At 41.4% G+C, this 115,343-nt stretch carries 107 protein-coding genes, 1 tRNA gene, 3 pseudogenes and 1 other annotated feature (1 of these 112 running past the window's edge); of the genes and pseudogenes, 10 read left to right on the top strand and 101 right to left on the bottom strand.

Translation table 11 applies throughout. From position 1 onward, the window contains the following. Both ileS and LJE09_RS18680 read right to left on the bottom strand, forming a co-directional pair. Window positions 1–441 carry the beginning of an isoleucine--tRNA ligase gene (ileS, locus tag LJE09_RS04450; protein WP_227310996.1) on the bottom strand. It extends 2,715 nt beyond the left edge of the window, so 441 of the gene's 3,156 nt are visible here — the first part of the coding sequence; the start codon lies at window positions 439–441; its stop codon lies off the left edge, out of view. A 130-nt stretch (window positions 442–571) separates the two neighbouring features. Next, window positions 572–807 (bottom strand) — a binding site (T-box leader). A gap of 222 nt (window positions 808–1,029) precedes the next feature. After that, window positions 1,030–1,155, bottom strand: a pseudogene (locus LJE09_RS18680) (DUF6783 domain-containing protein). On the opposite strand from LJE09_RS18680, the pseudogene LJE09_RS18675 reads away from it, so the two are divergent. Together LJE09_RS18675 and LJE09_RS04445 are read left to right on the top strand one after the other, a co-directional pair. Further along, window positions 1,114–1,239 (top strand): annotated as a pseudogene (locus tag LJE09_RS18675) (DUF6783 domain-containing protein); the annotation flags it as partial. The pseudogenes LJE09_RS18680 and LJE09_RS18675 sit on opposite strands and share 42 nt — an antisense overlap. A 16-nt stretch (window positions 1,240–1,255) precedes the next feature. After that, entirely contained in the window at window positions 1,256–2,491 is a 1,236-nt protein-coding gene (locus tag LJE09_RS04445) for a D-alanyl-D-alanine carboxypeptidase family protein (protein WP_144136815.1), read from the top strand. Here the strand turns inward: LJE09_RS04445 and LJE09_RS04440 are convergent. The 22 genes and pseudogenes from LJE09_RS04440 to LJE09_RS04335 all read right to left on the bottom strand — a co-directional run bounded on the left by LJE09_RS04440 (window position 2,462) and on the right by LJE09_RS04335 (window position 21,430). Continuing rightward, a complete protein-coding gene (locus LJE09_RS04440) occupies window positions 2,462–3,421 on the bottom strand; it encodes a 3'-5' exonuclease (protein WP_008707772.1) in 960 nt (319 codons plus the stop codon). The genes LJE09_RS04445 and LJE09_RS04440 overlap by 30 nt on opposite strands. Window positions 3,422–3,481: 60 nt before the next feature. Next, window positions 3,482–4,606, bottom strand: coding sequence for a DUF362 domain-containing protein (locus LJE09_RS04435; protein ID WP_055060107.1), 1,125 nt, complete (start codon window positions 4,604–4,606; stop codon window positions 3,482–3,484). Between the two features lie 90 nt (window positions 4,607–4,696). Further along, a complete protein-coding gene (locus LJE09_RS04430; RefSeq protein ID WP_227310994.1) occupies window positions 4,697–4,942 on the bottom strand; it encodes a DUF1292 domain-containing protein in 246 nt (81 codons plus the stop codon). A 224-nt stretch (window positions 4,943–5,166) separates the two neighbouring features. Then, window positions 5,167–6,849, bottom strand: coding sequence for a phospho-sugar mutase (locus LJE09_RS04425; RefSeq protein ID WP_008707777.1), 1,683 nt, complete (start codon window positions 6,847–6,849; stop codon window positions 5,167–5,169). A 100-nt stretch (window positions 6,850–6,949) separates the two neighbouring features. Further along, window positions 6,950–7,837: an ABC transporter permease gene (locus LJE09_RS04420; protein WP_008707779.1), complete on the bottom strand. Its 888-nt coding sequence runs from the start codon at window positions 7,835–7,837 to the stop codon at window positions 6,950–6,952. Beyond that, the gene (locus LJE09_RS04415) at window positions 7,834–8,838 is read right to left on the bottom strand and encodes an ABC transporter permease (protein ID WP_008707781.1); all 1,005 of its coding nucleotides are present in this window, start codon (window positions 8,836–8,838) and stop codon (window positions 7,834–7,836) included. The genes LJE09_RS04420 and LJE09_RS04415 overlap by 4 nt, the downstream gene beginning before the upstream one ends. Beyond that, complete coding sequence (locus LJE09_RS04410; RefSeq protein WP_020993320.1) at window positions 8,838–9,749, bottom strand: ATP-binding cassette domain-containing protein; 912 nt, start codon at window positions 9,747–9,749, stop codon at window positions 8,838–8,840. Before LJE09_RS04410 ends, LJE09_RS04415 begins: the two co-directional genes overlap by 1 nt. Beyond that, complete coding sequence (locus tag LJE09_RS04405) at window positions 9,742–10,755, bottom strand: ABC transporter ATP-binding protein (RefSeq protein WP_173705402.1); 1,014 nt, start codon at window positions 10,753–10,755, stop codon at window positions 9,742–9,744. Before LJE09_RS04405 ends, LJE09_RS04410 begins: the two co-directional genes overlap by 8 nt. A gap of 146 nt (window positions 10,756–10,901) precedes the next feature. Further along, complete coding sequence (locus LJE09_RS04400) at window positions 10,902–12,443, bottom strand: ABC transporter substrate-binding protein (protein ID WP_008707786.1); 1,542 nt, start codon at window positions 12,441–12,443, stop codon at window positions 10,902–10,904. Between the two features lie 274 nt (window positions 12,444–12,717). Next, a pseudogene (locus LJE09_RS04395) lies at window positions 12,718–13,182 on the bottom strand (lysine--tRNA ligase); the annotation flags it as partial. A 323-nt stretch (window positions 13,183–13,505) separates the two neighbouring features. Beyond that, complete coding sequence (locus tag LJE09_RS04390; RefSeq protein ID WP_208037290.1) at window positions 13,506–14,735, bottom strand: tyrosine-type recombinase/integrase; 1,230 nt, start codon at window positions 14,733–14,735, stop codon at window positions 13,506–13,508. Window positions 14,736–14,744: 9 nt separating this feature from the next. Next, window positions 14,745–15,026 (bottom strand): excisionase, encoded by a 282-nt coding sequence (locus LJE09_RS04385; RefSeq protein WP_023920548.1) that lies wholly within the window; start codon window positions 15,024–15,026, stop codon window positions 14,745–14,747. Beyond that, a complete protein-coding gene (locus LJE09_RS04380; protein ID WP_002594705.1) occupies window positions 14,992–15,219 on the bottom strand; it encodes an excisionase in 228 nt (75 codons plus the stop codon). Before LJE09_RS04380 ends, LJE09_RS04385 begins: the two co-directional genes overlap by 35 nt. A 99-nt stretch (window positions 15,220–15,318) precedes the next feature. Further along, the gene (locus LJE09_RS04375; RefSeq protein WP_002594704.1) at window positions 15,319–15,525 is read right to left on the bottom strand and encodes an excisionase; all 207 of its coding nucleotides are present in this window, start codon (window positions 15,523–15,525) and stop codon (window positions 15,319–15,321) included. Then, a complete protein-coding gene (locus tag LJE09_RS04370) occupies window positions 15,512–16,078 on the bottom strand; it encodes a type II toxin-antitoxin system PemK/MazF family toxin (RefSeq protein WP_015530049.1) in 567 nt (188 codons plus the stop codon). Before LJE09_RS04370 ends, LJE09_RS04375 begins: the two co-directional genes overlap by 14 nt. Window positions 16,079–16,183: 105 nt before the next feature. Continuing rightward, window positions 16,184–16,771, bottom strand: coding sequence for a hypothetical protein (locus LJE09_RS04365; RefSeq protein WP_055291085.1), 588 nt, complete (start codon window positions 16,769–16,771; stop codon window positions 16,184–16,186). Window positions 16,772–17,082: 311 nt separating this feature from the next. Continuing rightward, window positions 17,083–17,331: a hypothetical protein gene (locus LJE09_RS04360; RefSeq protein WP_002594701.1), complete on the bottom strand. Its 249-nt coding sequence runs from the start codon at window positions 17,329–17,331 to the stop codon at window positions 17,083–17,085. Continuing rightward, entirely contained in the window at window positions 17,328–18,053 is a 726-nt protein-coding gene (locus LJE09_RS04355; RefSeq protein ID WP_002594700.1) for an ImmA/IrrE family metallo-endopeptidase, read from the bottom strand. The genes LJE09_RS04360 and LJE09_RS04355 overlap by 4 nt, the downstream gene beginning before the upstream one ends. A 130-nt stretch (window positions 18,054–18,183) precedes the next feature. Next, complete coding sequence (gene lexA / locus LJE09_RS04350; RefSeq protein ID WP_015530046.1) at window positions 18,184–18,759, bottom strand: transcriptional repressor LexA; 576 nt, start codon at window positions 18,757–18,759, stop codon at window positions 18,184–18,186. Between the two features lie 212 nt (window positions 18,760–18,971). Continuing rightward, window positions 18,972–19,739: a zinc ribbon domain-containing protein gene (locus tag LJE09_RS04345; RefSeq protein ID WP_002594697.1), complete on the bottom strand. Its 768-nt coding sequence runs from the start codon at window positions 19,737–19,739 to the stop codon at window positions 18,972–18,974. A 240-nt stretch (window positions 19,740–19,979) separates the two neighbouring features. Next, window positions 19,980–20,981 carry a helix-turn-helix transcriptional regulator gene (locus LJE09_RS04340; RefSeq protein WP_044681693.1) on the bottom strand — a complete coding sequence of 334 codons (1,002 nt, stop codon included), beginning with the start codon at window positions 20,979–20,981 and terminating at the stop codon, window positions 19,980–19,982. A gap of 20 nt (window positions 20,982–21,001) precedes the next feature. Then, window positions 21,002–21,430: a hypothetical protein gene (locus tag LJE09_RS04335; protein ID WP_008118560.1), complete on the bottom strand. Its 429-nt coding sequence runs from the start codon at window positions 21,428–21,430 to the stop codon at window positions 21,002–21,004. A gap of 321 nt (window positions 21,431–21,751) precedes the next feature. Between LJE09_RS04335 and LJE09_RS04330 the strand changes: the two genes are divergently transcribed. Further along, window positions 21,752–21,988 (top strand): DUF6061 family protein, encoded by a 237-nt coding sequence (locus LJE09_RS04330; protein WP_008373065.1) that lies wholly within the window; start codon window positions 21,752–21,754, stop codon window positions 21,986–21,988. Window positions 21,989–22,170: 182 nt separating this feature from the next. On the opposite strand, the gene LJE09_RS04325 is transcribed toward LJE09_RS04330, so the two are convergent. The 8 genes from LJE09_RS04325 to LJE09_RS04290 all read right to left on the bottom strand — a co-directional run bounded on the left by LJE09_RS04325 (window position 22,171) and on the right by LJE09_RS04290 (window position 28,345). Continuing rightward, window positions 22,171–23,319 carry an FtsX-like permease family protein gene (locus LJE09_RS04325; protein ID WP_015541486.1) on the bottom strand — a complete coding sequence of 383 codons (1,149 nt, stop codon included), beginning with the start codon at window positions 23,317–23,319 and terminating at the stop codon, window positions 22,171–22,173. A gap of 4 nt (window positions 23,320–23,323) precedes the next feature. Further along, window positions 23,324–24,016 carry an ABC transporter ATP-binding protein gene (locus tag LJE09_RS04320; protein ID WP_015517697.1) on the bottom strand — a complete coding sequence of 231 codons (693 nt, stop codon included), beginning with the start codon at window positions 24,014–24,016 and terminating at the stop codon, window positions 23,324–23,326. After that, window positions 24,009–24,590, bottom strand: coding sequence for a TetR/AcrR family transcriptional regulator (locus LJE09_RS04315; protein ID WP_008373078.1), 582 nt, complete (start codon window positions 24,588–24,590; stop codon window positions 24,009–24,011). The genes LJE09_RS04320 and LJE09_RS04315 overlap by 8 nt, the downstream gene beginning before the upstream one ends. Window positions 24,591–24,965: 375 nt before the next feature. Then, window positions 24,966–25,676 carry a DUF6040 family protein gene (locus LJE09_RS04310; protein ID WP_044905124.1) on the bottom strand — a complete coding sequence of 237 codons (711 nt, stop codon included), beginning with the start codon at window positions 25,674–25,676 and terminating at the stop codon, window positions 24,966–24,968. Further along, the gene (locus tag LJE09_RS04305) at window positions 25,654–27,375 is read right to left on the bottom strand and encodes a MobA/MobL family protein (RefSeq protein WP_055182639.1); all 1,722 of its coding nucleotides are present in this window, start codon (window positions 27,373–27,375) and stop codon (window positions 25,654–25,656) included. The genes LJE09_RS04310 and LJE09_RS04305 overlap by 23 nt, the downstream gene beginning before the upstream one ends. Further along, complete coding sequence (locus LJE09_RS04300; protein ID WP_117483110.1) at window positions 27,351–27,656, bottom strand: hypothetical protein; 306 nt, start codon at window positions 27,654–27,656, stop codon at window positions 27,351–27,353. Before LJE09_RS04300 ends, LJE09_RS04305 begins: the two co-directional genes overlap by 25 nt. Next, window positions 27,656–27,970, bottom strand: coding sequence for a hypothetical protein (locus tag LJE09_RS04295; protein WP_014080633.1), 315 nt, complete (start codon window positions 27,968–27,970; stop codon window positions 27,656–27,658). Before LJE09_RS04295 ends, LJE09_RS04300 begins: the two co-directional genes overlap by 1 nt. A 144-nt stretch (window positions 27,971–28,114) precedes the next feature. After that, window positions 28,115–28,345 carry a helix-turn-helix domain-containing protein gene (locus LJE09_RS04290; RefSeq protein WP_003505382.1) on the bottom strand — a complete coding sequence of 77 codons (231 nt, stop codon included), beginning with the start codon at window positions 28,343–28,345 and terminating at the stop codon, window positions 28,115–28,117. A gap of 174 nt (window positions 28,346–28,519) precedes the next feature. Between LJE09_RS04290 and LJE09_RS04285 the strand changes: the two genes are divergently transcribed. Further along, window positions 28,520–29,149, top strand: a complete 630-nt coding sequence (locus tag LJE09_RS04285; protein ID WP_003505395.1) for a helix-turn-helix domain-containing protein — start codon at window positions 28,520–28,522, stop codon at window positions 29,147–29,149. An 86-nt stretch (window positions 29,150–29,235) separates the two neighbouring features. Next, window positions 29,236–30,531, top strand: a complete 1,296-nt coding sequence (locus LJE09_RS04280; RefSeq protein ID WP_055182527.1) for a tyrosine-type recombinase/integrase — start codon at window positions 29,236–29,238, stop codon at window positions 30,529–30,531. 149 nt (window positions 30,532–30,680) lie between these two features. On the opposite strand, the gene LJE09_RS04275 is transcribed toward LJE09_RS04280, so the two are convergent. The 8 genes from LJE09_RS04275 to xerA all read right to left on the bottom strand — a co-directional run bounded on the left by LJE09_RS04275 (window position 30,681) and on the right by xerA (window position 40,367). Then, window positions 30,681–31,100 (bottom strand): nuclear transport factor 2 family protein, encoded by a 420-nt coding sequence (locus tag LJE09_RS04275; protein ID WP_003864537.1) that lies wholly within the window; start codon window positions 31,098–31,100, stop codon window positions 30,681–30,683. A gap of 69 nt (window positions 31,101–31,169) precedes the next feature. After that, entirely contained in the window at window positions 31,170–31,640 is a 471-nt protein-coding gene (locus tag LJE09_RS04270) for a hypothetical protein (RefSeq protein WP_015530037.1), read from the bottom strand. A 26-nt stretch (window positions 31,641–31,666) separates the two neighbouring features. Further along, window positions 31,667–33,193, bottom strand: coding sequence for a Y-family DNA polymerase (locus LJE09_RS04265; protein ID WP_173746323.1), 1,527 nt, complete (start codon window positions 33,191–33,193; stop codon window positions 31,667–31,669). A gap of 53 nt (window positions 33,194–33,246) precedes the next feature. Beyond that, complete coding sequence (locus tag LJE09_RS04260) at window positions 33,247–34,182, bottom strand: Mrr restriction system protein (protein ID WP_015530035.1); 936 nt, start codon at window positions 34,180–34,182, stop codon at window positions 33,247–33,249. After that, entirely contained in the window at window positions 34,183–37,323 is a 3,141-nt protein-coding gene (locus LJE09_RS04255) for a type I restriction endonuclease subunit R (RefSeq protein WP_227084549.1), read from the bottom strand. It abuts the gene before it with no gap. A 31-nt stretch (window positions 37,324–37,354) separates the two neighbouring features. Further along, the gene (locus LJE09_RS04250; RefSeq protein ID WP_008118517.1) at window positions 37,355–38,227 is read right to left on the bottom strand and encodes a hypothetical protein; all 873 of its coding nucleotides are present in this window, start codon (window positions 38,225–38,227) and stop codon (window positions 37,355–37,357) included. A 24-nt stretch (window positions 38,228–38,251) separates the two neighbouring features. After that, complete coding sequence (locus LJE09_RS04245; RefSeq protein ID WP_227310993.1) at window positions 38,252–39,373, bottom strand: restriction endonuclease subunit S; 1,122 nt, start codon at window positions 39,371–39,373, stop codon at window positions 38,252–38,254. A gap of 10 nt (window positions 39,374–39,383) precedes the next feature. Then, the gene (xerA, locus tag LJE09_RS04240) at window positions 39,384–40,367 is read right to left on the bottom strand and encodes a site-specific tyrosine recombinase/integron integrase (protein WP_023920531.1); all 984 of its coding nucleotides are present in this window, start codon (window positions 40,365–40,367) and stop codon (window positions 39,384–39,386) included. Window positions 40,368–40,485: 118 nt separating this feature from the next. Here xerA and LJE09_RS04235 point away from each other — a divergent pair, with 118 nt between their 5' ends. Then, the gene (locus LJE09_RS04235; protein ID WP_211237381.1) at window positions 40,486–41,025 is read left to right on the top strand and encodes a restriction endonuclease subunit S; all 540 of its coding nucleotides are present in this window, start codon (window positions 40,486–40,488) and stop codon (window positions 41,023–41,025) included. On the opposite strand, the gene LJE09_RS04230 is transcribed toward LJE09_RS04235, so the two are convergent. From LJE09_RS04230 to LJE09_RS04210, 5 genes are all read right to left on the bottom strand, one after another. Next, window positions 41,014–41,538, bottom strand: coding sequence for a restriction endonuclease subunit S (locus LJE09_RS04230; RefSeq protein WP_227084550.1), 525 nt, complete (start codon window positions 41,536–41,538; stop codon window positions 41,014–41,016). The two genes, LJE09_RS04235 and LJE09_RS04230, sit on opposite strands and share 12 nt — an antisense overlap. Then, window positions 41,522–43,093 (bottom strand): type I restriction-modification system subunit M, encoded by a 1,572-nt coding sequence (locus tag LJE09_RS04225; RefSeq protein ID WP_023920526.1) that lies wholly within the window; start codon window positions 43,091–43,093, stop codon window positions 41,522–41,524. Before LJE09_RS04225 ends, LJE09_RS04230 begins: the two co-directional genes overlap by 17 nt. Before the next feature lie 19 nt (window positions 43,094–43,112). Next, window positions 43,113–43,322: a helix-turn-helix domain-containing protein gene (locus LJE09_RS04220; RefSeq protein WP_002587820.1), complete on the bottom strand. Its 210-nt coding sequence runs from the start codon at window positions 43,320–43,322 to the stop codon at window positions 43,113–43,115. A gap of 186 nt (window positions 43,323–43,508) precedes the next feature. Next, on the bottom strand, window positions 43,509–43,724 hold the full coding sequence (locus tag LJE09_RS04215; protein WP_023920524.1) for a hypothetical protein: 216 nt from the start codon (window positions 43,722–43,724) through the stop codon (window positions 43,509–43,511). Window positions 43,725–43,878: 154 nt separating this feature from the next. After that, window positions 43,879–44,214: a helix-turn-helix domain-containing protein gene (locus tag LJE09_RS04210; RefSeq protein WP_002594686.1), complete on the bottom strand. Its 336-nt coding sequence runs from the start codon at window positions 44,212–44,214 to the stop codon at window positions 43,879–43,881. 226 nt (window positions 44,215–44,440) lie between these two features. Here LJE09_RS04210 and LJE09_RS04205 point away from each other — a divergent pair, with 226 nt between their 5' ends. Then, the gene (locus LJE09_RS04205; protein WP_008118497.1) at window positions 44,441–44,893 is read left to right on the top strand and encodes a hypothetical protein; all 453 of its coding nucleotides are present in this window, start codon (window positions 44,441–44,443) and stop codon (window positions 44,891–44,893) included. A 64-nt stretch (window positions 44,894–44,957) separates the two neighbouring features. On the opposite strand, the gene LJE09_RS04200 is transcribed toward LJE09_RS04205, so the two are convergent. The 49 genes from LJE09_RS04200 to LJE09_RS03960 form a co-directional block, all read right to left on the bottom strand. Then, entirely contained in the window at window positions 44,958–46,661 is a 1,704-nt protein-coding gene (locus LJE09_RS04200; RefSeq protein WP_023920522.1) for a lysozyme family protein, read from the bottom strand. A gap of 39 nt (window positions 46,662–46,700) precedes the next feature. After that, entirely contained in the window at window positions 46,701–47,468 is a 768-nt protein-coding gene (gene srtB / locus LJE09_RS04195; protein WP_023920520.1) for a class B sortase, read from the bottom strand. A 6-nt stretch (window positions 47,469–47,474) separates the two neighbouring features. Further along, window positions 47,475–47,876, bottom strand: a complete 402-nt coding sequence (locus tag LJE09_RS04190; protein ID WP_002594682.1) for a DUF6075 family protein — start codon at window positions 47,874–47,876, stop codon at window positions 47,475–47,477. 13 nt (window positions 47,877–47,889) lie between these two features. Further along, entirely contained in the window at window positions 47,890–50,220 is a 2,331-nt protein-coding gene (locus LJE09_RS04185) for a VirB4-like conjugal transfer ATPase, CD1110 family (RefSeq protein WP_055062744.1), read from the bottom strand. Beyond that, a complete protein-coding gene (locus tag LJE09_RS04180) occupies window positions 50,213–50,578 on the bottom strand; it encodes a PrgI family protein (protein WP_023920514.1) in 366 nt (121 codons plus the stop codon). The genes LJE09_RS04185 and LJE09_RS04180 overlap by 8 nt, the downstream gene beginning before the upstream one ends. Continuing rightward, window positions 50,562–50,699: a hypothetical protein gene (locus LJE09_RS04175; RefSeq protein ID WP_017144064.1), complete on the bottom strand. Its 138-nt coding sequence runs from the start codon at window positions 50,697–50,699 to the stop codon at window positions 50,562–50,564. Before LJE09_RS04175 ends, LJE09_RS04180 begins: the two co-directional genes overlap by 17 nt. A gap of 14 nt (window positions 50,700–50,713) precedes the next feature. Beyond that, entirely contained in the window at window positions 50,714–51,550 is an 837-nt protein-coding gene (locus tag LJE09_RS04170; protein ID WP_002594677.1) for a hypothetical protein, read from the bottom strand. 73 nt (window positions 51,551–51,623) lie between these two features. Next, window positions 51,624–51,986: a hypothetical protein gene (locus LJE09_RS04165; RefSeq protein ID WP_015512775.1), complete on the bottom strand. Its 363-nt coding sequence runs from the start codon at window positions 51,984–51,986 to the stop codon at window positions 51,624–51,626. A 19-nt stretch (window positions 51,987–52,005) separates the two neighbouring features. Then, window positions 52,006–53,814 carry a VirD4-like conjugal transfer protein, CD1115 family gene (locus tag LJE09_RS04160; RefSeq protein ID WP_227145190.1) on the bottom strand — a complete coding sequence of 603 codons (1,809 nt, stop codon included), beginning with the start codon at window positions 53,812–53,814 and terminating at the stop codon, window positions 52,006–52,008. Further along, on the bottom strand, window positions 53,801–54,004 hold the full coding sequence (locus LJE09_RS04155) for a hypothetical protein (protein ID WP_008789327.1): 204 nt from the start codon (window positions 54,002–54,004) through the stop codon (window positions 53,801–53,803). Before LJE09_RS04155 ends, LJE09_RS04160 begins: the two co-directional genes overlap by 14 nt. A 12-nt stretch (window positions 54,005–54,016) precedes the next feature. Next, complete coding sequence (locus LJE09_RS04150) at window positions 54,017–54,901, bottom strand: LtrC-like protein (protein WP_227145188.1); 885 nt, start codon at window positions 54,899–54,901, stop codon at window positions 54,017–54,019. 6 nt (window positions 54,902–54,907) lie between these two features. Next, a complete protein-coding gene (locus LJE09_RS04145) occupies window positions 54,908–55,702 on the bottom strand; it encodes a PcfB family protein (RefSeq protein WP_015530022.1) in 795 nt (264 codons plus the stop codon). Further along, entirely contained in the window at window positions 55,686–57,071 is a 1,386-nt protein-coding gene (locus tag LJE09_RS04140; RefSeq protein WP_227145186.1) for a relaxase/mobilization nuclease domain-containing protein, read from the bottom strand. The genes LJE09_RS04145 and LJE09_RS04140 overlap by 17 nt, the downstream gene beginning before the upstream one ends. Further along, complete coding sequence (locus LJE09_RS04135) at window positions 57,062–57,403, bottom strand: plasmid mobilization protein (protein ID WP_002594670.1); 342 nt, start codon at window positions 57,401–57,403, stop codon at window positions 57,062–57,064. Before LJE09_RS04135 ends, LJE09_RS04140 begins: the two co-directional genes overlap by 10 nt. After that, complete coding sequence (locus tag LJE09_RS04130; protein WP_087203228.1) at window positions 57,366–57,524, bottom strand: DUF3789 domain-containing protein; 159 nt, start codon at window positions 57,522–57,524, stop codon at window positions 57,366–57,368. The genes LJE09_RS04135 and LJE09_RS04130 overlap by 38 nt, the downstream gene beginning before the upstream one ends. Window positions 57,525–57,659: 135 nt before the next feature. Further along, complete coding sequence (locus LJE09_RS04125) at window positions 57,660–58,079, bottom strand: DUF3846 domain-containing protein (RefSeq protein ID WP_002594669.1); 420 nt, start codon at window positions 58,077–58,079, stop codon at window positions 57,660–57,662. After that, the gene (locus tag LJE09_RS04120) at window positions 58,076–59,038 is read right to left on the bottom strand and encodes a DUF3991 and toprim domain-containing protein (RefSeq protein ID WP_008789321.1); all 963 of its coding nucleotides are present in this window, start codon (window positions 59,036–59,038) and stop codon (window positions 58,076–58,078) included. The genes LJE09_RS04125 and LJE09_RS04120 overlap by 4 nt, the downstream gene beginning before the upstream one ends. A 20-nt stretch (window positions 59,039–59,058) precedes the next feature. Then, a complete protein-coding gene (locus tag LJE09_RS04115) occupies window positions 59,059–66,246 on the bottom strand; it encodes an N-6 DNA methylase (RefSeq protein WP_331464373.1) in 7,188 nt (2,395 codons plus the stop codon). 15 nt (window positions 66,247–66,261) lie between these two features. Beyond that, a complete protein-coding gene (locus LJE09_RS04105; protein WP_015512771.1) occupies window positions 66,262–66,561 on the bottom strand; it encodes a hypothetical protein in 300 nt (99 codons plus the stop codon). Beyond that, window positions 66,542–66,802 carry a hypothetical protein gene (locus tag LJE09_RS04100; protein WP_023920501.1) on the bottom strand — a complete coding sequence of 87 codons (261 nt, stop codon included), beginning with the start codon at window positions 66,800–66,802 and terminating at the stop codon, window positions 66,542–66,544. The genes LJE09_RS04105 and LJE09_RS04100 overlap by 20 nt, the downstream gene beginning before the upstream one ends. Window positions 66,803–66,814: 12 nt before the next feature. Beyond that, the gene (locus LJE09_RS04095; protein WP_055062735.1) at window positions 66,815–67,111 is read right to left on the bottom strand and encodes a hypothetical protein; all 297 of its coding nucleotides are present in this window, start codon (window positions 67,109–67,111) and stop codon (window positions 66,815–66,817) included. 161 nt (window positions 67,112–67,272) lie between these two features. Continuing rightward, window positions 67,273–71,523 (bottom strand): SpaA isopeptide-forming pilin-related protein, encoded by a 4,251-nt coding sequence (locus LJE09_RS04090; protein WP_227081524.1) that lies wholly within the window; start codon window positions 71,521–71,523, stop codon window positions 67,273–67,275. 284 nt (window positions 71,524–71,807) lie between these two features. Then, entirely contained in the window at window positions 71,808–72,743 is a 936-nt protein-coding gene (locus tag LJE09_RS04085; RefSeq protein ID WP_055290558.1) for a ParB/RepB/Spo0J family partition protein, read from the bottom strand. Next, the gene (locus LJE09_RS04080) at window positions 72,700–73,524 is read right to left on the bottom strand and encodes a ParA family protein (RefSeq protein ID WP_054754259.1); all 825 of its coding nucleotides are present in this window, start codon (window positions 73,522–73,524) and stop codon (window positions 72,700–72,702) included. Before LJE09_RS04080 ends, LJE09_RS04085 begins: the two co-directional genes overlap by 44 nt. 170 nt (window positions 73,525–73,694) lie before the next feature. Beyond that, window positions 73,695–73,823 carry a hypothetical protein gene (locus LJE09_RS17905; protein ID WP_255601781.1) on the bottom strand — a complete coding sequence of 43 codons (129 nt, stop codon included), beginning with the start codon at window positions 73,821–73,823 and terminating at the stop codon, window positions 73,695–73,697. Window positions 73,824–74,058: 235 nt separating this feature from the next. Then, on the bottom strand, window positions 74,059–74,238 hold the full coding sequence (locus tag LJE09_RS04075; RefSeq protein ID WP_035402001.1) for a hypothetical protein: 180 nt from the start codon (window positions 74,236–74,238) through the stop codon (window positions 74,059–74,061). Further along, window positions 74,235–75,620, bottom strand: coding sequence for a zinc-ribbon domain-containing protein (locus tag LJE09_RS04070; protein ID WP_147567903.1), 1,386 nt, complete (start codon window positions 75,618–75,620; stop codon window positions 74,235–74,237). Before LJE09_RS04070 ends, LJE09_RS04075 begins: the two co-directional genes overlap by 4 nt. Window positions 75,621–75,775: 155 nt before the next feature. Continuing rightward, window positions 75,776–76,252: an MGMT family protein gene (locus LJE09_RS04065; protein ID WP_035401488.1), complete on the bottom strand. Its 477-nt coding sequence runs from the start codon at window positions 76,250–76,252 to the stop codon at window positions 75,776–75,778. A gap of 283 nt (window positions 76,253–76,535) precedes the next feature. After that, on the bottom strand, window positions 76,536–78,584 hold the full coding sequence (lysS, locus tag LJE09_RS04060; RefSeq protein ID WP_227310992.1) for a lysine--tRNA ligase: 2,049 nt from the start codon (window positions 78,582–78,584) through the stop codon (window positions 76,536–76,538). A gap of 388 nt (window positions 78,585–78,972) precedes the next feature. Further along, window positions 78,973–79,455 carry a transcription elongation factor GreA gene (gene greA / locus LJE09_RS04055; protein WP_008707789.1) on the bottom strand — a complete coding sequence of 161 codons (483 nt, stop codon included), beginning with the start codon at window positions 79,453–79,455 and terminating at the stop codon, window positions 78,973–78,975. A 225-nt stretch (window positions 79,456–79,680) separates the two neighbouring features. After that, the gene (gene dusB / locus LJE09_RS04050; protein ID WP_334303159.1) at window positions 79,681–80,640 is read right to left on the bottom strand and encodes a tRNA dihydrouridine synthase DusB; all 960 of its coding nucleotides are present in this window, start codon (window positions 80,638–80,640) and stop codon (window positions 79,681–79,683) included. Window positions 80,641–80,692: 52 nt separating this feature from the next. Next, complete coding sequence (locus LJE09_RS04045) at window positions 80,693–81,058, bottom strand: DUF6145 family protein (RefSeq protein WP_008707791.1); 366 nt, start codon at window positions 81,056–81,058, stop codon at window positions 80,693–80,695. A gap of 38 nt (window positions 81,059–81,096) precedes the next feature. Next, a complete protein-coding gene (locus tag LJE09_RS04040) occupies window positions 81,097–81,900 on the bottom strand; it encodes a biotin--[acetyl-CoA-carboxylase] ligase (RefSeq protein WP_118338849.1) in 804 nt (267 codons plus the stop codon). Next, a complete protein-coding gene (argF, locus tag LJE09_RS04035) occupies window positions 81,900–82,901 on the bottom strand; it encodes an ornithine carbamoyltransferase (protein WP_008707793.1) in 1,002 nt (333 codons plus the stop codon). The genes LJE09_RS04040 and argF overlap by 1 nt, the downstream gene beginning before the upstream one ends. A 36-nt stretch (window positions 82,902–82,937) precedes the next feature. Beyond that, window positions 82,938–83,879 carry an SPFH domain-containing protein gene (locus LJE09_RS04030; protein ID WP_173681193.1) on the bottom strand — a complete coding sequence of 314 codons (942 nt, stop codon included), beginning with the start codon at window positions 83,877–83,879 and terminating at the stop codon, window positions 82,938–82,940. Window positions 83,880–83,881: 2 nt separating this feature from the next. Then, a complete protein-coding gene (locus LJE09_RS04025) occupies window positions 83,882–84,316 on the bottom strand; it encodes an NfeD family protein (protein ID WP_008707795.1) in 435 nt (144 codons plus the stop codon). 20 nt (window positions 84,317–84,336) lie between these two features. Further along, the gene (locus LJE09_RS04020) at window positions 84,337–85,110 is read right to left on the bottom strand and encodes a TrmH family RNA methyltransferase (protein ID WP_025579019.1); all 774 of its coding nucleotides are present in this window, start codon (window positions 85,108–85,110) and stop codon (window positions 84,337–84,339) included. Between the two features lie 9 nt (window positions 85,111–85,119). Further along, the gene (locus LJE09_RS04015) at window positions 85,120–85,773 is read right to left on the bottom strand and encodes a potassium channel family protein (protein WP_055060112.1); all 654 of its coding nucleotides are present in this window, start codon (window positions 85,771–85,773) and stop codon (window positions 85,120–85,122) included. Window positions 85,774–85,847: 74 nt separating this feature from the next. Next, window positions 85,848–87,242 (bottom strand): TrkH family potassium uptake protein, encoded by a 1,395-nt coding sequence (locus LJE09_RS04010; protein WP_025579017.1) that lies wholly within the window; start codon window positions 87,240–87,242, stop codon window positions 85,848–85,850. A gap of 3 nt (window positions 87,243–87,245) precedes the next feature. Further along, window positions 87,246–88,244: a 6-phosphofructokinase gene (gene pfkA / locus LJE09_RS04005; protein WP_020993323.1), complete on the bottom strand. Its 999-nt coding sequence runs from the start codon at window positions 88,242–88,244 to the stop codon at window positions 87,246–87,248. A gap of 72 nt (window positions 88,245–88,316) precedes the next feature. Continuing rightward, window positions 88,317–91,784, bottom strand: coding sequence for a DNA polymerase III subunit alpha (locus tag LJE09_RS04000; protein WP_227310990.1), 3,468 nt, complete (start codon window positions 91,782–91,784; stop codon window positions 88,317–88,319). A 133-nt stretch (window positions 91,785–91,917) separates the two neighbouring features. Then, window positions 91,918–92,757, bottom strand: coding sequence for a CvfB family protein (locus tag LJE09_RS03995; RefSeq protein WP_008707806.1), 840 nt, complete (start codon window positions 92,755–92,757; stop codon window positions 91,918–91,920). A 235-nt stretch (window positions 92,758–92,992) separates the two neighbouring features. Continuing rightward, complete coding sequence (locus LJE09_RS03990) at window positions 92,993–93,811, bottom strand: alpha/beta hydrolase (RefSeq protein ID WP_022380130.1); 819 nt, start codon at window positions 93,809–93,811, stop codon at window positions 92,993–92,995. Further along, on the bottom strand, window positions 93,801–95,027 hold the full coding sequence (locus LJE09_RS03985; RefSeq protein ID WP_055053590.1) for a hypothetical protein: 1,227 nt from the start codon (window positions 95,025–95,027) through the stop codon (window positions 93,801–93,803). The genes LJE09_RS03990 and LJE09_RS03985 overlap by 11 nt, the downstream gene beginning before the upstream one ends. Window positions 95,028–95,447: 420 nt before the next feature. Continuing rightward, window positions 95,448–96,140 (bottom strand): L-ribulose-5-phosphate 4-epimerase, encoded by a 693-nt coding sequence (locus LJE09_RS03980; protein ID WP_055053591.1) that lies wholly within the window; start codon window positions 96,138–96,140, stop codon window positions 95,448–95,450. Between the two features lie 151 nt (window positions 96,141–96,291). Next, the gene (gene rhaD, locus LJE09_RS03975; protein WP_055060114.1) at window positions 96,292–97,122 is read right to left on the bottom strand and encodes a rhamnulose-1-phosphate aldolase; all 831 of its coding nucleotides are present in this window, start codon (window positions 97,120–97,122) and stop codon (window positions 96,292–96,294) included. A 207-nt stretch (window positions 97,123–97,329) separates the two neighbouring features. Continuing rightward, window positions 97,330–98,040, bottom strand: a complete 711-nt coding sequence (locus LJE09_RS03970) for an acyl-[acyl-carrier-protein] thioesterase (protein WP_055058291.1) — start codon at window positions 98,038–98,040, stop codon at window positions 97,330–97,332. A gap of 136 nt (window positions 98,041–98,176) precedes the next feature. Further along, complete coding sequence (locus LJE09_RS03965; protein WP_227310989.1) at window positions 98,177–100,834, bottom strand: sensor histidine kinase; 2,658 nt, start codon at window positions 100,832–100,834, stop codon at window positions 98,177–98,179. A gap of 198 nt (window positions 100,835–101,032) precedes the next feature. Further along, window positions 101,033–101,728, bottom strand: coding sequence for a response regulator transcription factor (locus LJE09_RS03960; protein WP_118338867.1), 696 nt, complete (start codon window positions 101,726–101,728; stop codon window positions 101,033–101,035). A gap of 654 nt (window positions 101,729–102,382) precedes the next feature. Here LJE09_RS03960 and LJE09_RS03955 point away from each other — a divergent pair. Then, window positions 102,383–103,027 (top strand): phosphoribosyltransferase, encoded by a 645-nt coding sequence (locus tag LJE09_RS03955; protein ID WP_008707815.1) that lies wholly within the window; start codon window positions 102,383–102,385, stop codon window positions 103,025–103,027. A 63-nt stretch (window positions 103,028–103,090) separates the two neighbouring features. Beyond that, window positions 103,091–103,441 carry an alanine:cation symporter family protein gene (locus LJE09_RS03950; RefSeq protein ID WP_161233599.1) on the top strand — a complete coding sequence of 117 codons (351 nt, stop codon included), beginning with the start codon at window positions 103,091–103,093 and terminating at the stop codon, window positions 103,439–103,441. Window positions 103,442–103,558: 117 nt separating this feature from the next. Here LJE09_RS03950 and LJE09_RS03945 read toward each other — a convergent pair whose 3' ends face one another. Together LJE09_RS03945 and LJE09_RS03940 are read right to left on the bottom strand one after the other, a co-directional pair. Beyond that, window positions 103,559–104,833 carry an AGE family epimerase/isomerase gene (locus tag LJE09_RS03945; RefSeq protein ID WP_118617073.1) on the bottom strand — a complete coding sequence of 425 codons (1,275 nt, stop codon included), beginning with the start codon at window positions 104,831–104,833 and terminating at the stop codon, window positions 103,559–103,561. Between the two features lie 65 nt (window positions 104,834–104,898). Next, window positions 104,899–104,970 (bottom strand) — tRNA-Gln (locus LJE09_RS03940). 462 nt (window positions 104,971–105,432) lie between these two features. On the opposite strand from LJE09_RS03940, the gene LJE09_RS03935 reads away from it, so the two are divergent. Next, complete coding sequence (locus tag LJE09_RS03935; protein ID WP_025578992.1) at window positions 105,433–106,896, top strand: nicotinate phosphoribosyltransferase; 1,464 nt, start codon at window positions 105,433–105,435, stop codon at window positions 106,894–106,896. 92 nt (window positions 106,897–106,988) lie between these two features. On the opposite strand, the gene LJE09_RS03930 is transcribed toward LJE09_RS03935, so the two are convergent. The 5 genes from LJE09_RS03930 to LJE09_RS03910 form a co-directional block, all read right to left on the bottom strand. Beyond that, entirely contained in the window at window positions 106,989–108,191 is a 1,203-nt protein-coding gene (locus LJE09_RS03930; RefSeq protein ID WP_227310988.1) for a metallophosphoesterase, read from the bottom strand. A 137-nt stretch (window positions 108,192–108,328) separates the two neighbouring features. Next, window positions 108,329–108,877, bottom strand: a complete 549-nt coding sequence (gene spoVT, locus LJE09_RS03925; RefSeq protein ID WP_025578988.1) for a stage V sporulation protein T — start codon at window positions 108,875–108,877, stop codon at window positions 108,329–108,331. Between the two features lie 156 nt (window positions 108,878–109,033). Continuing rightward, complete coding sequence (locus LJE09_RS03920; protein ID WP_025578986.1) at window positions 109,034–112,468, bottom strand: DEAD/DEAH box helicase; 3,435 nt, start codon at window positions 112,466–112,468, stop codon at window positions 109,034–109,036. Between the two features lie 140 nt (window positions 112,469–112,608). Next, a complete protein-coding gene (locus LJE09_RS03915; protein ID WP_025578984.1) occupies window positions 112,609–114,633 on the bottom strand; it encodes a beta-galactosidase in 2,025 nt (674 codons plus the stop codon). A 195-nt stretch (window positions 114,634–114,828) separates the two neighbouring features. Beyond that, the coding region (locus tag LJE09_RS03910; protein WP_227310986.1) for an RNA-guided endonuclease InsQ/TnpB family protein at window positions 114,829–115,343 on the bottom strand (515 nt) is incomplete at its 5' end.

Raw genomic sequence — 115,343 nt, 5'->3', positions numbered from 1 at the left:
TGGATGTTCCATATCAGCCCAGAAACCAACAGTAGAGGAGAAATCCTCCCACATTCCTTTGTATTTCCAGACGCTTTCCTTACACTGTTTGATGAATGGCTCCATACCGTATTCTTCGATCTGCTCTTTGCCATCCAGACCAAGTTTCTTCTCTACTTCCAGCTCTACCGGAAGTCCGTGGGTATCCCATCCTGCTTTACGCGGAACCATGTAGCCCTTCATTGTACGGTATCTCGGGATCATATCCTTGATAACGCGGGTAAGTACATGGCCGATGTGCGGTTTACCGTTTGCAGTAGGCGGTCCGTCGTAGAATGTATAGGTTTCTCCCTCTTTTCTATTCTCCATACTTTTCTCAAAGATATGGTTTTCTTTCCAGAATTCTTCTACTTTTTTCTCACGGTCTACAAAGTTTAAGTTCGTATCAACTTTCTGGTACACAGTAATTTACCTCCTGTTTAAATTATTTGTATCAGACACCTGAAAATATGCAGGACGTTTATATACGCTGAAAAATATTTCCAGTGTCCTTTAAGAACGAAAATAAGCCCATAAAAAAATCGCCCTTTTGTAAAAGGACGAAGGTTTATTGACGTTCGCTATACCACCTGTTACATTGTACGGGCATCCTCTGCCGATACATGAATCTTTTAACGGGGATTTCCGTCAGCTCTTACCTGTCTGTACACCCTTCAGAGCTGCAACTCCGGAGTGATCTTCACTGCATTTACTCACCACCGGGCTCACACCCTCCCCGGTTCGCTGTCTGCTTTCCCCTGCAATTACTCTCTCCATCAACGTTTTTGTGGACATATCATTTATTTAACTATGCGGATTCATTATAAGGTCACAAAATTCACTGTGTCAAGTATTTTTTTGAATATTAGGGTAATCCTGTTACTGTTTAATAACACTGGTTACTGTCAAACTCCCGAACAGTAACACACTGTTAACATACTATCATATAAATTTTACACAGGCATTGTAATTAATGATATAATAAGGTAGAATATTTTGTCCGAACGTCATTTAAAACGATGTACTAGAGTGTGTCTGAAAAATCATTCCCGCAATCTGCACGCCCCACTTTGCGGTATATTTCACCCGAATTCAGTTGCCGTAGCCCGCTACGGCGCCCTCATCCGGGCAAAATATACCACAAATTGTGACGCACATCTTGCAGAAAGCCTTTTTCAGACACGCTCTAGGATATGGAAAGCAACTACTATGTATATTTAATGAAGGGTAATTTCAAATGTTTAAAACAAAATTTCATAAATTAATGAAACGTTTCCTCACCGGAATGCTTTGTGCAGGGATTCTGACCTCCCAGCCTGCAGTCACTTACGCTGCCGAGACCTCTGCCACTCCTGAAGCCGGTCATTCGGAAACCTATTCACAGGCCTCAGATATTGATTCTGTCAAAGGATGGCCCGCAGGTCCTAATATCGAGGGACAGTCCGCAGTACTGATGGATGCAGTCACTGATACTATTCTTTATTCCAAGAATGCCAAAGATAAGCTATATCCCGCCAGTATCACTAAGATCATGACCGCTCTTCTGGCCTGTGAATATCTGGATATGAACGATACGATCACCATGTCGCAGGAAGCGGCTTATGGGATTGAGGCCGGAAGCTCCAGCATTTACGCAGAAACAGGAGAGGTTTTCACAGTAGAGCAGGCCCTGATGGCTCTGATGCTGGAATCCGCCAATGAGATGGCTCTTGCTCTGGCAGAAAAAACAAGCGGTTCTGTAAAGAAGTTTGTTGAACTGATGAACCAGAGGGCAGCTCAGCTTGGCTGTAAGAACACCCATTTTAATAATCCAAATGGTCTTCCGGATGAGACGCATTATACCACCGCAGGTGATATGATGAAGATTGCAAAGGCAGCCTGGTATAATCCCAGATTCCGTAAATTTGTGACCACACAGGTTTATGAGATTCCTCCGACTAATAAGCAGTCTGAAACCCGTTATCTTCTCAATCACCATAAGATGATGCCCGGACAGTCTTATGCATACGATGGGGTTCTGGGAGGAAAGACCGGATACACCGATGCAGCGGGAAGTACGCTTGTCACCTATGCCAAGAGAGGAAATTCCATTCTCATTGCAGTTGTGCTGAATTCTACAAACGGTGCTTTTCCTGACACAACTTCTCTGCTGGATTACGGCTTCGACAATTTTGAAAAAGTAGACTTGAATATAGATACCGATCCGGTACCGGCAGTATTTCTCCCATGCGAAAAGCACCTGTTAAAGGACTGGAATAATCTGTGTTCCTTCTATTATATGAGGCATGTGTACGTAACTGTCCCCACAGGAACCGATGTGAGCCAGCTTGTAAAGAAGCAGAAACTTCTGAACAATTCTGTCGGTCCAAAGCGAATTAAAAGTAAATATTATTTAGACGGCCATATGGTCGGATATGGAATGCAATATGAAAAGGAAATCCTTTCAGATTTCCTTCTCAACGCTTCTTTTTAGTTTTCGCCTGAGGCGGAGGACTTCTTTTCTTTCACGAAGTTCCTCTGCTTCTTCTGTATCTGTGAAACGCAATGTCTTCACAGCGAAATATTTCTCATCTTCTGTTTTTCGGATGCGGATCTTGCCTCTTATCAGCCCATGTTCTTCACAATTGGATATGCTGTAATAAACCTTTGGATTATTCATAAACCATCGGAGTTTGCGCTTTGCAGGCAGATGACAGACCGGACATCTGGTGCTGGTCACCTCGCGGTCTTTCATGATTCGCTCTCTTGTGGCAAATTCTCTGGATACATATTTGTCATGATCCGGATAGGAAATATGTATCTCGTCTTTTTTCTTCTTTGGATTCTGGTAAACATCCAGTGACGGATGATTGATGATGATTATGTTATTTATTTTCTCCAGGACTTTCGCTGTATACCAGGCATCTGCAAGCGCCCGGTGAAATCCCCTGGATTTCTCTATTTTCAGCTCATCGATCGCATGCTCCAATGCACACCTGTGTGTACCGTCATCATAACTGATACTGTATAGTTTCTGCACATCATAATAGGTCACAGGTCCGGGAAGCAGATCCAGCAGCCCATAGAACTTCATATTTCTCTGAAGTTCCATCACGTCCTGATTTCCCCAGGTAAAAAAGTACCAGTCTTCTCCGCACCAGTCAATAAATTCCCTGACTGCCTGCTCAAAGGGCACGCCTTTCATAAGATCTTTATAATCTACATGAATTACCTCATGGATGCTGTCATGAATCCATTTATAGACCTGTGGTTTGATCAGTCGGTGAAAATGATCCGTTATTTCTTTTTTGCTGTTTACTTTTACAGCCCCAATCTCGATAATCTCAAATGGAAGCCTGTCGTTACGTGTTTTCTTTCCCGAAGGATTCTGATTCCATTCCAGGTCAAAGACAATATAGTTCATTCATCCGGTCCTTTTTGTTTATTACTTTTTCGCATTTATTTTCCACTGCTGATAAACATATTATTTCACAATCTTCAGTTCATACTGTCTGGTTCCCAGACCAATCTTCTCTGCCTGATCCAGTGTTGCCTGCCATTCAATGTTCGGGTTGGAATCTTTGAAATGGTCGTGGTGGCAATGCCAGTCAGGTTTTGCCAGATGTTCTCCAAGCTGGCTGTTCTCGATCGGAGTTGCTTTCAGACAGGCATCTGCGCAGGCCTGATCCAGAGCAACCGGGTCAAAGCTTGCAAACATTCCGATATCAGGAAGGATTGGTGCATCATTTTCGCCATGGCAGTCACAGTTCGGGCTGATATCCTGAACAAGTGCTACATGGAAATGCGGACGGCCATGACAGACTGCCTGTGCATATTCTGCCATCTTACGGTCAAGAAGTTCATTCGCACTGCTGTTTGGATTGTATACTGCATCAAAACCGCAGGCTCCGATACAACGGCCGCAGCCTTTACATTTATCATAATCAATGACTGCTTTTTTATTCGGATATGTAATCGCATCACTTCCGCACTCTTTCGCGCAGCGACGGCATCCGCGGCAGAGTTCTTCATTTACTGCAGGTTTTCCGCTGGCATGCTGTTTCATCTTACCAGCGCGGCTTCCGCATCCCATTCCGATGTTCTTGAGAGCACCGCCGAAGCCGGTTGCTTCATGACCTTTGAAGTGGCTTAAGCTGATAAAAATATCTGCATCCATGATCGCATGTCCGATCAGTGCAGTCTGACAATATTCACCGTTAACTACCGGTACTTCTACTTCGTCTGTACCGCGTAAGCCATCACCGATGATGATCTGGCATCCTGTTGAAATGCTGTTAAATCCGTTGAGATTTGCGCACTCCAGATGCTCCAGTGCATTCTTACGGCTTCCCGGATAAAGAGTGTTGCAGTCTGTGAGGAACGGAAGTCCTCCCTGCTCTTTACAGAGATCAGCTACTGCTTTTGCGTAGTTCGGACGCAGGAAAGCCAGATTGCCAAGTTCTCCGAAATGCATTTTAATAGCCACGAATTTTCCATCCATATCAATGTCTTTGATTCCGGCTGTAACGCAGAGTTTCTTCAGTTTATCAAGCTGGCTGGTGCCAACCGGACATCTGAAATCAGTAAAATAAACGGTTGATTTCTCCATCGTTTTTTCCTCCTGTTTTTATTGACCAAAATTTGATTTTCTTTTTTATTTTATCACAAGATGCAGGTTCTTTTCGAGATATTTTTTTGCTTACATCTGTTCGTAAAATTTTGTCACCTTTTTGTATTCTGCAGGCAAAGTAATCTGCTCTACCACAACATCTCCATCTTCTGCATTGTGGTAACGGTAAATGTAAACGCCCTCCTGGATCTCATCTGCTTCGATCAGAGAAACTGCCAGATATCCCTGTCCTTCAAATTCAAAGGTATCCATGATCGCAAAATCCCGTTCTGTTCCGTCAGATACCGGGATGCTGATTACTTCATATTCTTCCATAGTATGTTTTCCTTTCATTTATAAGCAGTCTTATTCTTATTTTCGCTGTTTTTTATTGTAGCAAAGAGTGTTAATTATATCAATCCTATTTAACCGAATCAAGTAAGTCGTTACTGTTCACAGTAACAGTAAGGCCCCTGCGGGTTACAAAAAGAAAGACTGCACCTCCAATGAGCACAGCCTTTCCGGTTTAGTATATTTTATTCAGTTCTGCTTACAATTGCTTATGCCATGATCGGTTTTAATGCTTCTGCAAGCTTCTCTTTCTCAGCTTCTGCCTCTTCCAGGTTCTTGCCGAGAGTTGTGTAATAGATCTTGATCTTTGGTTCTGTTCCGGATGGGCGGACAACTACTGTCTCGCCGTTATCCAGCTTGTAGATCAGTACGTTTGCTGCAGGAAGTCCTGTTTCTTCCGGTTTCTGGTAATCTGTTACTTTTACTATAGTATGACCTGCGATCTCTGTGAGAGGTTTGTCACGAAGTCCCTGCATCAGAGCTGACATCTTATCCATTCCGCTTAATCCCGGGAATTCGAAGCTGTCTACTTTATTCAGGTAACGTCCGTACTGTGCATAGATCTCTTCCATTCTCTGTTTCAGGGAACTTCCTATACTTCTGTAATATGCAGCCATTTCACAGATCAGCATAGATCCGATAACAGCATCCTTGTCACGTACATATGGTCCTGCAAGGTATCCGTAGCTCTCTTCAAATCCGAAGATAAATCTGTCTACTTCATCTGCTGCTTCAAGCTGTGCGATCTGATCGCCGATCCACTTGAATCCTGTAAGTACGCTTCTGAGTTCTACTCCATAGTGCTCTGCCACTGCATCTGCAAGTGGTGTGGAAACAATGGATTTCACTGCTACCGGGTTCTTTGGCATTGTGCCTTTTTCAATGCGGCCTGCACAGATATAGTCAAGAAGGAGTACACCTACCTCATTACCTGTTACCAGTTCATAGGAACCATCCGGGCATTTCATTGCGATACCAACACGGTCTGCATCCGGATCAGTTGCAAGCATTAAGTCTGCACCTGTTTCTTTTGCGAGATTTAATCCAAGCTCCAGAGCTGCAAAGATTTCCGGGTTCGGATAGCTGCAGGTTGTGAAGTATCCGTTCGGATATTCCTGTTCCGGAACGATTGTGATATCTGTGATTCCGATATCTTTTAATACCTGAGTTACAGGTACAAGTCCTGATCCGTTTAACGGGCTGTAAACCAGTTTCAGTCCTGCTGTCTTGCAGAGACCCGGACGAACCTGACGGGATTCGATAGCTTCATAGAGAGCCTGCTTGCAGTCATCTCCTACAAAACGAATCTTTCCCTGTTCTACGCCTTCTGCGAAGGACATATATTTCGCACCTGTAAGTACGTCTGTTTTCTGGATCTCTTCATATACAATGGCAGCTGCATCGTCTGTCATCTGGCATCCGTCAGGACCGTATGCTTTGTATCCGTTGTACTTAGCCGGGTTGTGGGATGCTGTTACCATAATACCTGCATTGCATTCATAGTAACGTGTTGCAAAGGAAAGTGCAGGTACAGGCATCAGTGCGTCATAAATTCTGACATTGATATCATTTGCCGCCAGTACGCCTGCTGCTGTTTTTGCAAATACATCACTCTTAAGACGGCTGTCATAGCTGATGGCTACTGTCTGATTACCGCCCTGTGTTTTTACCCAGTTCGCAAGTCCCTGTGTTGCCTGGCGAACTACATAAATATTCATACGGTTGGTTCCGGCTCCAAGTACTCCGCGAAGTCCGGCAGTTCCGAATTTCAGCGCTACTGCGAAACGATCTTTGATCTCTTCGTCATTTCCTTCGATTTTGGATAATTCCGGATTAAGATCCGCATCCTGCAGATCTGCTGCCAACCAACGTTTGTATTCTTCCTGATACATTTTGACCACTCCTGCCTTATTTTTTAGATTTTTTAAGATATTTCCATAATATCATAAATCAGACAAATCAGCAACAAGACAGCGAGATTTCAATCAAATTTTAAAAATTACTTTCTTTTCTGTTTGTCCGCTCTCTGCAGGCGTTTCCTATATTGGTCAGGCAGAGCACTGTGGTGATCAGGAAAAGTCCGGGGATCAGAATGATCCACCAGGAACCTGTCATTAATGCCTTATCTGACAGAGACAGCATACTTCCCCATGTGATAACCTCTATGGGAAGTCCAATGCCCATAAAGCTTAAAGTAGCTTCAGAGATCATTGCAGTTCTTACATTCATGACTACCATAAACATAATGGATGAGAAAAAGTTCGGCACCAGATGCTTCCACAAAATACGGAAGAATCCCGCTCCCATACATCTTGCAGCGATGATATACTCACTGTTTCGTATCTGCCGTACCTCTGTGCGTACTACTTTCGCAATACTGGTCCAGCTGGTCACACCGATCACAAAGGACAGACTCAGGATATTTGCATCTCCCATAATAGCCTGCAGCAAAATGATCAGGAGCAGAGTTGGTATACTTAAGAATATTTCTGTAAATCTCATGATCAGTTCATCAAGCCAGGCAGGTGCCACTCCACTGAAGGCACCGACTACCACTGCAATAAAAGTAGAAATAACTGTGGCTAATCCACCGATCAAGATCGAGATTCTTCCTCCATACCAAATCATGGAAAAAATATCCCTTCCCATAGTATCTGTTCCAAAAAGGAACTCCCTGTCAGGAGCTTTATTATAGTTTAACAGATCCATATAAGCAGGATCCTTTGTCATGATCAGTTCCGCACACAGGCAGCCCAGTACGATAAGAATCAGGATTGCTGCTGAAACAACGGGTTTTCCCTGATACCACTTTTTCTTTGATTTGGGAATTACGGTTTCTGTCTTTCTGTTTCCTGCCAGTTCAAATAAATGATTGGTCATCCTTCTACTACCTCCGATTTCTCGGTTATTACTTCATCCTTCATACGGGGATCTATCTGTTCATTAATAGTCTGACTGACGATATTACAGAAAATAACCAGGATTCCTGACATCATACAAAGCAGCATCAGCAGATTGTAATCATGATATCTGGCACTCTCATAGGACAGAGCTCCGATTCCGGGATAAGAGAATACACTTTCTACCACATAGGTTCCTCCAAGTACATGGGGGACTGCAATGGCCATAATACTCAGATAAGCAGGCATTACATTTCGGACACAATGTCTGAACATAAGCTTTTTCTTATCCAGGCCTTTTGCCTTTGCCAAAAGTACATAATCTGCGCGAACCTCTTCAAGGATCTTATTTCGGATCATGTAAGCATAATACCATAAATGCTCCATGACCACGATGGTCAGAGGCATGATCAGATGCAGCACTCTGTCACCGATATCTCCTGCATTTCCTGTACTGTAAGCTCCACTGCTTGGCAGGATCTTAAGATTTACGGAAAAAACAAGGATCAGGACCAGAGCCATCCAAAACTCAGGAATACAACTGGATATGGTTCCCAGCTTACACAGGATCCGGTCTGCCAGCCGGTTTTCGTACCAGGCACACAGGATTCCCAGGAGCAAGGCTCCGGCAAACATAATGATAAATCCGATTCCTCCAAGTACAAGTGTATTGCCAATACGGCCGCCGATCACTTCTACCACATCCTGTTTATATTTAAATGAAATTCCAAATTCTCCATGAAAGGCATTTTTTACCCACTTCACATACTGCACAGAAATCGGTTCGTTCAATCCCAGTTTTCCCATAGCCCATTCACGTTCTTCCGGACTCATCTTCTCTGTACGGTCACCATAATAGGAGATCAGCGGATCTCCCGGTGCAAGACGGGCTACATAAAATACAGCTACAGACAATATAAATACTGAGATCAGGAATATCAGGCATTTTTTACCATAGTAGACTAACTTTTTTTGTCTCATTATATACTGCACCCCTTTCCTTCAGCCGGAAGCATTGCAAAATGTCCGGGTGACACTTCTGTCCACACGCTGTTTTCCATTCCTTCGCCATCATAGTACTGCAGAACTCTTTTTCTCTCCCTGATCGGGTCAGGAACAGGAATTGCAGACAGCAATGTTTTTGTATAAGGATGCACCGGATTGGAATACAATTCTTCTGATGGCGCCAGTTCTACCAGTTTTCCATGATACATAACTCCCACACGGTCACAGAGATACTCAACCATAGCCAGGTCATGAGCTATAAACAGAAATGTAAATCCATGCTCCTCCTGCAGATGACGGAACAGATTGACGATCTGTGCCTGTATGGACACATCCAGGGAAGCTATCGGTTCATCAGCCACCAGAAATTCCGGTTCCATACACAGAGATCTGGCTATGGCCACTCGCTGTCTCTGTCCCCCTGATAATTCAGATGGATAACGGTCCAGGAAACTGTTCTCAAGTCCTACATATTCCATCTGAAAAGCAGCTTCCTTCACAAAGCTTCCTCTCGGAGGTGTGATATGCTGGATTCTCATTGGTTCCGTAATAATATCTGACACCTTCATTTTCTGGTTCAGACTGGATGCGGAATCCTGAAATATCATCTGGCGGCGGGTCTGCAGCATTTTTTTATGCTTTTTGAATTCCTTTTTGTCGCAGATATTTACATCTTTATACCAGATTTCTCCCTGAGCCGGCTGATATATATTCATCAGACATCTGGCAACTGTGGACTTTCCTGAACCAGATTCCCCTACCAGACCAAAGATCTCACCTTTATGGATCTGAAATGAGACATCATCTACAGCCTTTACCTTGATCTTTTTTGTCAGATGAAACTGCTGAGTCAGATGCCTGACATCCAATAAAATTTCTTTACTCATGGACGATTCCTCCCACAGGTGATTTGATCTGCGGTGCTCTTGGATCCAGCAGCCAGGTTGCCGCATAATGAGTATCTGTTATCTTAAACATAGGCGGCATTTCTTCATAATCAATATTCAGGGCATATTCGTTTCTACATGCAAAAGCATCACCTTTCGGCGGATCTATCAAAGCAGGAGGCATGCCGGGGATAGTGTACAGGCTTTCTTTTCCATTTGCAAATGCAGGCAGTGATCTCATCAGCCCCCATGTATATGGATGTCTGGGATCATAATACACTTCCTCTGCTGTACCGATCTCTACGATCTTGCCTGCATACATGACTGCTACTCTGTCTGCCACACGTGCAACCACTCCCAGATCATGGGATACCAGTATGGTAGCTGTTCCAAGCTTCATCTGTATTTCCCGCAGAAGATCCAGGATCTGTGCCTGTATGGTCACATCCAATGCAGTAGTTGGTTCATCTGCAAATAAAATATCCGGATCTGCTGCCAGAGCAATGGCCATAACACATCTCTGACGCATTCCTCCGGAGAACTGCCAGGGATACTGATGATATCGTTCCTTTGGATGGGAGATACCTACCAGTTCCATAAGCTCCAGAACCTTCTTATTTACCTGTTCCTTCGTGTAATTCTTATTGTGGATCACCACTGCTTCCCCAATCTGTTTTCCAATTTTAATAGTTGGATTCAGGGATGTCATAGGATCCTGAAAGATCATCGAAAAAACTCTTCCACGCAGTTTCTGCATCTCCTTTTCCCTGTAACAGGTGATATCCTGTCCGTTCACACAGATGCTTCCCTCTTTTATTTTTGCGCTTGGTGGCAAAAGCTTCATGATACTTTTGCAAAGCACACTCTTCCCGCATCCGGATTCTCCAACTATAGCCAGCACCTCTCCCTTTTTTAATGAAAAAGACACATCTCTTACTGCCTGGACTTCTCCGGCAGGACCGTCAATGCTGACTGAAAGATTTTTAACCTCTAATAAATGTTCCATTTTTAATCCTTTTTCCGCTCGTGTAAAAAGGGGGGCACCTTTAGTGCCCCCGTCACAACCTTTATCTTTTTTATGATGTTAGAGTCAAAGGTCTTATGGTGCAAGCATGAATGGCTTTTTGACCTTTTGACCCTGATATCATTTTATTATTCAATAGTCCAGTCTGCTACATTCCAGAAGATTCCAACTCCATGATGTCCCATAATTGTATCAGGATCGATTCCTTTAATATTGCTGTCAGCAACATAGTTGGCATCAATATAGCAGATCATTGCATAAGCCGGATCCTCTGCCAGAGCTTTCTGGAAATTAGCATAGGCTTCTGCACGAACTTCCGGATCAGCTGACTGTCTTGCTTCTGTCAGATACTTGTCAACGTCTGCATTAGAATAGCCGGAGTAGTTTGCTCCCTTATCTGTTCCGAATACTTTGTATGTATGGTCGTCAGCGTCAAATGGGCTTCCCCATCCGATCAGGAATGCCATCTGTCCTGCCCAGTCTGTCTGTGCAGGGATCTCTACTGATACATCCATGCCGATCTCTTTCAGTTCCTGTGCTGCGATCTGAGCCATATCAATACGTACCTGATCTCCTGCACTTACGCTGATTACAAATCCCACTTTTTCGCCGTCACGATAATAGAATCCGTCATCACCCATCTCGCATCCTGCAGCTTCCAGAATTTCTTTTGCTTTTTCAGGATTGTAATCATAATGCTCTACATCTTCATAATTGTAGATATTTCTCTGAAGAGGTCCATAAGCCGGCATTCCCTGTCCAAGGAGAACTGCGTCGATGATCGCCTGACGGTCAAGTCCATAGCATACTGCCGGGATCAGATCACGGTTTTTCTGCCAGTATTCATTTCCAAAGTTAAACATGATTCCACGATAGTCAGAAGTCTTCATATCGTAGCATGTATATGCCTCATCATCTGCAAAAGCAGCTGCATCCTTTGGTGTTAATAACGCCAGATCAAGTTCTCCGGATTTTAACTGAAGTGCTTTCGCATTGTCATCCGGTACGATCTTGAATACAACTTTATCAATGGAAGGCTCACCCTTAAAATAGTCTTCGTTCTTAACCAGTGTGATCGCCTGTCCCTCATCCCAGGATTCGATCTTGTATGGACCTGTTCCTACCGGATTACGGAAGAAATCAGAGGTCTGCATATCTTCTCCCTCAAGCAAATGCTTAGGAAGAACTGCCATTGTCATATAGTCAAGGAATGCAACGTTTTTGTCCTCAAGCTTGAACGCAACCGTATGATCATCAATCACATTGATTTCCTCTACGTCCTCGTAGTTGGGTGCATTCTCAGAACCGTTTTCCGGATCCATGATCGCTTCGATAGTAAATTTAACATCCTCTGCTGTCACAGGTTCGCCGTCCTGCCACTTGGCATCTTCTGCCATATGGAATGTATAAGTATTGGTTTCATCATCAAAATCCCAGCTCTCTGCCAGTCCCGGAACTACCTGATTATCTCCGTCATGTGCAGTTAAACCGTTGAAGATCAGAATATTGATCTCTCCATGTTCATCCATAGCAGGATTGATCCTGGTATAATCTCCGCTTCCGTATACCAGTGTTGTTTCTTCCTCTGCCAGTACAGGCACTGTTGTTCCGGCACTGACCAGTGATACAGTCAGAAGCACTCCGGCCATTGTCAATAAACCCTTTTTCATTTCATGTTCCCTCGCTTTTTCTTTATTGGTAACTGGCTTTTATGATATCAGACAATTCTGACATCAGTAAGCCCTGCAGGGGGATATTGACATATTCCTTTTTGTGCCTTATATATGCCATATATGGCATACCTGAAGCAGTATCATTACTCTCCATCGCAGTGCGATCCTGCCCGGAGTGTTATTTATGTTATAGGAACATTACAGAGTAATTTCCTATAATATAAATAACACTCCGCCTTTAGTATTTCACTAAAAGCGAAGTGTCCTGATATTAATATAATTTTGCACCAGCCGGAATATGGTCATCTACCATCAGAAGATGAAGTTTTTCTTCGCCCTCTTCTTCATGGATTGCACTAAGTAACATTCCACAAGATTCAATTCCCATCATTGCTCTAGGTGGCAGATTTGTGATAGCTATAAGTGTCTTACCTACCAGTTCTTCTGGTTCGTAGAATGCGTGAATACCGCTTAAAATGGTACGTTCTACGCCTGTTCCATCATCCAGAGTAAACTGTAAAAGTTTCTTTGACTTCGGCACTGCGACACACTCTTTTACCTTTACTGCACGGAAATCGGACTTGCTGAAAGTCTCAAAATCTACCTCATCTTTGAACAATGGTTCGATTTCTACCTTTGAAAAATCAATCTTCTCAACTGGCTTTTCTGAAACTGTTTTAGCCTGCGCAACGTTGTTTGCTTCGTTCTTAGCAGCGCCCTGGGACTTCATTGTCGGGAGCTTTTTTGTGGTTCTTTCATACTCGACCAAGCTGGTGTTAATACTATTAAATTCTCCATATTCCAATTATCCCCCATACTTCATATTTTTGCTCTACTTTGAGTCACTTTGCGGGCAAATGATGTAAAATATGATGTAAATGATGTAGGGCGATAGTAGTATATGCAAGAGCATAGTCATATACAAGAAATTATAACTTCTCTTATTTACAATGTCAATCCACATCAAAGTAACGCTGCCTTATCTTTTCCTGCTTCAGAACAAGAAAAAAGAACACACAACACTCTGTATGTTCTCTTTCTGTAATGTGAAGTCCAATATTATCCTTTGAAGTAGCTATCCAATCCTTTGAACTCTTCCGCTTTCATTTCTTTTGTAACATCAGCATAGATGTTCAGTGTAGTTGAAATATCTGAATGTCCAAGTGCGTCTTGAATAACCTTTATATTTACTCCAGCTTCACACATTCTTGTTGTAAATGTATGTCTAAGCGAGTGACAGCTAAAATGAGGAAGTAACACATCAGGTTCATCACTGTGCAAAAACTGCTCATCATTGCAATCACGGATAATTCTTCGGATTGCTTTGTTGAGTGTGGCTTGGTGCTGTGCCTGACCAAAACGATTGATGAAAATAAAATCTGTATATCCGTCAATCGTGACCTCGCAATGAAGTCCTAAATCTTCCTGCTTCTGTTTCTCCTGTTCAAATGCTTCTCTCACAAAACCAAGCATTGGAACCTGCCTCATACTCGCCGGAGTCTTCGTTGTATTTACATTGAAATAACAGCCGCTTTTACTTCCCTTAGTCCTATGGTCATAATATACAAGAGTATGATTAACATCAATCATTCCACTTTCCATATCAATATCACACCATCTCAATCCGGTCACTTCTCCCACACGAAGTCCAGTTCCTATCATTACTGCAAAGACTGGATACCAGTGTTCATATACAGGGTGGGTTTTCAGGAAATTCAGAAATAGCTCCTGCTCCGGTTTCGTCAACGCTCTACGCTTTTCCGACTGAAAACAATGTGCTTTTTTCAATTCTCTCAACACATTATCTGACGGGTTATTTCTGATGAAGTCATCATCGACAGCAATCTGTAAAACCTGATGAAGAACCGTATGTATATTATCAATCGTTGAAGGCTTCAAATTTCTTTCATCAACAAGATAATTGTAGTATTTCTTAATATCTGATTTCTTCAGTGTTGATATTCTTTTACTTCCAATCACTGGTCGCACAAAGGTATTGTACATATATTTGTAATTTTCAAAGGTATTATTCTTCAGCCCTCTTTTCATATTTGCCCAAAGGTCAAATAATTCATCAATGGTTGTGTATCGTGCTTCGGTCTTAATACCATCACATTTATCTTTCTGAATACGCTTTTCTTTTTCTCTCAGGTCATCTAAAGTTCTTGCGTAAACAAATCTTCTTTTCATCTGGCTGTCCTGCCAGCTAAATTGATAAGTACCGTCTTTTCTCTGAACCTCTCCGGTTTTCAGAACAACCCTTGATTTATCTTTTCTTTTTGTCGCCATTGTGTCCTCCTAAATTCTAAACTGCTTATCTATATATTTGTCCAGTCGTTCCCTCACAATATGGATTTTATTGCCTATCCATATTGCAAAGGGACAACCTGCTTGATTAGACAACTCACGCAACTTCGTTCTTCCTATACCGGAATATGCTGCGGCTTCTTCGATTGTCAGCCACTTTCTTTCCCATATCGGTTCTTCAGCATTGCTTATGAGTTTTTCCTGATATGTTCTTACTTCGGCAAGTAAGCGTTCATCATCATTCAAGGAAAGTAAGTTTTTCAATGTATTCATCAAAAATCCTCCTCTTAATCATTCGACGATTTCCTATATGAAGAACAAATGGGCATTCTTCTTGGCTTGTTAGTTTTCTCAGTCTTTCTCTACCTATGCCAGAATATTCAACTGCTTCATCAATCGTCAAATTAGACTTATGCCATATCGGCACATCATATTTTTTTCGGATAATCTTTTCTGTATCTGCCATTACGGAAGCACCTCCTTGTTTTTTTCTGCCCTTATGATAATTTAAAATGAGCGATGAGCCTATTATGCGAACCGACCCATCGCACACTTTACAAATCAGCTATATCGAATACGCATTATCAAGATATTCGTCCAGTTTTCTTCTTTTAATCAGTCGCTTACTTCCATTCCAAAGAACAAAAGGGCAAAACTCCGAGTCGGACATTTCTCTTAATTTTCTTGAGCCAATACCACAATAAGCTGCGGCTTCTTCTACTGTAAGATTGGACTTCTTCCAGATAGGAATAATGATTTTATTTTCTGTCATTGCTCCCCCTCTTTTCTTTCTTGGATGAATATCTGTCGGTAACAACATAATCCCAACCATCCCCATCACACTTATCACATCTGTCTTTTCGCTTTGCAAATGGGTCAAGTCGCCTTACAATATAGTCCGGATTGTGGATGTAATCATTCAGGCACTTCGGGCATAGACAACGAATATTTTCTTTCCCCTCCGGCTTGTAAACCCAAAGTCCAAAAGTCTTTTTCAAAGTTGCGTTTATCTGCCTAAAAAGTTTATCGTCATCTACCGTACCTATGTATTCACGCAAATCCTCTCTATTGACTGTCCGTATCTGCTCCAGAAGAACCATTGACGGTTTCTTCAGTCCAAACTCCTCGCCAAGAATAATGTGTGATGGCAAATATCTTTTCTTGATTACACTTGTAACCGCTGCAACAATAATCGTTGGAGCATTCTGGTTATAATCGTCTGCCTGAACGACAAGCACCGGACGCTCTCCGCTTTGTACTGAACCACTGTTATCTCCAAAGTCATAGTAGAATAAATCCCCACGACAAATCATTTTTTCTTTCATATGCATAACCTCACAAGAATCTAATTTTTAAAGTGTCATTCGTATCCGGAATGAAATAACCCCTTCACTCATTTGGACAAAGGGTGCTGAAATGCACACCCAAAATCAGAGATTTTCATAAAATTTGATAAAGTTTTTCTTCGCCGCTGCAATAGACTTATCTACGGAGCTGTAATATACGCCCTCCTGCTTTGCAATCGCTCTGGAACTCAGACCGCAGCACACATTCTTCATAAGGCGTTCCCTTTGAAGTGGCTGCAACATTGAAAGTGCTATCCTTGCTTTCCTGATTTCACACTGACGCAATTCTTCTCTTTCCAGTTCAAGCCTTTCTTCCTCTGCTCTTTCAAACGGGTCGTCAAACATAATGGCAAGTTCTTTATGGAACTGTGAGGACATTTCATCGTCATATCCATAGCAGTCAAGTGTGCGACTGCTTCTCTTTGCATACTTGTCCTCATTTCGGTTTGCATCGTCAATTACCTCTCCCTGTGCAATGGAAAGATGAACAAACGGAGAATATCTTTCTATAACAAGGGGATACTTCTCCCAAAGCTCTTTTACCGATAATTCCGTAATAATCGCCCATCTTTCAGCTCCGGTATAACCGTTATATTCGTATTTAAGATTTATCAGTTTACAATCCTTTACAAATAATTCTTCTTGTTCTGTTAATGTAAGTTTGTTTTTCATTTCCGTAATCTCCTTTGAATTTTGAAAAATTGATAAGTTTCAAAATTCGGAGATTACGGGTACTCAGCTATCTGGCACTGCCATACGTTATAAAACATAAAAGTCCTTTCCCAAGTAAGGGAAAAGACCTAATACTGCACGAAGCATAATCGAATAAAACAGCAACAAAAAAAGCACCGTCGAATCTGGACAGCAAAGAATACTTCTATTCTTCACTTATCCGGCTTCGTACGGTGCTTGGTAGTTTAGCAAATAAATTGCTTATCTCCGCTTACTCGATTAGAAATCGTTTCGATATTTACTTGTAATCTTCATCGCCTGCAATTCCTGCCATATCCGTTCCTACGGATTCTGCGGAAGTAAGCGAGATTTAAGATATGGACATTCTTGCATTTCTGACACTTCACACTCAAATGTCCGGTTGCGTCTGAAAAAACTCTTTGTATCCTGAACCCACAAGTCGGGCAGAGAATATCACGCTCTTTCAGACTTTCTGCTTCTACTCTTGACAGAAGCAATCTCTTTTGTATTTCAGGTGCTACCTGAGTCTGTAACCTCATTGTGAAACACCTCCCAGATTTAACTCATTGGAAATGTACTCAAGGATATTGTGATACTCAAATAGCCCCATATCTCTCAATCTGATAACCAAGGCTGTATAAGATACTCCGATATAAGCTGCCATTCTGCGGATAACTGCTTTATCCTTTGAAGTAATGGTATTATCGCCATAAACTCTTATCGGATTTGACTGATTATATTTCGCCAAGGCATTTTCAATAATTCTTCTCGGCATAAGAAGCGAAGCTCCCATTGTATCTGCCTGCCACTCAACAGACGCAAACATCTGAGCCAGTTCCTCTTTGGAATAACTACGCTCACTGTCATACTCTGCATGAAAGCGTCCTTCACTCGGCATTGCATACATCTTACTCAAGATATGATGTGACGCTTCGTGTGCCATTGTAAATCTGCGACGTCCCTGCTCCTTTTCAGCAAGAAGAAATTTATCAAGTACGATGGTATCTTTCGGGAAAACAAAGGGAATAATTTTTCCGTCCTGATGTACCAGCAGTGGTGTTGCTCCATCTGCCAGAAAACCAATCCTGCCTGCATCATCTTCTGCGAAAGAAGCGTATTCAATTCGTAACATAAGAAATTCTGTAATGAAATGTTCTATGTCGATGGATTGAATCACTCGATTGCTAAACTTATTAGCATAAGCTGTTATCAAGCCTTCGCTGATTTCTTCCAACTCGGCTCTTGACATATAAATACTCAAGTTGTGTCCACCTCCGACTCCACCTTGTCCGGCGGTGCAACTCCTCCGGCAAAGTTCTGTTGTATTTCCGCACTATCCAAATTGATTAGATAGCGAATTCCTTCAAGTGTTCTCATTCGTCTGTCCTCTGCTATAGTTCTTTGATGATGTGACAAGCCACACCCTGAATGCAGCACTCATCTACAATGATGTCTTTCATCTTCTTATTTTCCGGATGGAGAATGATTTTCTTATTCTCATCATCTCTGAAGTAACGTTTCAATGTATTCTGATTATCCACAAGGGCAACTACTATATCGCCCTCATTGGCTTCTACCTGCTTTTTGACAACCACAAGGTCGCCGTCATCAATCCCTGCTTCAATCATAGACTGACCGCTTGCTCTTAATATAAAGAAATCTCCTTTGCCGAAAATAGCAGTAGGAAGTGATACATATTCTTCAATATTTTCTTCCTCATACTGAGGACTACCACAAGGAATAGAACCTACAATCGGTGTCTGTGTCTGTTCGCCACTGTACTTACGGGTCACATTGGTGCGAATCTCCTGCCCGTCGTACTCAATCATATTCTTCTCAGCCATTTCTACCAAGTATTTGTATGCTGTACCTCTGGCAATACCAACAGCTTCAGCAATCTTTGTAGTCGATGGGGATTGTCTGTTTTGCAGGTAATAATCCTCGATATATTTTTTTATCTCACTCATAAGTTCAGGACTCTTGCTTCTCATACCTGCACCTCGCTTTCTTTTCTATCGGAAGCAGTTTGCTTTCGATAGTTTTATTATACCTGATACGAAAAATTTTTCAAGTAGGTTTTTCGCAAAAGAAAAGAGGTGTCGCAATTTGCTAACACCTCAAAATTTCTTTGCTTGCACTGAAATCATTAACTCCAATGGCTTACTATTTTTCTCTATCCTCATCTTTTCTTATACAATACAAGTTCCGGATTCTTACCGTCTTCTTCATAAGTGCAAATAAGAATAAAATCCATATCTGCAACAACGCCGAAACATCTATCGCCGCCGTATTCACATTCAAGCTGATTGCCCAGATATGTCTTTGCCTCATTCAAAAACTTAGCCGCTTGCCCATTCGGAAGCCGGTACTCAAGATTCACATACTTTCCCACAAGGGTATTCAGTTTTTCCACCTTTGGCATTCCGTCAACATTCAATTCGTTAATTTCATTGATTAACTTTTTCTTGAATTCTTCAAACTGACCGTTATCACTAAGCTCATCATATTTCTTCCAGTAATCCAAAGTAGGAAGCAGCTCTTTCATATAAGAACGGGCTTGTTCCTCCGTGAAATTCTCGCTTACCATATTCTTAACACAAACTTCAATCAAATCGTCCATATCATTGTAAGTATATGTTCCATCGGCATAACACCACTTACAATAGTCCTCGTTGAAAGAACCGTCGTGATTGTGTCCGATAATATCATCATCTTCAAGCGGCATTCCGCAGCATTGACAAATAAGCTTTCTCGGTGAGCCTAAAAGTGTATTTATGGAAACATCTAATACTTTTGACAGCAATTTCAATGTTTCCGTATTCGGAACTGTTTCTCCGTTTTCCCAACGTGAAACTGCCTGACGACTTACAAAAACTTTTTCTGCAAGCTCATCCTGCGACATTCCCTTTTGAGTGCGAAGTTCAAGTATAACCTGTTTTGTATCCATTATGCAGTACCTCCCTTACACCTTTATTATAGTCTCACGCATTATCTCAAACAAGCAACTCGCAGTTGCTGTCCTTATTACTCAGCTTTTTCGTTCACGGCTAACAAATTTTCACAATAATAGTTTGGGTCGGTTGTATCCGCAGACGGATAAACTTCAAACTCCACGCCCTCGGCATATTCATACTGCGAGCTTTTCAAGAAGATTCTGCCGTTTCTTGACATCGTATGCTTTGGAGTGTTAGATTTCCTGTTCTTTGTTTTCTTTTTGCTGCATACCCTCATCGGCTTGTGCAATCATCTGCCTGTACTGTTCTTTCACACTTTCCGGTGCAAGTATTTGTACCTTGCCATTAAAGCCAAACACCCAACCAAAAAAGGTCGGACTGGCTGATACTTCGGTCTGTACTCTGAAAGAAGTCATATCATACGCAAGAGTTGTCACATCTTCTCCAAAACGGTCAACCATTGTTTTCATCAAGCTGTTATCACACCGTAAATCCACAAGAACTTTCTCGCCTGAGAACATAAAGAAAACTTCCTTTGTGTAATTCTCAATATCAAAATCATCCGGCATAGGAATAATATCTTTATCCAATATCTCCGGCTTGGAAGCAATACGGTCTACCCTGAAATTGATAACCTTGCTTTTCTTCTCTGAATATCCGAGAACATAATAATAGTCCCCACACCAGAGAAGTTTATACGGGCTGAGCTTATACACTTCGCCCTTGTTCTTCAGAACCTTTTTCTTTAATCCGGTATAATCATAATACTGAAAAGAAATCTGTTTACCTGTATTGATGGCATCGTTTATAGCGTCAATGATATAATATATCTGCTCATTATCCGGCTTAATTCGATTGACCACATAGTTATTACGCTTCAACTTTGCCACCTGCCCCGGACTGGTCATCGTATGTATCTTCTCAATCAGCGTTTTGCTTTTCTTCTTTGTAATAAACTTCGATGACTCCACTGCATCTATCAGCAGTTTCAGTTCCGGCAATTCAAACTTACGACTGGCTACAAAGTATTTGCTCTGAGTAGAATGGATAGTAACAATATCCATTCCAAACTCCTGAAGTGCAGCAATATCTTTTGTGACCGTCGTTCTATGTGCAGATATTCCGTATTCATCATTCAATATATTGATTAGCTGCGTCGTCGAAAGCGGATGTTCCTCGTCCGTTCGTTCCTCTAATATTTTCTTTAAGTATAATATTCTCGGCTTTGTTTCCATTGTTTGCCCTTTCCAAGCTATTACTCATATAGTCCTTTGAACATTTCTCCCTGTATCACGCTGATTTGTTCAGTCGGAATTACTGTTTCATCCTGCATAATCAGTTTGCGTTCAAATTCATCAATCTTTTTCACTATGCCGGAATGCGTGAGATATGCTCCTCCGGATTTTTTATCATCAGGCACGAAATAAGTTATTGATATTTCCTGTTCTGTGCCGATATTATCTCTAATCATATTTAATTGGTCATTTAATTTCATAATGACTTCATCGCTTAACTCTAACCGTTCATCTGTTAGCCTTGCAGTCTCTTTAATGGCTGCATCGTGTCCTGTAAGTGCCGCAAAAGGTGCAAACTGTGCTGCTCTGTCGTGAAGTGACATACGAGGATGGTTCTTCGATGTCGGATTCGGCAGATTGATTATATCGTCATAGGAATGTTCATCCATCTGTTACAGCACCTCCTTTGCTCGACAAACTTGAATTGAGATTTCATGTATTCCAAGGAATTTAATAATTGTTATATTTTATTATCAAATATCTCTCAAGCCCTTGAAAACACTAAGTTTATCGCAGGTGAGCTTTCCCTTATTGTTTCCCTTGTATTATATTGTCCCACCAGTGTTTACGAACTCTGATAAGGGCAAATACAAGGGCAAGAAAATCCTATAAAACAGTATAACACAAAATTAAAACGACATGGTGAACTGATTGAAATGCTTCTATTTTTTTAACAAATGATTGATTGAACGATAAGGAGATTTGATACGATGAGAACGATATTTGCAGAATACAATCCACACAGAAACAGCATTGATGTATATACCAGTGCTGGCTATATGCTCCGCATTGACTGCTGGGAAGCAGAAAAGAATTTAAAAACAACACCTGGATCAGATTGTGCGTTAAATGCACTTGCTATTGATGAACCACTTGAATATGCAAGATTGTATCTTGATGGAACGATGCAAATGTGGGTAGATGCGGAAGATTCCTTAGAAATTTAATTCAAAGATAAATAAGGGACAAATAACCCTTTTAGATTTATTTGTCCCTATTATTCTATATTTTTTCACTTCTGACAATGCAGATGAAACTTTTAAATTTGGTATTTTCCAGTATCATTGTTCAGTTTTTATTGCACCAGACAGGGCATTGTATCCATTTTGTTTGTATGTATTTTCCCCTGTTACTCAATCATAATTTCCTTGATAGAAATCTTCTTAATTTTTTCAGAATATATATACATCATAATTTCATAAATCGTGATAAAACAAGCAAGAGAAATAAGCATAGTAGGAAAGTCAAATTTATACGTAGGTACACCCTCGACATCCTTAAATACAATATCCACCATAAGCCGAAGCAATCCATACTGATATACTGTTCCGATTATAAAACCAATATAGGACAGCGGTCTGTATCCTCCTAAAATTGCCCTGCAACATTCTTTCTGTGAATAGCCGAATACTCTCATCATAGCAATAGTTTTTGTATTTCCGTTTATTACTGTAGTTATAGCAAGAAACAGAGTTGTAAACGCTAATACAAGTCCGATGACCAACATCATCACACCCATCATTTCACTTGATAAATCTTTCATACTAAACGACATTTGTGTCATAGCTGAAAAGCAAAACGAAGCAAAAATAATGAAGAATACAAGTGCCTTTTTAGATTTCAAGGTATTCCTTTTCAAATACTCTACAAACGACAATTCACTGCTTTTTTCGATTCTATGATTTGGTGTTTTAGAAGCAGTTTGCATATTATCTTTCAAAAGCAGCAACACAGGTTTTTTGAATTTGTACCAGGCATAATAAACTGAAAGTGCCGAAAAACACACAGTCGGCAATACCACAAAATAAAATAAAATGCTTGGATGAAAATTGATAGTTATCTCAGGAAGCATTTTATCTTCATTTTGTAGAGCGTAAAACCACGGCATTATAAGAAATGCTCCTGCATATCCGGTTACAGTTCCAATAAATATACTAATTCCGAATACCCAAAAGCTTTTTGCAATTTTGATATTTGAATATCCCAACGCCTTTAATATCCCAAGTTCCTTCTTATGCGTGTCAATATAATGCTTAATATAAAACAACAACATAACAATCGCAGTTAAAAGCAAGCATCCGCCACTTACAAGGCAAACGACTTTTGCGGTAGAAACCTGAGCATTATAAAAAAACATTGATAATTCAGATGTAATTTCACTCTCAATTAATCGAATATCAAAATAAAAGTTCAGAAACATTGTACAAACAAGAACAGCACAACAGGCTATAATGGAAATACCGATGAGTTTTGAAACATTTTTTATTCCAACGAGCATACCATCACCACCCTATCTCATAAGCAGTCTTTTGTGCTTCATTTGTGTAAATTTCAGATATTTTTCCGCTATTCATTTTTATAACTGTGTTTGCCATTTCCGCAATATTCAAATTGTGCGTTACCATTACAATCGTAAAACCATATTCCTTTTGAAGTTTACATATATAATCAAGAACCTGTCGTCCTGTTTGTTCGTCTAATGCTCCTGTCGGTTCGTCAAGAAATAATACTCTCGGTCTTTTTGCCAAAGCTCTTGCAATAGATACTCTTTGCTGTTCGCCACCCGAAAGTTCGCTGGGATATTTATGTAGTTTTTCTCCGAGTCCAACCGCTCTAATGACGTTTTTATAATCTTTATTATTTGCTAAATCAGCACCCATTTTTACATTTTTATCAACGCTCATATTGGGTAGCAAATAATACTGCTGAAAAATAAATCCGACATTTTCCTTACGAAATGAAGTTAATTCATTATCAGAAAGTGCTGTAATATCCTTTCCGTCATAAAACACTTTACCGCTGTCAGGGCGTTCAAGACCTGAAATTACATTCAAAAAGGTTGACTTGCCAGAACCAGATGCGCCGAGAATAACCACAAAATCATTATCCTCAATATCAAGACTGATGTCCTTTAATACTTGGAATCGGCTTTCTCCGTTTTGGTAGGATTTTATTATATTTCTCGCTTTAATCATTATTTTCTCCTTCCTTCAGCTTTTTCAAAATACTCATACATACCTCAGTAATCATTGTACTGATTTCTTCGTCTGTAAATCGGCACATTTTTGTGGCACAAAGCGTTGCAATTCCGTGTGTATATATCCAAAGATGATGATACAGTTTTTTCCCAGCTGCCTTGCAAATTTTGTAATCATCTTGAATTGACAATAGAATTTGCTCATAACTTTCATCTATCAGCGGAAGTACACCAGATAAGTCAGGAATTTGTTTTTGCTCCGTCATAAAGAGGAGTTGAAAAAGCTTAGGCTCATTAACAGCGAAGAGAATATATTGTGTACCCACCCCTTTAAACGGGGGCTCTGTTGTTAGTCCTTTATTGACATATTCTTTATACAGAGCTTTAGCAGATTTAATCATATCCTGCTGAACCTCCTCCATATTTTTAAATACAGTAAAAATGGGTCTTGCCGAACTACCGAGATATGTTCCTAACGCTCTTGAAGTCAAAGCCTCATATCCGTCTGCCCTGACAATATTTAATGCGGCTTCAATAATTTCTGCTTTTGTAAATTTGGCTTTTGGTGGCATACTTTATCTCTCCTTTTACTAAATCGCTTGTTTTAAATCAGCTGATTTAATTATAATTGAAGCCCACCTGAAAGTCAATAAGGCGGCAGAGATTAATTCCTTCAGCCTTATTGACTGCTTATGAAAAGATGATTTCTTCGTTCATAATATCCCAATTGCTACACTTTGTTGTATTGCGTTATGCGTTTTTCCAGCCCTTGCTTTTACCATTATGAACAGTCAGGGCAAGGGGAACATAGTGTGAAATCATATAAAGGGATAAAGCGAACACATTACAATGAATCCTTTGTTTTCAAAGCTTTTGTAGGATTTTATTAAAATACAAAGAGGTGTGATTAAGCACATATATAAAATTGTGTGTTTACAATCGGATTTTTAATAATATCCCCTTGTTTCCCGCCAGCCTTTTACATACCACCTGATTCCAACATATACCAGTTGCACGAATAATAAGAAAAATAGCAGATTGATCGGCAATACTGTCTTTATCCAATCTCCAAAATAGATTGCTATTGCCATGCTTATAAGTGTTACCAGTATTGTAATCATATCCCAGCAGTATTTCTTATATAGCCCGGCAATCTTTATCCCGGTGAATGCTAAAAGTATTTCTGCACCCACCAGACAGCCACCGCAAATCAATAATCTTATCAGCCAGTATATAATTCCGGTAATGACAGGATTGGATATTCCATTACTAATCTGTGCCACATTCTTTCCTGTCAGTATAATCCACCCTGCAATGCTCTGTATAAAAGTTGCGATTGTATCAAAGAATACCACGCAATCAGAAATAAAGATTTTTGACAGTATTATCTGAAAAAGAGTAGTCGATACGGAATACCATATCAGCAAAAACATCAATGCTTCATACATGGCTGTTTTTGCTTTATATCTGCCTGCCAGTTTTTCTCTCTGCGTATCATACCTTTCCTTCGCTCTCAGATAAGCTGTCTGGTTACAATTCCCACACTTTTGATAGAGTACCGGCTTTTCAACCGGTATCTCTACTTTTTTCTGATGGGAGAGTGCATAGTCCCGTTCCTGTTCTGCCTGTCTTAGCTTATCGCGACATTCCTCTATCATGTCCTTTGCGGTGAGCGTTTTCTCTTTCTCGCTCTGCAATAATTCTTTTGTTTTCCTCAAGTCGTTCTTTAAGGCTTGAATGTTCCCTGCTCTGTTCTCGCTGTTTAACCTCTCGTTCAAGGTCAGCGATTCGTCGAGCTGCACTTTCAGTTTCCTGATAGTCCGGTCTTTCTGGTCGAGTTCTTCCTGCATCTGCTCCGTCAGCATTAGCAGTTCTTCCAGTTGATCGTCGTTCTTTGAGTTTCTTAATTCGTTCATCAATCAACCTTCCTTTCTCTAATTGCTGTTCAAGTTCAGTAATTCGCTGTTCTGTTTCTGCAATAGCCGGTTCTCGCTGTTCAATTTCTGTGCCAATTCCTGCCATTGCTGATTTTCGTCTGTGAGTTTCTGTATCTGGTCTGTCTTTTCTTCCAGAAGCATCAACAGTTCTTCTGTATCCGGTAAGATTTGTAGCAGCTCTGACAATTCTTTCTCTAATTGCTGCAATCGTTCTTCCTGCTCCTGAAAGCACATCAGCTTCTCGTCCTTTTCCTGTATCTCCTGAAGCATCTCTGCCATGATATTCTGCTGTTCCTCTATCTGTGTAATCATTGCTTCCATCATGGGAATTACTTCTTTGCTTTCTTCTAATGTCATTCAACCACTCCTTCCATATTGACAATGCACCGGATACCTTACCAAAGGTTGTGATTACCTTTTGCAGTAGTGCATTTTGTTTTTTAATCATCTGGTTTTCCTCTACCTTCCATGAACCATTCCATATCTGTCCGGTGAGATATTTTTCCTCAATCTTTCTTGCATCCGCACCCTCATGAATCGTAGGGATTTTTAATTTGCCCTGTCTTTCATAAGAGCGGTGGTCAATCTGATTGTCTATGGATAAATGCCGGTTACACATCCCAGCCCATTCGCTTCGCCATAACTCACAATTCTTTGGATTATTCCAGCCGGTAGCATCGGTCAGAACCCGTTTCCATTGTTTTCGGTTTCTTGCCCCGACTTTCTGTACTCCGTTTTCATCAAGTACCGGAATGCGGATTCCATGCCGATCAGGATTTTTCTTATCCTGCCACCAGTCCGGGTGGGATTCATCAACCACGATATTTCCGTCAGTATCTCTGACAAAATCCCAGTCCTTGACTTCTTTGCTGCCCCATGAATGATCCAGATTGAATGGTCGCATGGTTACAAGTAAATGCACATGTGGGTTTCCATCGCCCTTATCGTGTATGCTCCAGTCGACACACATTCCCTTATCCACGAAAGTCTTTTGAATATATTCGGTTGTATAATCAATCTGTTCCTGTCTGCTCCATTCTTTCGGCAGGGAAAATTCAAATGAGCGTCCAAGCTGTGCATCTGCATTTTTTTCTATCTTCAATACCTCATTCCATAGACGCTGTTTCTGAAATGTGATTTTAAACTTTTCCAGTGCGGCATCTTTATCATCCGCTCTTTTATAACGGATAGACTGTTGAAACCTTTTTATATTTTCTTCCGGTACATGCAGCCATTCAGGAGGTGCATTTTCGCACATCATCAGACTGGTGTAGACGACTTCCTTTTTGGAAGTATAGTAACTGATTCTGCCTGTTTCCTCATTCTTCATCACATCTCCATTAAGATATGCCGATGCGGATATGACAGATTTTCCTTTACTGCGCCCGACAATCTTTACTGTAAAGTGAAATATCGCCATGATATAATTCCCCCTTTCTGCCGTATCCGGCATTGATTTCCGACAGCATCTTCTTCTGGTTTGGCAGAAGTGAAGCTGTCGGAACGCCCTCTGCGCAAGAGTGCCCCCTGCGGCATGAGCAGGTCTGGCTGAAAGCCCCGCCGACGGAACGAGCCCGGCAAGCGTAAGCGCAGACCGGTTGCCACTTGTGGCAAACTTATAAGGACGACCTCTGGTTGTCCATAAGTGCGCCCTTCATTCAAAGGCAATGAAGGGAATGGAAAAACCACTCCCTCCGCCATTACACTTCCTCCATATCTGTAAGTGGCTCTTTCTGCATCGCCTTTGAGAAAAACTTTCCGTTTGTTTCCTGCCTTTTTAAGAAGCCTATCAACTTTGGTAAATCTTCCTCCTCAATCGGACAGCCAAGAACCGATTCCACTGCGCCACCAATCTGACAGAGCCTGTGGGTTCGTTTTTTACTTTCCTCTGCTTTCTTTCGCTTTTCCAGTTCCTTCCGCTGTGCAATGAGCTTTTTTGTAGCTTCAATGCTTTCCTGTTCCTTTTTCTCTAATGCACGTATTCTTTCTTCATAAGTCTTTGTTGATTTCGCCATATCGTCTTCATCCTTTCTTTTTCCGATAAACAACAGTTCCCGGTTGCATATCAGGAGAAGCACATGGTATAATCCTCTTGCGTGTAGGTATATCATGGCTTCGGTCTGATAGAACCTTTGGCGGTTTCTTAGGAAGCCGCCTTTTTAAGTTGCCACATTTCTTGTGACAGCTTTTACATTTCCTTTATCCCTCAGATCACGCCCCTCGTTGGCTTCCATGAACTTTTCCAGAATGTCAGTTTTAATAAGGACTTTTCTTCCGACCTTTAATACCGGAAGCTTCTTCCATTCAACCAGCTTTCTCAAAGTGTTTCTGCCAATTCCTGTATAGTCGGCTGCTTCCTCGATGGATAATGCAATCTTTCTTTCCGTCATCTTGTCACCTCCTTATAAATTGCATTATGCAATTTTTGTTGTGCTGTTAGTATAGCGGTTTTATATTGTGTTGTCAAGCGTTATGAAATTTTAAAAATAATTATTATATTGCATATTGCAATTATGTGAGGTACATGCTATAATTCATACATACCGAAAAAGGAGGCAATCAGCATGAAAGATAAAGAACTACGCAAGCTGATAGGCAGCAGGGCAAAACAGCGTCGTCTGGAATTAAATCTGACACAGCCTTATGTTGCAGAGAAGATGGGAGTTACAGCTTCCACAATCCTGCGTTATGAGAATGGTTCGATTGACAATACCAAAAAGATGGTGCTGGAAGGTCTTTCGGAAGCACTTCATGTATCTATTGAATGGCTCAGAGGGGAAACCGATGAATACGAAACCGATATTACGGATAAGAAAGAATTACAGATTCGTGATGCAATGGGCGATATTCTCAAACAGTTACCTCTCGACCTTAGTAAAAAGGAAGATGCTTTTTCCAAAGATTTACTGCTGTTGATGTTAAAGCAATATAACCTGTTTCTGGAATCATTCCAGTTTGCCTGCAAGAATTACAAGGGCAACACGAATGAAGCTGATATTGCAAAAGTAATGGGGTTTGAATCGAATGATGAATATAACGAGATTATGTTTCTCCGGGAGATCACCCACACTGTTAATGCCTTTAACGACATGGCAGATATCGTAAGGCTTTATTCCAAGAAACCGGAAATGGCAGAACAAAGGCTTGAAAATCTTTTATCAGAAGTTTTGTATGAGGATTCCGATTCGGTATAGAACGACAACCGGAGTTATGATATACTTACACGCAAGAAGCATTTCATCAGTTCCGATTGTCTGATATCGAAAGGAGACACACGATTATGGCAAAAGGATCTGTAAGAAAAAAAGGAAAGAAATGGTACTACCGCTTCTATGTAGAAGATGCAAGCGGCAATCTGGTTCAGAAAGAATACGCTGGAACAGAAAGTAAAAGTGAAACGGAAAAACTGCTCCGTCAGGCAATGGACGATTACGAAAGCAAGAAATTCATTGCAAAGTCGGAAAATATTACAATTGGAGAATTACTTGATATATGGGCAGAGGAAGAATTAAAGACCGGTACGCTCAGTAATGGGACAGTCCAGAATTACCTCGGTGCCATTACCAACATCAAGAAGCATCCAATTTCAGAGAGAAAGTTGAAAAATGTAACATCTGAGCATTTACAAGCCTTCTTCAATCTGCTTTCCTTTGGTGGCACTTATCCAGATGGTTCAGAAAGAAAAGGTTATAGCAAAGATTACATTCGTTCTTTCTCGGCAGTATTACAGCAGTCATTCCGATTTGCAGTATCACCAAAGCAATATATCACTTTCAATCCGATGCAGTATATTAAGCTGAAATACCAGACGGATGAGGTTGACCTGTTTTCCGATGATGACATGGATGGCGATATACAGCCAATTCCACGAGAGGATTATGAAAGACTGATTGAATTTCTACAGAATTACAATCCACCGGCAATACTTCCAATCCAGATAGCTTATTATGCAGGACTTCGTATCGGTGAAGCCTGTGGTCTGGCATGGCAGGACGTGAATCTTGAAGAACAGTGCCTTACAATCAGACGCAGTATCCGATATGATGGTTCAAGGCACAAGAATATCATCGGACCAACCAAACGAAAAAAGGTAAGGATTGTTGATTTTGGAGATACACTGGCAGAGATTCTTCGCAATGCCCGAAAGGAACAACTTAAAAACCGAATGCAGTACGGAGAACTTTACCATAAAAACTACTACAGAGAAGTAAAAGACAAAAACAGAGTTTACTATGAGTTCTATCATCTGGACGGAACAGAGAATGTTCCAGAAGATTATAAGGAAATATCCTTTGTCTGCTTAAGACCGGATGGAAGTTTGGAACTGCCAAGCACGTTAGGAATTGTTTGCAGGAAGATTGCTCAGAAACTGGATGGATTTGAAGGATTTCATTTTCACCAGTTGCGACACACCTACACAAGCAACCTTCTGGCAAATGGAGCAGCACCAAAGGATGTGCAGGAACTGTTAGGGCACTCAGATGTCAGTACCACCATGAATGTCTATGCACACTCTACAAGAAAAGCCAAGCGGGAATCTGCAAGGTTACTTGATAAAGTGGCAGGCAATGACTAAATAAAACTTTCCCTTATTTCCCTTACGATTATCTCATAAGGGCAAAAATAAGGGAAAATACATATCGTTTCGCTAATGCACAGGCTGGAAAGCCTGTAAAATAGGGAAAGTTAGAAATATATTTCGGCAAACTTGAATTTATAGTCCTCTCAAAACCAATTTGCTTTTTCTTCTCGAAATACGGGAATATCACTATCTCGATATGGATTGTAATTATGAAGATTGCAACCAAACTCTTTTAATGATTTTATTTTGTTATCCTGTGTCCATACAATTAAAGATATTCCGTCAAATTCTTCAACATTTCCATTATTCATTTTGCTTTTAAAATACCACTCCACGATTGTTTGATTTCCTTGATGAAAAAATTGCTTAATCTCCCAGACAAGAACACTTCCGCGTGTATTCCATTCGTCAAACCAGTGCTTTACCGTTTTGCGGTTTTCATATTTAGGACTCCAACTCTCAGTATATACAACATCATCTGTAAAAATATTGTCAATTCCTAAATCTGCTTTCTTAATCCACATATCAAACCATAATCGGATAATTTTTTCTCTCTCGTTCATAAAGTACCTCCATAACTTTCGATTTTTCGTTCTCAGCGACTTCCCAATAAATGGGAATTTTATAACTTATCAATCCCAATATAATATTATCATATGGTCTATCTTCTTGCGGTCAGTCAACTCTATAATATGAGGATTATTCTCTTCCTGAGCTATAATCCATACTTTATAGTTTCCACATTCATCACTATCTCCAACAAAAGAAATATTACTTGGTTCAGCAACACCACTTTTTTCAATATATCTCTCTATTTGGGAAATAGGTAAAACTGTGTCAATCCAAAGAGCATCGGCGTATGTTGATTTTTCTCCTTTACTATTTGTGATTTCATAGCCATAAGTAGATACATAAATTACACTATCTGAGTCAGCAGACTTAATCTGTGCTACAAAGTTTTGTAAAGGATTAATATCTTCTTCGTCTAAACAAAAGCTATTATAATCCTTACTTTTTTTATCAAAGTAATTATCAAATCCCATCAGAACATCATCATTCAAATCAAATTTTCTTGAATTAAAAACTATTTCTAATATGCCCATATTTTATTCCTCAAATTTCAGTTTGTTTAAGCCTTATGACCGCCGATTTGCTCGTTTCGGTCTTTGGCGGTTGCACCTTCTTCAAGGTTCATTCCCTTCAACACAGCATTCTTGCCAAACTTCTTTTTGATACTCAGCATTGCTTCTTGCATACGCCTTTCTCGTTCTAATTTTTCTTCTTCCTCCGCCTGCTTCTTCCTCTGTGCTTCGTAATCGGTAAAGAGGTCGAGTTGCTGGTATTCATCTTCCTGCTTGACGGATTTTTCATCAACAAGTTTATTCGCTGTGATTGTTATTCTGCGTACAAGCAAATGCTCGTCAACTATCCTGTCATACAAGTCCATCACGGCGTTGGTAATCAATCGAGTAGAGGAAGTCTTTTTCTCAAGATTCGCTGTTCCGTGTGCGTGCTTTGGAACTTTGCGTCCATATCGGTCAATCGTAACCTCGCCTTTGTATTGATATTTTAGGTTCGGATTACTTAAATTCTCAATATCATAGCCGATTGTCAACACAAGCTGGTCAGTTACAAGTCCTTTATCCACCAAATCAAGCACCATTTGGTCGGTCATTTCTTTTACAATCAACTTTGCCTTTTCGTAATCATATGGACAGTGCAACACCTGACCGGAAGATACACTGTTTGTTTCCGGCTTATATGCTTTGACCTGCTCCATTGTGCAAGGCTCATATCCCCAAGCGTGGTCTATGAGCAGTTCCGCATTGATACCGAACAGCTTGTACAGCAATTCCTCGTTATACAGTTCATTCGGCTTTCCGATAGAACATCTTGCAATATCGCCCATTGTATAAAGTCCGTGTTCCTCTAACTTCTTCGCATAACCATTTCCGACTCTCCAGAAATCGGTTATCGGGCGATGACTCCACAATTTCCGGCGATATGACATTTCATCCAATTCAGCTATTCGCACACCGTCCTTATCCGGCTCAATATGCTTTGCCACAATATCCATCGCAATCTTACACAAGTACATATTCGTGCCGATTCCGGCTGTTGCTGTGATTCCAGTCGTTTTCAAAACATCCTGTATCATCGTCATGGTAAGTTCCCTTGCGGTCATCTGATAGGTATTCAGATACTTTGTTGCATCTATAAATACTTCATCAATCGAGTAAGGGAAAATATCTTCCGGAGCAATGTATTTCAAGTAAACACTGTAAATCTTGGTACTGTACTCCAGATAGTATGCCATACGAGGTGGTGCAACGATATAATCAATCTCCAATGCTGGATTCGCATTTAATTCTGTACTGTCATCAGATGAACCAGTAAATGTACGATTTGGTGCTTTCCATCTTCGGTTGTTATTAGCTTCTTTTACCTTTTGCACGACTTCAAACAAGCGTGGTCTGCCGGGTATCCCATAACTTTTTAATGACGGAGATACCGCAAGGCAGATGGTTTTCTCTGTCCTGCTTTTATCTGCAACCACAAGATTTGTTGTCAAAGGGTCACGATTTCGCTCTTTACACTCCACAGAAGCATAGAATGATTTGAGGTCAATTGCGATATAGGTCTTTTGCTTTGCCATCATTCTATGCTCCCTTCTAAAATTCCTTCGAGTAAATTATGCTATCGTTAGTGTCAATCCTCGGTATAAAAACCATCCAATACATATGTTGTGACTGGTGTTATATACAATTCATATTTAATAACCAGTCTGATTAAATCATTTCCGTCAATCAGTGTTATCGGCGTACCTTCTCTCGCAGCCTCTCTTGCCTTATTGGTAAATCGGCTATTAGTAATAAATACTCCATAATCGGCTTGATATTTGTTCATCGCCCCAAGAAATTGATTGATATCCGGCTCACTCACTGGATTTGAATTAAATCTTTTACACTGAATAACCACTCTGGTTGTTCTAAAATCATCGGCATCTACGTGATATCCATAACCATCAATACCACCATCATTTGACACCTGAACGCCTTTGTTGGTAAACTCCACTCCCATCTTTGTAAGAAGTGCTCGTGAAAATTGTTCAAACTTTGCTGGAGACATATTAGCGATTGCACTCTGAAGTTTTACCTTGAAATCATCTAACAATTCGTCATCTGTGGATTCATTCTCCTCGTCTTCAACCTCCAGTGTTTCTACTGGCTTGTTTTTCGATTTGTTCTTAGTCGAATGTTCCTCCCAATAGCTTCGAGCCTTATCCCTTACTTCTGTCTTAACATCAAAATCTGTTAAATCTACATTTGCTCCATCTTGAGTAAGTGTAATCTTTGGATTGAATTTCACATAAGATATGAGTCCGACATAACTAAGCTCTTTAATAGCAAAATTAAACTTAAAATCAAATTTTTTGTACTGATTTCCTGTTTTATTAGATGTATATAGTTTCTGTTCAAATTCAGCAATATGCTCATCTAACTCACTAATTCTGTCTCTAATTTCAGAACGCTCTAACTGTCCACCTGCTTCCTGAAGGACTTGAAGGATTGGTTTAATAAGGTATGATACTTGTTCTTCTGTATTTAAATCGTCATAAAACATATTTACATTTACACCTCTCATTTACTGTGCATACTTCTTGAAATTCTCTGCCTGCTCAAGAACTTCCTTGTAAACATCATCAATGGTTACTGGCGGATAGCCGAACTCATCAAGCAGCAATATCAAATCCACTTGCAAGTTTGCCTTAATATCATCACGGGCAGACCAATCAGTATAGCGTGACTTATCATCAACAATCAACTTTATCCTCTTGGATAGTTCAATCATTTTATCGTCCGGATATTCAAACTCAAACTTCTTGGAAACTGCTTTCAAAATATCATAGAAAGCTTTTTCTTCATAATCTATACCCATATTCTTGAAGGAGTTCTTTTCTGTTTTCAGTTCAGACAACAACTGTGCAAGCTGCTCCGCAACATCATCAAGGACTTCGTTGGCATACGCTTCATCACGACGACGGTTATTATACTCATCAACAACTTTCTTGAGTCTGTCTGCAAATTCCACACCCATAATCTTATTGACTTTCTTAAACTCGTCAATCGCCTGAGAAAGAAGTCTTTGAAGTATCTTGATTTTCGTATTCGGCAACTGAATAGCATTTATCTTATCCATATACTCATTGCTGAAAATGTCCACCGATATATGCTTTCCGGTTTCAAATAATTCCTCAATGCCATCAGACTGAATTGCACCCTCAAGCATTTTGCGGACACGAGCGTTCATCTGCTCAATATCCGGTGCATCGCCTTTTGTCAACTTGAAAAGGATAGAACGGACAGCACAATAAAAATGGATATAATCCTTATCTTCATCAGAGAATTTCTCACTTGAACTACAAAGATTAAATGCCTGCTTCATTCTCTTGACTGCTGCCATAAATCTTCTTTCCAGTTCTTCAGACAACTGCACATACTCAACTGCACGATTCAGGCAGGCAAGCTGTTCAGTAGGAGAACCGTTGAAGAAATCACTACTGTTAAAGTTGTGGAACATCTGACCAAGAACTTCTAACTGGTCTTTTACAATCGTGATAGACTGCTCCACACCTTCAAATTCTTCGCTCTCAAAATTCGTATATTTCTTGAGGGCAGTGTTCATATTTTTCTTAATACCTATGTAGTCAACAATTAAACCTTTATCTTTGCCCTCGCATACACGATTTACACGAGAAATCGTCTGAATAAGGGTATGCTGCTGAATAGGCTTATCAATGTAAATCGTATCAAGCTCCGGCACATCAAAACCAGTCAGCCACATATCTACAACAATGGCAATCTTAAAGTTTGATTTCGGATTTTTGAACTGACGGTCAAATTCTTTCCTATCCTCTTTTGTGCCAAGCATATCAAATAGGTCTTTTTCATCATCTTTATTACGAGTCATAACCAACTTGATTTTTTCCATTGGCTTCAACTCTTTTTTATCTTTCTCACTCAGAACAACACCATCATCACAAATCTTCTTTTCTGTCCATTTCGGTCTGAGTTCCTTTACTATCTTATAGAAATCGTATGCTATATTTCGGTTGGAACATACAAACATTGCTTTGCCTGCTACGGTTGCACCTTCTGCCACACGGGTTTCATAATGCTTGATAAAGTCCTCTGCAACAGCACGAAGTCTATCAGGGTCGCCAATAATAACTTCCATTTTGGCAACTGCTTTCTGACTTTCTTCTACTTGATGTTCATTTGCTCCCTCAAGCTCACACTGTGCATAATATTCTTCAATCTGTCTTACCTTGTCCTGATTAAGCATAACCTTAGCTGCACGACCATCGTAAACAAGATTAACTGTAATACCGTCCTTAACAGCTTCCGTCATTGTATATGCGTCTACAACACCACCAAAGACTTCGATTGTTCCATCAACCGGAGTTCCGGTAAATCCAACATAAGTTGCATTTGGTAAGGAGTCGTGCAAATACTTGGCAAAGCCATAGGTTTTCTGAACACCTGACTCTGTAATCTTAACCTTTTGGTCGAGATTGATTTGGCTTCTGTGTGCTTCATCAGAAATACAAATAACGTTCGTTCTGTCTGTAAGAAGCTGCAAATCCTCTGTGAATTTCTGAATGGTAGTCAGATAAACGCCGCCACTCTCTCGTCCTTGAAGCTCCTCACGAAGTTTCTCACGGGACTCAATACTTACAACCGTTTCATCCCCGATATATTTCTTTGAACCTACAAACTGTTTGGAAAGCTGGTCGTCAAGGTCTGTTCTGTCCGTAATAATAAGAATAGTCGGAGAAGAAAAGTATTTGCTTTTCATCAGCATACGGGTAAGAAAAAGCATTGTATAACTCTTGCCGCAGCCTGTCGCTCCAAAGTATGTACCACCTTTACCATCTCCTTCGGGGCGAAGATGAGCCTTGATATTCTCATACAATTTATTTGCCGCAAAGAACTGTGGATAACGACACACTATCTTCAAATCCTTATCTGAGTTATCCGGAAAATAAATAAAATCTTTAATAACTTCAAGCAAACGGTCTTTTCGGAAAAGTCCTTTTATCATTGTTACAAGAGAATTGATACCGTCCAGTTCTTTATCGTCTGAGTTTATCTTTCTCCACGCATAGAAGAAATCATATGGGCTGAAGAAAGAACCATATTTATTATTTGCTCCATCACTGATAACAACAAACGCATTGTATTTGAAAATCTCTGGAATATCTCTACGGTAACGGATTGTAAGTTGCTTATATGCGTCCATTATGGTCGTATTCTCTTGTACTGCACTCTTAAATTCAAGAACAACAACAGGAATACCATTTACGAACACAATGCCATCAGGAATACGCAACTGATTATTTACGCCTTCAATTTCAAACTGATTAACCGCTTTGAAAATATTGTTTTCGGGAGTGTCGAAATCAATAAGTTCAATATAGAGGTCTTTCTGCGTTCTATCCTCACGGTTAAGAATAAATCCATCGCAGAGCAACTTAAATACAGCTTTGTTTGCTTCATAAATTGTACCAGAAATATTACGCAGCATTAGAATGACACTATCCACCTCACTCGGTGTGATACCATCTTTCGCATAGCGATTATAGAGGTATTGCTTCAGGTCGTCCGTAAGCAGAACCTCCGTCCTTTCTCTGTGTATCTGGTCGCCACTGACATAGGTGTACCCCTCGTCTTTGAACAACTCCATTATTGACATTTCCAATGCGTGTTCATTAAAATTTGCCATTGCGTTCACTCCTTTGGTATTCTGCATCAAATTATGATGCAACTACACTTGTATAATAAGCATTATAAAGTGCTTGTACTGTTTCATAATATTTATCTTCATAAGTTTCTGCTTGTGCGTCGGTATACTCTAAGAAAAACTGACAATCAACATCTTCGCCAAACTTATTATTTATAATTGTTGCTATATTCTCAACAAGTTCCATCATCCACATACAAACGGTTTCTTCTCTTGTGTGTGCTAGACTTTGATATTCCCATACATAATCAATCGGAGGTATAGGTGTTTCCTTATCAAAATCCATTTTTTTATCTACGAAATAATAGAAATATTCATCAATATACTCTCCAATAGATATTTGAGCCACATTCAAAATCATCATCAGACGATTTTCTTTATTTATAGGTTCAAAGATATTAGGAGTGCCGTTCCATTCTAATTCTCGGTATCTATCATAGCTTCGATGAAAATATTTTGCTCCATCATACAAATAATCCCTTCCCAAATTATATTTCTCTATATCTTGCTGAAGTTTATCTATACATCCCTGTAACCAATACTTTCCCGTAAATTGTTTAATCTTATATCCGGCTTGATTTAATATCTCATTTTGTAATTCTTCAGAACACCGGCAGTATTCCGAATAAATTTTCCTTGTATGCTTTTCAAGCGGATATAGATTAGCTGCTATAATACACCACGGCAAATAATCTCTTTCCTCTTGATTATCAATTAGAAAAAGTCGAGCTTTTTCTTGCAATGCTATACGTTCCTTTTCGCATTGCAATTTCTGTATTTCCTTTTCATGTCGTGATTGCAACCAATAAATCAAAAAAGAAACTGCTATTGTTGCCACCAGTGACAATACTCCGATTATAATCTGAATTATATCTGCTAATGACATAGGTTCCTCCTTGTAAATGATAATTTAGCAGCTTGAAATGGTTGCTGCTATGACCTCTTGTAGTTGCTTCAGCTTCTGAATTTCATAGGTGTTATCTTTCATTTGCTCAAGAACAAGTGAGGCTACCTTATCAAATGCTTCAAGATTTTCACAAGATGGGCGGCAAAGTGGAAATGAAGCTAATTCCTCTCCTGAAACTCGTTGGCGTCCACTTGAGCCATTCATAAATTGCAATGCGAAAGTGACAAATTTTGCATTTCTGATTAGAAAATAATAGAAGCTTGATGGCATATTGCCCTTAGATGCAAAAACGATATATTCAGTTGAACCAAATGCAACCTCATTATCTTCAAGAATATTTATGTATGCAGCTTTACCATTTTCAAGACAAGGAGTAATTCGTGCAATAAGTGTATCGCCGTTAATAAAACGAACTCCACCATTATAAGGCTTAATAAAATCGCCTGTTGGAATACAGCCATTTGTTGGAAGCGTTGCCATTTCAAAATAACGAGCTTCAACACCTTTAGCAAGAGGTCGAACAGGATTGACAAGGGCAATATCAGCCAAAGTGCAATTAGGTTCTGACTCATCAAAAAACAGGCTGTCAAAATATGCCTGAGCGGTCGCTTCTAAATTATCATTTATCTTCTGTTTCAAATCTATTCTATCGGTTATCGTCTTGTAGGCTTTCACTATTTTTCTCTGCTTTTCAATATCTGGTACTGGAAGTTCCACCATACAAAGCTCATTCCAATCGAAAATCTCTCTTACGCTTCCATGTGACTTATACCTTGCATAACGGTCAAATTCTGGTCGGCTGAACCAAAGCATAAGATATTCAGGGTCAAGTTCCTCTTTATTTTCAACTTCAAAAACTGTATAAGAGCTTGAAATGATACAATCTTCTTCATCTAAATAAGCAATAGAAATTTTCTCTCCATTTCGTGAAGTAACGGGTCCGTATGCAAACTGTCCCGTTCTGACTATCTTATAATTCGATAAATCAGTTCCTACAATATTTGCGATTGAAGGAATAAATTTTTTACTTATACTTACGCCAAGCAACTTTGTTACGGCTAAATTCTTATTACGCTCGTCCACAAGTCGAATGTAATTGCCTAATATCTTATATCCTTTTTCCATTCCTACCACCTTAACCAATGTATTTTCTATGAGCAATTTTCACATTGCTCTGCTTGACCATTGCATATTGCAATGTCGTATCTATTCTTCTATGCCCCAAGAGCTGCTGAAGCTGCTCTATTGGCATTCCTTTGTCTATTGCCATTGTTGCAAGTGTTCGCCTGAATTTATGAGGGTGTACCTTATTTAATCCCAAGCGTTTTCCAAGCTGTCGTAATCTCACTTCAATACCTCCGATATTCATTCGATTATACGGAGATTGTAATGAAACAAAAAGTGCTGGATTGTCGTCCTTTCGGCTATTTAAGTAATTCTGCAAATGTATTTTTGTTCTTGCATCAAAATATACTATTCGCTCCTTATCGCCTTTGCCGAAAACCACACATTCTCTTTCGTTAAAGTCTATATCCTCACGATTTAGCAACACCATTTCTCCGACACGCATCCCCGTTGAAGCAAGCATATCAATCATCGCCAAGTCTCTGAGTTCTGTGCAATTATCTCTCATCAATTCAAGTGCTTCATCTGAATAAGTTTCCTTAATGTTTGTTCCGGTCTTAACCTTATGTATTCGCCTGACCGGACTTTTCAAAATATAATCCTCGTCCTCAAGCCAAGAGAAAAAACTGGAAAGTATTCGTCTTATATTATCTATCGTAACTTTACTTGATTTTTTCTTTGCTTGATACTCTGTCAAATAACAACGAATGTCGTCAGTTACGATATATTTGATACTCTTTCCAATACCATCAAGCATTGACTGTATCGTTGCATTATAGTATTTCAGAGTTTTCTCAGAACAGCCTTCAATACGCTTTGCCGATAGGAAAGATTCTACTAAATTCTGTTCTGAAAGTTCCTCATCTTTTTTTATCTTTGTTACCTCATAATCAAAAAGTGTATACTGCAACACCTCTTGCAATCTTTCTGTCTGTGCGTTATTCAGATAAGGTAACATTCCTTGAATAACATCAGTGATTAGGTTCTGTTTCATAGTCAATTCTCCTTTTCTTTTTTAAGAGAACGACTACCAGTGGCAGTCCCTTGTTTTAACTCCCGCCACTGATGGGAGTTCTATTGTAAATGATAATTTAGACGATACTGCTCAAACATTGTATCAAAAATATTTTGAGTCCAACTCAGATAAATCTTCTTGGAAACAAGGCACTGTTGGCGATGTGTTGCAACTACAAAGGGGGCATGATTTACCTCGAACTGAAATGACTGGTGGTAAATATCCCGTTGCAGGTTCAACCGGAACAATTGGGTATCATGATGAGTTTACTGCTGAAGCTCCTGTTATTGTAATGGGACGAAGCGGCAATATTGGCAACCCAAGATTGTACCTTTGCAACTGTTGGACACATAACACATCGCTCTATGTAAAACAAATTTATGAAGCAGAACCGTTGTGGGTATTTTATTTGCTCAAAAATCTAAATTATGATGGCTTTGTTGGTGGTAGTGCAGTTCCTACATTAAATCGAAACGATGTTCATGCTTATGGAATAGCAATTCCACCACTTGAATTACAGAAATCTTTCTCCCAAAAGGTTATGAGCCTTATTTATTGCAAAGAAGAAAATCTTTCTGAAATAGAAAAACTGCAAGAATTGCAGAAAATAATTCTTACAACAATGTCAAGCCGCTAAATTATCATTTATCTTCTGCTTTAAAGCAATTCTCTCCGTAATTGCCTTATAACTGTTCACTATTTCAAGCTGGTTTTCAATAGGCGGAATAGGCAATTCTAGTCTGCATATATCATCCCAAGTAATCCCACCACGAACGCTCCCGTCAGTATGTAACCAACAAATTCGGTCAAACTCCGGTCTGCGAAACCACATCATCAGATAATCTTCATTCAAAATGCTGTTATCTATTACCTCAAACATAAAATATGCCGGAGAAACAATAGCAGGTTTTTCTTCATCATACAATGCAACCGGAAGTCGTTCATCACGACCAACATGCATTGGATTACACGCAAACTTTCCTTTTGTTATCAGTTTATATTTACTCAAATCCGTACCAATGACATTTGCAACCGACGGCATAAAGAACTTGTCTATGTTAATTCCCAAAACTCTGTCTGTTATGCTTTCTCTGTTCCGAGTATCAATCAGTCGGATATGGTTTCCTAAAATATCATAATTCGATTTCATATCCCAACTCCTTAAATACAGCAAGCAAATCTGATTTAGATTTTTCCTCTTGAGCAAGAAGTTCTTTGAGTTCTCCCTGCAATGATTTCATTTTGGTATCAAAGTCGATGTTCTCATCACGGTTGACAAACTCAATATATCTGCTCGGTACAAGAGTAAATCCTTTTTCCTTTACTTCATCAAAAGAAGCAGAATAGCAAAATTCCGGCACATTCTCATAAGTTTCCTCATAGCCTTCCTGCTGCCAGTTATGATATACACTTGTAACTTTGGCTCTATCTTCCTCTGTCAATTCAATGTACTTCTTCTCATAAGGACTGCCCATCTGTCGTAAATCCATAAAGAGTATTTCATCTTCTCGATTACGATAGCGTTTTAGCTTTCCATTCTGTTCCACGACACGAGCCTTTTTATTCTTATTGAGTACCCAAAGGGTAACGCTGATGTCTGTGGTATAGAAAAGGTTTCTCGGAAGAATAATGATTGCTTCTACCAAATGATTTTCTATAAGCTGCTGTCTGATTTTTAACTCTGTACCATCATCAGATAATGCACCATTGGCAAGCAAGAAACCTGCTACACCGTTTTGAGAGAGTTTGGAAACAATATTCAGTATCCAACCATAGTTTGCATTACTTGTCGGCGGAACTTCATAGCCGTTCCAACGAGGGTCATCTACAAGCTCATTTTCGGCTCTCCACTGCTTCTGATTGAAAGGCGGGTTTGCCATAATGAAATCTGCTTTAAGGTCTTTGTGCTGGTCATTGGTAAATGTATTGGCTGCCATTTCTCCAAGATTTGCAGAAATACCACGGATAGCTAAGTTCATTTTTGCCAGTTTGAAAGTGGTATTTGTGTATTCCTGACCGTAAATAGACACTTTCTTTTTATTACCGCTGTGTGCTTCTACGAACTTGATGGACTGCACAAACATACCGCCCGAACCGCAACAAGGGTCATAAAGTATTCCATCGTAAGGCTCAAGCATTTCGGCAATCAGGTTTACAATACACTTTGGTGTGTAGAACTCTCCTTTACCTTTTCCTTCTGCAAGAGCGAACTTACTAAGAAAATACTCATATACACGACCTATAATGTCGTTCTCTTTATCATCAGTGTTGATACGATTGATTTCATCAAGCAAAGAAGCCAACTTTGCCGTATCAATATGTAAGCGGGAGTAATAGTTATCCGGCAAAGCACCTTTCAGTGCCGGGTTGTTCTTTTCAATCGTATAAAGTGCTGTATCTATCTTCAGGGCAATATCGTCCTGCTTTGCATTTTCAATAATGTACTTCCAACGGCTTTCTTCAGGAAGATAGAATACATTTTCCTGAGTATAAAACGGCTTCATATCCGCATACTTTTCGCCGTGTGTAGAAATAATCTTATTACGGCATTCCTCAAACTTGTCACTGGCAAATTTAAGGAAGAATAAACTCAGAACAACGTGCTTATACTCCGCAGGCTCAACAGAACCTCTCAGTTTATCAGCACTTTTCCAAAGTGCTTCTTCCATTGATATTTCTTTCTTTGGTTTAGCAGCCCTTGCCATCTATAATTACCTCCGTGTTTTAATCTTCGTCTAAAATAACTTCGCATATATCTCCAATATCACAATGAAACACCTGACATATCCTCATCAGTACTTCAAGAGATACTGGCTCATTCTTATTTATCTTCGTTGCAGCGTATGATGTAATTTCGGCTGCACGCATTAAATCCTGTCTTTTCATTTGATTGTCAATCATAAGTTTTTGAAGTTTGTTATAGCATATCTTCATCAGTAACACCTCTTCATCTTATAATTCTTCTTCGTTACAGTTAACCATTTAACATTATATATTAAATTTTCAGGCATTTCAAGATTTCAGACAGAAATGTAACCTTTCAGACACTAAGGTGTCACTTTTTGCAAACACCTAATGCAACTCTTCTAAAGAATAATAAAAAAGAGATGCCGAAGCACCTCAATTATACATTCTATTATTAACATTCAACGCAATCATTGCTATGACCTTTTCTATCGGCGGCTCTTTTCCGTCCGGTGCAACTGCTTTCCAAAAAGCGATTGCTTCCGGTTCAGCACTTTTCATTGCTTCCCGAATGGCAAACTTCATTTCCTCTTTTACTGCTTTTTCGGTTGTTCCATTTTCTTTTGCTATTTGTCTGAAAATGTCGTTCACTTCTACTTCCTCCTATGTCTATTAGTATGTGTCTATCACTGACAGTTGTTGTTATAGCATATTCTCTCTGTCGAAGTCCCGAAAAATTTGTCGATAGCAGAAATTTTTTATACCGAAAAAAGAAAGCTCGTCGATTAGGACGAACTTCTGTGTTTTATGGAAGTATTTGCTTTGATTGCTTCACAAGTGTATCTATAACTTCATAAATTCTGTTTCTATCTTCAGGAGCAAGTTTTTCAAGCTTCTCATTAAGCATTGAGTTCTTGACTGTATATCCCGTTTCCAGGACATCAGTAAGAACCATATCCGATGATACACCTAAAGCATTTACTATCTTTATGAAAGTTTCGAGTGACGGAATTTTCTCTCCACGCTCAACCATACCAATATAATTTGTTGTCAAATCTGTTTTCTCAGCCAAATCTTCTTGGCGTAATTTCCTCGCAAGTCGGAACTTTCTTATATTCTTGCCGATTGTATCGAGCTTCATCACATCACCTCCCTTAGTGTGTTTCCATAACTAATAGTATAGGTTAAGTTGATTTCAAATCACACGCACCCAAAGGAAGTCAAACCAACTATTAGTGATGATTCCAAACTGTTTTTATGTTATACTATAAAAGTAGTAATTCACGATTGTTAATGGCGAAAGACAAATCACAACCCAAGAGCCAAGTTAAACAATCTCCATAGAATAAACTTAGGGGTAAAAAGGAATGGACGAACAAAAGATAATATTCAGTAATCGGTTTGAAAAAGAGAAATTTGAGGATTACAAAACAGATTTGGGAACTGGCAACACAATCACTCCTGACTTTACGGAAGCTGATGATTTTTTAAAATTTATACAGAAGAACCGCAGAAGTGTTCCAAGTAAAGAGCGAATTGCTGACAAGGATAAATTTATCAAAACCGTTTACGAACTATCCAATAGCTTTGAAATTGACGCTGACCTGATAGAATTTGCCGAGGGATATATCGCCAACATCTATGTAGATTATGCCTGCTACACTGGATATATCAAGAAGCTGTTAGCAATTCTTTTTATCCTTGCCGATGATATTTCCTTTTTAGACGGCAGTAAAGAAAATGCCGATATGCTTTTTAGCTTCACTTATCACACACACCATATTTTCCTGAATAACAGAGAAACAACTGATTTCTCATAATGTACCCGATGGCTACTCAACTGAGCAGCCATCTTTTCAATTTTCCAGACACCGTCTGGAATTTTTAATATGCCGGAATACCGTATCCATAGATATTGCTGCTTCCGACTGCGTACTGTCTTTGCTTGCAGGCGTCGCCTGAGTTGCCCTCTACGGTATAAACTGTGCCATTCTCACACTTCTCTACGATACCAACGTGGTCTGTTGTACCGTCGCCTTCCCAATCAAAGAAGATAATATCTCCTACCTTTGGTTCATAAGTGCGGTCTTGCCATTTCCCATTTGACTTAAACCAGTTTGCACCATCCACGCAACCTGCAAATTTCGGAACAAGTCCGCTTTCAATATACCCGCATTGGTCAGCACACCAAGATACGAAGCAGGCACACCATTCCACTCGACTATTAAAGCCGTACCAGCTCCAGTAAGGTTGTCCGCCCTGATTGCCTAGCTGTGTCAAGGCAACCTCAACAATCGCCTGATTACCTCCGGCAGTAAAGGCTCGCCCATACGGATAGTATCTCAAAACGTGAGCCGGATATTGGGTATCTCCATAACTGTCCCAACCAAGCCTTTGTGCCTGCTGAGTGGAAAACTCCACTGCATTGGCATAAGAATAACCGCCATACTTTGTTTTTGCCCAAGAAATATACCCATTACCGAAGTTGTAGCCTTGCAAGGCAAGTTTGATATGCTCCATATCTATCGGACTTTCCACTTCTGCCGAAGTAAGAGCCGCTTTCAATTCCTGAACTCCACACTGGATAGAATATTCAGGGTCTTTAATTCCATTAGGTTCGTGCGGATACCTTGTATTGAAACTTCCCTCTGCTGCCTGCATAGGGTCAAGTCCTCTGCCACCGCTTTCCTGCATCATAACCGCCTTGATAAGTTCCACATACTCAGGAATGCCGTACTCTTTGGCATACTTCTGTATGATGGGTTCATAGGCTTCTACCTCTGCACTTACCGGAGTATAGGAATTACTGTCACTTCCTCCTCCAAACATTGCTACGGCAGCACCAAACAGCACGACAATCATAATAATCAGAACCGCTATCCAACCGCCTGCGGCGATTGCTGCTACAAGTGCTTTTGTCCCTGCAATAATCGCTTTGACTGTCGCAACAGTAGCTTTCGCTGTGGCTTTAACGGTATCTGCTGTGGCTTTCGCCGCTTTCTTTGCCGTCTGAGCCGCTTTCTGTGTTGCTTTGGCTGTTGTTTTTGCTGTTTTCTGTGCTATAATGGCAGCTTCTTTGGTGGTCTTAATAGAAGTCTTTGCCGTTTGTTCTGCGGTCTTGACCGACCTTTGAACAGTATTGGTTGCACCTTTCGATACGGTCTTGACTGTCGTATTTCCTGCCGACCTTGCAGACTGTTTAATTGTTTTCTCCGTACGCTCCAGAGTTCGGATGCTCTGTTTTCCGACAGGATTGACCGATTGTTTCTGAAGCTGTTTCTCTGCACGCTTGGTCTTGAAATTCTCAATTCCCGTTTTGGCTTTCTGATAATTCTGCCTTGTTTCACGCACACCCCATCTGCCGACTTTATCCGCACGGTATGCAGTTTCGTGAACAGCCCTATCCGTTGCCGCTTCGATTTTATCGGAAGCATATTCCTCTGCGGAATTTTCCGAAGCATTGGTGGAATGTTCTGCCTTATCTTTCGTCATCACATAGGCTTTCTTCATTCGCTCCGTGGCAACTGCTGCCTTATTTATGGTCTTGATTGTACCTTTGCTTGTATCTCTTGTTTTTATATCAGCCATCGGTTTCCTCCTTTCTCGAAAAATAATAGAGAGTGGGGTTTAATCCACTCTCTTAGCGACAACAACAAGCCTGCCATTGTTTCTTGAATATTCACAAGTAGAAAGAGAAATCAGCTTGTCGCCATATTCTGCCGATACTCCGGTATCATACAAAGAAAGTTCCTTGCACTTAACAACATACGCATCAAACTCTGCCGCATTTTCTGCGTCCGTAAACTCATAATACTTAAAGCTATCGGAGCTGTCTGTATAAACGACTGTCTTAAAGACTGCAATCACTTCATACCGGTGTCTGTCCGTCAGTGTATCAAAGGTAATCGTCTTATGACCTTCCCAAAAGCTCTTGTTTCTGTACTTCATCAGTCCCGTAAACATCGAGCCGTCATTCATATGGTGTCCGTATATAATGATGTTGTCTGAAGGTTTCTGCACATCACAATTTTCCTGCACATATGGACAGCCATAAGCGGAATAGGTCTTATCAAACTTGTGCTTCAGGTAGAAGTTCGGCTCATTTACAGACTGCACGACCGGATAGTTGATATTGGTATCCTCAACCTTTATCCAACCCACCATATCCTCATTCTGCCGATAGAGTTCAAGATATTCCGCAAGATAGTCCTTATCTTCCGAAAACGTCACGCCCTCATTTTCCTTTTGCGGCTCGTCCTCCACAACCTCCGCAAGGTTATCATAGACTTCATTCTGCTTGGCAGAGTCAATGTGATTACGGATAATAAAGAAGGTGCTTACAGACAACACTACCGTAAACACCATTGCAATAATAATATAGATTTTTCTGCTCATTTTCTCTTACCTTTCCATATCATTTCTCTTAGGTGGAGTCAAATCTCTGCAATACTCCGGATACCTCAACTTGATACCCTCCATAAAATACGGAGCATATCCGCAACAGAACAGTTCCTCCGGTGTATAGAGATTTTCCCTGCCTTCTTCCGTAAATCCATTCCAGAGATTAAAGGCAAGGTGGCAGACCTTGACTGTGCCACTTGTCTGCCAACCGCCGTGCATACCTTCCGGTATGATGCAATCCCTCTTAAAATCAAACATCTTTCCGATGTTCATTCTTGTTTCTTCTGAAATACCCATCACATAGAAAAATGCTCTGTGATAGCAGTCGTTGACTTTGCACTTATCCAGATTTTCCAATACAAAATCTCTGTGTGCAGCATTGCGAAATTGAATCTTAGACATTGTAAATCCCTCCTTATGCTTCGCCTGGTTTGGTTGTCATCAGTTTATAAAGTTTCGTGTTCTTAGGGAATTTGTTTGCAAACGGTACAAGCGAACTTCCCACCTTGATAAGTCCGTGTCCTGCTTCCACATTCGTGATATAGGACATCTGGAGGTCAGAAATATTCAGAAGTTTTGCAAGCTCAAGCCTGTCTGTGGAAGCCTGATTCAGCATAATGATGAACTCTGAGTTTGCAAGCATTGTTCTCGCTGTGTGGCTCTGCAAAAGGTCATCGACATTCTGAGTGATTCCACTTGCGTATGCACCGTATTTTCTCACACGCTTCCACAAGGTAAAGAGGAAGTTTGCAGAGTATTCGTGCTGGAACAGAAGATAAATCTCATCAATGAAGATAAAGGTGTTCTTACCCTTTGCACGGTTCTGTGTGATACGGTTCAGGATAGAGTCAAGGACAACAAGCATACCAATCGGCATAAGCTGTTTACCCAAATCAAGAATGTCATAGCAGATAAGGCGATTATTGGTATCCACATTCGTCTGCTTTGCAAAGGTATTCAGAGAACCGTGTGTGAAAAGTTCAATGGCAAGTGCCAGTTCCTTTGCTTCCGGTTCGTCCTGCTGCAAAAGTTCTGCCCTGAAATCCTGCAAGGTCGGTATATGTCCCTGATAGTCATTCTGCTGATAACTGCGATACACGCTTGCCGTGCAACGGTCAATGATAGACTTCTGCTTCGCTCCGAGATTTGTTCCTCCGATAAGCTGTTCACAAAGGGACATAATAAACTCGGATTTCAAAATGACAGGGTTTGCACCGTCGCCGTAATCCTTATTCATATCCATTGCATTGATGTGATTGTCGGAAGTAGCAGAAATATTGATTACTTCTCCGCCCATCGCATTGACAAGCTGTGAATACTCTCGTTCAGGGTCGATGATGATAATATCCGCATCTGAAGAAAGCACCTGATTGATGATTTCTCCCTTTGCCGCAAATGACTTACCGCCACCAGATACACCGAGAATAAAGGAGTTACCATTCAAAAGTTGCTTACGGTCTGCGATAATCATATTTTTGCTGATAACATTCTGACCGTAATAGATACCGTTCTCGTGGAAAATATCCTGCACCCTGAATGGGATAAATACCGAAAGGCTCTCTGTTGTAAGTGTTCTGAACGCATCAATCTTTCTTGTTCCAAACGGCATTACCGTGTTGAGTCCATCTACTTGCTGAAATCTCAGTGTTGCAAACTGGCAAAGATGTTTTCTTGCCGTGGTAAGCAATGCTTCCGTATCATTCTCAAGCTGTTCCTTACTGTCTGCTGTAATAACCATCGTGATAACAGCGAACATCATTCTCTGGTCACGGGTCGTAAGGTCATCGAGGAACTCTTTCATTTCTTTCTTCTGCTGCTCCATATCATACGGAACAGTTGCAGAGAAGTTATTATTGGCATTCTGCCTACGCTGCCAGTTTGTAATATTGGTTTCCACCCCAAGCAGACGGTTCTCTGCTTCCTTTACTGCTTCATCAGTCGGAACGGGAACAATATCAATGGACATCATCAGATTTCTGTTCATATCCGTAAGTTCCGCCACCATACTGTCTTTGATATAGGACGCATATTCACGAAGAAAAAGGACTCTTCCATAACGGTTTCCCATCTTGAAATAGTCCTTTTCAAATTCCATTGTGTCAGGGCAGATATAATCCTTAAAATCGTGTCCCTTTTTTCTTGTTTCCTTAATATCAAAGTGGAAAGAGCTTTCCTCTCCCACACGATAAAAGTCGTGGAAAATACGAAGTCTCTCGTCTGTTTCCAGTTCCACGCACTTACTTCCAAGTCTGCCGAAGTGAGCAATCAAATCTGCACCGACACGGGCAAAATAAGTTCTTGCGTCCTCTACACTCTTTTTATTGATGGAAATGGTAATATACTTATCCTGAACAATGGAGTTTGCACCCGTTGCCTTATCAAGAAGCATTTTGTTATATTCCTCTCGATACTCGTCCAGATTATCTCCGGTTGTCGGAATAAGGATTGTCTGTTCAAAATCCAGTCTGTTGAGCCGACGGTTATTGATTGTGATTTTTGTCGTTGCACCACTGTCAAGAGAGTTCAGAAGTTCGGAATATTCAAGGAACATCGCTTCCTTATCCTCACGGCTCGCCACTGCATAGTTAATATCCGTAAAGCGGTAGGTCTTTGAATATTTATCCTTTCCCACTTTGAAAATGCCATCATCAAAGATAGCTGCCACGGGAATCACGTCCTGCACCCCTTTCGGTACAACAAATTTTTCTTTATCCTGCTTAAACAAATTTGTAAGAGTCTTAATCATTTGACTTCAATACCTCCTTCTGCTTCTGTTCAATGCTTGGCTTCATCAGTTCGTAATAAACATTGGTGGAGTGAAATACCAGCTTCTTCGGCATTAAAAACTCCGATTTTATCCACGCATAGATTGCTTTCTCTGCGGTCATACCGTTGTACTTCACAAAGCCAAGTGCCGCAAACGGAGCAGCACCCAAAATGCACACCCACGATACGGTTTCCGTGCCAACATACGGTCTGAGCAAGAAATACAGTCCTACCGCAACGCCACAAGCGAGAACAGAAAAAATGAACTGTCTGAGCGACAGCCCAAAAAACATTGACTCTGTATAATTTCTGATTTCTCGGTTAATTTTTACTTCCATATCTGTTTCCTTTCCTGCGGTTTCGGTCTTTCTCCCTCACGCATTTATCATTCAGGCAAAAGACTTTGCCTTTTCGTTTACCGCCATAGTAAACGCATTTCTTACAATCTCTTTGGTTCATCTCAAAATCTCTCCTTAAAGTCCCATCATCTCTCGGATAATACGGTCAGACATTTTTACTGCACCGACAAGAACAAGCATATTAAATACCAATTCCCCGATATATGCCCACACCTGCGTAACTGCTGCTGCATCAGGATTCACTACTGGTGGCGATGAAGCAAATACGGAGAAAATAATACAAGCAAGTACAATGACTGCTCCCTCAAGCAGAACTGCACAATAGCTCTTGATAAAACTCTTGCCGACATTCTGTGTCGGTTCTCCTGCAAATGTGGAAAGCGGTATCGGTGCAAGTGCTGTGTACATATACAACTTGAAAAATCTTCCGTACACCGTCATTATCAGAATGAACGACAGCACCGTGATAAATAATCCTCCGATAAGCGTTACCGCCCACAAGGGAATACTCTCGAAAAATCCGCAGTCCTCTATGGTCGTTACCATCTCTGCGGGCAAGGTCGTCTGTTCCGGAGTTCCAAATCCGGCAGCATTCATAATGGTTGAAATTGTCCCTTGCACGATATTAAATAGTGCAAGCATAAGCTCCATTCCGTATGTGATAACACCTTTCGCCAATGCAAAACGGACAAAGAGTTTTAAAGCGTGTTCCGGTTTCTTCACATCTGTAAAACTTCCGCAGGTCTTTACCATACCTATCACAAAAAACAATACAAGTAAGGCAAGCCCGATAGCCTGAACCGCACCATTGATGTCAACGATAACCTTCCAGATATTCCCGCCCTTAAAGTTCTGCGGTGTAGTTGTGATGAGTGTCCATATTTCTGACAGTTTCTCATTCCAAGTTTCAAGGGCATTTTCAAGATTTTGAACTACCCAGTTATCACTCATTCAAAGCACCTCCTTACAATTAAGGGGTGTACCTTAACTTGGCACACCCCTCGATAACTGTGTAACTCTTATCTTAGCCTGTGATAAGAGTAAGGATTTCTTTCGCAAAAGTGATAATGACACCACCCGCAAGAGTCAGGAAGCCATTGGCTCTCTGAGAAGGGTCGTGAGATTTGAGTGAAAGACCGACCTGCACGATACCAAAGCCAAGCAAAATCATACCGATGGCACGGATAAGTCCGAAGATAAAATCGGACAGATTATTGACTACGGTAAGCGGGTCATTCGCTGCAAATGCAGTCGTTGTCATTCCAAGTGCCAACGCACCGACAATGACCATTGTGCAGTAAGCACGGAAGCCTTTCTTAACCTTTCCGGTCATAGGCAGTTTCTTTGTTTCCTGAATGTCAGTTGCTTTTTTCTTAAAAATAGTCATAGTTGAATACCTCCAAAATTTAATTTGTTTGATTGTTTATGAACAGAGCTTCCATCTCCTCCTCGGAAAGAAGTTCCCAGTTCGTTTCTTCCATTTCCTTTTCAGGAAGTGTTGCAGGGTCAATGTCCCAAATGGCAATCGAAGCAATATCTTTTGTGACTTCTCCATGCTTATAAGGACTCGCCTTTCCGTCTGTGGTAAGTGCCACATTCGGGTGTTTCATAATGTCATATTTGAAATCCATAATGGGTCTTTCCCCACGGATAAACAAAATAGCGTACTGATTATCGAGCATACGCACCTCATCAGGGGTAAGTAACTCTCTGCCGCTAATCTGATAGTTGGTGGAATAATTACCGCTTCTTCCGGTACTCTTTCCGAACGTGTTGGTATCAATGGTTTCCTTGCCCAACAGCTCCGACACATATTTATGGGTTGACTGCTCATTTCCACCAAGGTAAAGAAATTCATCGCAGTTACCCACAATGCTCTCCCACTGTTTTTCAAACAAGGCTTTAAGCTGTGCCAAGTTCTGTAAGATGATGCTTACAGATATCCCACGGGAACGCATAACCGACAGTATCTTGTCGAAGTCGTCCGGCAGTGAAACATTGGCAAATTCGTCCATCATAAAATGAACAGGCATCGGCAAACAGCCGCCGTGGATATGGTCGGCTGCATAAAACAACTGCTGAAAGAGCTGTGTGTAAAGAATGGATACCAAGAAGTTGAAACTGGAGTCGTTATCCGGTATCAGTGCAAACAGAGCCACCTTTTTCTCTCCGAGTGACTGCAAATCCAGTTCATCGGCAGAAGTAAGAGCAGCAAGACTCTCCAAGTTGAACTTTTCAAGCCTTGCTGCAAGGGTTATCTGTATGGATTTTAATGTTTTGGAAGAACCGGAATGATAAGAGTGGTAATACTTCAAAGCAATGTGGTCAGGATTATCTATCATCAAATCTGAAAACAGATTATCAAGCGGAGAAGGACTTGGGTCGTCCTCGTCCTCAATCGCCCCGGCTCTGAGCATTTCCATTACCATTGCAAAATTCTGTTCTTCCGGCGGTGCTTCATAATGCAGATAAAATACAAGTGCAAGCAGAAGCATTGACGCTGCCGTATCCCAAAATGGGTCATTGCTCTGTGAACCTTTCGGAGTGGTACTCTTAAAAAGATTGGTTACGAGCTTCTGCACATCATTGTCATTCTGCAAATAAACAAAAGGATTGTAACAATGGCTTTTCTCCATTGAAATCAAATCAAGCACACGCACTTCGTAACCTTTCTTCTCAAGAAGATGTCCCGTATCTCGCAGGATTTCCCCTTTCGGGTCTAATATCACATAGCTGTTTCTTGCAGCGTTCATAATATTAGGCTTTGCATAAAATCTTGTCTTACCTGCACCGGAGCCACCGCACACAAGCGTATTCAGATTTCGTCTGTGCTTCTTGGCATTAAGTCCAATGCACACATTCTGAGTCATCAGCTTATTTTCTGACAGCGGCTTTTGTCGGTACTTTTTATCAATGGCTCTGACATTGCCCCATTTGGCAGAACCGTGTTCCTCTCGTCTGCGGTAATTCTTTCTTGTTGAGAAATAAATCCCGATACCCATTCCATAGCATAAAAGTAAAATGAGGACAGTTTTTAAGCTGTCCCCACATAATTTTATGGAAAATGGATTATCAAAGAGTGTCGCAAGATTGGCTGCTATCTCCGGCAATCCTCCGCTTATGGAAGGTGCAATCAGAAGTGCCAGCCATATGACCGGAACGATACCGACAATGGATAAAATAATGGCAGTCTGCCTGTCATTATCTCGCTTCATCTGAGCGTTTCCTTTCAATTACTTTGAACTTTTTCAATGGGGCATTTCCGACTTTTACAAGCAGGTCGTCTACTGCATCTGCGGACTTGCCTTCCTCCATCAACTTTGTTTTCTCATCGTTTAAGGAGCGAATGACAACACCGTGTTCGTAATCGTCCAAAGCAATGTGGTAGAGTTTTTCTTTTTCCATATCTGCCCTCCGTTATCTCTCATAGTCCTTTGAACGCTCCTGCTTTTTGCGGAACATTTCATCAGAGATATGACTATGAATTTCTGCCATTGCATTTCGGGTCTTGGAAAGCTCCGCACGGATTTCTTTCGGCTCTTTGGAAGCCAGTCCCTCCGGAATACGGTTAATCGCAAAGTTCTGTGTATCTACGCCATACTTCTTGCAAAGCATATATCCGATACACACTGCCTGAAATCCCATATCCCTGCGGCTGTAACTTTCACTGTTGATAGAAAGCTGTGCGTGTCCGAGTTCCTGAGCGACACACTGAGCAACCGCTACGCTGTCACCCACATTACGCTTCACATACAAGGTCTGCTTTTCATTATTATAGAAAGCTGCCATATTCGGATACGGAAGTTCATCGGTTGACGCAACCTCCACCGGAGATACATCAAGCATTGTCGTGATAAGTGCTTTCGGGTCACGGTTTGCTGATACCGCCGGAGCTTTTCTTCCATTTGTCTGTGTAACATCAAATACCTTTTTGACATTGTAGGAAATACCCGGAGAGCCATCTGCTCTTGTATATTCCACTGGTTCAAGAATAGAAACACTCTTTGCCCCTTTGGTAATCTTCACATTGTCCTTACCCCAATCATTAAAATCTTTAAGCTGTGTTGCCTGCGGATACTGACTGTAAATAAGGAGAGCATTTGCTGCGGAATATCTGTCCATTCGACTCTGCGTATCAAGAAAGCTCTTGAACTTCTCAGAGTCACTCACAATCTCACGGGCAGCGTCATCAATCATCTGATAGATCTTTTCTTTTTCTGCTCGCTTCTTTTCCGCATACTCCTCTTTAGATAATCTTGGCTGATTACCGCCAGCCTTTGCGGGTTTGAAATCATTTGTCATAGTGAATTACCTCTCTTTTGTTTTGGGTTTCTTCTTCGGCTGACGGTGTACCGTCTGACCGTTTTTCTGCTGCGGCTTCTTGCCATCTTTCTTAACCTCCGGCTCTTTACGCTCTGCTTCTTTTTGCTGTTTTGCCTGTGCCTTATAACGGTCAAGTTTCTCTTTGACCGATGGCTTTTCCACTGGCTTTGCAACACCCTTATCAGATTGCGTTTCTACCGGCTCTGAGTTTTGCCTTGACAGAGGGCTTTTGTCTGTTTTGGCGACTGAGGGGTTTGCGTTTGCTCGCTCCTCTTTCTGCATTGGATTTCTGACCGCTTCTTCCATAATGATTTCACTCTTGGATTTGGTCGGCTTTTCTTTTTCAACCGCTTCACGGTCTGCGATAGCTTTCTCTGCTTCACTGACAATCGAAGCCTTATCCACCTTGCCAAGTTCAAATCTTTCAACGATACGCTGAATTTTAGAAGCGTCCTCTGCTCTTGCAATAATATCTACCGGAGCATTCTCTCCCTTTGTGTTCTTATCTCTGAGGACACAATAAAGAACGCCATAGCGTTTTGCCTGTTCGGTAAACTTCTTCAAATCCTTTTGCGGAATGGAAAAGACTTTCAGCTCCTTGCCTGACTTAATCATATTGGTAAGCCTTGCTTTGCCCTTCGTCTTTTGCTCCTGCTTCAGAACCGATACCAAAAGCAATGCGATATTCTTCGCCGCCGAACCGCTTAATCTTGCAGCAACTTCAAATCCTTCAAGCGAAAGCCTAACGACCTGCTCTGCTGCGTCACCACCGTTGTTCATAGCGTGATTTCTCCTTTCTCTGCTGTTTTTGTTCCTCTGTTTCGATATGCTCAAGGTTTTCTTCCATAACCTTTGACCTCTCCGCAATATCCTCGCAGAGTTTTACTTCTCGTCGGAGTTTTTTCAATTCTCCATTGATAGAAGCGATTTCATCTTTTGCCGCCTGAAGCTGACCATCATCAATATTTGTTCTTATCTTTTTTCGGAGATGTGTTCTTCCGGCAACAAGATTTTTCATCTGCTCCTCTAAGGAAGTCTTATATGAAAAAAGCTGTTCGTCCGTGGAAATATTTTCTCGTCCGAGCAGCCTTACTTCATCAGTAATCTTATCGAGCTTCATTAAATCATCTTTCAAGAGATAATGAAGCCTTGCGTTATTCTGTTTCTTATACTTTGGCAGATAACCGAGTCTGTAACAGTAATACAGATACAGCCCATAAAGTCCGCCTTTCTTTTTCAGCTTCTGTCCTCTGGTCTGCATACGGTACTGTCTTGGTTTATAAGTCGCCCTCTGGAACGGCTCAATTTCTGCCCATCTATCACGATTTTCTTTGATACGCTCTACAATCCGGTCATTGGTATAATCAGCTCCGAGATTTTTCAGTCGTATCGGCTTATCGTATCCCTTTGGAATGACCGTCCAATATTTTCGGCTTGGACTCAGGTTATAGGCATATCCCATTTCCTTGAGTGCAAACTGAAATTCTTTCAGGGTCTTGCTGTGGTCGATAGCATAATCAATGGCTTCTTTTGCAACCGAGTAGCGTGTCGGCATACCTGCCTTTTCTTTCATCGTCAGATAATCCGACTGCTTACTGCGGTTCGGATTCGGGTCATAGTAAAGTCCGTACTTCTCACAAATCCTGTCTGCAACTTTTCGGAATTTGAACCACGCTTTTTCCTCTCCCCATAAATGTTTCCCATCGACGAAAGAAATAGAGTTGATGACAAAATGACAGTGCAGGTGCTTTGTGTTCAGGTGGGTTGTCACAACGACTTGAAATCTTTTACCCCACACTTCATTTGCAAACTCCATTCCGATTTTCTGTGCCATCTCAGGAGATATATCTGTTTCCTTGAAACTCAAATATCCGTGATAGGCTTGGATACCGTCTGTCTTTTGGTACTGCTCCTTAACCGTTATGAACTGGTCACGGGCAATCGCCACATTACAGTTGATACCCTCAACATAGAACTCACGCTCTGTTTTTTCCTCGTCCTTTGCATAAGCAATAACATCTGCAAGAGCCTGATACTGTTCCGGCGAAAACTCCCTTTTGATTTTTGCAGAAGTCTTTTCGGGATTGGTCGCATAGTCAATGACCTGACCGAGCCTTTCTGTAACCGACCACAACTTTGTTACTGCCATTTCATTTCGCTCTGATTTGGACGAAGATATGTCCTCTCAATCTCTGACTGGAACTTATTCCACTTCGCAGCTTCATTCTTCAGCATAGGTGCGTCAATGAAACCAAGCGTATTAGCTTTAGCCGCAAGCTGATTGATGTTATTACCGATAGAGGACAGTTCCCTCATCACATCATAGAAGCGGTCATCGGGTTTCTCTTTCGGTTCGTAACCTCTGATAAGTAAACGGATAAGTCCTGCTTCGGAAAGGCAAGCCTTCTTTGCCTTTGCTGCCAAATCCTGTGCTTCCTTGCGGTTAAAGCGTACAATCTTCTGAATGTTTCTCTTTCTCATAATCGGTATCTTCCTTTCTCTTTACTCTGCAATCTTTGTTAATCTGGAATAAGCACATCATCGTAACGCCAAGACAACTGCCGAGCAGTGTCCCGGCGGCGATAAGTAATAACTCTCTCAAATCAAGTTCTCCTTTCTCACGGGGTATTAGGGGCAACCCCTAACGAGCCTTTTACCGTTTGGGAAACTGTGTTTATCCAAATGGTCTGCTCGCTAAGAATAAACATCTCCTCCGGGTTGCCCCGTTCTCAGTCTACTATCTCTCATAATCCTTTGATTTCGGCTTAAAAGGTTCAGCCACGATATTACCGCCCACTTCCTTAGAAAAGCGTTCAGGATACTTGAACTGTTCCTTGTATTTCTTCATCATATCGTCCGGCAAGCTCTGAAAACTCTCACTCTCAGGCGGTGCATAACAGATAAAGAATTTGCCGCAGATAATATCTACCATCTCTTTCTTATCATTGTCCTGCACATAAACTGCACGGTTAAGCGGAAGTCCTCTCATCTTTCCTTCCTCATTACAGATGATTGCAACGTCATCGTCATAGGGCATATATTCCTCAATGTCCCCGCCGACAACCTCCTGCATTGCTTCCAGACTGTCGTCGATTACAATTTCCTTCGGGTACTTTTCCGGTTCTACCAAGAGAACTTTAATCTTAGAATCATTCATCGTTCTTCATTCCTTTCGTGTGTTTTTTTATTGTAAATTCCCATCCGCATACAAAGAAAATCGTTGAAGTCCTTACCTGCTTTTGGTGGCTCATCAACGATTTCATACTTATCCGGCAGAATAGTTTTTAAGGTCTGTGCTGCCTTTCTGCCCGCTATATCATTGTCAAAATGGATACGGATTTTCCTGACAGATGGGTTACTGCCAAGATACTTTTCCAGTGCAATCGGCACTTTACTGTCCTCAATTTTCTTTGCCGGAGAATACACCCCGGACAGCGAAACAAAGCTCATTTCTTTCCAGTCCTGCCCGTTCAGTTTTGCAAGCGTGGCATAGGATAACAAGTCAATGGCACACTCAAAGAGGTGTACTTCCTCCAAGTTTTCCTTACCAAGCCGAAAAGAATAATCTTTTTTACTGCCACTGCAATCGCCCATAATCCTACGCTTATTCGTGGAACGGTAGGCTGCATATTTGGGTTCTTTCTTCTCGTCATAGCCTACAAACACAACATTGTGATACGGCAGGCTCTCAAAGATAAGGTCATTAGAGATACAGTAATTGATGATTTCAAAATCTATTCCTCTCCCGAAAAGATACTCTGTAATCACTATATTGGAAGCACATTTTTCAGGGAGAAGAAGCGGTTTATTTTCCTCTTTTGGCTGTGGTTTTTCATAGTCCGGAGCCTGAATCGCTGTGTGTCCGATAATGGTTTCCACCGCTTCAAGGAAGCTGTAACCTTTGACCTTAATCAGATAATCCAAAGCACTCCTGCCACCGATACCTCTCGACCACCATATCCATTTCCCGTTTGAAATCTTCAAACTGTCGTGGGTTCTGGTGCAATAGGTGTTACCTGAAAACTTAACCAGCTCATACGGTTCATAATTTTTCAGGTAGGTTAATAAGTCCATCTGCTTCGCCTGAATGATTAACTCAGGTGCGATAAATGGCATATCGACCACCGCCTTCCTGTTTATCTCTCATACGATTTCTCCTTTCTGCCGCCGACTGGCTCGCCCTCATCAGGCTCTCCGCCGACAATCTCATTTTCCTTTTTATCCATATTGAGCAGGATATTCAGCTCATCAAGTCGGGCAGTTTTTGCCCTCAATTCTTCCTCCTTTGCAAACGGCTTTTCGATTTCCTGCTTCGCTGTTTCAAACTGCTTCTCCGTATTTTCAAGGCTGTTTTTCGTATCAGCAAGTGCTTCCTCAAAGCGTTCTATGCCGTTATCTATTCTCACGATATTACCATGAGCATCATCGCCAAGCGGTACATCTCTGCTCGTTTCGCCTTTCAGTTTCACAACATAATTACGCTGCACCGTATCAAAATACAGCTCCATTTGAAAGCCACGGTACTCGCCAAGTGGTATCGCATCAGGACTGTTCATTGACTTGCAGGCATTGATGATTGCCTGACCTGCTTCGGCTTTTTCGGAATAAGAAACACCCAATACCATCATTCCAAGCGGCTGCTCGTCTGTCGGTTTCGGGTGTGATTTTGCTGTTTCAACATCTTTTGTAAGTCCCTCTACACGGGATTTTAAGTAAGCAATCTGTTGTGGATAGAACTTGATGACCTTATCCTCCAGTCCGTATTTCTCCGATAAGAAATTGGATTTTAACATCTTCAGCTTCTGCACCTGAATGTCTAAGTCCATCTTTTCTTTGATATACGGATTGCCTGTTGCAAGCATTTTTATCTCCGCATAGGACAGTGCAGTTTCATCAATATCCTCTGCTGACCTGACCGGAGATTTGCTCGTCATAATCTGACTTGCGAACTTCTGCTTACCTTCCACGAGCTGATAGAGGTATGCATCAAAGGTCTGCTCTGTTACATAGCGGTAAATATCTACCTGCGGATTTTCATTGCCCTGACGGACAATTCTACCGGAACGCTGCTCCAAATCTGAAGGTCGCCACGGACAATCCACATCGTGAAGTGCGATAAGTTTATCCTGCACATTCGTTCCTGCTCCCATCTTCTGAGTAGAGCCAAGAAGCACCCTGACTTCTCCCTTGCGGGTCTTTTGGAACAGTTCCTTTTTCTTCATATCCGTGTCGGCTTCGTGTATAAATTTTACTTCACTTTCAGGAATACCTCTCTCAATCAACTTCTTCCTGATGTCGTTATAGACGGAAAATGTGCCATCATTCTTCGGCGTGGAAAGGTCACAAAACACAAGCTGTGCTGATTTCTTGTCGGCATTTTCTTTCCATATCCGATAGATGTTATCGACGCAGGCATTGATTTTACTGCCCTCAAAATCAGGCAGCATATCGTTTAGCATACGCTGGTCAAGAGCCAGTTTTCTTCCGTCATTCGTGATTTTCAGCATATTATCTACGCTTGAATCCACACCGCCGCCACGCACCTGCTCGGCTCTCTCTGCAAGGGAAGCAACCATTTCTTTCTGCATTTCTGACGGCTTTACTGCAATGTTATGGTACTTTGCTTCCGGTACTGGCAGGTTCAACATATCCGCTGTCTTAATGTCCGCTATCTCCTTGAACATCGCCATTAGTTCAGGCAAGTTATAGAATTTTGCGAACCTTGTCTTTGCTCTGTATCCTGTTCCTTCCGGTGTAAGTTCCACTGCCGTAATGGTTTCTCCGAAAGTGGAAGCCCAGGCATCAAAGTGCTGCAACCCATTTTTCACAAGCGTGCTGTACTGCAAATATCGCTGTATCGTATAAAGTTCCACCATACTGTTTGAGATAGGTGTACCCGTTGCGAACACGGTTCCTCGCCCTCCGGTAATCTCGTCAAGGTAACGGCACTTCATAAAGAGGTCGGAAGATTTCTGTGCTTCCGTCTGTGCGATACCGCCCACATTACGCATTTTTGTATAAAGATAAAGGTTCTTGTAATAATGGCTTTCATCAACAAAAAGCCTGTCTACACCAAGTTCCTCAAAGGTTACAACATCATCTTTTTTCGTCTGGTCATTGAGTTTATCAAGTTTCTGCTTGATAGATTTCTTTGACTTTTCAAGCTGCTTTATGGAGAAGTTTTCCCCTCGGTTTCGCTTAAGTTCCGCAATTCCTCCGGTTATCTCCTCAAGCTGCTGTTCTAAGATTGCCCTCTGTCTTTCAATGGACATCGGGATTTTCTCAAACTGTGAATGTCCGATGATAACTGCGTCATAATCTCCGGTTGCAATCCTGCCGCAGAACTTTTTACGGTTCTTGGTTTCAAAATCTTTCTTTGTTGCGACAAGGATATTCGCCGCCGGATAGAGCTGCAAATACTCAGCCGCCCATTGTTCGGTCAAGTGATTTGGTACAACAAACAGTGACTTGTTACAAAGCCCAAGCCTTTTCGACTCCTGTGCTGCCGCCACCATTTCAAAAGTTTTTCCTGCTCCGACTGCGTGTGCAAGAAGCGTATTTCCTCCGTAAAGGATATGAGCAACCGCATTTTTCTGATGTTCCCTGAGTTCAATTTCAGGGTTCATACCATTGAAAATGATATGACTTCCATCATACTCACGAGGTCTGACGCTATTGAATTTCTCATTGTAGGATTTGCAAAGCCTTTCCCTTCGTTCAGGGTCAGACCATATCCAGTCCTGAAATTCCTGCTTAATCATTTCCTGCTTCGACTGAGCAATCGCTGTTTCCTTTTTATTCAGGACAGCTTTTTTCTTTCCCTCATCATCTTCGATATAATCAAAGATACGCACATCTTTTAAGTTCAGCGTTTCCTCGATAATCTTATAGGCATTGATGCGGGAAGTTCCGTAAGTGTTATATGCCCTTACATTTCCTTTGTCATAGGATTTGCCCTCAATATTCCACTCACTCGTAAATGGAGAGAAGTGAACTTTGATATTCCACTGTGCGTAGCGTGGTGTTTCAAGCAAATGAAAGATAAACTCCTGCACATCGTCCGGTGGCAGCCAAGTTGCACCAAGTCGCACGGAAATTTCACTTGCAGTCAGGTCTTTCGGCTGCACCTTTTGAAGTGCTTCCACATTGACCTTATAATCTTCCGGATAGAGTTCTGCCGAGTTCTTTGCAATTCTCAGCTTCTCCCTGACATTACCCGAAAGGTATTCATCAGCCATCAGATACTTCGGTTCGTAAGAATTTCCATACTCATAAAGCGGGTTTAGGAAGATAACACCCTTTAAGTCCTCAAAGATTTCATTCTCCGATTTACCGGAAAGCTCCATCATATAGTCCATATCAATCGTGGCTTTTTCTCCAAGAGATACCGCCAACGCTTCGCTTGCCGTATCAACAGAAGTAACCGGAGTATGCGGCTTAATTGTCCTCTTAGAAAACATATCAGCCTTACGTTCCAGTTCTCCGTCCTCTCCGATTATCTCCAATGCAGAAAGCAAAGAGAATGAACTGTCCTGCGAAAAAGCAGAGGTATTTGCACGGCTGTTAATGAGTCCGTACTTACCTGAAAAGGTATCATAAAGTCTGTTTAATCTCTCCTGCTCCGCTTTTATTTCGCTGTCAGGGTAATCTTCTGTCTGCAATTCAATCAGCGTTCTGACGGAATTTCTAATGGCAATCATACCCTTAATTCGGTTCTCTGCGGTTGCCGACACCTCCACCGGAGTCATACGGGAATTTTCTCGATAGTAGATTTTATCGTCCACCACCGTATAGGAAAAGTTTCTCACTGTTGGGTCTGCCGGAATAGAATTATCTTCCTCCTCCAGTTCTTCCTCGGCTTCATATTCCGTGATTTCTCCGTGAATATTTGCTACCGCTTCATCAAGCTGTGCTGCAAGGTCTGCATTTTCATACGGCACACAAGTTGCTTCCATACCAAAACGCCCCGATACCATTTTCATTTCTCCAAGTATCATTTCGGGGTGCTGCACAAAATAAGAGTTCATCTTAATTCCGTTCTCATCGGTATCAAGATGAACCCAATCCGGCTCAATATCTATCAGTCTGTCACGCTTTTGCAGGATAAGAATATCCGAAACGACTTCCGTTCCTGCATTACCCTTAAAGGTATTATTCGGCAATCGGATTGCTCCAAGAAGCTCTGCTCTCTGTGCAATATACTTTCGTACTGCTAAAGTTTCCTTATCCATTGTGCCTTTGCTCGTTACAAGAGCCATCACACCGCCGGGTCTTAACTTATCAAGGGACTTGGCAAAAAAGTAATCGTGTATCAGGAACTTATGCTTGTCATACCTTTTATCCGATACCTTAAAATCTCCAAAAGGTACATTTCCAACCACTCCATCAAAGAAGCTGTCCGGCAGATTGGTTTCTTCAAATCCTTGTGCCGCAATGGTTGTTTTCTGATAAAGCTGCTGTGCAATCCCTGCGGAAATCGTATCAAGTTCCACACCGTAAATCTTACTGTCCTGCATTGTGTCCGGCAGCATACCGATGAAATTACCGATACCGCAGGACGGCTCTAACAAGTTGCCTTCCTTAAAACCCATCTGCTCCATTGCCTTATAAATGGCTGTGATAACTTCGGGCGGCGTGTAGAACGCAGTCAATGTGCTTTCTCTTGCCGAAGCATATTCTTCCGGTGTTAATACCGAAGAAAGTTCCAGATACTCCGTTGCCCACGCTGAATTATTTTCATCAAAAGCTTCTGAAAGTCCACCCCAACCGACATACTTTGATAAGATAATTTGTTCTTCAGGAGTGGCAAATCTGTTTTCTTCCTGACACTTTTTAAGAAGCTGTATCGCCATAATATTTCTGCGGAAGCGTTCCTTTTTACCTACCGTTTCAACCTCATTTTCTCTGAGATTAAAGGTATGACGGTCTGCCATAGGCACATCAGGGTGCAGGTCAAAGCCCTTGACCTTTTTCTTCTGCTCCCAAGCAGGAACTACCGGCTCAGGCTCTTTTTCATTTCTTTCTTCGGCAGGTTCTTCCTTCACAATCAAATGCTCATTCATCGGGTTCTCACGCACTTTTCTGTCAAACTCTGTGCGTGAAAATTCCTTATTGAGCAGTGGCATATCATAGTCATAGAGCATTACTCTCTCATCATCAACAGATAAGATTTCATACTCAGAAGCACCGATATACACCTTATCGCCAAGATGATATTCATACTGCATATCTTGCGGCTGTTCTGCTTCTTCAGGTTCTTTTTCGGTTGGTTCAACCTCCTGCTCCGGTGGTGCATTAGAGAGTATCTCACGATTTCTTTTCGTTTCCTCGATTTTGGCTCTGCGTTCCTCTTGGCTTTCAAGCCACTGAGGATAGTGTTCTTTTTCCTTTGGATTTAAGTATCTGTCCGTTCGGATAAGTTCCCCGATACGCTTCTCCACCTGCGACCACGAAAGTGTGATATGTGGATTTTCTTTACCGATGCCTTTCGTAATCGTAATACCTTTTCCATCGTGGCTCTCATCAATGCCTGCCCCGATTATGACGGGATAAGAACCGCCCCAACCGTATTCATTTTTCAAGAAGTCGGCATTTTCTTTTGCAGAAAGGCTTTTTTCAAACTGCTCATAAATACGCATTTTACCCTCAGAAAATCCGCTTCCGTTCGCAAGAACAGCGTCGATAATCTCCTGAGAAAAAGTAAAGGCAGAGGTTTTCTTTTCCTCTGCCCGACCGTCTAATATGAATGTCATCTGACCGTCCATTGACGGTAATGGTTTTATGCTGTCACTTAATTCTCCCAATAATCGCATAGCTTCAAAATGTCGGGCAATAACAGCCCAATCATAATAGCTCTGTGCGGTTCTGCTGTCGTATTTGCCCTCCCACAAATGCAGAACGTTTTCAAAGGTCTTGTACCCTACTGTCCTGCCGTCCTCTAAAGTAAGTTCGGTATAATCATTATTGAAAATACTCTTTATATACTCTGTGCGGTCTTTGTTATCAGGATTACGTTCATAATAATCTTTGATTTCTTCCAGACTTGCTGACAAATGTGGTGTCGTTCTGAGAATTTCATTGATTACTTCATCACGTCCAAAGAACGGAAGGCTTTTATCCTCGTGCGTTCTGTCGTAATACTCTAAGCGAATATCACTTCCGCTTTCACGATTTCCTGTGCCGAATTGCGAAGGGAGTTCATCAGACGAACCCATTTCATCATATCCTCCGCTTTCATCTGTTCGGTCACTCCCTCTTTCTGTGCCATCTGGCTCAGAATTGTTTCCTCCATCTTGCTGGCTCTCTGTTCCACTTCCGCCAAGTGCTGTGTCAGTTCGCCCCTCGTCAGGAGATTGTAGTAAAGGACTCTGTGATGTTCCTTCAGAAACTCTCTCCTCATCTGAGCGTATCTGCCCAGCGTCACTTCCGGCTGCTGTGGAAGTTTCAGGTTCGGAAGGCTGTAATCGCCCACCATCGTGTAGGTCAGTTCGTTCATTGTCCAAACTCCTTTCGTCGTTATTTTCAACCTTATTGTATTCATTTCTGTCCTGACCGACAATTATGCGATTTTGACGGTTGAGTGCAGTAATTGTTTTAGATATTTCCGTCAATCCCATTTCTGCAATATCACTGGTAGCAAATCCAAGTGCATTGAGTGTTTCCTGCGTATTGAAGTTGGTAACATCTCTGAAATCATCAAGTTCAAAATAACCGTCCGTATCAACGCCGAGCCTTGACATCATCATATATGCCACACTGTTTGTCACGACATTTTTATAAATGAAAGCCACAATATCCTCTTCCACTTCCTCAAAGGAACTGCCCTCGGTTGCATAGTAAAGGTCTTGCAGATAATCAGGGATATTATCCTCTGCCGCATTTCTTGCTGCTCCCATAATTGCTTCGGCAAGACTGCTCTTATTCTCAATCTCTCCGAAAGTGCTTTCCAATGTTTCAATCACATCAGCTTCGTATTCCTGACGCATATCCCAAATCGGGACTGTTCTTGAATATCTGCTTTCGTGAGTATCTGAAATATCAAAGTAATGTGTCAGTCTTTGCCGTGAACGGTTTTCATCAGCAAAAACAGCAATACCTCTTGCACCTCGGTTGACCCATCTGCCAAAAATTTTGTTCCACTGCTCTATCTCAAGAACCGCTGTTGCATCAGGTCGCTGTGCATATACAAGTAGCTGTTCGTCATAACGTAACTTATAATTTCGGCAAGCCGAAGCCAAGAATGCCTGCCAGTTCTGAGGATTTGACACAACCGTTTTGCAGGTGCGGTTGTAAAGCTCAGAAATAAGGTCATATTTTCGTGCCATTACTCTTGCACCTCCTTATCGCTGTTTTTCTCTGTTTCTGGTCTTGTTTTTTGACGGTTCGGATTGATTGACAGGTTCAACTTTACTTCCACTAAGCTCCATTTTTTCAGCAAACTCGCATATATGATAGCAGCAATTTCCGACATACAAATGGTAGTCATCAATATACTTGCACACTCTGTCTGCTGTGTGTCCATCACGAAAAGTAATCCTGATTTTCCCTCCATCGGGAATATAGAATTTCAAATTGTAATGACTGTCTATAAATCGAATTTGCTTTTCCTGCGGCTCTGCTCTATTCTCCTGTTGCTTCATTTTCCTTACCTCTCATTTTTGTTGCTTCATCAGAACCGCCGCCCAAATACGAAAAGAGTTTACCGGACTTTGTATTCTTCTGAAGCTCCATAATCACACCCATATCAGGAATCGTGATATTCGGGATTTTCAGGATTGCTTCCATATCAAGCTGCTGCAACTTTTTCTCCGTATCACAACCGGAGTCAAAGAGTTTATTCAGCACCTTGACCTTATTCTGAAAAGTTGCTTTGTCTTTCACGAAAATACCTCCTTAGCTAATGTTGATTACAATAGAAATACTGCCGCTCTGTTCTTCTTTCTGCGGATTACGTGAATACTCAGGAAAAAGGGACTGTACTCTCTGCCTTGCCCTGCGTATGGTTTCAAAACAAGGAAGTCCGTATGCTCGGTAATTAAATACAATATCCTCAAGCGGAAGATTTCCGGCAGGTATATATCCGTACCGATTGTAATAATGCAGAATAAGAAGCATATCATCATACCTCGACATCGGGCATTCCTTTAAGATTTCAAGCACTCGGCTCTCCACCGTTTTCTGTTGTTTCATAATGTTCCTCCAAAAATTAAAGGGACAGAGTTTTTTACGCTCTGCCCCGACTGATTAATGTTCGCTTGTTACTTACTTCTTACGGTTTTTAACCTGAAGAAAGATAAAGCCGCCGACAATAACGGCGACTAATGCGATAGCGATAATTGTCTTTGCTTCCATTACTCGTTACCCTCCTTTTTCTTCTTTTTGTATGCAACAACAGAAGTTACGGCGATACCGACAGCAGAAAGTCCGGCAAGGACATACCAAAGTTTCATATTGGTATCATCTCCTGTTTTCGGAGTATCCCTCAACTCATTGTGCATTTTTACAACGGCTGTTTCATCAAGTTTGATAGTAACATTCTGGTCGGCAGGTGTGATATATGCGGCAGAGGCATTGTTTGCCACTTCGGATACGGTATATTCGCCAATACGAAGTCCCTCAATCACAATTTCGCCGTTCTTATCTGTTTCAAATGTCATATCATAACCGTTTGCTCCGGTTACTCTGAACGCAAAACCTTTAACCTTACCATCTGAAGATGTCTTGACGATTTTCAGTGTTCCACGCATAGCTTCATTGATAAATCCAACACCAGCCTTATTCTCAACGGAATAAGTTGTTTCGTCTTTCTCAATGAAAACAGAGTATTCTCCCTTATCAAGCAGGAAGCCCTCTGGTGCTTTTGTTTCACGGACAATATATTTTCCGTAAAGCAGCTCTTTCATCTCATAAATTCCGGTTTCGGTTTCTTCAAGATTTCCGATAAGTTCATCGCCATCATCAATCTTTCCGTTCTCATTGGTGTCCTTATATACCTCAAAGGTTGCACCCGTAAGTTTGTTATCTGGATATTCAGCGTCCACCTTCGTGAGTCTGATATTGCCGTGAACATACTCATTGACAATCTCAATTTCAACTACCTGCTCGGCTTTGCTGATATTGACCTCATACGCCTTTTCATCAAGAACAAATCCCTTTGGCTGCTCGATTTCTCTTACAATCCATTTGCCATAAGGAACTTTTGCAAAAGAAAAACTACCGTCTTTTGCAGAGGTAGTCGTCATAAGTGCAGTATCCTTTGTAAATTCTGTTTCTTCGGCTTTGAAGATACCGATAACAGCACCCTCAAGTGCTTCTCCGTTCTCGTCAATCTTCTTACCTGATACAGAACCATAGATAAGTTCATTCTTGATTTCTTTTCCATCATTCACTTTGATTTCAACTGTTGCGGTATCCTGACCTGCATATTCAAACATAACCGGATATTTCGTATCAGAGAGAACATAATGCTCATCGGTTGCAATCTCCTTGACATAGTATTTGCCAAACGGAAGGTCTGACTTCATAACAGCAGTTCCATTTTCATTTACGCTGACAATCTCAATCAGTCCATCAGCCGGAATAACTGTACCGCTTGCAGATACAATATCTTCTGCGGCATAAAGACCAAAGCTGATGTTTTTGATTTCTCCGTTGTCGCCAATACCAAATGTCTTATCCTTTTCAATGGCTTTTACAAGGCTTACCTGCACTTTCTGTCTTTCGTTATAGAATGATGTGGAAGTTTCGGTAACAGAGATATTCTGACCTGCATAAGTAAGCTCAACCGTATGGGTTTCGCCACTGACTACCATTCCGTAAGGTGCTGTAATTTCCTTGACCTCGTATTTTCCGAGATAAAGTTCTTTGCTCTTCACAAATCCATCGGAGCTTGTTGTGATAGTATCTACCACTTCGCCCTTTGAACAGCGGAGCGTACCGTCCGGTGTGCTAATATCTTCCGCAGCACGGACTTCATAAACTGCTCCCTCAAGTCCTGTCACTTCATAAACAGGCTGATAAATAACATCACTGTCCTCAGAACCACTTACATTGACACCACTAAATACTTCTCCGGTTTTTTCAACCGTGATAGTACCTTTCTGTGCCATATTCGGCTTATTGACTTTCACAACAGTTACGCCGCCTTCCTCTGTGGAATTTTCTTCGGTAATATCAAAATATACCGGAGTATCATCAAGTACATATCCGTATGGAGCTTGTACCTCTACGATAGAATACCCCTTGCCGTAATCCAGTTTCTCAGGTGTGACAAGAGAACCATTTGCATCGGTATAGAACACATCAATCGTGGTCGGTGTCGGATAAGTAAAGGTCATTTTGACCTGATTACCCTGCGGGTCGTAAATCTTAAATCCTGCTCCTGCATACGGAATACTCTTTCCGCTTTCTGCGTCCACCTTAACTACATTGACAAAGCTCTCGAAGTTACGGTTATTGATGAGATAACGATAAGTCTGTGCGTTCTGTGAAATGAACACATCAAAATCATCCATCATCTCTCTGCCTTCCCAACCAGAAGTCTGGTGTACGGTATAAATACCATACGGCATATCTTTTGTCTGACCGAAGCCATTTTCATCGCAAACAATGGTATCTCTCTCGTCTTTATTGGCTGCGTCATAGCTTCCGGCAGATTTCAAATAAATCTCAAAGGAAGCACCCTTTTCAGGTGTTTCAATCTTTGTTTCTCCGTCATCGGTATGTTTGATGATAGCCACATTGCCTTTGATTACCTGCTCGGTTACATCATTGGAAGTAAGGTTGTGTTCCACCTCATAAAGTTTCGGGTCTGCACCTACTTCATGGATAGTCTTATCAAGCAAATATCCCTCTGACGGTGTGATTTCTCGGATTGTCCAGTCGGTATCACAAACATATTCTTTGGTAGTGAACTGACCGTTTTCATCAGTAACATACTTATCTACAAGCGTTTCTCCCTTATAGATACCGTAAATTGCTCCCGAAAGTTTGGCATTGCCCTGTGCTTCGCCTTTCTCAGCGTCGCTCTTTGTTACTGTTACAGTAAACTTCTTCAAAATATTATTGAAGTTTCTTGTGGTTACTTCTTTCCACTTCACTGGTGCAATCTGATTTTTCGGCACAACATAACGGATAGCCGTGTCTACTTCCTCAAGGGTATATGGTTCAGAACCACTGATAAGCACATCTTTGAAAGTTGCCACACCGTTTTGATCTGTAACTGCATACTGGTCAACAGCAGCACCGGAAAGAGAAGTACCGAAAAGATGGAACTTCATACCTTCAACAAGATTATCTTCTGAGGACTTCACTACCTGAAGGTCGCCACGCTTCAATTTGTTATTAAAATTGACCTTTGCAACCTGTCCTGCTACAACAGTAACTCTATGTGTTTCCTGCGGCTCGTACTTATCGTATGCCTGCTCGGTTACAGTATAGATACCCGGCATAAGGTTATCAATCTGGAACTTACCGCCATTAGCTGTTGTAACCGTCTGATTGATACCGTTTCCGGTAATCGTGAAGTTAATACCGTCAACCCTGCCGTCCTCACTGGTCTTTACAATCTGACAAGAACCATAGCTGACTTTCATCTTCACATAACCGTTGATACTGTCGCTTACTTCCTGAGCATAGCTGACAACATCCTGCACACTGGAATTCTGACCGTGTTTGCCCTCTGACCATACAACCACACCTCTGCGGACTGCATTTTTCTTGGTTGCGGTAATGGTAAATTCCTTACTCGGTGCTGTATCCATAGAAACCGTAAGTTTGTTACCATTCACTGAAAAGCTCACTCCACTGATGCTTGCCTTGAAATTATATTTGGACAGCACATTGTTTGAGTCTGTCAGGGTAGTTGTGTACTTACTTCCATTCCACTCAAGTTCTATTGTCTTTGCCGAACCGGATGATTTATTACAAAAGCTTGGTATGGTCGCATGGTTCTGTACACTCTGCACCATACTGTTGTAATAACTGAAAATCTTATTGCGGAGCGGATGCCTTGCATTGATGACATCTTTCACATTGCTGCAACCACTGGCTGATACATGATTGAAGTTCACATCACGCTCTCCGATAACAGTTTCCCAGATAAGAAGCTGTGTGGCATAAGCCTGTGCAATGCTGTTTGCTGCTGCTTCATTCTGTGACCTCCAAGATGTCGAGATTGTCCCACGATAGCCATACTGTAAAATACGACCAACGAAAAGACGGATTTCATCTCCGGAAATAACCCCATTGGATGCAAGGTTATTAAAATAATTTTCGTCATACTTATTCATTGTCTGACCGACCTTGAGCGAAATTCCCGGCTCAATACAATAAGCAACATTGCCTGAGTATGAGCCAATAGCCTTAAGATTGGTAAAATTGGAACGTCCGGTATGCCAACCATTTTTCAAGGTCAAATTGCTGTGTCCCCATACCCCATCGTAATTAGCATCGCCATCACGAGGGAAATCGACCATATAAACATCGGCTTTTTCTCCCGAAGCAGCATATGCTGTTGTCGAGCCAATGCCTGCAAAAGTGGTCACACACATAAGGGTCGCCAAGAAAAGCGACGTGACTCTTTTGAATTTTGACTTTATCATTGCGTTTCCTCCTGTAAAAATTGAAAACACACCGTATCGCTACGATGTGCCTTTGTGGATTTTCTCTTACGACAGAATTTACCTGCCGAAAAACAAATGCGGATTTTTCGTTAATTTTTCATTTTACCATACACCTCCAGTCCGTTCATACTGTGCGATTGCCCCTTAGAGATAGACATATACTTTGAGATAGTTATATTCAAGTGAGATAATATATATCATTTTCGGTAGGTAGAAGTATAACTAAGGGGTTAGAGTGTGAGAAAGGGGAACTGTAAAACAGGCTATCTGCTGTCACGCTCTGCACGGTTACGCAAAAACTTGTTGTAATGCTCCAATGCCTTGCAGACAAAATCCTCCGTCTGACTGACGGGAATGTTTTTCGGGATAAGCTGTCTTACTCTGTCGCCCCTCAACACGATTTTTTCCTTTTGGTTCGGCTTTTCCTCAGACATAACAGCGTGGATTGCTTCTGTTGTAAGGTTGCCCTCGTTGAATAACTTTCGCATACGGATTGTCTGGTCGTGTGACGGGGTTGCGTCATTCAGGTCGATTTCGTCAACCACATCACGCTGGCAATCTTCGTCAAGATAGGAAAGTTCTACGGCAGGACGCATTTTAATACGCCCCTCGTCAACAAATTCAAGCAGTTCAGGAACAAGGTTTGTCAGACGAATATAACGCTGTATTTGTGTTTGACTTTCTCCACTTTGTGCAGCAAGTTCTTCCCTTGAATAATTTTGTCCCACTGGGACTAAATTATTTTTTGTAGGTCTGCCTGCTTGTCTTTTCATTGCTTCCAAACGCATTTTATAGGCAAAGGCTTTTTCACTCGGCAATATCTCTGACCTCTGGAAATTACTTTCAACCATTAAAATGGTCGCTTCATCTCTGTTCAGGTCTACAATCTCACTTCTCAGTGTTTCAAATCCTGCCAGTTCACAAGCTCGCTTTCGTCTGTGTCCTGAAACAAGTTCGTATCTGCCGTCCTCTTTCTGCCTTACCGTTGCCGGAGTAATCACTCCTCTTTCCTTGACACTCTCCACAAGCTGCATCATATCTTCATCGTCCCTGACCTTAAACGGGTGGTCGGGGAAATCATCAATTAGCTCCAATGGAATATCTCGGATTTTTGAAAGCTGTTCTTCATCTCTCTGTGCCTGCGTGGTAAATAAATCATCGAGCTTCGTGAGAGTGAAGTCGCTCTTTCTTCCTGCCATCGGCTAACACCTCCTTTGTAAATTCAGCGTATGCCTTAGACACTGTGCTGTTTGGCTCATAAGCATAAATACTCTTGCCTTTGGAAGAAGTTTCAGCGGCTTTTACGGCAATCGGGATTTGTGTTCGATACATTCTTATCTGATTACCAAAGTTTGCCCTGAGTGCTTCCACCGTACTCTTTGCAAGGTTTGTTCGGCTATCCACCAAAGTAAGAAGCATACCGTCTATCTTAATATCCGGATTGATATACTTCTTTACTTTTGAAATGGTCTGCACAAGCTGTGTCATACCCTTTGCAGGCAAATACTGAGCCTGAACCGGAATAATAACACTGTCTGCCGCCGATAAAGCATTGAGAGTAACCATACCAAGTGAAGGCATACAGTCTATAATTACATAATCATATCTGTTCTTCACTTGACTCAGATAATTCTTGAGTGTAGTTTCTCTGCTCATTGCGTTCACAAGGTTAAATTCCATTGCTGAAAGCTCAAGGTTTGCCGGAACAAGGTCAACACCTTCTTCGTGGTGCAGGATACCAACCATAGGGTCTGTCATCGTTTCATTGATTACATCTGTGAGTTTCGTTGCAAGCGTGATACCCAAGCCGTCTGTATCCTGCCAACCAAGACAAGTCGTTAAATCTCCCTGCGGGTCTGCGTCTATGAGCAATACTTTCTTGCCCTGCATTGCAAGCCCGACTCCGAGATTAACGGTTGTGGTAGTCTTTCCGACTCCGCCTTTCTGGTTACATACGGAAATCGTTTTACAGTTTGACACTTCTTTTTGCCCTCCTTTCTGAAAATTCATAGCCACCGCATTATGGCTATGTACCTGACCGACTCATTTCCTAATCGGTCATAGCAATATTTGTTCTCAACACCCCTTGCCAAGCAAAATGCTTATGGGAAATCACTAAGGAACAGACTGCTTATCTGTATCATAGGGTTCTAACCTCTGCCGGGTACTCCGCCAGCTCCGTAGAGAAGTATCATTATCATTCTGACTGTCATCGCCATATCAGGGGCAACCTGATACTCATAGCCGGAGTTCTCGCTATTCTGAAATACAGAAATCACGGCGTACCTGCTAAAGTGGCTATCATCAGAAATAAAGTCTTAGTGAATGACTTATTCAATTTTCAAGCGAAAAGGCTTCCGTTTTTGCTATCCGGAATGAACCCCTTCACTCATTTGGACAAAGGGGTATGAAATGCACACCCAAAATCTCCTCTTTTCCAAAAAATTCTTCCAAAAAATTTTTGAAATAAAAAAGCCGCCTGCTCCGGTTAGGAAACAGACGGCAAATCACGTTCTAAATGTATTCAATTTTCAATTTCTTTTTCTTTGCTTCAAGCACTTTACATAGAACATCATCTACTGCGTCGGTGTATCGTCCCTGAGCTGCTAAATTGTTCTTCAATTCAATGAGCAATTGTATCACTCGGCTTCGTTCTTCTTCATTTAAGTATAGATGATAGGTTTTCTCTCTCATTGGCTGTCCCTCCATCTTTCAAATGTATTTTTGATTATCTCCACATCTTCCTCGGTATCAGAAGAAATAAATATATGTACGTTCTGAAAAGCTTTCTTTAAATTATTGGCATAATCCAGTTCTGTGCCTTTCATCGGCAACTTAATCAGCCTTATTCCTCTTTGCTTGCACATATATGCTTTCATTATTTCTATATTCTCGTCAGCACTTTCTGACTCAATAGCCAACTTCTCTGAAGCTATGTATGTTTCAAGCGGAACTCCAAGCAATCGGTCAGAACCAAGTTCTGCTTTCAAGCCTTTCTTATTAGAATAATAGCTGACAGCCAAAGCAGGAAACAATGACAAATACTCCTGCTCACAAATTCGGCAGCCTTTATTCAATATCGTTCTTTCATTTATCTTCATACTCCACGAATGACCGTGCCTGCATTTCCACCACGCTCTCTTTGCCGAAGTTCGTGATACCTCTGTAGGTTTCAGTTTATTCTGTTCATAATCCCATTCGCTAAGAAGCTGACTGTCTGTTGTCGCCAAATCATTATATCCGGCAAGGACTTCTCTCTCCGCACAAACGGGGCATACCGTACCTTTCACACGGGCATTGATAACTGATTTCCACTCGTTACCGCATTTTCTGCACTTCCACCAGACATTTTTCCTCGATTTTGCATTTACCTCATCAGGCTTCAATGGTAAGTTCTTCTCCGACCACTCCGAAGCAATTTCAGGGTGTGTTGTCTGCAAATCATTAAACCCTTTCAGGAATATGTACCCACTGCAATACGGGCATTTGCTCCCACCGGAACGAGTAGAAATAAGGGTGTTCCACTCTCTGCCGCAATCCTTACACTTCCACCAAGCCTTACGATTGGCAAAGACCGTAACCTGAGTTGGAAGTAACGGATAATTTCTATCCGACCACTCGGCAGCTATATCCGGCAGAAGTGTTGCAAGGTCATTAAATCCTGCCAACACTTTATTATGAGAGCAGTACGGACAACCTGTTTTATTTATTGTCCTGCTCTTAACGGCAGCTTCCCACTCGTGACCTTTTTTACATCTCCATATCACTTTCTTATGAGAACCAATAGAAACCTCTATCGGTTTTATCTTATTCTTTTTCGACCACTGCTTTACCAATAGTGGCTCTAATGTCGCCAAATCGTTAATACCTGCAATCACTCTCGCACCGGAACATATCGGACATTTCTCTCCATTAGAACGAGCCTTAACGCTTGCCTGCCATTCATGACCGCAAGCACCTCTCCACCATACTTTTTTATTTGAACCGAAAGTAATGTCATCAGGCGTAAGCGTTAAATTCTTTTCCGACCACTCCGAAACAAGCTCCGGGTGTACTTCTGCTAAACTGTTATTCATAGCCAAACCTCAACCTCCTTGTGCTTAGAGTATATGAAGTTTTGGCTTTATCTTGTAGTTTGCGAATATCCGTATAAATAGAAAAAGCCCTTTGAGAAAGGGATTTCTCCTCTCTCAAAGGGCAAGTTGGCAAACTGAAAGTTTCACATTATCTATTACAATGTAAATAATGCTTTTTCGTAGTCCTTAACATAATACTTAATATTGGTTCTACCTTTTTGTATTACAGTATGTCCCTCCTTCTCAAGCATCTCCTTTTGTGCCTCAACTCCTCCAGGATACTTTGCATTTAATTCCCCATTTGCTTTTAATGTTCTCCAATAAGGTGTTTTATCTTCTGCACGCTGATAACTCGCCCATGCAACTATTGAAACAAAAATTCCAGCTGTGATTGGCTCTGTAAAATCAGCACCGCTTTGTTTAGCAAAGTAATCTCTTATTGTACCTACAGTAAGCAATTTACCACAAGGCACAAGTCGCATTACTTTGTCATAGTCAATAGGTGGGGCAAAGTACATTTTATCTCCACCATATTTTTCAATGCTCTTTTCATCTGTTATTATTTGAACTTTAGGCATATCCTTGCTATCCATAAGCATAGCATTAAAATCTTTTTTATCTTCATTTGCCATAAGTATCACCTCCAAGCCAATCATATCTCAATAAATATACTCATGCAATGAGACGGTTTTTAAATTTCTCTCAAAAATTCCGATTTGTATTTCTGTTTGTTTTAAAAATGGGCAACTCCAATTGGAATTGCCCACTCATTGCACTAATTATGCGATTTTTTCTTGCTTGCACCGATTTCTGCATCAAATGATGTAAGTTTGATGTAAATCGCTGTTTTTTCAGTTTTTTATCAAATGAAGTATGTCCCGTCTATTTGGTAAAACGGTACATCTTTACATCATCTTAATAGAGCTTCGCACCTGCCGGAATGTGGTCATCTACCATCAGAAGATGAAGCTTTTCTTCGCCTTCTTCTTCATGAATAGCACTGAGGAGCATACCGCAAGAGTCAATGCCCATCATAGCTCTCGGTGGAAGATTTGTGATAGCAATCAGAGTCTTTCCAACCAGTTCTTCCGGCTCATAAAAGCTATGAATACCGCTTAAAATGGTTCTGTCTGTGCCTGTTCCGTCATCAAGAGTAAACTGTAACAGTTTCTTTGACTTCGGTACTGCAACACACTCTTTAACCTTTACTGCACGGAAATCTGACTTGCTGAATGTATCAAAATCAACAAATTCCTCAAATAAAGGCTCTACCTTTACCTTAGAAAAATCAATCTTTTCAGACTCAGTTTTTACATTTTTTTCAGGTGCTTCAGAAGCTGTATTATTTACATCATTTTTCTTATTTACACCATCTAAGGACTTCATTGTCGGGAACAGCAGTACGTCACGGATTGCCTGGCTGTCTGTAAGCAGCATAACCAGACGGTCGATTCCGTATCCGATACCACCTGTAGGCGGCATACCGATCTCCAGTGCATTCAGGAAGTCTTCATCTGTGTGGTTCGCTTCCTCATCTCCTGCGTCAGCAAGAGCATCCTGCGCTTTGAAACGCTCTCTCTGATCGATCGGGTCATTAAGCTCGGAATATGCGTTACACATTTCCCATGTATTAATGAACAGCTCGAAACGCTCTACCTTATTCGGATCAGAAGGTTTCTTCTTTGTCAGCGGAGAAATCTCAATCGGATGATCCATGATAAAGGTTGGCTGGATCAGTTCTTTTTCACAGTATTCCTCGAAGAACAGGTTGATGATATCACCCTTCTTATGACGTTCTTCATATTCAATATGATGCTCATCTGCAAGCTTCTTAGCTGCTTCATCATCTGCAACTTCATCAAAGTCAATTCCTGCATATTTCTTGATCGCATCATTCATGGTCAGACGTTCAAAAGGTTTGCTGAGGTCGATCTCGATACCATTGTAGGAAATCTTCGCAGAACCACAAACCTTCTCTGCCAGATAACGGAACATAGACTCAGTCAGTTCCATCATGCCTTCATAATCTGTATATGCCTGATAAAGCTCCATCAGAGTAAACTCCGGATTATGACGGGTATCTACACCTTCATTACGGAATACACGTCCGATCTCATAAACTCTCTCAAGACCACCAACGATCAGTCTCTTCAGATAAAGCTCAAGAGAAATACGAAGCTTAACATCTTCGTTCAGTGCATTATAATGAGTTTCAAACGGTCTTGCTGCAGCACCGCCTGCATTTGCAACCAGCATCGGAGTTTCCACTTCCATGAAGTCACGGTCTGCAAGGAAGTTACGGATTTCTTTCAGAATCTGGGAACGTTTGATAAATACGTTCTTGCTGTCCTGATTCATGATAAGGTCTACATATCTCTGACGATAACGCATATCTGTATCTGTCAGTCCATGGAATTTCTCAGGAAGAATCTGTAAGCTCTTGGAAAGAAGAGTCATGCTTTCTGCATGGATAGAAATCTCACCTGTTCTTGTTCTGAATGCAAAACCTTCCAGTCCGAAGATATCACCGATATCGGATTTCTTAAAATCTGCATAAGAATCTGCTCCGATCGCATCTCTTGCTACATATACCTGAATATTTCCCTGTAAATCCTGGATATTGCAGAAAGAAGCCTTACCCATAACTCTCTTGAACATCATACGGCCTGCGATCGCTACGTGGATCGGGCTTGCGTCCATGATTTCTCTTCTCTCTTCGTAATCTTTCTTAACAGCTTCCTTTGCCTGTTCTTCATCAAGACCTGTTACATCTACTTCTGCACGATCTTTGAGAAGTTCTGCCTCATGTGCTTCATAAAGACTCTTCACTTCCATTGAGTGATGAGTCTGATTAAACTTTGTGATCTGAAATGGGTCTTTTCCATTAGCCTGAAGATCTGCCAGTTTATCGCGACGTACCTTCAGTAACTGGTTTAAATCCTGTTCCTGCTTCTGCTGTGCCACCTTGGTTCCTCCTTATATACTTGTATAATTATTATTTGTTCATAACTGTTCAGTACCTTCACAGTTACGAGCCAAAATGCATTAAAAATCACCTGCGGTGATGGCATTTTGGCTTGTATGTCTCGGGATTTTGGTACTTACGTGCCAAAACACCTCGCGGGATAGTAGACTACTGAATAGTTACATTTATTCTACATTTCCATGTGATATCAGATGTAACAGAAGATTCCATTCAACAGAATCCTGTATTTTCAAATATCAATTTATCAGATATACAGACAAAAATAAGAAATAACAAACTTCTTATTGTCTGCTTATATAGTCAGAGAAAGGTGCGCGTTATGCCTTTGCATGATAAATCTCTACGCGCACCTCAGTCATCTGTCTCTTATACGTTTCTCTGGATCTCCAGAACTTTGTATTTCATGATTCCTGCCGGCATCTCTACTTCTACTACATCGCCTGTATGCGCACCGATAAGTGCTTTTCCTACGGGAGATTCGTTGGAGATTTTGCCTTCAAGGCTGTTAGCCTCTGTGGAACCTACGATCTTCAGCTCGATGTCTTCTTCGAATTCAAAATCGTGTACTTTAACCTTACATCCAACGCTGATCTTGTCCAGATCTACTTCGTCCTCTACAACAACTTCAGCATTCTTTAAGATCTTCTCGATTTCTTCGATACGTGCTTCAATGTCTCTCTGTTCGTCTTTCGCTGCATCGTATTCCGCATTCTCAGATAAGTCGCCCTGTTCTCTGGCTTCCTTAATTTTCTCTGCTACTTCTTTTCTCTTTACTACCTTTAAATCATGCAGCTCTTCTTCTAATTTTTTAAGTCCTGCATAAGTTAGTAAGTTTTTCTTTTCTTCCATAATAACCTTACTCCCTTTCAACATCCGGTATAGTCTTCTGCGTTTCTTTTCGCCCCGGATCACTACATGGATTTATGTGCTTCCTGATACATCATACCTGAAAAAGGGCAGACTTATTCTAGGATATTCACAATTTCTGTATTATACAAAAAAGCACCCAGATTGTCAAGCATTCCGAGCGCCTTTGCTATTGTTTATATTTTTCATTTCACATGGTTTTAACTTTTATGCTAATCTTGATAAAAGCGCCTCCAGAGCTTCATAACTTTCTATGGTGTTTGACTCTCTTCTGAGCCCTGCGCTGTGACGCATGCCTGCAGTATACCAGGCAACGTGTTTACGCATCTCACGGATTCCTACGAATTCCCCTTTTAATTCAATCTGTTTTCTGGCATGACGCAGGATCATTTCACGTATTTCCTCTACAGACGGGCGTTCCAACAGTTCTCCTGTCCGGAAATAATGGTTCAGTTCGCGGAACAACCAGGGATTTCCCCTTACTGCACGTCCCACCATAACAGCATCACATCCGGTCTGTTTTACCAGTGCTTCTGCTTTCAGCGGAGAATCTACATCTCCGTTTCCAATTACAGGAATGGTAATCGCTTCTTTTACCCTGCGGATCGTATCCCAGTCTGCAGTGCCGGAATAGTACTGCTGTCTGGTGCGCCCATGCACTGCAAGTGCTGCTGCTCCCGCCTCCTCAATACGTTTCGCGATTTCAACAATATCTACCGGTTCATTCTCAAATCCGATTCGCACCTTGACAGTCAACGGTTTACTGATTGCAGATGATACTTTTCGAACGATCTCTTCAATCAGATTCGGGTTCTTCAACAATGCAGATCCCTCGCCGTTATTGACAACCTTCGGCACAGGGCATCCCATATTGATGTCCAGGATATCGAAATCTCTGTCCTCAATGGATTTCGCAACCTCTGCCATAAGATCCGGTTCACTGCCAAAAAGCTGCATGGAAACCGGGTGCTCACATGAATCAATCTCCATCAGGGCAATGGTGTTCTTATTATGAAAAGAAATCGCTTTTGCACTGATCATTTCCATACAGATCAGTCCGGCCCCCTGCTCTTTACAGAGCGTTCGAAATGGCAGGTCTGTGACACCTGCCATTGGTGCAAGAACAAACGGATTATCAATCTGTACGTTTCCTATTTTCCACTGCATCTCCATGAATGGTTCTCTTGCCCGTACCGGCTCATTCCTTGTCTGCATGGATTCAGTCCTCACTGCCCGATGTTTTCTTCAGTTCTTCTTCCGGGATGTCTCCGAGAAAGAATACTTTATAATACATTTCCAGAGATTCCAGAAGTTCTTTCTTGTCCTGCTGAAGCTGTTTGATCTTCAGTCCGCTTCCGATCTCATCGTAGCGGGCATCTGCTTCCAGAGCTTCTGTTTTAAACTGAAGTCTGCCGTTTTCGTCAAATTCCAGAGTCAGGATTCCTCCTACATCCTCTGTGTAAAGAACACACATGATCTGAAGTTCTTTCTTCACATGATCCGGAAGTGCATTGAAATCCTGATTAAAATAAAATTTCTTCTCATAGGCACTTGCGCCGCAGAGAGTAATGTTGTCCTGATACATAAATTACTGTTTCCCTCTTTCGAAATTATTCAGAATCTTTATACATAGCTGTAAAGTCCACGCACCGAAACCTCTCCTGCGCTGACTTTCACAACTTCTTTATTCTGCCTTTCCACAAGCAGTTCACCTTTTTCATCAATCCCCCTGCAGATTCCTTCGAAACTTCTGTCACCATCGATCACTCTGACCGGCTGGTTCAGATTTGCAAGGATTCTGTGGTAATCATCCAGCAGATGAGTAAAATCACAGGTCTGGATAAATTTCTCATAGTTGATCTCGAAATATTTCATCACCAGTGCAATCACCTGATTTCTGTCATATTCATGACCGCCCTCCAGAATCAGTGAAGTCGCTTTGTCCTGCATTTCTTCCGGAAATTCTTTCAGGTTTACATTGATTCCTACTCCGATGAGAACATAATTGATCTTCACACCATTTGTTCCCATCTCGGTCAGGATACCACAGATTTTCTTCTTAGAGATTACAATATCATTGGGCCATTTAATACTTACGTTAAACCCCAGTTCCTCTGCTGCCTGTGCCACTGCCATTCCCATAACCAGTGTCAGCATAGACGCATACTGCGGTGAAAATTCCGGACGTAGGAGCAGTGTCATCATAATAGAGCTGCCCTCCGGCGCTTCCCATCTTCTGTCAAAACGTCCTCTTCCCGCAGACTGGAATTCCGCAACTGCCAGAGTTCCATGCTCTGCACCATTTTTTGCCAGACGCTTGATCCATGAATTGGTAGAATCTGTTTCTTTTGCAAAATGGACGGTTTTGCCCGCCCATTTTGTGTTTATTGCCTGTGAAATTGTTTCTTCATTATACAGATGTGCCATTATTTGTTCTCCGGCTCTCCTAATGTTGCTACCATGACAGCTTTGATGGTATGCATACGGTTCTCTGCCTCATCAAATACTTTGGACTGCTCAGATTCAAATACTTCGTCTGTTACTTCCATGTCTGTCAGATTGAATCTCTCGCCCATTTCCTTGCCGATCTTTGTCTTAAGGTCATGGAATGCAGGCAGACAGTGAAGGAAGATTGCTTTCTCGCCTGCGTTCTTCATAACGTCCTTTGTTACTTTATAAGGTGTCAGATCATGGATTCTCTCTGTCCATACCTCATCCGGCTCACCCATGGATACCCATACGTCTGTATAGATAACGTCTGCATCCTTTGTTCCTTCCTGAACATCCTCTGTCAGAGTGATGCTTCCGCCGGATGCTTTTGCATATTCCTCGCACTGAGCAACTAACTCTGCATTCGGGAAATATTTCTTAGTTGTGCAGGCTACGAAATGCATGCCAAGTTTTGTGCAGGCAATCATCAGGGAATTACCCATATTGTAACGGGCATCACCCATGTATACAAGCTTACGTCCTTTTAAATCTCCGAAATGCTCACGGATTGTCAGCATATCAGCGATCATCTGTGTTGGATGATATTCGTTCGTAAGGCCATTCCATACCGGAACACCTGCATGTTTTGCAAGCTCTTCTACGACTTCCTGACCAAATCCACGATATTCGATACCATCATACATTCTTCCCAGAACTCTTGCTGTATCTGCAATGCTTTCTTTCTTACCGATCTGAGAACCTGTCGGATCCAGGTATGTGCTTCCCATTCCAAGATCATGGGCAGCTACCTCAAAAGAGCAGCGGGTTCTTGTACTTGTTTTTTCAAAAATAAGTGCAATATTTTTGCCTCTGTAATATTCGTGAAGCTCGCCGGCTTTCTTCTTTGCTTTAAGTTCTGCGGATAAATCAATAAGATATGTGATCTCCTCCGGTGTAAAGTCTTTCAGTGTCAGAAAGTTTCTTCCTTTTAAGTTCATAATAATTCTCTCCCCGATGTCATTTATTCTCTTTTGTTATTTGTCTGTCTCCACTTTCGGATCAGTGACGATCTCTTTCAGCGAACTTGCCAGACCTGCGATTCCCTGAATATCCGACGGAATAATGATCTTGGTTGCCTTACCGTCTGCTGCCTTGGCAAATGCTTCCAGACTCTTCAGTGTCAGAACTGCTTCATCTGCTCCTGCCTCTCTGATCATGCGGATACCCTCTGCATTGGCATTCTGAACTTTCAGAACTGCCTCAGCCTGTCCTTCTGCCTCCTTGATCATACGCTCTTTCTGAGCCTCTGCGCGAAGGATTGCTGCCTGTTTCTCAGCTTCTGCATCCAGAATTGCGGATTGTTTCTTACCTTCTGCAACAAGGATCGTAGATTTCTTCTGACCTTCTGCGATCAGGATTGCTTCACGACGTTCACGCTCAGCTTTCATCTGTTTCTCCATTGCATCCTGAATAGCTGCCGGAGGAATAATGTTCTTCAGTTCCACACGATTGACCTTGATTCCCCATGGATCAGTAGCTTCATCAAGAGAAGCTCTCATCTTGGTATTGATCGTCTCACGTGATGTAAGTGTCTCATCCAGTTCCATGTCACCGATAATATTTCTTAAGGTTGTTGCGGACAGATTCTCGATTGCCATGATCGGATTCTCCACACCGTAAGTATAAAGCTTCGGATCTGTAATCTGAAAGAATACGACAGTATCGATCTGCATGGTTACGTTATCCTTTGTGATAACCGGCTGCGGTGGAAAATCCACTACCTGTTCCTTCAGATTTACCTTTCTGGCTACTCGTTCAATAAACGGAACCTTGAAGTGAATTCCTGTACTCCAGGTTGCCTGATAAGCTCCCAGACGTTCCAGGATTACTGCATATGCCTGTGGTACAATGCGGACGCAGGATGCAAGGACCCATACCGCAATAACGATAATAACTATCAGAAAAACCACGCCCATAACTAATCCTCCTTATTCTGTTTTACGATAAGTTTCACACCTCGGATCTCTTCGATCGTTACAACGGTGCCTTCGCCGATTTTTTCGTCATCAGCAGAACGTGCAGTCCATTCAATGTCATTGATACGAACCTGGCCTGTCTGCGCCAGATTGTCAATCTCCTGAATCACAACTGCTTTCTTTCCAATCAGACTGTTTGCATTGGTCTGTATGGTTTCTTTGTTGAAGTACTTCATTGCCAGTGGTCTGGTAAAGATGAGAAGTACCAATGAAACACACAGAAACAGCAATATCTGTACAGTGAGGTTCGCTCCTGCATAACATGCAATAGCAGCGACCAGTGCGCCGCCGGCAAACCAGATGGTGGTCAGTCCTGCCGTAATTGCCTCTACAACAAGCAATAACGCAAGAATCCCAAGCCAGATCAAAGGCTGCATGAAACTCCTCCTTTCGTCTGCTATCGTCTCTGACGAGCAGCTTCATACATGAGAATTCCGGATGCCATGGCAGCATTCAGAGATTCTACTTTTCCACACATAGGAATCCGTATCAGACAATCAGCACTGTCTGCCGCTTCATCTGTCAGTCCTTTTCCCTCATTGCCGATCAGGAAAGCAGTTCCTCCTGTGTAGGATTCCTGATCATAAGAGTTCTTACCATGCAGATGCGCCGCAAATGTGCGGATATTTCTGTCTTTCAGTTCCTGTGCTAATGATACCACACTTTCCACATATAGGAAAGGCATTCTGTAGACAGAACCCATGGTTGATCGTATAACCTTCGGGTTTGTGATATCCACGCAGGTCTTTGTCAGAAGAACTCCGCTTACTCCGGCACCCTCTCCTGTACGGAGAATAGTTCCCGCATTTCCCGGATCCTGCAGATCTTCCAGAATCATAACCAGCGGATTTTTCCCGCCAAGAATATCTTCCATTATATAGGAAGGTTTCTTAAGCACTGTCATAATTCCCTGCGGCGTCTGCGTATCGCTCATCTGTCGAAAAACAGAATCTGTTACTATTTCATATGGAAGTTTCTCCACCTGAGCCATCAGTTCTGCATCACCGCTGAGAGCTTCTGATACATACACCTTCGAAATCCAATCCCTAGGTGCTTCGCCGAACATTTTTCTTCCTTCTGCAACAAAAAGCCCTTGTTCTCTGCGGGCTTTTGTTTTCTGGTTCAGCTGTATGATATTTTTTACCTGTCCGTTATTTACACTGGTGATCATATCTTATCCTCAATTTTCCGAAACCTTATTCAGGTCACTGTTTGCTCCTGCTGCAACAACTGTGCAGTCTGCCGGAAACACTTCATCCGGCGCCACATTCATATTCATCTTATCGCCATGCTTCAGACCGATCAGATTGATGTTATACTTTTCCCTGACCTTCAGCTCCCGAAGTGTTTTTCCTATCCATTCCCGCGGGATCTTAAATTCTGCCATACTGAAATCAGAAGAAAGCTCAAACATATCGACAAATCCACTGGAGAGAAGATTTCTTGCAACTCTGATACCCATGGAATGTTCAGGATAAATCACCTTATCTGCCCCTATTTTCTCCAGTATCCTGCCATGAAGAGGATTCATTGCCTTCGCCATGACAAAAGGAACTCCAAGTTCTTTCACCTGCATCGTTGCTGTAATACTGGCCTCCATATTCTCGGCTACTGCGATGACCGCAACATCTACGTTCTGAACTCCAAGCGATTCCAGAATTCCCGGATCACGCACATCTGCCTTGACAGCATAGGAAACTTTCTCTGCGATATCCTGCACATTATCATCTTTATCGTCAATGGCAAGTACATCACAGTTCGCCTCTGCCAGAGTAAGGGCTACCGTCATCCCGAACTGCCCAAGACCGATCACTGCATAAGATTTGTTCTTCATTTTCTTCCTCATTTCTCTTTCTGAACATGTATTCGTTATCCTCTGCGAATATCCGCCTGACTGCCGAACCGTTACTATCCAATCATAATATCTTCTTCTGCCAGATGTGAATCTGCCGGCATTTTCTGTACACGTACAGTCACTGCAGTTCCCAGAGTCAGCGGACCGATTCTTCCCAGATACATAGTCAGGATCACGATCCATTTGCCTGCTGTATTCAGGCAGGGTGTCAGCCCTCTGCTAAGTCCTACCGTTGCAACCGCAGATGTAATTTCATAAACAACATCTTCTATAGGTGCTTCCGGCATGGCTGCACACAACAGCATACTCATGAGAATAAGTACTGTAAGTACCATACCTGTCACTACGATTGCAGAACGGATGTAGCTGTCTCTGATTCTCCTGTGGTGTACTTCCACATCCCGTTTTCCCTGAAGATTGGATTTCAGACTCAGCAGAAGGACCGCAACTGTTGTTGTCTTAATTCCACCTGCTGTTCCCATAGGGGAACCGCCGATCAACATCAATATCAGGCACAGCATATAAGTTGCATTGGAAAATCTCTCCTGGCTTACAGTGAAAAATCCGGCTGTTCTTGTGGTAACTGACTGGAACAAAGATGCCATCCACTTCGTTCCCGGCGAATATGTCCCAATACTTTCCGGATTTCCATGATCAAACAGAAAGATCAGTACTGTACCGCCCACAACAAGTATCAGCGTCATCATCAACACGATCTTACTGTGAAGACGAAGATTTTTAAACACACGTCCCACAGGAAGTTTCCCTCTGATGACTCGTTTAATCTTATCCCAGATATCCCACCAGACCACAAACCCAAGACCTGACATAATGATCAGTCCTACACTTGTAAAGTTTACGATCGGATCAGCAACATACTGAGCCAGGCTGTCCTCTCCCAGCAGATCAATACCAGCATTACAGAATGCAGATACTGCCGTAAAAACAGAGTATCCCAGACCTTTTGCCAGACCGAACTGCGGAATAAATCGAACTGCATAACACACTGCACCAATTCCTTCTGCTCCAAACACACAGATCAGAACTTTCTTCACCAGCCTGACCATCCCACCCATTCTGTCCATATTATAGGACTCCTGGATAACACGCCGGTTTCTCAGCGATATTTTCTTTCTCAGACTTATAAAAATAATACTGCCCAGGGAAATCAGTCCCACACCTCCAATCTGGATCAGGACAAGAATAATAATCTTGCCTGCCAGAGTCCAGTGAGTTGCCGTAACAACTGTCACAAGCCCTGTTACACATATACTTGTGGTTGCGGTAAACATGGCATCTGTAAAAGATGTGTGGTATCCGGGTGCCGTACAAAACGGCAGCCACAGAAGTAATCCCCCTAAGATAATCACCCCCGCAAAACCGAGGGTAATTATCTGAGCAGTATTTAATTTATGCAGTCTGTTATATAACTGCATCTTTTTATTCATTTGTTATTTGTTGTTTTTATCATAGTTATGAGAAAGTGACTGGCATACTTCCCACTGATAGTCAGAGATACCTTTCTGCATAGCAAGTGCTTCATTGATATCGAAGTCTACGAATTCACCGTGACGATATCCGACAACACGGCATGTCTTGCCTGCAATAAGAAGGTCTACAGCCAGAGCACCCATCATAGATGCATATACACGGTCTTTACATGTCGGGCTTCCACCACGCTGCATGTGTCCAAGGATTGTAGCACGTGTTTCGATACCTGTGGCAGCTTCGATACGTTTTGCCATTGCTTCAGAATGACCGATACCTTCTGCATTGATGATGATGTGATGCTTTTTGCCTTTCTTACGACTCTCGATAATGTTATTGATCAGCTTCTGCTCATCATAGTCATATTTTTCAGGAACCAGAACGTCCTCAGCACCGTTGGCAATACCGCACCACAGAGCAATATATCCTGCACCACGTCCCATAACCTCGATGATACTGCATCTCTCATGAGAAGTGGAAGTATCACGTACTTTATCAATTGCTTCCATTGCTGTGTTTACAGCTGTATCAAATCCGATGGTATATTCTGTACATGCAATGTCAAGGTCGATTGTTCCGGGAAGACCGATTGTATTGATTCCGAGATTCGCAAGCTTCTGAGCACCTGCGAAGGATCCGTCACCACCGATGACAACAAGTCCGTCAATTCCATGTTTTCTGCAGATCTCTGCTCCACGTTTCTGGCCTTCTTCTGTACGGAATTCTGCACAACGTGCTGTATAAAGGATTGTACCTCCACGCTCGATTGTATCAGATACATCTTTTGCGCTCATGTCAATAATCTCTTCGTTTAACAGACCATTGTATCCTTTCAGAATACCTTTTACATTTAATCCATTGCTTAAACCTCTTCTGACAACTGCACGAATTGCAGCATTCATTCCAGGTGCGTCACCACCGCTGGTAAGGACACCAATGGTTTTTATCTTGTTTTCTGCCATCTTTTCTTCCTCCATCTTCTGAATCTATCTCATTTTTACTATACACATATTCGGGTATAGTTTAGCGCATTTCTATAAGTTTTTCAATCCTCTTTCTACAACTTTAACATTGGTTTTACCATATTTTTCGTACATATAGTTCAGCCATGAGTCCTGAATTTGTGCATGATATCCAACCGGAAGCTTCTTTATGGCCTTTACGTCTTTCAGGTAGATCACAACAGCACTGTCACCCGGTGAACGTCTGAGGTCTGCAAGCAATTCCTGAGATTGCTGTGTGTAGCTTTCTTTATTGTCAAACTGTATCCAGATTTCCCTTGGCATATTGTCAAAGGGACGGATTTTTTCAAGGATCAGTTTGCTGGCGCGATCGTCCTCTGCAGATACTCTGCCCTGAATAAATACTCTGCCTTCTTCATTCAGGAACTGCTGACTTTTCTCATAATCTCTGGGGAACACAACTACCTCCACTGTTCCTACCAGATCCTCTACTGTAAGGAATGCCATAACCTTATTATTCTTTGTATATTTGATGGTTTTATCCGTAATCATTCCACCGATAATTACTTTCTGACCATCCATGACTTTCGGAAGATTTGTTTCTTCATCCTGCTGAAAATCCGAGGTTTTCGCAGAAATGGTTTTCTCCATCATTTCCCGGTAATTTTCCAGAGGATGACCACTGAGGTAGATTCCCAGAACTTCCTTCTCATATCCCAGAAGTTCCTCTTTTCCGAATTCCTCCACATCGGGCATACGGATTTCAAATTCTTTCTTGTCCTCCTCGCTTACCAGATCAAAAAGGCTCATCTGGCCTGCCAGTGAATTCTTCTTCTCCTGACTGATACTGTCTGAAATCTTCTGATAAACCAGCATTTTCTGGCGGCGGTTACCATCCAAGCAATCCAGCGCACCTGCTTTGATAAAGTTTTCTACTGCTCGCTTATTCATCTGCGGAGAGTTTCGTTCCATAAAATCCTTCAGGGAACGATATTGTCCGTTCTCTTCCCTCTCTCTTACCAGGCTTTCAATAACCGGACGTCCCACACTCTTTATAGCGGACAGACCATATCGGATCGCACCGTTATCTACAGAGAATCCATACATTCCACAGTTCACATCCGGCGGCAGGATCTTAATCCCCATCTGTCTGCAGACCAGAATATATTCTGCAACCTTATTGGGAAAATCAATAACCGATGTCATTAATGCGGCCATAAATTCCACAGGATAGTAATATTTCAGATATGCAGTCTGATAGGAAACAACTGCATAGGCTGCTGCATGGGACTTATTAAAAGCATATTTGGCGAAATCAATCATTTCATCATAGATTTTATTTGCCGTTGCCTCATCAATTCCATTTGCAATACAGCCTGGAACTCCCTCTGCTTCATTTCCGTAAACAAAGTTCTGGCGCTCCTTTTCCATGACAGAGGCCTTCTTTTTGGACATTGCACGGCGCACCAGATCACTTCGGCCCAGAGTATAACCTGCCAGGTTACGAACGATCTGCATAACCTGTTCCTGATAGACAATACACCCATAAGTAGGCTTCAGGATTGGCTCCAGCTGAGGGCAGTCGTAACGGATGGTATCCGGACGGTTTTTGCCCCGGATATACTGAGGGATGAAGTCCATGGGGCCCGGACGGTAAAGAGAAATTCCTGCGATCACATCTTCCAGACTCTGAGGCTTCAGTTCCTTCATGAAGTTTTTCATTCCCGCACTTTCAAGCTGAAATACACCATCAGAACGACCGGTGCCAAGGGAATCCAAAACCTTTTTATCATCATAATTAATCTTCTGCATGTCCAGAGTCACTCCTGCATCCTTCTGGATCAGCTTTACTGCATTCTGGATCACAGTCAGAGTACGAAGTCCCAGGAAGTCCATTTTTAAAAGTCCCAATTCTTCCAGTGTTGTCATGGTAAACTGTGTGACAATGGAACCATCCGACGCTCTGGAAAGCGGTACATATTCAGAAACATCTTTCTGACTGATAACCACACCGGCAGCATGCATGGAAGTATGTCTTGGAAGTCCCTCCAGACGTCTTGCCATATCGATCAGATAATGAATTTCATCCTGCTCTTCATATGCTTTTTTCAGCTCAGGGTTCATAGTAAGGGCTTTATCTATAGTAATATTTAATTCCTGCGGGATCATTTTCGCAATGGAATCCACCTGTGCATAAGGCATATCCAGTACACGGCCCACATCCCGGATCACACCACGGGCTGCCAGCGTACCAAAAGTAACGATCTGAACCACACAATCATCCCCATATTTACGGCGGACATATTCAATAACCTCCTGCCTTCTTTCGAAGCAGAAGTCAACGTCAATATCAGGCATAGATACTCGTTCCGGATTCAGAAATCGCTCAAAGAGCAGATCATAGCGAATAGGATCAAGCTGTGTGATGCCCAAGGTATAAGCAACCAGACTTCCCGCTGCAGAGCCACGTCCCGGTCCTACCATAATGTCATGATCGCGGGCATATTTAATAAAATCCCATACTATAAGGAAGTAATCCACGTATCCCATATTTTTTATAGTAGATAATTCGTAATTCAGACGAGCTTTTAATTCCTCTGTAACCGGCTGATAACGTTCCTCCAGTCCCTCGAAGCATAGCTTGTTCAGATATTCCCAGGATGTAAGACCATCCGGCACATCGAATCTTGGAAGCTTGGTCACGCCAAATTCAATCTCAACATGACATCTCTGTGCAATCTTATGAGTATTCTCCAGGGCCTCCAAAGCATATGGGAAAAGTTCTGCCATTTCTTCCGGGGATTTCACATAATACTGGCCGCCCTCATAACGCATTCTGTCCTCGTCTGCCAGTTTCTTGTTTGTCTGCAGACAGAGAAGAATATCATGAGGATCAGCATCCTCCGCCCTTGTATAATGCACATCATTGGTTGTAACAAGGTCAATCCCTGTTTCTTCGTGCATACGGAGAAGTTCCTGATTTACCAGTCTCTGCGCAGGAATTCCATGATCCTGTAATTCCAGGAAGAAATTGCCTTTTCCAAAAATATCCTGATAACGAAGAGCTGCTGCCTTTGCATCCTCATACATGCCTCTCTGAAGATATCTGGCAACCTCACCTGCCAGACAGGCACTTAATGCGATAATTCCCTCATGGTACTCTTTTAATACCGCAAGGTCTACTCGAGGTTTATAATAGAAACCTTCTGTGAAACCCTTTGATACTATCTTCATCAGGTTGGCATACCCCTGATTATTTTCTGCCAGAAGAACCAGGTGGTAATATCTGTCTTCGCCGCTTCCTGCTTCACGGTCAAATCTGGAACCGGGAGCTACATATACCTCACATCCCAGAATCGGATTGATTCCCTCGGCTCTTGCTGCACGATAAAAATCAATCACACCATACATAACTCCATGATCTGTGATCGCCGCACTGTCCATGCCAAGTTCTTTGACACGGGCTACATATTCTTTTATCTTATTGGAACCATCCAGCAGACTGTATTCTGTATGGACGTGAAGATGTGTAAACTCCAACTCTATTTCTCTCCTGTTCTAATATCTGCAATTTTATCGCAGAATATTTTTATAAATTTAACTGAATCAGGTAAGTCCCATGCTTCAATTGCGAAAAGCAATAATCATTGGGTGGGAACTTGCTTGTCTGTTACTATTTCGCGTAGATTCTCTTGTCCTTAATCTCTACTTTGCCTTCCTTCATCAGATGGCCAATGGCACGTTTAAATGCTCCCTTACTCAGACCAAATTCTCGCTGGATCACTTCCGGTGATGCCTTGTCATCAAATGGAAGAACACCTGCAAATTCATTGATTACTTCAAGGACATTCTCCGCATCTTCATTGATCTGAAGATATGCTTTCTGACGATCTGTGACGTTCATTTTTCCGTCTTCTTTTACTTCGCTGACACGCAGCTCAAGGATCTTGCCCGGGCGGTATTTTCCCTTGGCTTCTCTTGCAGGGATCAGTGCGGAATATTTATCATCAACTGCCACAAATACACCGAATCTGTCGCTGATTTCATAAACACGACCTTTCACCATATCTCCCACTACATAAGGAGTTCTGGTGGAAAGATAATGATAAACCTTCATAGTTGCGCAGAGACGACTGCTCTTGTCAATATAGAGTGCTACCAGCACATCTTCTCCCTCTCTTACTTTCAGAGTCTGTTCATGATATGGAAGCAGAAGGTCTTTCTCCAGTCCCCAGTCAAGGAATGCACCAATCCTTGTTACCTGAGAGACTTTCAGAACTGCTGTCTGACCTACCTGAAGCTTCGGTTCTTTTGTTGTTGCAATAAGACGATCCTGAGAATCCTTGTAGATAAATGCTTCAATGCTGTCGCCTTCTTTTGTTCCTTCCGGAACCTGTCTGGACGGAAGAAGAACACGGTTCTTTGCATCTGCCTGCATATCCTCACCCAGATATACACCAAAATCTACGGACTTCACTACTGTTAATTTCTGTTTTTTTCCTAACTCTATCATATAATCTCCATTTCTGTTGTGATAGTATCTTTTTAAAGAAAATTAAAAATATACTATACTTTCATCATCCTCTGACATTAGCTTTATATTTCAGTATAACATAAATAATAAAGGCGGCACAATGCCGCCTTATTATTTTTTATTATCTTATTTTACGTTACTGTTCACTATAGATCAGGATGTATTTTATTCCAACTCGATTTCACATACACTCAGACAGATTCTTTATCGTGTATTATATATTCTGCATCCACTTGCACGCCAGTTCCATCCAGGACTGGCATTCTTTCTGTACACAGCCGCCGTCTTCGTGGCTTGTCTCTTCGTTTGCAAGACTTAAACCATGTCCGCCAACCGGATAAAGATGCATTTCTACCGGAATTTCAAATTTGCGCAACGCATTGAAGAACAACAGAGAATTCTCTACAGGAACACAATCATCTGTCACTGTATGCCACAGGAATGTGGTTGGTGTATCTTTAGATACCTGGAATTCCAGAGACTGTTCTTTTCTCTTATCAAGATCATTATAATCCTCTCCAAGCAAGCATTCAAAGGAACCTGTATGTGCAAACTCACCGGAAGTGATCACCGGATAACTTAAGATCATACCATTTGGTTTCACCATATCAGAAGTTACCCCAAGTGTCTGTGCAATAAAATCTTTCTTCCAGAAAACGCCAAGACTTGCTGCCAGATGACCACCTGCGGAAAAGCCCTGCAGAACAATTTTATTCGTATCAATATGAAACTCTGCAGCATTTTTTCTTAAAAAAGCAACAGACTTCGCAAGCTGCAAGAGTGCCAGTGGATATCTGGCAGGTTCTACGCTATAGCGCAGGATCACTGCATGATATCCCCTTACCAGATACTGCATGGCGATCGGTTCTGCTTCTCTGTCAGAAGTCATAGCATACCCGCCTCCCGGGCAGATCACAACTACCGGACGCTTTCTGTTGATATGCATTTCAATGGAATTATCCAGAAAATAAGTGTATAAATCTGCAGTTTCTTTATATCCGTCTACTGCAATTTCAATCTTCTTATAAATCATAAGTTCCTCCTGTATATTTCATCATTTTTTCCATTTCTACTCCCCATTCCGCTAATTTTTGGGGAATATTTACAGCTACTTTTCTCAGTTTTGTTTTGCCATCCTTTGCTGCCAGACGCTTATATAAATGTATATTTCCATCTGCATCAAGAACAATATAAAAACACTCTAAAATATGACCTGATCCTACAATTTCCCGTGTTGTATATATATATCCTGCTTTATTCTTTTTTCTTTTAGAAAAAACAATCCCTCTGCTTCTCCTGTCTCGGAAACTTGGAAAATAATCTTCACGTATAATTTCAAGTTCTTCCCATTTATACATTTTTTTGAAAAACAGATACGATATTTTGCAGCCTTCTTTACTTAATGTTACGACTTTTGAAGAAAAAAACAATAATGGTGCATCAATCAAAAACTCAAGAATCAATATTGGAATTCTTTCTCCCTCTTCAGCAGACAGCCCTGTCCAAATAAGCAATACCGTAATAAGTATTACCATGGTTATCTGCAAAAAATCTCTGATCTTTATTACTTCTTGCTGATATTCTTTTAAATTTGTACAGTCTGCTCCTTTGCTTTGAATTTTTTTTCTTTGTTGCCTCCTCAATTCTATCATTTCATCATATTGTCTTTGTTTTTCTTCTTCTTTTATTCCCTCTCCTTTTTCTGCCTCCACTCCCCATTCCTTCATTTTTTCACGAACATTTACGTACATTTTTCTAATAACTTGCTTTTTTCCTTTTTCTAATTTATAAGAAAAAACATTGCCATGTTCATCAAAAGTAATGTAAAAACAATCTGAAAGCGGAAACGCATCAACGATCATCCTGGTAGTATATTTCTTTTTCTTCTTATTTACTGCATATTTGGAAAATACAATCCCCTGATAACGTATGCTCCCTCCTTTACCATATGTATACCAGACATCCTCTCTGATAACAGCAAGCTCTTCCCATTTATAATTTCTCTTCCAAAACAGCCAGGATACCGTACAGCCTTCTCTGCTCAGCACAACAGTTCTCATATAATACAAGATTAACAGCAACATTAATATTTCCACACTAAAAATTATAAATTCATATCCCTCTGTTCTTATTTCCTTTCTTTCCAGGAAAATCATCAGCATTCCTATACCGAATACAAACGCTGATATAAATAATATCAGTATTATATGTGGATCTAATACTCTTATTTTTTCCTGCTGCTCTTTCATATGCATTTCCTCCGGCTGTCTGAAATCCTTACTGTTACTATTCCGGTATATCAACCTAATTTCTTGCATTTTCTTATGAGTTCATTATAAGGTAAATATATGTAATTGTTAAGGTGCAAAATAAAATGTTGCTGTCCCATTTACTGCAAATTAAACGAACCATACAATATTAAAGTTCAGCTGTTATTATCTTTCAAGGATCATGACATCTTTTTCATTCATGCTAACGGTCTGCCCTGAAACGTTCTCCTCCTTCGATAAAGTTGCAGAAAATTGCCCGGACTTTCTGCAATATGGCAGAAGAATTTTCCTTGTTTCTTCTGCTACAAAAAATCTCCCGGATAAGAGAAGCACTTACTCTTATCCGGGAGATTTTTTATATCTTTAACAAGTTCATATCTTTTATTTTCAGCTCAGTGATTATTTATTTCCCTGTCCATAATATGCATTTGCACCATGTTTTCTGAAGTAGTGCTTATCCTGCAGATCCTGTGGTGCAGGTTTTACCTGTGGATTGATCAGCTCACAGCGGGATGCCATCTTGGCAACTTCCTCAAGAACAACTGCATTATGTACTGCTTCATGAGCATCCTTGCCCCATGCAAATGGTCCATGATTTTTGCAAAGTACTGCAGGTACTGCTTCATAATCTTTGTCCTTAAACAGGTCTACGATCAGAAGTCCTGTGTTTTTCTCATATTCTTCAAATTCCTTGCCTTCCAGGCAGCGTGCACATGGAACTTCACCATAAATATAATCTGCATGTGTGGTTCCATAACATGGGATTGATCTTCCGGCCTGTGCCCAGCTTGTTGCCCATGAAGAATGTGTATGTACAACTCCTCCGATATTCGGGAATGCTTTGTACAGTTCTACATGAGTTGCTGTATCAGAAGATGGATTGTATTTTCCTTCTACCTTATTTCCATTCAGGTCTACAACAACCATATCATCCGGTGTCAGCAGATCATAATCAACCCCACTTGGTTTGATGACAAAAAGTCCTGATTCTCTGTCGATTCCGCTTACATTTCCCCATGTAAATGTAACAAGTCCGTATTTTGGAAGATCCATGTTTGCTTTGTAAACTTCCTCTTTTAATTTCTCCAGCATGATTCGTACCTCTCCTTTTGCTTTTCAGATATTCTTTTACAACAGCTTTCAGATGTTCCGGCTTTTTTCTGCATATCCCACCCGGAAAATCTCTTAATATCTGTATTATAGCACTTGTACGGTACATGTACCAACTTGTATGTTGATTATTTTACTGTTTCTCATACAAAAACTCTTCAGGCAGACTTACCTTGAAATCTTTTGCAAGTGAACGGAAATTGTCCGGTGTAATAGTCTGAAGTTTATTTGGAGTCATAGAAAGAATCTTCACCAGGATCTCTGCAGATTTTTCTACCGTATGGAGCAGACCAAATGTCAGGTCAAAATCTTCACCTGAGCAGAACATTCCATGATGTGCCCAGATAACAACATCATATTTCTTCATTAATTCTGCTGTTTTTATGGCAATTTCTCTTCCACCCGGTACCATCCAGCCGACAACACCTACGCCGTCCGGGAATACAACCGGACACTCTGTAGCAGATTCCCATAACTCTCTTGTAAAGATCTTATCATCCAGTGGCAGAACAAATGTCAGAGCAATTGTATTTGTCGTATGTGCATGATAAATAACACGATGTTTTCCGTTTGTCAGTTTCTTCTTCACTTCATGATTCATCAGATGAGTCGGAAGCTCACTGGTAGGTCTGCCGCCCTCAACCAGGCCCCAGCGGATTCTGTAATTTGTTCCTGTCTCATCCAGTTCAATGATCGCAAGACATACTTCCGGATCCACGATAATGTTTCTGAAATATTTACCGCTTCCCGTTACAAGGAAAAACTCTCCTGCTAATCCCGGAACCTCTACCCCGATCGGTATCCATTCTCCAGTTGCATTCAGACGGGGACGAATCATCTCTACTTCCTCCGGTTTCAGACGATAGCTTAAGTTTCCGCCGTTTCTCTCATGCCATCCCTGAAGATAACCGTCATTTGCCATTTTGATAAATCCCTGTACAAATTTAGATTCCAGAATTTTCATAATATATATACCCTCCGCTTTTTGTGGTTTTATGTTGTTTGTTTTTAACAATATATTGTTTCTTGTTGTTTATGAATGTATTATATATTGTTTCTTGTTGTTTGTAAATAATTTATTCAAAAAATCTCTCACAAAACCACACATCAATTCCGAAATATCTTTGTCAATTCTGTCCTGCTATTCATCCTGTTCAGAAGATTTTTACCGTTATTTTTGCTGAAATTCTATAATTGCGTATGCTTTTCCGTCTGTATCATCAAGCGATACAATCACCTTTCCTGTTTCTGCTTTTGCTTTCGGGCAGATTATATCTCCAAGTTTTGCCTGCATCTTATACTCTGCACGCATCTGGTATACTTTGAAATCTTCCGGCAGGAAATCTTCTGCCATACAGATATACTGACAGTTGTTTACATGATGATTAGTGTCAAGATGATGCTTCTGCACTGTGAATGATTCCTGTGAAGTCATGTCATCCGGAAGTTTGATTTTCCTCGGTGCATAATCCATTTCCAGCTTTTCGCCGAGTATGTAATTGTCTGTATCTGCAGGTGTCAGTCTCGCCGGAATCCCTGTACTGATGGCCAGATGTGTCCAGTTGGAGTTCGCCCAGGCAAGCTTCTTCCCATCCATTGTTTCTATGGTGAAATTACGCATACCCATGAATCCTTTGAAATCATAAGGTGCTGTCGTGATCCTGATTTCCGTTCCCATAGCAGGATATTCATCCACAATTACCTGCCAGGAAGAAAGAACCCACGCTCTGTCTCTTGCCTTCAGCACGTCTCCTCCAAGCCCGACCGACTCCGCATGAAATGTACAGCAATCCTGAAAATAATTCAAAACACCCGGTAATGTCAGTTTGCCGTTCTCACCTGTCTCACTGTATCTGACTCTGCTGTTAAAACTGTAATTCATTTTTTATGTCCTCTTTTCTTATGTCGCTATGATTTTTTAATATACTTCTTTTCTATTATTATAACAAGCCAAAAGTATAAGGCATAAAACAGTTTTTTATAAACTGCCCTATGCCTTATCTTTGTTCTACGTTATATTATTTACTGTAATTCTTTGCTACAAATGTGATCATTACCTTAAACAGATCCCCATCCAGGTATAGCTTAAACTCACCTCCCTGCAGCTCTGTCAGGCTCTTTGCAATAGATAATCCCAGTCCGCTTCCTTCTGTATTTCTCGCCACATCTCCTCTGATAAATCGTTCTGTCAGTTCATCCGCAGAGATATTCAAAGGCTGTGCTGAAATATTTTTCAGGGAAAAGGTTACTTTTTTGTTTCTGTTGCTGATCTCTGCATAAACTCTGGTGCCCTCCATTGCGTACTTCACAACATTGCCGAATACGTTTTCCAGAACACGCCACATTCTCTGACCGTCTGCGTAGATAATGGACGGTTCGTCTGTGAAATGTACCATCATAGTCAGGTTCTTCTCCTGGAATTTCTCTTCAAATTCTCCGATCACCTGCTGCACCATTTCCACAAAATCAATATCATTCATCTCCAGCTTAATGTTTCCGGTGCTTGCCTTGGATGCCTCTACCACATCCTCTGTGAGCACCTTCAGTCTCTGGGATTTCTCATCCAGGATGCGTAAGTATTCCTGTATTTTCGGATCTGTCGGATTTTCCCGTTTCATCAGATCTACATAATTAATAATGGAAGTCAGAGGCGTTTTCAGGTCATGGGAAACATTTGTGATCAGCTCTGTCTGCATTCTTTCCTTTTTCAGGCTGTTCTCCACAGCAGCATCCAGACCACTGCCAATATTGTTAATATATTCTGCCATCACCTTCTGTTTTCCTGTAAGTGTATCTGTTTTGATCTTATATTGCAGTTCTCCATCGCTTATTTTCTTCAGACCATCCATAATAAGATCCAGCCCATCCGCTTTTCTGATGATAAAAATCACAGCAGCCGCATCTACAATCAGTAATATCATCAGGAATACTCCTGCACCTGTGAATCCGCAACCAATGATCAGGAACTGCAAGAATAAAAATGCTCCTCCCACAAGCAGAACTTTTATTTTTTCTGCTGTATTTCTGGAAAAAGCTCTGGCAAAATCGACAAGCTTCCCACTGCATTTTCCAATCCATTTCAGAACTGTTCTAATCAGACTGTTTTTCCATAAGGTTCCTGCTTTTATTCTTCTTACCAGACTGAGATATCCGATCAGGAACCATGCCATTGTATAAGTCCCACATATGAGACAGGTAACAATCACTGTCACCACTGCATGACTGTAACCCAATGATGAGTTGGCGATCAACGTTCCCGATATGATCGTTCCTGCCAGCCATATACCGATCACTGCTCCTGCCGCAATTTCTGTATACCATCTGTCAAATCCATTCAGATGGATTTCTTCATCCTTCGGTTTCCTTCCTGCTGTCACAGTCAGCCACACCATACCGATCAGCCAGAGCACACTTCCGAAGATTGCTCCTGCCAGCATCGGAAACATAAGCTTTGAATATGTCTCATAGTTCTCTGCCTCATCAGTCATGGAATCTGCCACAGAAAATTTCGTATCAACCGAAACTGCAAACACAAAATCCTTTGTGTCAAAGCTCTGATCAATGGTATGATTCCACACCTGCAGATCTGCATCCGGAATATTTGTAACACACTCACTTAATTCCGGGTAAACAACTGCATATGCTTTTTCTTTAAATATTGTCTCAAGGTTCTGCTCCAGCTGTGCGTAACTGCTGTACGCTTTTTTATTTGTATAGATTGTCTGTGTTTCTTTATCTGCGAAAAGATATGTGAGGTTGGTACTCCCTTCGGTATAGTCTCCCACGCTGTGAAAGACGGATGCCAGTGATGTTTCATAATCATTGAACTGTTCATCTGACTGTATGGCACGGATGCAGTCCAGAAGTGTGAATAACTCCTTATATGCATCCTCCAGTCTCCCATTCCATTCCGTGCTTTTGTTTACCGCATCCAGGATATTCTCAGCTCCCTGTGGTGCAAATTTCTCGTCCAGCTGACTCAGTTCTACGAAAAAACATCCCGGATATTCTGTGTTTGTTCTGGTATCCGTAACGTTGCCGATATTCTCTGATTGTGAGGTATATCTGTAATAAAGTTCATCTGCTACGGTATCCAGTTTCTCGGACTCGGTCTTTGATTCGAAATCATCTTCTTCAAGAAAATCTGTATTGTAATTAATTTTCAGTGTTCCATCTGCCACCATCTTTTTAAAGTCAGTCCGATAAAAATAGTGGCTGGTTCCGTCAGAAGATTCACATCTTATGACCTGTGAATCTTCGTCATAAACACCTTCATAATAGTTTGCCTCCCAGTCTTTTCCCCACTCCAGAAGATCACTTACAGAGTACGCAAGCCCGGAAGTATTTTTCAGAGAAAGGTCTCTGATGGAATCACGGGTGTTTCCTTTTTCCTCAAATTCTGCCAGATCAATCACTGCCGATGAACCAGCATTTTTCAGATAGTTAATGTCATCCTGCGCTGCCAGACTGACCAGAATATCTGATCCTCTGTTGCTGACCTGTTTCTCAAATGCTTCTGATTCTGTGTAACTTTTGCCTCTGTCATCCAGGCGGATTCCAGTCTGATAGATCATCACAAACATAGCTGCACAGACTGCTGCTGCAACTGCTGCCAGATGCGCGATCACGATCCAGATTGCCTTGACAGAACTGCTTCTGTATCCTTTTCCCTTCATAATGTTTGTCCCTTTCCTTTTTTATTTAATTTATTACTTTGTCAAGCGGATATTCGCAATCCGCTTTGCTACTTGCTCATAACCAAATAACTGCTTCGCAGTTTATCAGAATGCGCTTGCACGCCTCCTGATACAAGCAAGTCCCCACCCACTGCTTATTGCTTTTCGCAATTGAAGCAGGGGACTTACTTGATTTGGTTAAATTTTTTCCACCTTATATCCAAGTCCCCACACAACCTTCAGGTATCTTGGCTCCCTTGGATTAATCTCAATTTTTTCTCTGATATGCCGGATATGCACTGCCACCGTATTATCTGCAGCAACTGCTTCCTCATTCCAGATGTTTTCGTAAATCTGATTAATGGAAAATACCCTTCCCTGATTCTTCATCAGCAGAAGCAGGATATTGTACTCAATGGGTGTCAGCTTCACCACATCACCGTCTACTCTGACTTCCTTCAGGTCATCGTTTATACTCAGACCTCCTGTCTCGTAGATATGAGCATTCTCCACAGGTATTGCCGCTCCCAGCCTTGTATATCTGCGAAGCTGTGACTTCACCCTTGCCACCAGTTCCAGGGGATTAAAGGGCTTGGTTACATAATCATCTGCTCCTACATTTAATCCAAGGATCTTATCTGCATCCTCTGATTTCGCAGAAAGAATAATGATCGGAAGAGGATTCTCTTCCCTTATCTTCAAAGTAGCCCGGATGCCATCCAGCTTCGGCATCATAATATCTATGATCAGCAGATCCACCGGCTGACTGCGCAGTATATTGATTGCTTCCAAACCATCATATGCTTTAAAAATCACATACCCTTCCTGCTCCAGATAAATACTGATTGCCTCTACAATGTCTTTATCATCATCGCAGACCAGAATATTCGCCACTTTATACACCTCCCTCATCATCCGAAATGCCTGTCTGAAATCTCTCATGTACAGACACCCCGGCTTCTTATTTTGTATTTCTAATATTAGAATAATCGAAGCTTCTTAATATGAAAGGGACAAATTCTTAAGATTTTCTTATGATTATTCACTTTTCGCAGTCAAAATATCAGGCTGTTAATCTGTCACTTTTATCAGGCTCCTATTTTCATCCAATTCTTCTATTCGTTCTGCTGTATACATTTTTTATCTCATCTTTTCTCTTTTTCTGACAGTCAATAATAGACTGAAAATCATTATATCATTTCACATATATTACTTCTATAGAATATTCTCTTCTGTTTCCCATTTCCACACCCATCACTGTTTATTCCATTCTCCATAACTCACAACCAATCTATAGCAACCCTCGTAAATAATACTTCCATCAACGCACCAGTGGATCATCGTTATATGTTTTTTGGTATTTTATTAACAATCTTCATACATATCGCATAATTTTTTATTGATTTTGTACAATATTATTTATTTTTCGGCAAAACAATGCTACAATGTTTTATAAGATTAGTGTACTGATTTATAACTGTTCAATGGTCTGCTAACCGCAAAGCTACTGAACAGTTACACGTTTTTTTCAACGAGGGAGGTATTCTTATGAATCTGGAAAACATGACAAAAATCTACGCCCGTGGTGACAGCCGCATTCAGCTGAAGGTAATTCCCGGACATTTCGTCACATCTCAGTCACATATCACTCACTATCTGGATCTTACAACTATGAAATCCAGAACTGCCGAAGCACAGAATATTGCTCACGAACTGGCTGCTAATTATGAAGTATCTACTCCTGTTGATACCATTATCTGTATGGACGGACTGGAAGTAATTGGCGCATATCTTTCTGAAGAACTTACCAAAGCCGGCATTTTTTCCCTGAATGCTCATCAGACGATCTACGTGATTACTCCTGAATCCAGCAATTCCGGACAGATTATCTTCCGTGATAATTTTCAGCCAATGATCAAGGGCAAAAATGTACTGATCCTCAATGGTTCGATTACCACAGGCTCTACTTTGTCCAAAGCAATCGAGAGCATTCTGTATTACGGAGGCACTATCAGAGGTATCGCAGCCATATTCAGCAGAGTAGACAGCGTGGCTTCTCTCCCTGTATATTCTATTTTTAACACCAAAGATATACCGGACTATCATTCCTATTCATCTACAAAATGTCCAATGTGTCAGAGGCAGCAAAAAATCGATGCCATTGTCAGCAGCTACGGATATTCAGCTCTGTAAATCTTCGAAGTATTTTATAAAGAAATTGTTACCAGAATTGATGACTTTGTCTGGGGACCGGTGATGCTGATCCTGTTGGTCGGAACCGGTATCTTCCTGACTGTGCGCACCAGATTTCTTACATGGCGTAACCTTGGCTATGCACTGAAAAGCACACTCAGCAAGGAAGCCCGCACCAAGAGCCGCGGACAGGGAGAAGTATCTCCTTTTTCCGCACTGGCAGCCACCATCGGTACCGGAAATATCGTCGGTGTTGCCACAGCCATGGTTTCCGGTGGTCCCGGAGCTCTGGTATGGAACTTCTCCGATATCGCCAACGCACTGATGGCTATCCCGAACCTGATCTGCATGCTCCTGTTAAGCGGCGAGATTGCCAAAGATGTAAAAGAATTCCAGCCGGAGATTAAAAAATAGTTACCCACATCATTCTTTTTATCATCCTGAAGTAAAATGCAGCCAGAACCTTGTTCCGTCAGGTTCTGGCTGCATTTTACAGAAATCTTGTACGCCGGGTACAAATAAACACTTACTTTATTGATGGCATACTTCCATATACTGTTTTACATCTGAAGCAATTGATATATATGGTGTTCCATATGGGATCCAGGTTGACTGAAAAGCATGATATACATCTGATTTTCCCGGCCATACTGTTCCTATCACATTATTATTTTCATCTAACTGATGAAACCAGGAACCATTTTTATGATCCAATACCTTATCATCCAGATATCTCATAAACTCTTCATAATCTTTTGCATATTTCTGCTTATGAGTTATATGCCATAAGACTGCTGATGTATTGATTGCCTCTGCCAATGTCCAATGCATTCTGTCATGAACAACAGGTTTTCCATCCCAGTCAGTCGTATACACAATTCCAGGATTTCCATCCACATTCCAGGAATCTTCAACTGCTCTGTTGTAGAGTTTCTCTGCAGCTTTTAAATATACTTCTGCAGAATCAGGGGTATCTTTATAAGAAGAATATGCCCACTGCACGATCAATCTGGCCCACTCAATTCCATGGCCCGGTGTTGCTCCATAAGGTTTAAAACGATCAGCAGGACATTCTTTATTGCAATCAAGATCAGCTTTCCATTCCTTTGTAAAATGTTCAGGTATTCTCCAGTCATTTGCGCTTGCCCATCCAATAACATGATCTATAATTCTTCCTGCACGTATTCTGTACTTTTCTTCTTTTATTGCATCTGCTACTGCCAGAAACGCTTCTACTGTATGCATATTTGCGTTAAGACCGCGATAATCATCAAGAACTGTAAATTCTGTATTCCAGGTATCATAAGTAAGTCCCTGTTTCTCATCCCAGAACCGTTTATCAAATAATTCCAATGCATCTTTAAGCAGAGTTTCTGCATCTTTTTCTCCTGCCAGTAAAGCAGAAGAAGCAGCCAGAAGAACAAATGCATGAGCATAACACTGTTTATCTGGCAGGAATTTATTATCCGGTGTAATTCCCGGATACCATCCTCCATTTTCACGATCTTTCAGTTCTTCCAGTAATCCATGTTCAGCACCATGGACCAGTGCCGGACTTTCTTTATCCCCAAGCATGATTCCCATACTATATACATGGACCATACGGCATGTGATCCATGTTTCTCTGTTTCTGTCTTTCCATGGTGTTCCATCATCCCCAAGGAAATAAGCACTTCCTCCCGGTGATAAAAATCCTTTTCCAAAATTTAAAAGATTTTTCTGCAATTCACCTAAGAACATTTTATTTTCTTCTGTATCTATCTGATATTTTTTACCCGAATTTTCCATCTTAATCTTACCTTTCACTTCCAAAAAATTTCAGTTTCTCTTATAGCACAAAAAAGCACCTCATACCGAGGTGCCTCATGTAGCAGGGCTACAAGGATTCGAACCTTGAACTGACGGAGTCAGAGTCCGTTGCCTTACCGTTTGGCGATAGCCCTTTATGTTTTGTTTTCGCTACTTCGTTCGCGACAATTGGTATTATATAATAGTCTTTCAAAAAATGCAACCCCTTTTTTGAAATTTTTTTAATTTTTTTTATTTTTCTTCAAAAACATGAAAATACCGCCTATTTCCCGGAGTTTTTTTATGTACTCTGGGAAAAATTATGCTATAATCAATAAAAACTTATTGCTGCTTCTGATATACTCTTTCTTAAATATAACAATTCTCGTAACTGGTGTGCCGACAGGTTGACGCAAGATTGTTTCAAGAATCAACTTGTCGGCACACTAGAAACTTGCTATAGAGATCAAAGCAGCAGGAAATCTTAATAATAATTTCTCCAGACTATATATTATGATACTGAGGTCAAAAGCTATTCAGCCCTGGCCTGATATCTGTAAATTGCGATAAACAGTTACACCCGAGATATTATTATGAACCCAAAAGGAGAGCTATATATGAGAGCTAATAATCTTACTCTGCTCACAGACCTTTATGAACTTACTATGATGCAGGGCTATTTTAAGAACCCAACAAACCAGACTGTTATCTTCGATATGTTTTACCGTACCAATCCATGCGGAGGTGCATTTGCCATCACTGCCGGACTGGAACAGATGATTGAATATATTGAGAATCTTAAATTCACAGATGAAGATATCGAATATCTCAGAAGTCTGAATACTTTTGAAGAGGACTTCCTTGAATATTTAAGCAACTTCCGTTTCACAGGTGATATCTATGCAATTCCTGAGGGAACAGTTGTCTTCCCAAGAGAACCGCTTGTCAAAGTTGTAGCACCTATCATGGAAGCTCAGCTTGTAGAGACAGCAATCCTGAATATCATCAATCACCAGAGCCTCATTGCTACCAAAGCAGCCCGTGTTTGCTATGCTGCAAAAGGTGATGCGATCATGGAATTTGGTCTGCGTCGTGCCCAGGGACCGGATGCAGGTATCTTTGGCGCACGTGCCGCAGTCATCGGTGGATGTGCCGGTACTTCCTGTGTTCTCACAGGCAAAATGTTCGACGTACCGGTCCTTGGAACTCACGCACACAGCTGGATCATGAGCTTCCCGGATGAATATACCGCATTCAAAACCTATGCCAAACTTTATCCCAATGCCTGCACCTTACTGGTAGATACCTATGATGTCCTGAAATCCGGTGTTCCAAATGCAATTCGTGTATTTGAGGAAATGCGCGAAGAAGGTATTCCGCTTACCAAATACGGTATCCGTATCGACAGTGGTGATCTTGCCTACCTTTCCAAAGAAGCATATAAGATGCTTGCTGCTGCCGGATTTGACGATGCAGTTATTTCCGCTTCCAGCGATCTGGACGAATATCTCATTGAGAGCCTGAAGGCTCAGGATGCCAAGATTAATTCCTGGGGTGTCGGAACACGGCTGATCACCGCCAACGATAATCCTGCATTCGGCGGTGTATACAAACTTGCTGCTGTCAAAGATGCAGACAGTACCGAATTTACACCTAAGATCAAGCTTTCCGAAAACACAGAGAAAGTAACCAACCCTGGAAATAAAACCGTATATCGTCTCTATAATAAGAAAACCGGAAAAATCAGGGCAGATCTTATCTGCCTTGCTGATGAAAAGCTTGATGCAGACCAGAACATGGTTCTCTTTGATCCAATCGATACCTGGAAAAAGACAAAAGTTCTCGGCGGAACCTATGAAGTACGCGAACTTCTCGTTCCTGTCATCAGAGAAGGTAAACGGGTCTATGAATCTCCATCTGTTATGGAACTTCGCGAATACTGCCAGAAAGAGCAGAATACTCTCTGGGATGAATCCAGACGTTTCGTAAATCCTCAGAAAGTATATGTAGACCTTTCTCAGAAACTCTGGGATCTGAAAAAAGATCTTCTGGAAGAAATGAGTGAGAAAGCTCTCGACTGAGCATAAACTCAGATTAAGAGTAACAAAACAGACAAGTCCCCGGCTCCAACCGCAAAAATCAACAGGCAGTTGAAGCCGGGGACTTACTTGATTCAGTTAAAACATATGCTGACATCACAAATTTCGCTTTTAGTCCCAACTCTCATATTCGGTCCAAAAAGCCCTACACCGGATGTAACGATATTATGCATATTTCCTTTTTTCAGATAACCACAGGGATTTTCCCAGAAGAATCTGATCACAATATTTCCCGGAAATACCTGTCCGTCATGGGTATGTCCGCAGAGATCTACGTCCACACCTGTATCCGCCAGTTCCTGAAGTTCTCTCGGCTCATGATCGATAACCAACACTGGCAGTGACACATCCATACCCTCTGTGATTTCCTGCGGAGTCTTTCGTTTATCAATCCCCCGTCCCGGACGCTCATAATCCGATCTTCCATACAGATAAAAAGAATCATCAATGAGCACATACTCATCTCTCAGAAGCGTAATCCCCGCTTTCTCCAGAAACTCATCCATCTCCGGGGTACTCTCTTTCTTTTCCTTACTGCCAAAGGTGAAGCCTGCCAGGATCTTTTCCTGAATATCATGATTTCCGTAACATGCATACACACCATACTTCGACCGAATTCCTCTCAATATCTCTGCCAGTTTTTCCGGATCATCCAGTGCCTCATATTCATTGTCAAAAATATCTCCTGCCACTACCACCAAATCCGGATTCTGCTCATTGATCTTCTCTGTCATCTGCTCCATCTGCTTGCATCCAATATTATATCCCAGATGAAGATCTGCGATCAGAACCACATTTAATTCCTTCATATTTCCTGCCTTTTTATCAACAGAAATATTGTACTTCGTTGTATGTATATTTCCGGCACTGAGCACTCCGTAAATACTGACTGTTGAAATGATCACCGCACAGACAGCTCCCACAACAGCAGTTCCCATATTACTGAAAAGCAATTCTCTCCCCGGAAAGGCAAAATTTCTAAGAGGATATTTCAGTAACAGTCTCAATCCATCCGCGATTCCCAGAGTCATAAGTGTATACATCAAAACACCGAGCCAGTAATTACTCAGAAGCTTCATAAATCTCCTGAATCCTGATGCAGGTGCCATAAATGCGATCAGTATACTAAACACTACAAATAAATATACAAGTCCAATCCCCCTGCACACCCACACATTCCGAAAAACCGTATGCAGTACCTGAAACCAGTGCAGGCTGCGAAGCAGGATATACACGCATACCAACAGATAAAACGGTGCCAGATATATTGCAGCCATATAATATGTCTCCTTTCCAACTCTCATTGCCATAACAATTTTATTACTATAACAATTCCAGAAAATCATAACTGCTTCTTATTATACAAAAAAGAATCCTCAGCCGCCACTATAAGCTGCTGAAGATTCTATTAATTTTACTGTTCCATCTGTCTTCCCAGAAATCCGCTTGCTGTTCTGATGAGCATCTTCTCTGATTCACCCATCACATCTCTTTCATTCTTTCCCAGTAAAAGAACCGAACCTACTGTATCTCCTGCACTGATAATAGGCTGCATGATCTGGGAATACAAAGGTTCTCTCTGTTCCTGAGTCACAGGTATCCTGCCTCTGTCATTTCCGTTGGCAAACACAGAGCTTCTCTCCGTAATTGCATCTTCCAGAGCTTTGCTGATAGGTTTTCCCATATATTCCCTGCTTCCCTGTCCCGCAGCAGCCACTACCTGATCGTGATCTGTGATACACGCTACCATCCCGCTTGACTGCGCCAGCGCCTCTGCATATTCCTTTGCAAAAACATTCAGTTCTCCGATAGGGGAATACTTTTTCAGAATAATCTCCCCCTCCCGGTCAGTAAAAATCTCCAGTGGTGTCCCCTCTTTTATCCGCAGCGTTTTTCTGATCTCCTTAGGAATGACCACACGCCCCAGATCATCTATGCGCCGAACAATTCCTGTCGCTTTCATGCACTTTTCTTCCTCCTGTTTTTCCTTTTATCGAAGTTTACTGTCTTTGTACCCTTCAGTTTCCATATCATGTGTTGTATGGTTATTATGTGGAAAAACAGGGAGAATATACATTTCTGTATTTACAAAAAATGCCATTTAACTGCAATCAAGCGGTTATTTCCCGGAAAGTAATTCCATCAGTTCCTCTTTTGTGAAGCTGCCTCCGTTAAGCCCTTCGCCCTCCAGGATCTGATCTGCCAGTTCACGTTTCTTTTCCTGCAGTTTCAAAATATTTTCTTCAATCGTATCCTTCACGATCAGCTTGTATACATTCACTACATTCTTCTGACCAATTCTGTGTGCTCTGTCCGTTGCCTGATTCTGCACTGCCAGATTCCACCATGGGTCAAAATGGATTACAATATCTGCTGCCGTCAGATTCAGACCGGTTCCTCCTGCCTTCAGAGAAATACAGAATACCTGTGTGTTATCTGTGTTAAAGTTCTCTACCATCTGTGCACGCTTCTCCTTACTTGTAGAACCAGTCAGCATATAGTAACTGATCTTCTCCTCTTCAAGGCGCTTCGCAAGATGGTCAAGCATTGTCGTAAACTGCGAAAACAACAGAATCTTATGTCCGCTCTCCACTGCATTACTGATCATATTCAGGCACATATCCACTTTTGCAGAATCAGCTTTATAATCTGCAAAAATAAGAGACGGATCACAACAGATCTGGCGCAATTTTGTCAGCTCTGCCAGAATTGTAATCTTTGAGGTCTTAAATTCTTCTTCGGACTGCTTATCCAGCATCAGCATCATCCGTTTCACATGTGCATCATAAAGCTTCTGCTGCTCTCCTGTTAGCTGTACAAACATATTCTCTTCCAGCTTATCCGGCAGATCTGTAAGCACTTCCTTCTTCAATCTTCGGAGTACAAACGGCCGGATCATTTTCTGCAGACGTTTCATTGCATCTTCATCTGAATTCTGAACTGCCGGAATTTCAACTTCTTCCCTGAACTTCTTATAACTGTAAAGGAAACCGGGCATCAGATAATCAAATATACTCCACAATTCACTCAGGCGGTTTTCCACCGGAGTTCCTGTAAGAGCCAGCCTGAAGTCTGCCTGAACCTCTTTTACTGCTTTCGCAGCCTGAGTGTTTGCATTCTTGATATACTGAGCTTCATCAATAATCTCACATCTGAACTTATATCCTTCATATTCGCTGATATCCCTTTTCAGCAAATCATAGGAAGTCAGAAGAATATCCTCAGAATCTGCTTCTGCCAGGATCTGTCTTCTCTCTGCTGCAGTCCCTGTCACCATCTTTGCTGTAAGCTCCGGTGCAAAACGTTGAATTTCACTGCTCCAGTTATATACCAATGATGCAGGAGCTATAATTAATGTATTTCTTTGCAGCTTTCCAGTTTGTCCATCTGCCTTCTTTCCATCAGCTTTCTGCGCCTCTGCTGCCTTGCACGCCTGTTCCACTGTCTCAATTTCACTCTGCATATTTAACATTGCAGTTTCTTTTACTGCTATATTTTCAACAACAGTATTCCTTCTTTCCAGAAATTCTGACAGTAGAAATGCAATCACCTGCAACGTTTTTCCAAGTCCCATATCATCTGCAAGTATTCCGCCGAATCCATTATAATTCAATGTCTTAATCCACAGAAATCCCCGTTTCTGATACTCCCGCAGAACTTTATCCAGGCTCTCCGGCACCTCAAAATCATTATCCTCAATGGTCTTCATATTTCTTACCAGCGACTTAAAAGATTTATCCTTTACTGCCGAAACAACCGGATTCTCTTTCAACTGTGCATCCAAATACAACGCACGGTACTTCTGTACTTCAATCTTATCCTGCTTCATCTGCTTATCCGTCAGCTGAAGCCCTGCCCTGAGTTCTTCCACTGTATCCAGACCCGAGTCTGCTGCATTTACAAAAGCTCCGTTTTTCAGACGATAGAACTTTTTCTTCTTATTATATCTGGAAAGAATGTCAATCAGTTCTTCCTTTGAAATATCTCCTGCTGTCATACTCAGCTCCAGCAGATTTCCACTCAGGGAAACACCTACTGTAACCTTTGGCGAATTCCGGACTTCAATCCGTCTCAGCGCATCAGAAATAAATACTTCTCCCACTGCCTGCAGTGCCTGAATTCCTTCTGTCAGAAATTCATATTCCATCTCTTCATCATCCGCAATTACCGCACACTGTTCAAATGGATTAAAAGCATTCGAATATTTATGAATCACATTTCTGACAACTGTTTCTCTATTCATATCCCTTGCTGCAATATCGTCCGTTGTATATAAAGAAAATTCCCTGTCTCCATACTTAACAGTCGCCTTACATGTAACCATATTTTCCTGCGGTGCATCCAGATAAAATCGAAACTCCGGTTTAACCATTCCATAATTTTCCGGATGAAATTCAACCATTCTGCATTTAAAAAACTTCTGGATCACCGGTAAAAGTTCCTGACAGAATGCCGGTACATCTTTATTTTCTATAAACGCTTTCTCACCGGGGATCAAAGACAAACTGTCCAGAAAATCCTTAACAGGTAAAAGCTCTTCTACATTCTCAATATAAATCTTTTTATCATAAAAGCAAATTTTATACTGTTCCGTATTTGCCGCACACGTAAATTTGCTTACCTTCAGTTCAATTCCCTGCTTTGCACCTGTTATGGTCATTTTTCTCGGAAGATGTTCTCTGGTTATTTCCCAGGTTGTGTTTCTGGTTCCTATGGATTCTCCCTGCAATGTCTTTCCTTCCATCAAAAGCAAAAATTCTGCCAGTTCATTTCCTGACAGCTCCAGATGCCTTACCTTTTCCAGAGTTCCCATATAGTATCCATAATAGGAAGAGGATCTGTGAAATTGCCTGTTGTTGTCTGCCCATTTACAGATAAATTTCGCAAGCGGTCTGGATTCCTCGGCAAAGGATTCTATTGTATGGACAAACTGAAGATTTTTCCCATATTTATAATCATCCTGATTTGCTATATGAACATCAAAGGAAAATGCATCCTTCAGTACGTACATTTTATTAATTCCTATTTTAAATTCTACTGTAAATGTTCTTCCGTCAAAATTAAAATATGGTTCCAGCCTTACTTTTCCATAAGTGCTTCCCTGAATCAGTGGAAGAGACTTCGCAACTGCCTGCTTCTGCAATAATGAAGCCAATTCCGGCGTGGTATGCATCTGCACTCCTTTTCTGATCGTATGGGTCAGACCACCTTTTACAATTTTTTCTACAGATTGTCCGTAATCATAACTATCCATATCATTTTCATAATCATTATATTGCAGAAGAACCGCTACACAATGTTTACAAAGTCCACCATATTCTGCATATGCCCGACATTCACAATAGCAGGTATCAACTTCATCATTCTCTGTATCGATTGATACATCTACTTCATAGATATTTCTTCCACTGCCTTTTACAGATGCAACAATTTCATCAGACGCACCCATATTTTTTACATCCATATCCAAAACTTTTCCTGTTGCATAAAGTTCTGCACCTTTACTGTATGATGAAGAATTTGCCATATATCTGATCTGAGTTTTTGAAATCATATTTCTATACCTTTCCTGATACAATTAAAAACTTTTTGTATCATTTTCCCGGTTAAACCTGAGTAAAAAAGAATCCCTTCACCAGGCAGTCTCAATCTCTGCTTAAAGTGAAGGGATTTCCTCATCCATCGTTATTTATTTTACACGATAACCTTCGCAACTACAAGACCATAAACTTTAAGTTTATCACTGCCATTGCCATAAATCCAGCTGATCTCGCCTTCCGGTACGGGAATGCTTACAGCTTCTGTTCCGAAATTCTGATAAATATAATATTTCTCATTTTCATTCTCTCTCACTGTGATCTCCAGTGCATCCGGGATTTCTTCTTTGATTCCGCAGGAAACGCCGCTGTCTTTGAGCACTTTTTCAAGGAAGTCTCCATAGAATTCTTTATCAGCATCTGCTGCCACATACCATGCCTTACCTTTGCCATATTCATTCACTGTCAGGCAGGAATAGCCTTCATAGAAATCACTTCCGTAGGTCATTAAAGTACGTGCTCCGCGAAGCTCCACAAGGTCGCACAGATATTTACATGTATAAGTCTTATCCAGTCCAAGTTCATTGCCAGCCACAGGAACAAAAGAATTTTCTTCCCAGTCATAAAGGCCGTCAATTTCTGTGCTTCTGATTCCCAGTACATCCATCAGTCCATGTGGTGTTCCTTCCAGATAACACCTGTCTGTATCATCTGCAATTCCGGACCAGTAACTTGTGATCAATGTACCGCCGTTTTCCACGAACGCACGAACCTTTTTGGCAAAACCTTCCTTGAACATATAAACCATTGGAAGAGCCAGTACTTTATATTTATCCAGTTCACAGGTCATATCGATCACATCCACATTCACGCCTTGCTTACGGAAACCTCTGTAGAATTTCAGCATTGCTTCCAGATAATGAAGCCCTTTATTTCTGGGTCCCTGGCTGTCCTCCATTGCCCACTGGCTGTCCCAGTCATAAAGCATGGCAACCGAGCTGTTCACAGTTGTTCCTGCCAGTTCTTTTAACTCTTTCAGAACTTCTCCAACCCTGGAAACTTCTTTAAACACTCTTGTATCATTTCCACCGTAATGATCGATCACTGCTCCGTGGAACTTCTCAGAAGCACCTCTGCTCTGGCGAATCTGGAAATAGAGAGCACCTTCTCCGCCATGTGCAATTGCCTGCATGGACTGTGCAAAAAGCATTCCCGGTTTCTTTAATTTGCTCACACTCTGCCAGTTTGTAGAAGTCGGGCAGGATTCCATCTGGAAGAACGGCTTTCCTTTCAGAGAACGCATCAGATCATGGCACATACCATTGTCATAAGCTGTATCGATCACTGCTTCTTTATGCCATGTCGGATAAGTATCCCAGGAAACCACATCAATCTCTTTTGCAATCTTAAAATAATCTAAACCGCCAAAATAATGCATCAGATTAGCAGTAGTCGGAAGTGTGCTTCCTCCCTCTCTCAATGCTGCAATCTCATGATGAATGAAATTCGCTGTCTGATGAGTAACAAATCGTTTCCAGTCCAGATTCAGTGCATGAAGCTGTGTCTCACCAATCTTAGACGGACTCTCGATCTGGTCAAAGCTGTTATAAGTATGACTCCAGAAAGTGGTGCACCACTTATCATTCAGATTTTCAATAGTCTGATATTTCTCTTTCAGCCAGTTACGAAATGCTTCCTGGCACAGCGGACAATGACATTCTCCGCCATACTCATTGGAAATATGCCACAGGATCACACCCGGATGTGTGGCAACCTCCTGTGCCAGCTTTTTGTTAATAATATGTACCTTCTCTCTGTAAACAGGAGAAGTATAACAATGATTATGTCTGAATCCAAATAAGGCTCTGTGGCGTGTTTCATCTACACGAAGTACCTCCGGATACTTGTCTGCCATCCATTTGGGTCTTGCACCTGACGGTGTAGCCAGAATTGTAGAAATTCCTCTTTTATAAAGCTTATCAATGATTTCCTGCAGCCATTCAAAATGAAATACACCTTCTTCCGGTTCCAGTGTAGACCAGGAAAAAATCCCAAGGCTTACTACATTACAGCCAGACTCCTCCAGCATATCAATATCTTTTGCCAGAATATCCGGCCTCTTTAACCACTGTTCCGGGTTGTAATCACCGCCATGGAGCAGTTTATCTGTTCTAAAGTCCATACTTGTTCTGCCACTCCAAATGTGTTTAAATATACCCAAACACATCGAGAAATTGAAGTCCTTACGAATACTTCTTACTGCTTCATTGTGTATGTTTTGACGATTGCAGGCAATACGCTACTCACAGGTTTTTGTACACTCCACAGTCGTTAATTCCCGAAATAGCCTTCGGTACATACTTACATTTGCTTTTAATCATGCAATCCTGTAAGTTTTAGCATCTTTTAAATTAAGTGCCGCATTGAGATCCCTGTCTGCAACATAGCCACATTCACATCTGTAAATTCTATCTGAAAGCTTTAAGTTTTTCCTGACAGAACCACAATGGTGACAGGTCTTTGAAGACGGATAAAATCTATCTGCTACCCTTAATTCAATGCCGTTTTCATCACACTTGGCTTTAAGCCTTGTTCTAAATTCATAAAACTTCTGAGATGCAACAGCTTTTGAAAGACACCTGTTTTTCATCATTCCTTTTACATTTAAATCTTCAATCGTTATGTAAGACGGTTTGGTTTTCACTATCTCAGCGATTGTCTTGTTAATGTAATCCGTACGGATATTATCCATTTTATGATGAAGTTTTTGTACCTTAAGCCTTTGTTTCTGTATATTTGCTCTTTGAGTGGACTCTCCTTTCTTTAAATTTTCATACTTTCGGGAAAGACTTCTCTGTTCCCGGATCAGTTGTTTTTCAAGTTTCTTTAATC

Source organism: Blautia sp. DFI.3.45 (genome assembly GCF_020593505.1).
Classification (GTDB): domain Bacteria; phylum Bacillota; class Clostridia; order Lachnospirales; family Lachnospiraceae; genus Blautia_A; species Blautia_A wexlerae.
This window is presented reverse-complemented; position numbering and strand designations above follow the sequence as displayed.

Bases quoted from the DNA above. Each gene is read 5' to 3' on its own strand.
- LJE09_RS04230 (WP_227084550.1), bottom strand. From the start codon at position 41,538: ATGAAATCGAATTATGATATTTTAGGAAACCATATCCGACTGATTGAT.
- LJE09_RS04125 (WP_002594669.1), bottom strand. From the start codon at position 58,079: ATGAATGATTCTAAGATTAAAGTTCTCTTGGTAGAACCGGAAAAGTAC.
- LJE09_RS04400 (WP_008707786.1), bottom strand. From the start codon at position 12,443: ATGAAAAAGGGTTTATTGACAATGGCCGGAGTGCTTCTGACTGTATCA.
- rhaD (WP_055060114.1), bottom strand. From the start codon at position 97,122: ATGAAAATTCTGGAATCTAAATTTGTACAGGGATTTATCAAAATGGCA.
- LJE09_RS03930 (WP_227310988.1), bottom strand. From the start codon at position 108,191: ATGGCTGCAATATATCTGGCACCGTTTTATCTGTTGGTATGCGTGTAT.
- LJE09_RS04210 (WP_002594686.1), bottom strand. From the start codon at position 44,214: ATGAAGCTCGATACAATCGGCAAGAATATAAGAAAGTTCCGACTTGCG.
- greA (WP_008707789.1), bottom strand. From the start codon at position 79,455: ATGGAAGAAAAGAAAAACTTACTAACTTATGCAGGACTTAAAAAATTA.
- LJE09_RS04420 (WP_008707779.1), bottom strand. From the start codon at position 7,837: ATGACCAATCATTTATTTGAACTGGCAGGAAACAGAAAGACAGAAACC.
- LJE09_RS04375 (WP_002594704.1), bottom strand. From the start codon at position 15,525: ATGACAGAAAATAAAATCATTATTCCTATCTGGAAGAAGTCCAATCTT.
- LJE09_RS04335 (WP_008118560.1), bottom strand. From the start codon at position 21,430: ATGGATGAACATTCCTATGACGATATAATCAATCTGCCGAATCCGACA.
- LJE09_RS03950 (WP_161233599.1), top strand. From the start codon at position 103,091: ATGCTGATCCTGTTGGTCGGAACCGGTATCTTCCTGACTGTGCGCACC.
- dusB (WP_334303159.1), bottom strand. From the start codon at position 80,640: ATGCAGTGGAAAATAGGAAACGTACAGATTGATAATCCGTTTGTTCTT.
- LJE09_RS04160 (WP_227145190.1), bottom strand. From the start codon at position 53,814: ATGAAGCGAGATAATGACAGGCAGACTGCCATTATTTTATCCATTGTC.
- LJE09_RS04435 (WP_055060107.1), bottom strand. From the start codon at position 4,606: ATGGAGAAATCAACCGTTTATTTTACTGATTTCAGATGTCCGGTTGGC.
- LJE09_RS04225 (WP_023920526.1), bottom strand. From the start codon at position 43,093: ATGGCAAGGGCTGCTAAACCAAAGAAAGAAATATCAATGGAAGAAGCA.
- srtB (WP_023920520.1), bottom strand. From the start codon at position 47,468: ATGAGCAGAAAAATCTATATTATTATTGCAATGGTGTTTACGGTAGTG.
- LJE09_RS04360 (WP_002594701.1), bottom strand. From the start codon at position 17,331: ATGAGGTTACAGACTCAGGTAGCACCTGAAATACAAAAGAGATTGCTT.
- LJE09_RS04165 (WP_015512775.1), bottom strand. From the start codon at position 51,986: ATGACTATTTTTAAGAAAAAAGCAACTGACATTCAGGAAACAAAGAAA.
- LJE09_RS03915 (WP_025578984.1), bottom strand. From the start codon at position 114,633: ATGGACTTTAGAACAGATAAACTGCTCCATGGCGGTGATTACAACCCG.
- LJE09_RS03990 (WP_022380130.1), bottom strand. From the start codon at position 93,811: ATGATTTATAAGAAGATTGAAATTGCAGTAGACGGATATAAAGAAACT.
- LJE09_RS04275 (WP_003864537.1), bottom strand. From the start codon at position 31,100: ATGAACGAGAGAGAAAAAATTATCCGATTATGGTTTGATATGTGGATT.
- LJE09_RS04075 (WP_035402001.1), bottom strand. From the start codon at position 74,238: ATGAGAGAGAAAACCTATCATCTATACTTAAATGAAGAAGAACGAAGC.
- LJE09_RS04340 (WP_044681693.1), bottom strand. From the start codon at position 20,981: ATGGAAACAAAGCCGAGAATATTATACTTAAAGAAAATATTAGAGGAA.
- spoVT (WP_025578988.1), bottom strand. From the start codon at position 108,877: ATGAAAGCGACAGGAATTGTTCGGCGCATAGATGATCTGGGGCGTGTG.
- LJE09_RS04200 (WP_023920522.1), bottom strand. From the start codon at position 46,661: ATGGCTGATATAAAAACAAGAGATACAAGCAAAGGTACAATCAAGACC.
- LJE09_RS04095 (WP_055062735.1), bottom strand. From the start codon at position 67,111: ATGAAACAACAGAAAACGGTGGAGAGCCGAGTGCTTGAAATCTTAAAG.
- LJE09_RS04320 (WP_015517697.1), bottom strand. From the start codon at position 24,016: ATGATTAAAGCGAGAAATATAATAAAATCCTACCAAAACGGAGAAAGC.
- LJE09_RS04245 (WP_227310993.1), bottom strand. From the start codon at position 39,373: ATGGAAAAAGGATATAAGATATTAGGCAATTACATTCGACTTGTGGAC.
- LJE09_RS04305 (WP_055182639.1), bottom strand. From the start codon at position 27,375: ATGGCGATATTTCACTTTACAGTAAAGATTGTCGGGCGCAGTAAAGGA.
- LJE09_RS04440 (WP_008707772.1), bottom strand. From the start codon at position 3,421: ATGAACTATATTGTCTTTGACCTGGAATGGAATCAGAATCCTTCGGGA.
- LJE09_RS04430 (WP_227310994.1), bottom strand. From the start codon at position 4,942: ATGGAAGAATATGAAGTAATCAGCATCCCGGTATCTGACGGAACAGAA.
- LJE09_RS03965 (WP_227310989.1), bottom strand. From the start codon at position 100,834: ATGAAGGGAAAAGGATACAGAAGCAGTTCTGTCAAGGCAATCTGGATC.
- LJE09_RS04415 (WP_008707781.1), bottom strand. From the start codon at position 8,838: ATGAGACAAAAAAAGTTAGTCTACTATGGTAAAAAATGCCTGATATTC.
- LJE09_RS04300 (WP_117483110.1), bottom strand. From the start codon at position 27,656: ATGGCGGAGGGAGTGGTTTTTCCATTCCCTTCATTGCCTTTGAATGAA.
- LJE09_RS04020 (WP_025579019.1), bottom strand. From the start codon at position 85,110: ATGATCACCAGTGTAAATAACGGACAGGTAAAAAATATCATACAGCTG.
- LJE09_RS04070 (WP_147567903.1), bottom strand. From the start codon at position 75,620: ATGAATAACAGTTTAGCAGAAGTACACCCGGAGCTTGTTTCGGAGTGG.
- LJE09_RS04220 (WP_002587820.1), bottom strand. From the start codon at position 43,322: ATGAAGATATGCTATAACAAACTTCAAAAACTTATGATTGACAATCAA.
- LJE09_RS04185 (WP_055062744.1), bottom strand. From the start codon at position 50,220: ATGATTAAGACTCTTACAAATTTGTTTAAGCAGGATAAAGAAAAATTT.
- LJE09_RS04140 (WP_227145186.1), bottom strand. From the start codon at position 57,071: ATGGCAGTAACAAAGTTGTGGTCGGTTACAGAAAGGCTCGGTCAGGTC.
- LJE09_RS04170 (WP_002594677.1), bottom strand. From the start codon at position 51,550: ATGAGTGATAACTGGGTAGTTCAAAATCTTGAAAATGCCCTTGAAACT.
- LJE09_RS03935 (WP_025578992.1), top strand. From the start codon at position 105,433: ATGAGAGCTAATAATCTTACTCTGCTCACAGACCTTTATGAACTTACT.
- LJE09_RS04190 (WP_002594682.1), bottom strand. From the start codon at position 47,876: ATGTCTAAGATTCAATTTCGCAATGCTGCACACAGAGATTTTGTATTG.
- LJE09_RS04385 (WP_023920548.1), bottom strand. From the start codon at position 15,026: ATGAATACATTGAAAAACTTACTTTCCTTGAATGATGATGAACGCTTA.
- LJE09_RS04180 (WP_023920514.1), bottom strand. From the start codon at position 50,578: ATGGAAGTAAAAATTAACCGAGAAATCAGAAATTATACAGAGTCAATG.
- LJE09_RS04280 (WP_055182527.1), top strand. From the start codon at position 29,236: ATGGCAAAAGGATCTGTAAGAAAAAAAGGAAAGAAATGGTACTACCGC.
- LJE09_RS04085 (WP_055290558.1), bottom strand. From the start codon at position 72,743: ATGGCAGGAAGAAAGAGCGACTTCACTCTCACGAAGCTCGATGATTTA.
- LJE09_RS04265 (WP_173746323.1), bottom strand. From the start codon at position 33,193: ATGGCAAAGCAAAAGACCTATATCGCAATTGACCTCAAATCATTCTAT.
- LJE09_RS04330 (WP_008373065.1), top strand. From the start codon at position 21,752: ATGAGAACGATATTTGCAGAATACAATCCACACAGAAACAGCATTGAT.
- pfkA (WP_020993323.1), bottom strand. From the start codon at position 88,244: ATGGCAGAAAACAAGATAAAAACCATTGGTGTCCTTACCAGCGGTGGT.
- LJE09_RS04120 (WP_008789321.1), bottom strand. From the start codon at position 59,038: ATGCCATTTATCGCACCTGAGTTAATCATTCAGGCGAAGCAGATGGAC.
- LJE09_RS03980 (WP_055053591.1), bottom strand. From the start codon at position 96,140: ATGCTGGAGAAATTAAAAGAGGAAGTTTACAAAGCAAACATGGATCTT.
- LJE09_RS04205 (WP_008118497.1), top strand. From the start codon at position 44,441: ATGGACGAACAAAAGATAATATTCAGTAATCGGTTTGAAAAAGAGAAA.
- LJE09_RS04290 (WP_003505382.1), bottom strand. From the start codon at position 28,345: ATGACGGAAAGAAAGATTGCATTATCCATCGAGGAAGCAGCCGACTAT.
- LJE09_RS04390 (WP_208037290.1), bottom strand. From the start codon at position 14,735: ATGGCGACAAAAAGAAAAGATAAATCAAGGGTTGTTCTGAAAACCGGA.
- LJE09_RS04315 (WP_008373078.1), bottom strand. From the start codon at position 24,590: ATGCCACCAAAAGCCAAATTTACAAAAGCAGAAATTATTGAAGCCGCA.
- LJE09_RS04030 (WP_173681193.1), bottom strand. From the start codon at position 83,879: ATGGGCGTGGTTTTTCTGATAGTTATTATCGTTATTGCGGTATGGGTC.
- LJE09_RS04310 (WP_044905124.1), bottom strand. From the start codon at position 25,676: ATGATAGAGGAATGTCGCGATAAGCTAAGACAGGCAGAACAGGAACGG.
- LJE09_RS04025 (WP_008707795.1), bottom strand. From the start codon at position 84,316: ATGCAGCCTTTGATCTGGCTTGGGATTCTTGCGTTATTGCTTGTTGTA.
- LJE09_RS04045 (WP_008707791.1), bottom strand. From the start codon at position 81,058: ATGTATCAGGACAACATTACTCTCTGCGGCGCAAGTGCCTATGAGAAG.
- LJE09_RS03985 (WP_055053590.1), bottom strand. From the start codon at position 95,027: ATGAAAGAGCAGCAGGAAAAAATAAGAGTATTAGATCCACATATAATA.
- LJE09_RS04295 (WP_014080633.1), bottom strand. From the start codon at position 27,970: ATGGCGAAATCAACAAAGACTTATGAAGAAAGAATACGTGCATTAGAG.
- LJE09_RS04410 (WP_020993320.1), bottom strand. From the start codon at position 9,749: ATGAGTAAAGAAATTTTATTGGATGTCAGGCATCTGACTCAGCAGTTT.
- argF (WP_008707793.1), bottom strand. From the start codon at position 82,901: ATGAACTTAAAAGGAAGAAACTTTCTGACACTGAAAGACTTTACACCG.
- LJE09_RS04040 (WP_118338849.1), bottom strand. From the start codon at position 81,900: ATGGCACATCTGTATAATGAAGAAACAATTTCACAGGCAATAAACACA.
- LJE09_RS03995 (WP_008707806.1), bottom strand. From the start codon at position 92,757: ATGATAGAGTTAGGAAAAAAACAGAAATTAACAGTAGTGAAGTCCGTA.
- LJE09_RS04010 (WP_025579017.1), bottom strand. From the start codon at position 87,242: ATGAATAAAAAGATGCAGTTATATAACAGACTGCATAAATTAAATACT.
- LJE09_RS04135 (WP_002594670.1), bottom strand. From the start codon at position 57,403: ATGAGAAAGAGAAACATTCAGAAGATTGTACGCTTTAACCGCAAGGAA.
- LJE09_RS04250 (WP_008118517.1), bottom strand. From the start codon at position 38,227: ATGTCATTAGCAGATATAATTCAGATTATAATCGGAGTATTGTCACTG.
- LJE09_RS04285 (WP_003505395.1), top strand. From the start codon at position 28,520: ATGAAAGATAAAGAACTACGCAAGCTGATAGGCAGCAGGGCAAAACAG.
- LJE09_RS04115 (WP_331464373.1), bottom strand. From the start codon at position 66,246: ATGGCACGAAAATATGACCTTATTTCTGAGCTTTACAACCGCACCTGC.
- LJE09_RS04155 (WP_008789327.1), bottom strand. From the start codon at position 54,004: ATGGAAAAAGAAAAACTCTACCACATTGCTTTGGACGATTACGAACAC.
- LJE09_RS04425 (WP_008707777.1), bottom strand. From the start codon at position 6,849: ATGTATCAGGAAGAATACAAACGTTGGTTGGCAGCAGATCTGCAGGAT.
- LJE09_RS04150 (WP_227145188.1), bottom strand. From the start codon at position 54,901: ATGACAAATGATTTCAAACCCGCAAAGGCTGGCGGTAATCAGCCAAGA.
- LJE09_RS04105 (WP_015512771.1), bottom strand. From the start codon at position 66,561: ATGAAGCAACAGGAGAATAGAGCAGAGCCGCAGGAAAAGCAAATTCGA.
- LJE09_RS04145 (WP_015530022.1), bottom strand. From the start codon at position 55,702: ATGAACAACGGTGGTGACGCAGCAGAGCAGGTCGTTAGGCTTTCGCTT.
- LJE09_RS04270 (WP_015530037.1), bottom strand. From the start codon at position 31,640: ATGGGCATATTAGAAATAGTTTTTAATTCAAGAAAATTTGATTTGAAT.
- lexA (WP_015530046.1), bottom strand. From the start codon at position 18,759: ATGAGTGAGATAAAAAAATATATCGAGGATTATTACCTGCAAAACAGA.
- LJE09_RS04065 (WP_035401488.1), bottom strand. From the start codon at position 76,252: ATGGCAAATGAAGATAAAAAAGATTTTAATGCTATGCTTATGGATAGC.
- LJE09_RS04380 (WP_002594705.1), bottom strand. From the start codon at position 15,219: ATGGCAGATACAGAAAAGATTATCCGAAAAAAATATGATGTGCCGATA.
- LJE09_RS04370 (WP_015530049.1), bottom strand. From the start codon at position 16,078: ATGAAAGAAAAAATGATTTGTCGTGGGGATTTATTCTACTATGACTTT.
- LJE09_RS03920 (WP_025578986.1), bottom strand. From the start codon at position 112,468: ATGATTTCAAAAACTCAGATCAGATATATGGCAAATTCTTCATCATAC.
- LJE09_RS04015 (WP_055060112.1), bottom strand. From the start codon at position 85,773: ATGAAGAACAAATCTTATGCAGTGATCGGTCTTGGGCAGTTCGGGATG.
- LJE09_RS03955 (WP_008707815.1), top strand. From the start codon at position 102,383: ATGAATCTGGAAAACATGACAAAAATCTACGCCCGTGGTGACAGCCGC.
- LJE09_RS04255 (WP_227084549.1), bottom strand. From the start codon at position 37,323: ATGGCAAATTTTAATGAACACGCATTGGAAATGTCAATAATGGAGTTG.
- xerA (WP_023920531.1), bottom strand. From the start codon at position 40,367: ATGAAACAGAACCTAATCACTGATGTTATTCAAGGAATGTTACCTTAT.
- LJE09_RS04405 (WP_173705402.1), bottom strand. From the start codon at position 10,755: ATGGAACATTTATTAGAGGTTAAAAATCTTTCAGTCAGCATTGACGGT.
- LJE09_RS04175 (WP_017144064.1), bottom strand. From the start codon at position 50,699: ATGAACCAAAGAGATTGTAAGAAATGCGTTTACTATGGCGGTAAACGA.
- LJE09_RS04325 (WP_015541486.1), bottom strand. From the start codon at position 23,319: ATGCTCGTTGGAATAAAAAATGTTTCAAAACTCATCGGTATTTCCATT.
- LJE09_RS04260 (WP_015530035.1), bottom strand. From the start codon at position 34,182: ATGAGAGGTGTAAATGTAAATATGTTTTATGACGATTTAAATACAGAA.
- LJE09_RS04445 (WP_144136815.1), top strand. From the start codon at position 1,256: ATGTTTAAAACAAAATTTCATAAATTAATGAAACGTTTCCTCACCGGA.
- LJE09_RS04090 (WP_227081524.1), bottom strand. From the start codon at position 71,523: ATGATAAAGTCAAAATTCAAAAGAGTCACGTCGCTTTTCTTGGCGACC.
- LJE09_RS03970 (WP_055058291.1), bottom strand. From the start codon at position 98,040: ATGAATTACAGTTTTAACAGCAGAGTCAGATACAGTGAGACAGGTGAG.
- LJE09_RS04345 (WP_002594697.1), bottom strand. From the start codon at position 19,739: ATGGATACAAAACAGGTTATACTTGAACTTCGCACTCAAAAGGGAATG.
- LJE09_RS04365 (WP_055291085.1), bottom strand. From the start codon at position 16,771: ATGAAAAACAAACTTACATTAACAGAACAAGAAGAATTATTTGTAAAG.